Source organism: Paramicrobacterium fandaimingii (assembly GCF_011751745.2).
Classification (GTDB): Bacteria; Actinomycetota; Actinomycetes; order Actinomycetales; family Microbacteriaceae; genus Paramicrobacterium; species Paramicrobacterium fandaimingii.
The window spans coordinates 3,473,992-3,585,306 of sequence record NZ_CP061170.1 but is presented as its reverse complement, the minus strand read 5'-3'; the positions used below and the strand labels follow the sequence as shown (position 1 = coordinate 3,585,306).

The following is a 111,315-nucleotide window of genomic DNA, read 5'->3' as shown; positions in this document are numbered from 1 at the left end:
GGCGACGGGTCGTACCTCATGCTGCACACCGAGCTCGTCACCGCGGTCGCCGAGGGACTGAAGATCATCGTGATCATCGTGCAGAACCACGGCTACGCGTCGATCGGGCACCTGTCGGAGACCACCGGATCAGCCCGGTTCGGCACCCAGTACCGCACGCTCGATGATCAGGCCCGCAACTTCCAGGGCGAGCAGATTCTGCCGATCGACCTTGCGGCAAACGCACGAAGCTACGGAGTCGACGTGATCGAGGTCGAGCCGACGGCATCCGCCATTGACGATCTCTCGGCTGCCGTCACCTCGGCCAAAGCCTCAGATCGCTCAACGGTGATCCACATCAACAGCGACCCGTTGCTCTACGCACCGGATGGCGAGGGCTGGTGGGACGTTCCCGTCGCTCCCGTCGCCGAACTCGAGTCCACAAAGAACGCCTACACCGACTACCAGGCGCAGAAGGCTCGACAGAAGCCGCTGCTTGGCTGACAGCATCCGGAATCGCTGAAACACAGAACGTCAGAGAGGACACGACGTCATGTCGAACGGAATTCGCATTGGAACCGCACCGGACTCGTGGGGAGTGTGGTTTGCAGACGACCCTAACCAGGTGCCCTGGGACCGGTTTCTCGACGAGGTTGTGAAGGCCGGCTACACGTGGCTCGAACTCGGGCCATACGGCTACCTGCCGACAGACCCGAACCAGTTGCAGGACGAGCTCGGAAAGCGCGGGCTCAAGCTGTCTGCCGGCACCGTATTCACCGGTTTTCACAAGGGAGACGACCAGTGGAAGCGCGCGTGGGATCAGGCGCTCGCCGTCGCAGGGCTCGCGTCGAAGTTGGGGGCAGAACACCTCGTGGTGATTCCCGATCTGTGGCGCAGCGATGCCACGGGCGAGGCACTCGAACCACGAACGCTCGACGCCGCCCAGTGGGCGAAGCTCGCCGCCGCGCACGATCGCCTCGGCAAGGCGCTTCTCGACGAGTTCGGCATGAAGCAGCAGTTCCACTCGCACGCCGACAGCCACATTGGCACGTACCGCGAGGTGGAGCGCTTTCTCACCGAGACCGACGAGCGCTACACCAACCTGTGCCTCGACACGGGACACTTCGCGTACTACGGCGGAGACAACCTGAAGCTCATCGACGCCTACCCGTCGCGCATCGGTTACCTTCACCTCAAGCAGGTGGACCAGACGCAACTGTTCGACGTGCTGAAGAATGACGTGTCGTTCAAGGATGCTGTCGCAGACGGCATCATGATCGAACCGCCGAACGGTGTGCCTCCGCTTGCGCCGATTATCGAGAAGGTCGCCGCGCTCGACCCGAACATCTTCGGCATCGTGGAGCAGGACATGTACGGCTGCGCCGTCGACCACCCTTTCCCCATCGCCCAGCGCACGCGCGAGCACCTGCTCTCGTCGACTCCGGCCGCGCGCCTCGACTGAGCAGCACACACAGATATCTGGCTAGGAGCACACTCATGACACTGAACGATGTTCGCGTCGCCGTCGTCGGCGCCGGAATGATGGGCGCTGATCACATCAGCCGTCTGACCAACCGTGTAGCCGGCGCGCACGTGTCGGCGATCGTGGAACCGGATGCTGGCCGCGCCGAAGCCGCCGCCCAGAATGCGCCCGGTGCCCAGACGTTCGCGCGACTTGAAGATGCAATCGCTGCCGATGCCGTCGACGCTGTGCTGATCGCGACGCCCGGTCAGTTTCACGAGCCCGTGATTCTGCCTGCGCTCGAAGCGAAGCTGCCGATCTTGTGCGAGAAGCCGCTCACCCAGGAGCCGGTGTCGTCACGGCGCGTGCTCGATGCCGAACAGAAGCTCGATGCGCCGCTGATTCAGGTGGGCTTCATGCGGCGCTTCGACAGAGAGTACGAGCAGCTTCGTGACCTGGTCACCTCCAATGACGCGGGCGAACTCGTGATGCTGCGCTGCGTTCACCGCAACCCGAGTGTGCCGGATGCCTACCACCAGGACATGCTCATCACCGACTCTGTGGTTCACGAGTTCGATGTCGCACCGTGGCTCGCGGGAAGCGACGTCAAGAGCGTCGAGGTGAAGCATCCGCGTCGCAACTCGCTTTCCCCGGAGCGGCTGAAGGAGCCGATCCTCGTGATCATCGAGCTGACGAACGGGGTGCTCGTCGATGTCGAGATGAATGTGAGCATCCAGTTCGGCTACCAGGTGGCGACCGAGGCCGTGTTCGAGAAGGGCACGGCCCGCATCGGCCAGCCAGGCGGAATCGAGCGGTGGCAGGAGGGCCGGGTGTTCCGCGGTGAGCACGCCGACTTCACGACCCGCTTCGCCGATGCGTACGACACGGAGGTGCAGCGGTGGGTGCGTGCCGTTCAGAACGGCACGAACGTTGATGGCCCGAACGCGTGGGATGGCTACAAGGTGGCGCTCGCGTGCGAGGCCGGTGTGACGGCGCTGAACGAGGGCGGCGTCGTGCAGATTCCGCACGAGGAGCGCCCGGCGTTCTACGCGTGAGCGTGGCCTGGCCACAGCATCCATTCTTATTCTGTGACTGACGAAGGAGCACCATGGTTCGCATCGCACTCGACCCGACCCCGTATAACGACTCCGTGCATCTGCTCGATTTTCCTGAGCTGGTCGCGCGGCTCGGCTACGAGCACCTGCAGTTGACGCCGAATCCCGACTTCGGGCGGCACTTTCATTACCCGAAACTCGACGATGCGATGATCGCCGAGCTGAAGAAGCGTGCGCACGACGCGGGTGTGCAGATCACGTCGATTCTGCCGGTGCAGCGCATCGCCTGGCCAGACGAGCCGCAGCGTGAGGCGGCCGTGCGCAACATGCGGCGATACATCGAGGTTGCGGCGCAACTTGAGGTGCCGATGATCAACACCGAGTTCTCGGGGCGTCCTGAGCGCGAGGAGGAATCCGAGGCGGGGTTCTATCGGTCGATGGAAGAGCTCATTCCTGCGCTCGAGCGCGAGGGCATCACGCTGAATATCGACCCGCATCCGGACGATTTCGTCGAAGACGGCCTCGAAGCGTGGCGCATCATTCGTGGACTCAACTCGCGGCAGGTCGGCTTCGTCTATGTGGCGTCGCACTCCTTCCACTACGGGGATCGCGTGACGACGCTCCTTCCGGAAATCGGCGACAGGCTTGGCGCTGTATACACCGCTGACAGCCATGACCACACCCGGTCGCATGGGCTGCGCTACATCAGCAACCCGCCGGGCAACGCCGTGCGCATTCACCAGCACTCCGCGATCGGCGACGGCGACGTCGACTGGCAGGAGCTGTTCGGCACACTCGCCGCAACGGGCTATCTTGACCGTGCCGACGCGCTCATCGTGTCGAACGTTTTTGGCGAAGACGAGCGAGCGGACGAGATCAGCAAGTACCAGGTACAGAAGATCCGCGAGCTGATCGCCGAGGCCCGCGGATGACGGCACGGACGGTCGGCGTCGGGCTGATCAGCGTGGGTTGGATGGGCCGGCTTCACACGCGTTCGTACAAGTCGATCCCCGAGCGGTTCCCCGAGCTTGGGGTGCGACCGAGACTTGTGATCGCGGCGGATGCTGTCGACGAAGCCGCGCAGCAGGCCGTCAATCAGTTGGGCTACGAGCGTGCCACAACTGACTATCGTGATGTGCTTGCCGACCCGGAGGTCGACGTGGTATCGATCTGCGCACCGAATTTTCTGCACAAGGAATTCGCGCTCGCCGCGGCAGAGGCAGGGAAACCGTTCTGGATTGAGAAGCCGATGGGGCGAAACCTTGCCGAAAGCGTCGAGATTGCGCAGTCAGCATCAGATGGCGGTCTCGTTACGGCTGTCGGGTTCAACTACCGCAATGCGCCGGCGATTGCGTATGCCCGCGACCTTATCGTGCGAGGCGAGCTCGGAACGATCACGAACGTGCGCACCTCATTTCTCGCCGATTACTCGTCGGATCCAGAGGGTGCGCTGACTTGGCGTTTTGAGCGAGATCGCGCGGGTTCGGGCGTGCTTGGCGACCTGCTGTCGCACGGCTTCGATCTCGCAACCTATCTTGTGGGCGATATCGATGAAGTGTCGGCGACGACGGGAACGTACATCACGGAGCGGGCGAAGCCGACTTCGGCGAACGCCAGCCACTTCAGCACATCTGCCGGCGGCGAGAAGAGGCCCGTCGAGAACGAAGATGTCGCCCTGGTGATCGCAAAATTCGCCTCGGGAGCGATCGGCACGTTTGAGTCGAGTCGCATTGCGATCGGCCCGCGAGCCGAGTACGTCATCGAGGTGTACGGCACCGAGGGGTCATTGAGGTGGGACTTCCAGCGCATGAACGAGCTGCAGGTCAGTCTGAAGTCTGAATCGAACTATGGCTACACCGATGTCTACATGAGCCCGGGCCATGGCGATTTCGCCCGTTTTCAGCCGGGTGGCGGCACATCGATGGGGTTCGATGATCTCAAGGCGATTGAGGCCGCTTTGTTCATCGAATCGGTGTTGACGGGCGAGCAGAAGGCGCCCTCTGTCCATGACGGTCTTGCGGCCGCCCGGGTGGCAGATGCTGCCGAGCGATCCGCTGAAACGAGGCAGTGGGTCCGGCCCGCACGCTGACGACGCGCCGAATATTCGGGCCCGGGATCGCGCGATCCTAAGTCTCATCGCCCGATTATCTCGCAAATCGACGATTTCGCATGTTCGGACATGTGCGAAAACGACTCCGCGCACCGGCCAGTGCGTGATCGTCAAGGTAACGGATTGGTAATGGCCCTTGAGAAACTCTCAGGTCAACGCTACATTTGTAAAGACATACATTCAAATGCACAATGAGGTGGAAATATGTTGATAACCCGTTTACGGCGTTGGGGCCGGCTCGGCATCGCTGCGCTGGCAGTATCGGCCGCGGTCGCTCTGACGGCGTGCAGTGGCCCTGCGGGCGTCAAACAGGGCGATGACGGCGGAGGCGGAGAAAAGTCAGATCCTCTGAAGGTCGCTTTCATCACCCACGCACCTCCCGGAGACACCTTCTGGGACATCGTGAGGGCTGGCGCGGAAAAGGCGGCTAGCGAACTGAACATCGAGTTGCTGTACAGCAACGACGAAGATGGTGCGCGGCAGGCGCAACTCGTGCAGCAGGCCATCGACAAGAGCGTTGATGCCATCGTCGTCACTCTGGCAAAGCCGGAGGCAATGTCTGGCCCGGTGAAGGACGCAGTCGCTGCGGGGATTCCGGTCTTCAGTCTCAACTCTGGTGAGGACCAGTACAAGGACATGGGCGTGCTTGCTCATTTCGGTCAGAATGATCGAGTAGCTGGAGAAGCGGCTGGCGAAAAGCTCAATGAGCTTGGCGCAACCAACATGATCTGCGTGATTCAGGTACAGGGTCACATCGGTCTTGAGAACCGCTGCGACGGGGTCGACGAAACGTTTGAAGGCGAGTTCGAACGGCTGTACGTGCAGGGCACGGACATGAACAACGTCGCGTCGACGATCACTGCAAAGCTGCAAACCGGCAGTGATATCGACTACGTGCTGACTCTGGGCGCTCCCTTCGCCATGACAGCGATTGACTCCATCGCCGATGCCGGGAGCGACGCCAAGTTGGCAACGTTTGACCTCAATGCGGAAGCGATCAAGGCGCTGCAAGACGGCGACATCCAGTTCCTCGTGGATCAGCAGCCGTATCTTCAGGGTTACCTGGCTGTGTCGTCGGCTCGTCTGTACCACGACAACGGCAATGTCATGGGCGGCGGTAAGCCGGTTCTGACCGGACCGCAGATCATTACTCAGGAGAATGCTGAATCCATCGCCGAGTTCGCCAAGAACGGCACAAGATAACAGGGAGAGTACTGTATGACTACTCAGACGCCTGTGCGTCAGCAGGCCGACGAGCGAGTTGCTTCCGCCTCTGTCTTCGCGAAAATCTTCACGAAGCCAGAGGTGGGGGCGGCCGCCGCCGCGATCGTCCTTTTTGTGATGTTCGCCATCGTCGCCCCGATCTTCATCACGCCGAGTTCCATCGCGACGACGCTGTACGGGGCGTCGGCTGTCGGGATCATGGCGGTCGGCGTCTCGATGCTCATGATCGGAGGCGAGTTCGACTTGTCGACCGGCGTTGGAGTGATTTCGAGTTCCCTTGCCGCATCTCTCTCCGTCTATTGGTTCGGATCCAACGTCTGGATTGGCGTTATCCTTGCGCTTGTCTTCTCGGTGGGCGTCGGCTTCCTCAATGGCTGGCTACTCATGAAGACGCGACTCGCGAGCTTTATTGTTACCCTCGCTACCTTCTTCATGCTCATTGGGCTCAACCTGGGGCTCACTCGTGCGATCACGGGCGCGGTCGCTACCCCGTCCATTGAGAACATGCCCGGTTTCGAATCCGCTGCAGTTATCTTCGCGTCAGAAATACCGATCTTCGGCATCGGAGTGAAGATCACAGTCTTCTATTGGATCGCACTCGTCGTTATCGCGACGTGGATTCTGCGTCGGACAAGGATCGGCAACTGGATCTTGGCGAGCGGGGGTGCGCCGGGGTCGGCGCGAGCTGTGGGTGTCCCGGTTTGGGCGACGAAGATCGGCTTGTATATGGGGGTCGGGTTCTGCGCCTGGTTGCTGGGAATGCACCAGCTCTTCGCATTCAAGACGGTTCAGTCCGGTGAGGGTATTGGAAACGAGTTTCTCTACATCATCGCGGCGGTCGTCGGCGGGTGTCTTCTGACTGGCGGATACGGAAGCGCCATCGGTGGGGCGATTGGGGCGCTCATCTACGGCATGGCTTTGAAAGGTGTCGTCTATGCCGAGTGGAATCCAGACTGGTTGAAGTTCTTCCTCGGAGCCATGCTCCTCGGGGCAACCGTGCTGAATTTCTGGTTGCAACGTCGAGCAGGGAAGGGAGCAAAATGATGACGACTGGAATACCCGTCGAGCCACCGCTGATCAAAATGGCGGACGTCAGCAAGAGCTACGGGAACATCATTGCCCTTCGTGACGTCAATCTCGAGGTCGCTCGCGGTGAGGTGATGTGCGTTCTCGGTGACAACGGCGCAGGAAAGTCAACGCTGATCAAGATCATTGCGGGACTTCACCAGCACGATAACGGGGTCTTCGAGATTGACGGCAAGGCCGAAAAGCTGAACTCGCCGCGTCAGGCACTCGAACGCGGAATTGCGACGGTTTACCAGGACCTTGCCGTGGCGCCGCTCATGCCGGTCTGGAGAAATTTCTTCCTCGGTTCGGAGGCGACGAAGGGGCGAGGGCCGTTCAAGCGTCTCGACATTGATTTCATGAAGCGGACAGCGAAACGGGAACTGTTCGACATGGGCATCGATCTGCGAGATGTCGAGCAGCCGATCGGGACGCTCTCCGGAGGGGAGCGTCAATGTGTCGCCATCGCGCGAGCCGTCTATTTTGGGGCAAAGGTTCTGATTCTGGACGAGCCGACGGCTGCGCTTGGCGTCAAGCAGTCGGGCGTTGTTCTGAAATACGTCATCCAGGCGCGGGAGCGTGGTCTCGGCGTCGTCTTCATCACGCACAACCCACACCATGCGTACCCCGTCGGCGATCGCTTCCTCTTGCTGAAGAGGGGGCAGAGTATCGGCTATCACCGCAAGTCCGAAATCACCCTTGACGACTTGACGACGATGATGGCTGGTGGGGCAGAGCTTGAAGAACTCGTGCATGAGCTTGCGTCGGCGGGAGCCGACACCGGCGAGCTCCGTTCCATTCGTGATGAGATCGAGAGTGACGATGCCGCTGGTGTCGGTCGAGTTCCCGTGACAGAGCTCACCGATATGAAACGACAGAAGAAACAAGACTGACTCTGAACGGTCACGGACGGCGGTTCGCGTACACGCAGTGTGTTGCGGACCGCCGTCCGTGATGTATTCCGAGGAAAATGGTGGTCGTGATTGTGGGCTTAAAGGTTAAGTGGTTAGAATGTCCTCACAAAGTTTCGCGACGTGCGTAACCTGCTGACGAAGATGCTGTCATTGGCAGACAGCATCAGACGAAGGAGTCGTTCATGACAGTGCCACACAGCAAGGGCAGCGACAGCATCGGGACTCTGCCTCCGCTCGGCAAGGGCCCCTTCCGCAAGCGTCTCGGCGTCATCGCCCTCATCGCCACCTTCGGCGGACTGCTCTTCGGCTACGACACCGGCGTCATCAACGGTGCGCTGAGCCCTATGACCGAGGAGCTCGGTCTGACGCCGTTCACCGAGGGCGTTGTCACGAGTTCTCTCGTATTCGCTGCCGCAGCCGGTGCGCTCGTCGGCGGACGCATCTCCGACGCGTGGGGACGTCGCAAGACGATCCTGCTGCTCGCCGCCTTCTTCTTCGTTGGCGCCATGATCGTCGTGTTCACTCCGAACTACGAGATCCTCGTGGTCGGCCGAATCTGCCTCGGACTCGCTGTCGGCGGAGCATCCACTGTCGTCCCCGTGTTCCTCGCCGAAATGGCACCCTATGAGATCCGCGGCTCGATCGCTGGTCGTAATGAGCTCGCCATCGTCGTCGGCCAGCTTTCCGCCTTTGTCGTCAACGCCATCATCGGCAATGTTTGGGGCCACATCGACGGCGTCTGGCGATTCATGTTCGCCGTCTGCGCGATTCCGGCAGCCGCCCTCTTCATCGGGATGCTGAGGATGCCAGAGTCGCCCCGCTGGCTTGTGGAGAAGCACCGGTTTGCCGATGCGCTCGAGGTTCTGAAAACGGTGCGTTCCCCGGAGCGTGCGCAGGCGGAGCTTGACGAGATCCAGGGCATCGCCGAGGAGGAGAAGGAAGCACACACCGTCGGCATCCGTTCGATTCTCACGAACAAGTGGCTCTTCCGCACTCTGCTCGTCGGCATCGGTCTGGGAATCGCTCAGCAGCTCACGGGTATCAACTCGATAATGTATTACGGGCAGATCGTGCTGATCGAATCGGGCTTCGACAGGGACGCAGCGTTGATCGCCAACATCGCCCCCGGCGTCATCGCCGTCGTGGGAGGAATCATCGCGCTGTGGATGATGGACCGCATCGACCGCCGCAAGACGTTCATCATCGGCCTCTCCCTCACGACGATCAGCCACGTGCTCATCGGCGTCTCGTCAATGCTGCTTCCGGCGGGAAATCCGCTGCGCCCCTGGGTGATCCTTCTGCTCGTCGTGATCTTCGTCGGATCGATGCAGACGTTCCTCAACGTCGCTGTGTGGGTGTATCTCTCTGAGATCTTCCCTTTGCACATGCGCGGCATCGGCATTGGGATTTCCGTGCTCGCCCTGTGGATCACGAATGGCTTCCTCTCGCTGTACTTCCCCTCGCTTGTCGAAGGCGTCGGCATAACGGGAACGTTCTTCCTCTTCGCCGGAGTGGGTGTGCTTGCACTGATCTTCGTGGCCACGCAGGTTCCCGAGACGCGCGGACGCACCTTGGAAGCGGTCGAGGAGGGCGTCACCACAGGGGCTCTCTACACCGTGCATCTACGGCGCTGAGGGACGATCAGCGCAGCGGGACGGCTCCACTGGAGCTGCGAATGACAAGCGTCGGCGGCACGAGAATCTCGGTCGTCGGCGCTTCGTCGTGCGCGATCGCGGCCCGCAGCGCGCGACCAGCCTGACGCCCCACCTCGTGCCCGCGGTCATCGACGGTGGTGAGTGAGATCATGTCGTATCCGGCGGGGGGAGAATCGTCGTAGCCGACGACGGAGATGTCCTCTGGCGCGCTGAGCCCTCGTGTGCGCATCGCCCCGAGTGCACCGATAGCCATGGTGTCGTTCGCCCCAATGATGGCGGTGGCCTCCGGATGCTCGTTGAGCAGCGCGTTCGCGGCTTCGTTGCCGTGCTTCTCCGTCGTGCCTCCGGCATCCGCCATGTTTGGCTCGAGTCCGGCCTCGTTCATTGCCCGCGCATAGCCGATCAGGCGCCTCCGATTGGCCTCTCCGATTCCGGAGAGAAAATGGACGCTGCGGTGGCCGAGGCTCAAGAGGTGTTCTGTGATCAGGCGCCCGCCAGCGATGTCATCGTTCGCGACGGTGATGCTCGAGGTATCTCCCATCTCCCGGCCTCCGACGACCACGTGAGGAGTTCCTCTCAGCTGGTGCAGGAGTCCGGCTGCCTCGGCGGCGATGATGATGCCATCAACGCGCAGCGATTGGAACGTCGCTACGGCGTCACGGCCGATGTGCGAGTTGAGCGACATGTCCGCAACGCTCAACGAGTAGCCGGTATCGGCTAATGCAGTCTTCAAGCCCTCAAGCAGCTCGACGAACCAGAGGTTGCGAAAGTCATCGATCACCACGCCGATGCTCTTCGTCTGGGTTCCCGCAAGGCCGGCGGCAAGTCGGTTCGGCTGATAGCCGAGGTTAGCGATGGCCTGCTCGACGGCGATGCGCTTCCCCTGGCTGACGCGGGGCGATCCCTGCAGCACGAGCGACACGAGAGACTTTGAGACGCCAGCCGCCGAGGCGACGTCGTAAATCGTGACTCGTGTGCTCATCAGCATCCTCAAGAAATCATTTGACAGGACATTACTACACAGGTTAGCGTGTTCGTACTAGCGATATTGGAACGCTCCAATCGATCCGACACTACCCGGGTCGCCCATCATTTCAAAGACGAGAACTGTGGAGGAACATCATGTCGGATTCGATTGGCGTCGCCGTCATCGGCGCCGGAATGGCCGGCCGCGCACACGCCGCCGCGTATCGAGCGGCGTCAACACTGTATGACCCGGTGCTTCCTGAGATTCGTCTGGTGTCGATCGGCGACGTCAACCCGGTATTCGGCGAGGCAGCCGCGCGACGATTCGGCTTCGAGCGCACGGACCAGAACTGGCAGGCCATCGCCGAGGCGGACGACATCGACGTGGTGAGCGTCGTCATCGCGAACCACCTTCACCGCGAGGTTGTCGAAGGGTTGCTTGCTGCGGGCAAGCACGTGCTCTGCGAGAAGCCGCTGAGCGACACCATTGCAGACGCCGAAGCCATGGCGGATGCTGCCCGCACGGCGTCATCGGTTGCCCGCGTGGGCTTCACCTTCCGTCGCGCCCCGGGCATCGCGTTCGTGCGCGACCTCGTGCAGAGCGGCGAACTCGGTGAGATTCTGCACTTCCGCGGACGCTACTGGGCGGACTACAGCTGCGACCCGATGGCACCCATCACGTGGCGCTACAAGGGGCCGATGGGCTCCGGGGCGCTCGCCGACGTCGGCAGCCACCTGTCGTACATCGCCGAGTTCATCGCAGGCGAGGTCATCGAGGTCTCGGGCGGTCGATTCAGCACGGTGATCAACGAACGCCCTGTGCCGCTTGAGGCTACGGTCGGCCACGGGCACGTCGCCGTGAGTGACACCTTCGAGCCGGTTGAGAACGATGACTACGCGGCGTTTACCGCGGGCTTCGCCAACGGCGCGTCGGGCAGCATCGAGGTGTCGCGCGTTGCCGCCGGGCATCCCAACGGGCTCGCGTTCGAGGTGTTCGGCACCAAAGGGACGGCGAGTTGGAACCAGGAGCGACCAAGCGAGATCTCGCTGTTCAAGACCGAGGGCGAGCCGTCGCAGCGCGGAGAGCGCCAGGTCATCCTCGGCCCGAACCATCCGTACGTCGCAGGCGGATTCCCCATGGACGCTCCTGGGATCGGCTTCGGCCAGAATGATGGCTTCGTCTTTCAGGCGCGATCGTTCCTCGAAGAGGTTGCGGGCATGCCCGAGGGCGACTCGCTGCCGCGATGCGCCACCTTTGACGAGGGCATTCACAGCATGCGGATGCTGGAAGCCGTCGCAGAATCGGCGCGCAACGCCGGTGCCGCTGTTCGTGTTGAGAAGGAGAACTGACAATGAAACTCGGCGTCTACAACGCAATTCTGCACGACCGCACGCTTCCGGAAGCGATCGACGTTGTCGCGGGACTCGGGCTGCAGGGTATCGAGGTGAACAGCGGTGGTTTCCTGCCAGCAGTACATGTTCCCCGCCTCGACGAGGTACTCACAAGTGACGCCGCGCGCGACGACTACCTCGAACAGTTCGACGGCACCGGTGTCACGATTGCCGGACTCAACTGCAACGGAAACCCACTGCACCCGACGCGCGAGATCGGCGATAAGCATGCGGGCGATGTTCGCCGCAGCATCCAGCTCGCCGAACGTCTCGGCCAGGACCGCGTGGTGACGATGTCGGGTCTGCCTGGAGGGGAGCTCGGCGCGAAGCATCCCAATTGGATCGTCAATGCGTGGAACTCCGCGTCACTCGACGTTCTCGACTACCAGTGGAATATCGCGGCAGATTTCTGGCGTGAGATCGACCGGTTCGCCGCCGACCACGGCGTAAAGGTCGCGCTTGAGCTGCATCCGCAGAACCTCGTGTTCAATGCGGCAGACGTGCACAAGCTCATCGAGCTGACCGGCGCCACGCACGTGGGTGTCGAACTCGACGCCTCGCACTTGTTCTGGCAGCAGATGGACCCGGTCGCTGTCGTGCGCCATCTGGGCGAGCTGGTCTTCCACGCCGCCGCGAAGGACGTCCGTGTGAACCCTGCCAACGCCGCGCTCTACGGCGTTCTCGACAACCGATTCCGGCGTCTCGATCCGTCGGAGGAGCGCACGAATCTCGGTGGTGACGAGTGGGCGAACGAGTGGCCGAAGGATGCCGCGTGGGACTTCGTCGCGCTCGGCAAGGGCCACGACGCGGCGTACTGGGCGGGATTCCTGCGAGCACTGCGTGACGTCGACCCCGACATGTGGGTGAACATCGAGCACGAAGACGTCGAGCTGGGCCGCATCGAAGGGCTTGAGGTCGCCTCTGCCGTGCTGCATGAGGCGAACGCTTCGATTGGCTGACGTGCCCGGAATCGTCGACGGGGTTGCTTCGGTTCATGGGGCAGCCCCGTCGGTGCGTGAGGAGCCCGGAGTCTCGTGGTTTCCATTTTCCGTGTTTAATGTAAGAATGTAAGCACAAAGTATTTAGGGAATGGAGCCCGCATGCCCCTCGTTCGAATCGACATCAACGTCGGTCGCAGTTCTGAGCAGGTACGCGCCATCGCCGACGCCATTCACGAAGCGATCGTCGCCGAATACGGGATCCCCGAGCGTGACAGGTTCCAAATCATCACCGAGCATCAGGCGGGACAGATCATCGCCCTAGACGCGGGGCTCGGTTTCGAGCGCAGCACCGGCGTCGTGATGATTCAGGTCTTCACCCAAGGCGGTCGAACGGATGCCGCCAAGCGGGCGCTCTACGCTGCAATCGCCGACCGACTCGAGCAAGCAGGCGTCGCGGGCAATGACGTGTTCCTTGGCTACGTCGAGAACGGCCCGCAAGACTGGACATTCGGATTCGGCCGCGCACAGTACCTCACCGGCGAGCTCGGTATTCCGGAGGCATCATGAGCGTTCGCATCGGCCTCATCGGCTACGGAACGGGTGGGCGGTACTTCCACGCGCCGTTCATCGAAGCCTCTGACGAGTGCGAGTTCGTCGCCGTGGTCACGTCGTCGCCGACACGTCGTCAGCAGGTGACGTCTGATCTGCCTCATGTGCAGATCGCAACGTCGATTGATGACCTCATCGCCCTCGGTGTGGATGCCGTCGTCATCTCGACGCCTCCCGAGACGCGCCGCGACCTCGTGCTCGAGGCTGTGCAGAAGGGGCTGCACGTCGTTGCAGACAAGCCGTTTGCACCGGATGCCGCCACGGCGCAGCTCCTCGCGGACAGCGCTCGCGGTGCCGACGTGCTGCTCAATGTGTTTCACAACCGTCGCTTCGATACCGACATCGTCACGGCGCGTTCCATGCTCGAGACCGGAGAACTTGGCCGGCTGCAGCGCATCGAACTTCGCTGCGATCAAGACGACCCTGGATCGATCGAAGCTGGTCCCCAGGGCGGGCTGTTGCGCGATCTCGGAAGCCACGTCGTCGATCAGGCTCTCCTGCTCGGTGGCGAACCGCGGTTCGTGACTGCCCACCTCGAGGTGCAGGAGCTCCCAGAGGGGAGCACCGATGTCGGGTTCACGATCGGCATTGAGCACACCTCCGGGGCATATTCCACGATCTCTGCGTCAAAGGCCTACCGGCTCGAATCCCGCGACCTGAAACTTCTGGGTGATGCCGGAACCTACACGTCGAACTACAGCGATGTGCAGGCCGAGGCGATCTTCGAAGGGAAACGTCCGAGTGCAGACCGCGCTGCATGGGGTATCGAGAGCGAAGAGCGCTGGGGCACCGTCCGCACGAGCGCCGGCTCGCGCAGCATCCCGTCTCTGCAGGGTGACTACACGCGTTACTACGATGAGTTCGCTCGCGCGATCGAGGCCGGCGGAGCAGGCCCTGTGCCGGCCGAGCAGGGCGTGACGGTGCTGCGAGTTCTGGATGCTGCGCGCCGCAGTGCCGCTGAGCATAACGCTGTCGCGCTCTGAAACCACTGTGGTAAGCGCAGTCGCCAATTCAGAAGCGATTCAGTCGTCAATGTGAAAATGATCTCGTCGTCAGGTGCCCACCTCGCCCGCTGTCTGCAGGAAATCGGAGCGGTACCCGCGATGGCATCGGGAAAAGGAGTGTCGTGCCAGAAAGTGGCCGCGCGGAGTGCATCGGCGTGGGCACGATGCCGATCGCTCGTAGAATCGGCATATGAGAGACGTTGACGAGCTTGACGAACGCCTGATCGCCGAGCTGCGCCTCAACGGCCGCGAACCCGTGGCCACCCTGGCTCATCGACTCGGCGTGACCCGCGCGACAATCAACAACCGCATCAATCGGCTCGTCGACGACGGCATCGTGCTCGGCTTCACCGTGCGCGTTCGCGAAGACGTCAGTACCGACGTGGTGCGCGCCGTCAGCCTCATCGAGGTGGAGGGCCGCACCACCTCAGACGTCATCGACAGGCTCCGCGGCTTTCCCGAAGTTCACGCGTTGCACACCACGAACGGCGGCTGGGATCTCGTCGCCGACCTTCGCACCAACAGTCTGGCGTCATTTGACAGGCTTCTGGCACGCATCCGTGGCGTCGACGGAGTGATCAACAGCGAAACGAGCCTGCTGCTCAGCTCGGCGCTGCGCTAAATCGCCCCCGACTCAGCGGCTTCGAGTATCGAGGTGAATGCCTGCGAGCATGCAGCGCACGGAACCGCCCGCGAGCTCGATTGTCGGCACCGAGACCGGCACAATCGTGCAACTCTTCTCGATGACGTCACGCTGATCTGCCGTCAACGATTCGAGCGCCCGAACAGAGAGGGCGAGGATGCGGCCATTGCTTCCTTGCAGCTCGATGGCGTTGCCCGCGAACTCACGAATCTGCGCGCGACTCAACGCGATCACCTCGCGGTCATGGGAACCGAGACGCTCGAGAATCTGCGCACGGCGACGATCGTCTGCGATGAAGTCGAGACCGATCAGCGCAAAGTCCGTCGCCACGCACATGAGCACGTTTGAATGATAGATCGGGCGGCCCGCTTCATCGACGGCGTCGAACACCATCGGTTCGTAGCCGAAGTTCGTGCAAAAGCGTTCGAGCGCAATGGGGTCCGCGCGGGCGGAACGCACCGTGTACGCAATGCGGCTCAGATGGTCGAGCACCATGGCTCCGGTACCCTCAAGGAAGACATCGTCGTACTCCAGCCCCGAGTAATCGATGACGTCTTGCACGCGGTACTCGCGCTTGAGCAGCTCGATGATGTCTTCGCGGCGCTCGCCGCGGCGGCTCGGAGATTGCATCGGGTACACGGCAATGTGACCGCCGGAGTGTGTGGAGAACCAATTGTTCGGAAAGACGGCGTCGGCGCGGTCATCGCGCTCATCGTCGAACAGATGAACAGTGACGCCGTGCCGCTCGAGCACGGCCGCGGCATCCGTCACCTCCTGCCACGCCGCTCCGGCGATGGTTTCGCGATCGCCCGACGCCGACGTCTGGAATGTGTTGTCGGTCGCTGTCGCCGGATTCGGCGTGAAATGGCGTGGTCGAACGAGCACCACAGCCGATGGCGCTTGAATGGACATGCGCACGCCCTACAGGGCGGGAACCGGGGCGTCTGAGCCCTGAGCGAATCCGAAGAGATCTTTCGGGTCGTCGGGGTCGGCGACCAGGTCGATGTCGATGGAGAATGCCGAGTGGTTCGTCTTGTCGTGCAGGTAGCGCAGCACCGAGAAGTCTTCGATGGCGAAGCCGACCGAGTCGAAGACGGTGATCTGCTCGGCTGACGCGCGCCCGGTTGTCGTTCCGGACACAACCTGCCAGAGCTCGGTGACGGCGAAGTCGGACTCGACCTGCTGAATCTCGCCCTCAATGCGCGTCTGCTCCGGAAACTCGACGAACACATCTGCGCGACGCAGAATCGCGGCATCCAGCTCGGTCTTGCCCGGGCAGTCGCCGCCGATCGCGTTGATGTGCACGCCCGGCTTCACCATGTCGTCTGTGAGCACCGTTGCGTTCGCCTTGTCGGCGGTGCAGGTGGTGATGACGTCGGCGCCCGCCACAGAATCCGCCGAGTCGCTGGCCACGTAGACGTCGAAGCCCAAAGGCGTGAGGTTGCGCACGAGCTTCGCCGAGGCGAGCGGGTCGGTGTCGAACACCCGCAGCGTGCGGATGCCGAGCGCTTCGCGCACCGCGATCGCCTGAAACTCAGCCTGTGTTCCCGCGCCGATCATTGCCATCGTCGCCGAATCGGCACGTGCGAGGTGCTTGGCCGCCATCGCTGACGTCGCCGCGGTACGCAACGCCGTCAGAAGCGTCATCTCGGCGACAAGCAGCGGGTAGCCGCTTGCCACGTCAGAGAGCACGCCGAATGCGGTGACTGTCTGCAGGCCCCGTGACGGGTTCGACGGGTGGCCGTTCACGTACTTGAAGCCATACAGGTGGCCGTCGCTCGTCGGCATGAGCTCGATGACGCCGATCGGTGAATGGTTGGCGACACGCGGGCTCTTGTCGAACGACTCCCAGCGGCGATAGTCGTCTGCGACGTATTCGCTCAGCTCTCCGAGAATCGTCTCGAGTCCTGTGGCTCGAATCCACCGAACCGCGTTTTGAACACCAACAAATCGAACCATGACGAGCTTGCTCCTTCTGACGCGCCGGATCTTCCACGTTAGGCGCCGAGCCTGCGCACCAACAAGTGCAGAGACTGATCATTTCAGGCAGGATGCTGTACAGAATGCGCAGTGTGGAATTACTTTATGTGCAGCAGAGGTGAGTATCCTTAAGAGCGAAATCACGGATGCCCGTGCGCCGCCGATCGATTATGCTCCATCGCGACTTCGATCCACGAGGAAAGATGCTTATCGTCAGCGATAGCGTCCGCCGTGATTTCGATCCACCCTGGTCCCATGTCACGACCCAGGCCCATCTCCGCTTGCGTTGCCCCTGCCCGGTCGAGAAGCTCGTCGTGCCGGGCGGCATCGACACGCACCAGCAGGTCTCCACCTTTCAAGGCGCTGGCGATCATTTTCTCGTTCACCATCACGGATCGTCCGCCGAACATTGAGACCTCGCGCACGGCAGTCTCGTGCAGGATGAGCGTGCGGATGCGTTCTATGAGCACAGTCTGCTCTGGAGTCATTGGGGCGTCTCCCTAGGACTGCTCGGGCCGGCCGTAGGAGAGGCGATCGAATATTAGTATGCTCTCGCTGATCTTTCCGTCTCTGATTGTGAAGAGTTCAGCTGCGGGAGTGGTTGAGGTCGAAGCTGTCTGCGGGTAGTAGAAGAGTGCGACGCGGTCCTTGTCGACGAACTCAGCGATTTTCCCAATGCCTGTGAGCTGAGGCGCAAACCCGGAGATGAACTCCCGGTAGGCGACTTTGCCATCGAGGTCGACGCCTGGCGCTTGGCACGTGATGTCATCGGCGACGTAGTTCATGGCGCCGTTGACGTCCCCGTTGGTCCACGCGTAGTGGTACTTCTTCACGACGGCGTATGCGTTGTCGTGTGTCATGATTACATCCTTTCTCATCTGCCAACCCTGGGCGCACTCGGTGAGTGGAACCCAGTCGTCTGATCCGGCATTGCCGCCCGCGCCGACGACGGCGAGGCGCGGCAGAAAATTCGCCCAACCGTTGGCGTGGCCGCGCACCTCGGCATCGGGCAAGTTGGAATGACAGAGATCGACACGGGTTCCCGTGCCGATGGCGGTCAGCAGGAACTCGACGGTTGACGCTCCGGCCGGTAAATCGTCACTTCCCGCGAATCCCCACGAGACTACGACTCGGCTCGGATGCTCGACATGCAGATACGTGCCGCGCACCGGGTGCCCGGCAATGTCGACGGCGAAGGTGCCCCCGGGTGTCGGGTTGAGTTCGGCATGCTGCCCCATCCAGGCCTGCATCCCCGCGTCCGTCGTTAGATACGCGAATACTGTCTCGGGAGCAGCGTCAATGTCAATGGATTCCCGGAATTCAGCCATGTGAATTAGGCTCCTCGGCCTCGACGGCGGCCTTGAGCGCTGACAATTTCGTCGGCCAGAAATCATCGAGATACGAGCGCACCGCCGCAAGACCGTTGGTATCGACAGCGAAGAGATGTCGGGTGCCGTCGCGAGTGCCGACCGCAATCCCCGCTTTGCGAAGTACACCGAGATGATGAGACGTCGTCTGCTGCGACAGCCCGACGTCATCAGCGATAACTCCCACCGGTTGAGGATCAGAGCGAATCACGCGCAAGATCGCCCGTCGGTTCTCGTCTGCAAGCGCACGCAGGGCGAGATCGAGATCGACTGCACTTTCAGCATCCAACGACGTCCTCCTTGCCTCGATCTCTCACACAGTAGCACAAGCGATCATTTGTACTTATATCCGTGTGTATTACCACTGCAGCCCAGAGATGCGATCACCCTACGGCTCTGCGGGTGGCCATCTCTCACCGGTACCAGGCAGGAACGACAGAACCGCGAGTTCACGGATGCTGTGGAGAACCGCTGTGAGTCAGCGATCGACGAGGGTGATCTCGAACGAGTAGAGGTCGGGACGATAGCAGTGGCGGCCGTGCTCAATTGCCTTGCCCGAGTTGTCGAACGCCGTGCGCGACATCGTCAGAACCGGGCCGCCCTTCCCGACATCGAGAAGCTCGGCTTCACGCTGAGATGCCGCGCGGGCTCCGATGGTCTGCTTCGCTACCCGCATCGTCACGCCGCGCGTTCGCAGCATCTGGTAGAGACCATACTTCGCAAGATCGTCGATGCTCAGGTCGATGAACTCCTCGGGAAGCACATTGTCGAGAATAGCCAGCGGAACGCCATCGGCAGAGCGCAACCGCGTGAGGTGCAGCACCGGGCTGCCCGCTTCGACGCCGAGGAGCTCTGCGGTCTCGGCATCCGCTGTTCCCCGTTCACTGGAGAGAACGACGGTTTTCGGTGTCTGACCCGAGCGCTCGAGGTCGTCGAAGAGGCTCGTCAGTTCGACGTTGCGCGTCACACGCCCATGGACAACCTGCGTGCCGATGCCGCGCCGCCGAACGAGAAGGCCCTTGTCGACGAGCTCTTGAATCGCTCGGCGAATCGTGGGGCGCGACAGACCGAGGCGTTGAGCCAACGCCACCTCGTTCTCAAGGCGCGATCCCGCGGGAAGAACGTCTTCGCGAATCGCCTTCTCGAGGCGCTGGGAGATTTGATAATAGAGCGGAACGGGGCCGTTGCGGTCAAGATCGACGAAGACGCTCAGCGGCAGGGTCTTCTCTTCCAACTGCGCCACGCGGGCACCTCCATTGTGAGCTGTCGGTTTGTATAGACAATATATACCGTAGGCATAGTGAAGCGCATGTCACCGCGCTGCACGCCGGTCAGAGATTGTCAGCCCGTGATCGAGAACTGCGTTTCGTCATCGACGGGCACGACGTCGGTGACCTCGAAGCTGCGCACGTTCGCCGACTCCGGGCCGGTGCGCAGCCAGCGCAGCATGTCGGCGACACGCTGCGCGGTTCCCTGCACGGCGACCTCGACGGAGCCGTCATTGCGGTTGCGCACCCTGCCCGTCACGCCGAGCCGCTCGGCTTCCCGCTGCGCGGAGAACCGAAACCCGACGCCCTGCACAATGCCGGTCACGACAACAAACTTGCGCTCCATGCCTCCATTCTGGATGCCCGGCATGCAGTTATGCCGGACGTGGGCTGTGTGTTTGCATCACGGCATCGGAAAGAGATCTGCGCTCGCGCGGTTCCAATCGGCTGCCCACGACTCGGGTGCGGCCTCGAGCAGTTCGCCGGGGCGCAGCCACTCGTAGAGCTCTTCATACGACTGGCTCTCGTGCACATCAACGTTGCGACGCAGCATCCGGGGCGTCAACTGCGACGGGTCGCTCACACCCATGGATGCCATCAGGCGAACGGCCTCTGCGACCGTCGCGCTCTGGTAGTTGGTGACGCGGGTGCTCTTGCTGTCCACGTCGAGCGCACGCGCTCGACGTGGGTTCTGAGTTGTCACGCCGACGGGGCACTTATCGGTGTGGCAGCGCTGTGCCTGAATGCATCCGACCGCCATCATCATCGCTCTGGCCGCGTTTGTGAAGTCGGCACCCTGAATAAGCCGCTTGACAATGTCATTGCCCGCAGCAATCTTGCCGCTGGCACCGAGACGGATGGTGCTGCGCAATCCGGTGCCGACGAGGGCGTTGTGCATGATCATGAGGCCCTGCGTGAGCGGCATGCCCACATGGTCTTCATATTCGAGTGGTGCGGCACCGGTGCCTCCCTCCGCGCCATCGACGATGATGAAATCGGGGGCCGTGCCCACCTCGATCATCGCCTTGCACATCGCGAGCACTTCGATGCGCGACCCGACGCAGAGTTTCATTCCAACGGGTTTGCCCCCGGAGAGCTCCCGCATGTGAGCGATGAACCGGATCAGCCCAGCTGGCGTGTCGAACTCCTGGTGATGCGGCGGACTCACGCACTTCTCGTGCACGGGAACGCCGCGGACGCTCGCGATCTCGGGCGAGACTTTCGGGGCGGGCAGAACGCCGCCGATTCCTGGCTTCGCTCCCTGGCTGAGCTTGAGCGACACGCATCGCACGCGATCGTCTGACGCCTTTTCAGCAAACTGCTTCGGGTCGAAGCGGCCGTCTTTCGTTCGGGTTCCGAAGTAGCCGGTGCCAATCTCCCAAATGAGGTCGCCGCCGTTCTCGAGGTGATAACTCGACAGGCCACCCTCGCCGGTGTCTTGGGCGAAGCCGCCGTCGTGTGCGCCACGATTCATCGCCCGCACGGCATTCGCCGACAACGCTCCGAAGCTCATGGCCGAAACGTTCAGCAGCGCCATGGAGTACGGCTTCGTGCAGTCGGGGCCGCCGATGGTCACCCGCGGAATGTCGCCAGGCTGCTTCACCGGCGCGCTGGAGTGAACGAGCCATTCGTGCCCGTCAGCATTGACGTCGCGCTCGGTGCCGAAGGCCTGCTCGCCGTGGGTTCCCTTGGCGCGCTCGTAGATGATCGAGCGAGTGTCGCGGTCGTACGGCCTGCCGTCCCAGTTGCGTTCGATGAAGTACTGCTGCAGTTCGGGGCGGATGCCTTCAAGCAGGTAGCGCATATGCCCAATGACAGGGTAGTTGCGCAGAACAGAGTGCTTGCGTTGGCTCAGGTCATATGAGGCGAGTGCTGCAACAGCTCCCGCGCCCAGGGCCGCAATGGTGCCCAGTGCCCGCGACGTCTTCGTCATGTCATCTCCACGGTCGGGTGTATCGGTGACGCCATGCTACGCCGACAGAGCTATGCGGGCGCCTTCGCCCTGAGCTGCAGCTGGGATCGCGGGTGCTGAGGCGACTACCCTCGAATCATGACCACTCACGCCGCGCTGACAGACCAGGGAGTGCTCGCACACGACCCGTGGGCATCGCGCGAGATCGCGCACCAGCAGCGTGCAGACGCGTTCACGGCCGGGTGGCGTGCGCGCAAGATCAGTGGCGAGCAGCATCCGATCGACGATTTTCTCTTCACCTACTACTCGTACAAACCGAGCATTCTGCGCCGTTGGCATCCGGGAGCGGGCGTCGAGCTCGCGGATGCCGCGCATATGCCGCGAGCGGAATGGAAGTGGTACGTGCCGGGAGAGGTGCCAGGTTCGCTGCGTGTCGATGCCGCCGCCTACCTCCGGGCGAAGGGCGCGGGGGTCACGGCGATTCGACGCATTCTCGAGCGCACCGCGGCGCGCCCAGGCCAGTTCAGCTGCTTCGGTCTTCACGAATGGGCGATGGTGTATCGGCAGGGGGAGCATCGGCACGAGGTTCCGCTACGCCTGGGGCAGAAGGGCACGGATGCTGTCGTCGACACGCACAGCATTCAGTGCAGCCACTTCGACGCGTACCGCTTCTTCACCCCGCAGGCAGCTCCTCTCAACCGGATGCGCCCCACGCGGGAGTCAGCTCCGGAGCTCGAACAGCCGGGATGCCTGCACGCGGGAATGGACGTGTACAAATGGACGATCAAGCTCGGGCCGCTCGTGCCTGGCGAGGTGCTGCTCGATGCGTTCGAGCTGGCGCGAGACATTCGCTGGCTCGACATGGCGGCCTCGCCCTATGACGTGAGCGAGTGGGGAGCCGAGCCCATCGCGATCGAAACGTCAGAGGGCAAGGCAGAGTACGTCAGGCGGCAGCGTGACTTTGCCGAGCGATCAAACGAGCTGCGCCGCCGCGTGATCAACGCGCTGGATGCCGCGGAGCGCGCTGGCCGCTGACGGTGACCAGGTTCGTCACCATGCTGTGCCAGCCACCTCACGCAACGTGTGCCACTTTCTGCCGTTATTTGCCCAGATCAAACGGAAAAAATGGCACTCGTTGCGAGGGGTCATTCAGAGTGTATCGAGCTTCTCATCGATCTCGGGAAAACGCTCGATGGTCGGCGACTCGATCAGGCTGCCTCGCACGACGACAGCGTGCGGCTGCGAGAGTGTACGGATGTCGTCGAGCGGGTTCGCATTCGTCACGATGAGGTCGGCGCTCTTGCCCACCTCGACCGAACCGGTGACGTCGTCGATGCCGAGAATCGTCGCGTTTGCCTGCGTCGCTGCGTGCAACGCGCGTGCGGCGGGCACGTTGCCGTGTCGAATGACGAGGTCGATCTCGCGCCATGTGTTGTAGTGCGTCACAAACGTGAGCGACGAATCGGTGCCCATTCCCAGGGCGATGTCGTTCTCACGTGCATCCGTGATTCCCCGCAGCATCTCGTCGAGCACCATCACCGCGTTCACCCGATTGATCTCCGTGACCCCCGTCGTCTCGAGCGGCAGTTTCACGATCGGCAAGGCAGCCGTGAGGGTCGGAATGAGCGCCGACGATCCGTGCAGCGACTTCGGGTTGCTCCGGAAGAGCTCGATGATCTCGTCGTTCATCGCGGCGCCATGCTCGATGGTGTCGACCCCGGCGCGCAGAGCGCGAACGATTCCCTCGGCGCTCTGCGCATGCGCGGCGACGAGAACCCCGGCGTTGTGGGCCTCTTCGCAGATCGCCGTCATCTCTTCCTCGGTCATCTGTGGGCGCCCGGCTTCCCCGATCGCTTTGGCATCGGTGACGCCGCCTGTCGCGGCAATCTTGATCGCCGTGACTCCGTGCCGCAGGTTGATGCGCACGTTGCGGCGGGCGTCCCAGGGGTTGTCACTGATCAGCGCTATCTGGGGTGCGCCGTGGCCGCCGCTGACGGCCATGAGGGGCCCGCTCGCGATCAGCCGCGGCCCGATGTACGCGCCGCCGTCGATCTCTGCCGCGACTTTCACGACCTCGTATCCGGGGTCGCCGAGGCTGCGAATCGTCGTCACGCCCGTGTTCATCTGAGCGAGGACTGCCCTTTTGGTGCGCCGTTTCAGCCATCGATCGCCGACGGGACTGTGCATGAATATCGACACGGCCTTCTCTGCCGATTCGTTGAGCAGAATCGGCGGAAGTGGCTTGCCGTCTGAGAACAGGTGTGCGTGCGCGTTGATGAGTCCCGGCATGACGAATCTGCCCGTCCCGCTGATCTCCCGGTAGCCCCGAGGCACCTCCACGCCGCTGGCCGGCCCAACCTGCTCGATCGTTCCGCCCTGCCCCACGAGCAGCGTGTGGTCAGGCAGAACCGTGCCGTCGCGGTCTGCCGTGACGATGCTGACGTGAGTGAGCGCGAATGCTGTCATGGCAACAGTCTCCTCCGCGCGGATGCCTACGTCGATGACCAGATTTGAGGATGCCGCCGGCGGTCGGTGTGCCGGGTGCCAGCCCGCCTCATCGTGTGCCACCTTTTGCTGCTATTTTGCCTGGTAAATAGCAAAAAGTGGCACACGATACGGCGGGCAGCTTCAGCTCGGGACAGCAGGGTCAGGATGCCGTCGGCGACAGCGTGTCGCGCCCGCGGCGGCGGGATCGGCCGACGTCGAAGACGATGGCGCCCAACTTCGTGCCGATGCAGAGGCTGACGAACGTTCCGAGTGCGGCGAAGAGAGAGTCGCCTTCGAGCGACGTCAACGCGACGAGGCCGACGGTGCCGGGCACGAGCAGCAGAAACGCGGGCTGAAAGAACGCGACGGCCGGTGCGATGCGCGTCGTGCGCTCAAGCAGCCGCGCCGCGATGAACAGGATGCAGGCGGTGATCCCGGCCGCGGCGACATCGCCGACGAGCACGCCGAGGCCGACGAGCATCCCGTATGTGACGACCATCATCACGATGGTCACCATGATGAGAACATGGTCTGCTCCGAAAGCGACGCCGACGCCAATGGCAAGAACGACGACGCCGAGCCACGCGAACCAGGTGGGCGGAAACCCCTGCCAACCGGTTGCGGCCGTCGAGAGCGAGAGTGTCTCGCCGATGCGTGAGGCGGATGCCGCATTGATCTGCACGCCCGTGATCGCGACCCCCGCGGCGATGCCTGCCGCCATGAAGCCGAGCATGATGGTGCCGTAGATGAGCCGCGACGTGCCGGTGACGGTGTCGACAGAGGTGAGCTCGAGAAGCGAGTTGGTGATGAGGGCGCCGGGAACGAGCAGCGCGACGGGCGCGCAGATCGCGAACAGCGGAACGTCGCCGAGAGCGAGCGCCTGGGCAGCGCCGCCGACGAGCAGCGTCGAGACGAAGGCCGCGAGAAACGGCAGAATCGCGACGGAGCCGGGCAGGCGGCGCACCCACGTCATGACGCCGCCGACGAGAATGCCGACGACGAGCGCCAGCACGATCGCCCACCAGGGGCAGCGGAACAGCGTGGCGAGGCCAGCCGAGATGAGGGCGTTGCCGAGGACCCAGCGCAGGTCAGGATGCCGCGGGCGTTCGGCGCGGATCGAGGCGATCTGAGCCGCTGCCTCCTGCAGCGTGTTTGTGCCCGCTGCGAGGCGTTGCATCAGACGGTGCGTGCGCGCGGCCTGCAGCAGCGAGAGATCTTCTTTCGGCGACTCGACGATCGATGCGTTCGCCGTCGCCGTTTCGCCGATGAAGACGTTCGCGGGCAGAACGGCGATGCTCAGCTCGTCGCGAAGGGTCTGCGGGATGCTGTCGACGAGCATCGTGCGGGTGTCGGTGACCGACACTCCGGCATCGAGAAGCAGCGCGCCGAGCTGCCCGACGGCGAGACGTTCACTCGGGCTAGACATCGGTTAACTCTCGGCGCCTGCTCACCGTGCCATCGTATGCGCGCTGCCGAGCTGGTCAGGCATTCGGAACCGCGCGGTGACACGCCGTGGTGGCGGCGCCAACATGCCGTCAGCGTCGCAAGATGTCCGAATGCGTAAACAGGGTAGAGCAACGTCGCATCGGATGCGTAGGCTGGGCTCACCATCACAGTGAGGTGAGAATGCCGGGCGAAGCTTTCATCTACGACGTCGTGCGCACGCCGCGCGGCAAGAACCGCGGCGGTGCGCTGCACAGCACGAAACCCCTTGACCTAGTCACAGGGCTTGTAGAGGCACTGCGACAGCGGCATCCGACCCTCAATCCCGACATGATCGACGACATGGTGCTCGGCGTCGTCTCGCCGGTGGGTGAGCAGGGAAGCGACATCGCCCGCACCGCAGCGCTCGCCGCCGGGCTGCCTGAAACGGTTCCCGGCGTGCAGCTGAATCGCTTTTGCGCCTCGGGGCTCGAAGCTGTGAACATCGGCGCGCAGAAGGTTGCCTCGGGGTTCGAAGACCTTGTGCTCGCCGGCGGCGTCGAGTCGATGTCGCGCGTTCCCCTCGGCAGCGACGGCGGTGCCATCGCCCACGACCCCACAACGGCGTGGGACTCCGGGTTCGTTCCGCAGGGAATCGGGGCCGACCTCATCGCCACAATCGAGCGATTCACCCGCCGACAGGTCGACGAATTCGCCGCCGAATCGCAGCGCCGAGCAGAGCAGGCGTGGGCAGACGGGCGCTATGAGAACTCCGTCGTGCCCGTCACAGACATCACGGGCAAGATGCTGCTCGACACCGACGAGCACCGCAGATCGGGAACGAGCGCCGACGCTCTTGCGAACCTCCCGGCAGCCTTCGCCCGCATCGGGGAGTTCGGCTTCGACGACGTGGCCCTTGGCCGATACCCGGAAGTTCCGCACATCGACCACGTGCACACGGCGGGCAATTCGTCTGGAATCGTCGACGGGGCTGCGCTCGCCGTGATCGGCAGCCGCGAGATCGGTGAACGGCTCGGGCTGACCCCGCGGGCGCGCATCGTGCAGACCGCGGTTGTGGGAAGCGACCCGACAATCATGCTCACCGGCCCCGGCCCGGCAACACGCAAAGCGCTCGAGCGCGCTGGCCTGACGGCATCCGATATCGATCTGTTCGAGGTGAACGAGGCGTTCGCCTCTGTTGTGCTGCGGTGGATGCGCGAGATGGACGTGCCGCACGAGAAGGTGAACGTCAACGGCGGGGCGATTGCGCTCGGCCACCCGCTCGGCGCGACAGGAGCAATGCTCGTCGCCACGCTGCTTGACGAACTTGAGCGACGCGACCTGCACCGCGGCCTCATCACCCTGTGCGTGGGCTCGGGCATGGGCATCGCGACGATCATCGAGCGAGTGTGACCCGAATGCGCTCACGCGAGGTTGAACGGAGAACAGAATGACCGCGAACACGAGAACCGCGACGTCGGCCCCCGGCGGGCGCGATGTCGTCACCCGCGCGGATGCTGACGGCATTGCAACGCTCACGCTCGACGATCCGAACGCGCCTGTCACCGTGATGAACGCTGCGTACGTCGCGAGCATGCGTGCCGTCGTCGATGGGCTCGAGCGAGACCGAGACTCACTGCGCGGCGTGATCGTGACGTCGGCGAAGCGCTCGTTCTGCGCGGGCGGCGACCTCGCCCTGCTGCGGCAGACTGACCCGGCGCGAGCAGAAGACGAGTCGGCCCGGCTCGACGGCATCAAGCACGATCTGAGACGTCTCGAGACGCTGGGCCCGCCCGTCGTCGCCGTGCTGAACGGTTCCGCACTCGGAGGAGGGTTCGAACTCGCGCTCGCCTGTCATCGCCGCATCGCCGTCGACGACCCGCGTCTGCGTGTCGGGCTCCCCGAAGTGGGACTCGGCCTGCTTCCGGGTGCGGGAGGCACGGTGCGCCTCACGCGCATGATCGGCATCGAGGCGGCGCTTCGCGTGATTCTGCCTGCGGAGACTATGGATGCCGCGGCCGCGCTCGAGATCGGCATCATCGACCAGGTCGCCGCTGATGTTGCTGCGGCGACAGCATCCGCCCGCGACTGGATCGGCGCGCACCCCGCCCCGGTGAAACCCTGGGATGAGCGCGGCTTTCGCATTCCGGGCGGCAACGGCAGCGACGCGCGCATTGCAGACACGCTGCCGGGCTGGATCGCCACCGCTCACGCGAAGGCGGGAAACCTGCCTGCTCCGCGTGCGGCGATGGCCGCCGTCGTCGAGGGCTCGCTCGTCGATGCCGAGACGGCGTCGCAGATCGAGACGCGATACTTCGTGCACCTGTCGCACTCGGAGGAGGCACGCAATCTCATCGACGCGTTCTTCGACAGGCAGCGGGTTTCTGATGAGACGGAGGATGCTCGCGCTGACGTGAGCGCCGTCGTCGACGAGGCGGTGCTGGCGGAGGCGATCGCGGCGGTGCGTGCGGGCGCCGACCCGGAGGTCGTCGACCGGGCCGCGCGGTGCGCTGGCTGGAGCGATGGTGTTCTGAAGCGGGTTGACACGCGTGCGCTCGAGCCGAGTGAGAGCGATTGGGTCGATGCCCCGTTTGCCGACTTGGTTGACCGGATGCTGTTCGCGCCGGCGCTCGCCGCATCACGTGTGCAGGCCGCTGAGGCTCTGGGTGATGCCGAGGTAAACGTCGCGTCGATCGACGCGGGCTTCCCCGCGGCGACCGGCGGGGCCGCGCGGTTCTGCCAGGCGTACTCGGGTGGTGCGGAGGGCTTTGCCGCGCGCGCCGCTGTGCTCGCGGCATCCTATGGTCCGCGTTTTGCGCCGCTGCCCAGTGCGACGTGACGCGTGCTGCCTGCTCGCCCTGCTACCCCAATCGGGGGCCAACTTTCACTATTGACCACGCGCTTTACATAGTGAAAGTCGGTCCGCGATTCTCGAGCCTCGCGCAAGGCTCGTAGCGCTCGCCAGCGCTACGAGCGCCGCATACGCCTGCGCGAGAACATCACGAGCCCAGCTCCGGCCAGCAGCAGTGCCATAGCCAGACCGACCGGGCCCACCGGATCAGCGCTGCCGGTCAGCGGAAGCGCGTCCTGGGTCGACGTGGGCGTATCGTCCGCTGCCGGAGGAACGTCTGGAGACGAGTCAGTGGGCTGCGGTGCCGTCACGCACGTTGATGTGCCTGTCGGGTATGCAACGGTGACCGGATCGGTGCTGGGATTGACAGTGACTTTGACGTCGACGTCCCCGTTCGCCCACGCATATGCATTGTCCGGGTTCTCGAACCAGGTTCCGTCAGCATCCTGATCCCAACCCGGCCAGTCGGTCCCGACTCCATCCGCGCCGACGCTGGCTCCGGGCCAGAGAACCTCGCCTTCTCCGATCGGCACGGTCACGGTCTCGGAGCCGCCATTTCCGGCAAACGTGATGGTGGCAGTCGTTCCCGGGGCGGTTGTTCGGATGTCGTAAGCGAGGTAGGGGGCATTCGCCTCGCAGAACGATGCGACGGTTCCGCTGATCACGTATTGCTGTACCTCAGCGTCGTTGCTCGCCGTCACCGGCGCACCGTCGTCTATGGGGTGCCCTGTGACAGTGGCGGTGTTCACGAGGCTGGCGGTGATTGTCGAGGAGTAGGAGTAGACGAGTTCCTCCCCGGGCCCCAGATCAACAGAATCGTCACCGGAGACCAGGGTCATGTCGTCTTGGGTGACGCCCAGGTCCGAATCGGACAGCTCAACGGGGTTCAACGGCACCTCTCCGGTGTTGGTGACAGTGAAGCAGTATGTAACCCGGGTCCCAGCATCGCCTGCGACACGTTCGTCAGTGCCCTCGATGCCGGGGCACGTCGCATCGGCCCCCTCGAGGACCGTCTTCTCCAGCGCGACATCTGGCTCGGGTGGCACGAACGCAGGGAGGAGCAGTAGTCCGGCGCCGGCCCAGATGCCGTTCTCAGGCTGGCCAGGGAAACCGCTGTTGTCTCTGGGCGATTCGAGCTGGATGGCAGCCCAGGTGGATCCCGCGGGAATCACCATGTCGAACTGAACCAACGCCTGTTCCGGGCCAACGTTGCCGGGGGTGAAGGACGTCACTGGTACGGTGACGGCCGCCGAAGGGCATGGCTGGTTCGGCGGCGAGAACGGGTTGGTGACGCCCTCAACGCCACCGAGGGCGGGGTTTGGAACTCCGTCGTCATCGACGAGATCGGCGTTTGTTGACGGAGCCGTACCGGAGCCCGTGGCTACCCAGATCGATGAAGCCCGGCAGTCCGACGTGTCATAATCCATGCCAACCGCCGAGGTTGTGAATGAAGCCGTGTAATCCTCGAGAAGCGGGTAGCCCCAGTCGTAGACGATGAGATCGGTAGTGGGCGAGGAGGTGGAATTGCCGCCGTAGTAGTAGTCGACACCGGTCTTCCAGACTGTTGTGGAGTCAATGGTGCACGGGGAATCGTCGTAGATTGCGGTTATGGTGGCGCCACCCCAGCGGTTCTCACCTCCATCGATCCCATCGACCGGAGGTGTCACGGTGACCGTGTATGTACCCGCAGCATTGCCGGTGAACAGGCCGGTGATATCGGCAGCGTATCCATATGCGGTGGCTGCCGGCGTGACGGGGAGGCCGGTTGCGTCCGTTGACTCGGAGCCAGCGAACGTGCCCGAGGCAGTGCCACCTGGGCCGGTCACCTCGACGCCGATGGTCGGGTCAAGGGGTGCAGGTTGCCAGATGCCGGTCCACTCAATGACGGCTCGGATGACCGGACCATCGAACGCGAGAGTGAGAAATTGAGGGCCCGTGGATTCTGCCATCGAAACGGCACCAAACTCGGACGCAACGCAACCATCTGCTGGGGGCGTCACGTCGGAAATCGCGGCTTGCGCGGGGGTCGGACGAATCAGTATCAGCGCCAGGATCGTGGCGACGACAAGGAATACGATGCGCGCGAGATGTGCTGAAACTCCAGCACGGCGGCGAATGGGGGACGCTGTCACGAGCTGCCTCTCGGCTGACGGATGTCTGGTGCGGGGAGGCTAGCACGCCTGACCCACCCGCCGGGTACCCCCAGTTCGAGGGCGTTTGCCACGTACGCTGGCCCGTCACCGTCAGATTCTGACCCTCACGTTCTCGAGCGCCAGCACTGGCGTGACGGGCTATGCGATCTCGGGGCGCTTCTTCTTCATCGGGGCGGCCGGCTCGTTCTCGCCGTTCCATACCGTGACGATGCCCCAGGCGACCGCCGTGATCGGCACAGCGAGAACGGCGCCGATGATGTTGCCGAGAATCGTTCCGGCCGTCAACGCAAGCAAGATCACGAGGGCGTGCAGCTTGAGCGACCGGCCCATGACGACCGGCTGCAGGAAGTTGCCCTCGAGCTGGTTGACCAGCACGACGATACCGATCACGATCACCGCGGCGAGCGGACCGTTGGTAACCAACGCGACAAGGGCGGCCAGGATGCCGGCGGCGGTCGCCCCGACGATGGGAATGAACGCCGTCAGGAACACGATCACGGCAAGCGGAACCGCGAGTGGCACCTGCAGGATCGCAAGGCCGATGCCGATTCCGATCGCGTCGGCGGCGGCAATGATTGACGTGCCGCGGGCGTAACCGCCGAGTGTCTGCACCGTTTTGTCGCCGATGCGGCGCGCACGCTCGTAGCGCTCGCCCTCGAACGGGCGAAGCAGGAACTCCCAGATGGCGGGGCCGTCCTTCAAGAAGAAGAACAGCACGACCATCATGAGCACGAGCCCCGTCAGGAAGCTCGCGGTCGCCGATACCCCGGCGAGGGCACCCGAGCCGAACTGGGCGCTGGTGACGAAGTCGACGGCCGTGTCTCGCAGGTTATCGATCTGCGCCTGGTCGATCGAGAACGGCAGGTGCTCAACGTACCCCTGCAGCTGGGTGATGCCGTCGTTCGCCGAATCGATCAGCTCGTCCCACTGTGTGCGCACAGCCCACACGATGAGCCAGACGATGCCGGTGACGATCAGCAGTGAGCCCACAAGCGCAATGATCGTCGCGAGAACACTCGGAACCCCCTTGCGTCGCATGAACGCCATCAGCGGGTTGAACGCCGATGCGAAGATGAGCGCAAGCACAACGGGGATGAGCACAAGGCTCAACTGCATAAGACCGTAGATCGCGACGGCGACAATGGCGAGCACAGCGATCATCTGGATGCATCGCGTCGCCAGCCGACCGAACCCATCGGTCCACAGGGTTCGAGTCGGACGCGCGGGCGCCGGATCCGGCGTGCGCGAGAACAGACCCATTCGGCTACTTCAGCTTCTTTGCGAGCTGCTTGTCAACGCGCTTGGCGCGCTTGCGGGCTTCCTTGAGGGCCGGGCTCGACCACGCCTTGACGCGCTTCTTGGCGTCATCGAACTCGCCACGTTCGCTTTTCACGCCGAGACTGAAGAAGATCGCCCCGACGATCACGGTGAGTACGAATGTTCTGAACTTCATAGTGCCCTCCCCAACGAACATATTCCTGTCACGCTATGCAACATCGTCAGCCTGAACGAATGGTGGATGCTGGCAGATACCGTGTGAAAACATTGACGGGTGCTTCACCATCTCGAGACTGACCGCCTGACCCTGCGCTCGTGGACGGCTCGAGACGCCGACTTCGTGTTCGACATGTACTCGAGGCACGAGGTGCGGCGCTACATCGGGCACGGCCACGTGATGCAAGAGCGCGACGAGGCTGTGAAGCTGCTCGAGCGCTGGAGCGAGCTGCAGCATCCGATTCATCACATCTGGGCCGTGGAGCGCACGGCAGATGACCAGCTGCTCGGCGCGCTGCTTCTCACATCGATTCCCGCGTCGGGCGCGGGCGTGCCCTCGGGCGACACGGAGATCGGCTGGCATTTTCACCCGGATGCCTGGGGGCAGGGCTTTGCGAGCGAGGCGGCGCGGCGCGTGCTCGACCACGCCTGGGAGGCCGGGCTCGAACGTGTCGTCGCGGTGACGAACCCAGAGAACGCGGCGTCAATGGCGGTGTGCCGGCGCATCGGCATGACGCATCTGGGGCAGAGCGATGCCTACTACGACACGCTGTGCGAGCTGTTCGAGGTGCGTCGGCCCGCCTGAACCCACGGTGTGCAGCGGCAGCCTGGTGTGACACTCTGAGAACATCGCGTGACGAGGAGGTCGCATGAAGCGGTTCGAGGGCAGGGCGGCGTTGATCACGGGCGGCGCGCACGGAATCGGGTTCGCCTGCACACGCCGTCTGGCAGAAGAAGGCGCGACGGTGGTGATCGGCGACATCGACATGGATGCTGCCGCTGATGCAGCATCCGCCATCAACGAGCTTGTTGCACCCGGCGTTGGCAGCGACCGCGCCGCCTACGCCGTGCACTGCGACGTCACCGAGCGCGGCGCTGTCGAGCGCGCCGTCGCCGAAACGGTGCAGCGGTGCGAACGTCTCGACGTGCTCGTGAGCAACGTGGGAGTCGCGAGCGGTGTGCCCTTCGCCGACACAGACGATGCGGAATGGGAGCGGCAGAGTGATCCGACGCTCTCGGGTTCGATGCGGGTGATCCGCGCGGCGCTGCCCCACCTGCTCGAGGCGCCCGGTGGAGGCGCGGTTGTGGCGACGGCCTCGGTGAATGGACTGATCGCGTGCGGCGGTGTCGCTTATTCGGCGGCGAAGGCTGGGGTGATCAACGCGATGAAGAACCTCGCGGCCGAGTACGGCGCGAACGCTCGGGGAACGGTGGACGCGGCAAGCGGCTGGGTTCGGTTCAACGCCGTCGCTCCCGGAACGACGGCGACCCGCGTGTGGACAGAGCGCGGCGCCGAGGGGGAACGGGACATGCGGGAGTTCGGCCGGCTCACCGCGATGGGCAGGCCGGGAACGCCCGACGAAATCGCCGCCGCCGTGGCATTTCTCGCTTCACACGACGCGGCGTGGATCACCGGTGTCACCCTGCCGGTCGACGGCGGCCTGTCGGTGGGCCCCCTTGCGCACATTCTCGCTGCCGACGGGAACTGACGACGTCTCACACCTCGATGTCGCGCAGGTTCAGGTTATCGACGACCGCGCGAACGGTGAGCCTCTCGGCGTTGCTGAGTCCAACGATCGGATGCGGCAGACACTGCGGGCCGACAAGCCCCAGTTCTTCAGCGACAGCTGCGACCACGCGAAAACTGCCGTGGCTGGCAAACAGCTTCCACAACGGCGACAGGCAATCGGATGCCGCGCGCGCAGCCTCGGTGTCACCACGCCTCGCGGGCTCCATGATCCTCTGCGCCGTTCGTGGCAGCGTTCCGGCGACAACGGAGTACCAGCCATCGCATCCTGCCGCGAGACCGACGGCCGCGAACGCATCGCCCGAGACACCGATGGCCGTCTGCTCGGGAAGCTGGTGACGAAGATTCGCGATGTGCGCGGCAGCGTCGTGGAGGTGAGCAGGGACGCCGGGTATCTTGATCGCGGCCACGTGGGGCAGCTCGGCGATGCGGGAATAGAGCTCAGCCGTGAATGTCGTGTGCGTTGTTCCCGGGTTGTCATAGACGATGAGCGGAACGTCGAGGTCGCGAGTCACCTCTTCGAAGAGGGCGAACACGTCAGCATCTCTGAGCGGCTGGTACGAAAGCGCCGGAAGCAGCACGGCGCTCGCTCCGGCATCCTGGGCGTCGTGCAGATGCGCGAGAACGTTGGCCGTGCGTGTGGCGCCGATGCCGATGATGATCGGCGTTCCCTCCGCCGCCTCGACGGCGACCCGGCCGAGACGGGAGCGTTCCTCACGGGTCAGGTAGGCGTAGGAGCCCGTTGAGCCGAGAGCACCGATCGAGTCGACGCCCGACCTCGCGAGTCGAGAAACGAGCCGCTCAAACGATGTCTCATCGACGGCATCTTCGTGAAAGGGGGTGAGGGGAAAGGCGCTCAAGCCGATGCGCATGGGCATTCTCCGATTCGGTGATGGCGGTGGTCACACGGTGAGTTCGCGCGCCGTGTTCCAGGGGTTTGTCCAGCCGAGCTCGTCGAACAGCCTCGACAGCACCATTCCCGTGAAACCCCACAGCAGGGTGTCAGACTGCGCGAGAGTGAAGGCTGGGGCGCGAAACGTGCGGCTGCCGTAGCGGCGAACCGACGTGACGCGATTCGCGGGGTCGAGCAGATCGGCAACGGGCACACGAAAGACGTCAACGGTTTCGGCGTGGTCAACGGCGGCGACGCGAGACGGATGCCGCCACCAGCCGAGCACCGGAGTCACTGTGTGATTGCTCACGGCAAGTGGAACCTCCGGCAAAGTTCCGATGACGTCGACGCCCGCGGGGTCGAGCCCCGTCTCTTCGCGAGCCTCGCGCAACGCGGCGGCGATGGCATCCTCGTCGTGTGGTTCGAGGCGACCGCCGGGAAACGAGATCTGGCCCGGATGCGAGCGCAGAGTGGCCGAGCGGCGCTGAAGCAGCACGTCGAGGTCTGCTGGAACGGGGCCACTGCTGTCGCGCGCGGGGGCCTCGTCGAGCACGCCGAAGAGAATCAGCACGGCGGCCGGCCGCACATCGTCGTCGGCCGCAGGCAGAAAACCGCGCTGCCAATCAACGTCGCGTGAGCACAGCGCGGCCAGCTGCTCGCGAATCGAGAGCTCGGTGCGGAGGTGTCGGCTGTCAGCGCCCATGCCGCCTAGCTTATGCTCGCCGGCGACGGCATTCGACTACCGCTTTTTGTTGTGCACCGCGTCGACGATGTCGCTCTGAGCGCGATCGCCGGCCTTCGCCTTCTTATCGGCGCGCTTCTCTTTGAGAGTGCGGGTGGCGGCGGTCTTCTGGCCATTTTTCTTGGGCGACTTGTCAGACACTGTCTGCTCCCTTGATGGGGAGCCTGAGTGGCCCCGTGAGGTAACCATACGCTGTGACGGGAGCCCCACCTATGGCGGAGGGGAACTCAAGGGCGTATCCCAGCTTTGCTTCTGGTCTGTGCATAACGTGGTCTGTGGATAACTCCGCGCCGCACGGCCGTGCGGGCTTAGTGTGAACGTGCGATGCACATGCATGGCGCAATAGCGCGCACGAAAAGGGGACAGCTCGGATGACGGAAAATGCTCAGGGTCTGACCGAGGAACCAGGAACGAAGTGGAAGGTCGTCGGGCCGGGGCTCGTCGTTGCGGCAACCGGTGTGGGGGCAGCCGACATGGTGTCGACGCTCGTCGCCGGTTCGATGTTTGGGTTTACGCTGCTCTGGGCAATCATCGTCGGCGTCATTATGAAGATCGTTCTCGTCGAGGGCGCCGGACGCTACGTTCTCGCCTCGGGCAAGACGATCTTCGAAGGCTGGCGCACGCTCGGGCGGTGGCCCGTCTGGTATTTCGCGCCGTACATCATTCTCTGGGGCTTCATTTACGGGGCAACGGCGATGGTGACGACGGCCCTGCCCATCGCCGCGCTGCTGCCCGGCGTCCCGCTGAACCTGATCGCTGTCATCTGCGGTCTCGTCGGCCTCGTGCTCGTGTGGTTCAACCGGTACGCCGTGTTCGAGAAGATCACCGCCGTGCTTGTCGGCATCATGTTCGTGGTGATGGTCGGGCTCGCGATCATCGCGGCCCCAACCTGCCTGATCTGCTTGCCGGGCTGATTCCGCGTCTTCCCGAGGACTCGGTGCTGTACACATTGGCCATGGCCGGCGGCATCGGCGGAACCATCACGCTCGTGGCCTACGGCTACTGGTTGCGCGAGAAGGGATGGTCGAGCCCAGCATGGATGCGCGTGATGCGCATCGACAATACAATGGCCTACGTCGTGACGGGCATCTTCGTCATCTCGATGTTCATCGTCGGTGCAACGGTTGTGGCCGAGGCCGGTATCACGCTCAGCGGAGACTCGAAGGGCCTGCTGCAGCTCACCGACGTGCTGAAAGACAAATACGGTGATGTCATCGGCGTCGCTTTTCTGATCGGTTTCTTTGCCGCATCGTTCTCGTCGCTGATCGGCGTCTGGAACGGCGTCTCGCTCATGTTCGCTGACTTCTGGGGAAACGTGCGCGGCAAGGGGCCCGACCACCCCGATTCACGAGAGAACGGCAGGTACTTCCGCTTTTACCTGCTGTGGCTGACCTTCCCACCGATGCTGCTTCTGCTGATCGGCAAGCCCATCGCCCTCGTGATCGCCTACGGGGTGCTAGGCGCACTGTTCTTGCCGTTCCTCGCGATCACGCTGCTGCCGCTGCTCAACACGGACCGCGTGCCGAAGCAGTGGCGCAACCGCTGGTACCTCAACGTGGTGTTGGTGGCCACGGCTCTGCTGTTCATCTGCCTCGCGATCTACAAGCTCGCCGACATCATCATGGGCTTCTTCGCCTAGCGGGGCAGGATGCTGTCGCGAACGCGGCGCGAGCGCATCCGCTGATCACATGCGTGACGGCGACGCGATGCGCCGCGCTGCTTCGACGACAAAATGACGGCGACGCGCGCGCTCCTGTCTGTCGTTTGCTCCGGCACCGGTGATCATCTCGGCGAGCTGCGGAACGGTCTGCCACCAAGCGGCAAGGGCGATGAGCGCGAACACGAGGTGAGCGGGGTCGAGGGTGTCATCGAGAATGCCCTCGCGCTGGGCTGCTGCGAAGCGCTCGACCTTCTCTCGGTAGTGCGTCGCGCGGCTCGCGGAATCAGCGGGCGGACCGCCCTGCAAGCCCTCCCACTGCAGCAGCCGACCCAGCTGGGGATGCGTCGCGTGATAATCGAAAGTCGCCCCGGCGAACTCCCCGATATCGTCCAAGCCAACGCCCGCAAGCCCGACCGATGCGGCAAGTCGCTCCAGCTCCGTCGCCAGCACGAGGTCCCACAGCATCCTCTTGTCACCGAAGTAGCTGTAGAGCCGCTCCTTGTTCACGCCAGAGCGAGCGGCGATCGACGCAACTGTCGTGCCGTCGAAGCCGCGTTCTGCGAACTCAACCAATGCGGCATCGCGCAGTCGGCGCCGTGTTCCCTCCGTGTCCCAAGCCATGAACCTAAGTTACCAACTTAATGGTTGGAAACGAGGTGCGAAGAGCGTAGAGTGTGCAACCACATCGTTGGAGTTGGAGATTACCCATGACACAGATTGATCGTCTCCCCACGGAGATCACGACACCCGAATCACACCAGACAGCACTGGTGACCGGAGGAAACAGTGGAATCGGGTTCGCTGTCGCGCGACAGCTACTCGACCGCGGCGCGACTGTCTGGATCGGAGCGCGCGACATCGACAAAGGGCGGCGGGCAGCAGCCGAACTCGGCCCGAGTGTGAGGGTCGTTCACCTGGATGTCACCGATGCGACGTCGGTTGCGGCGGCGGCAATTCAGATCGGCGAGCTCGACATTCTCATCAACAACGCGGGGGTGAATCCCGGCGGCGAAGACATCACGGGCACCGACATCGAGCAGTTGCGCGTCGCTTACGAGACAAACGTCTTCGGTCTCATCGCTGTAACCCAGGCGATGCTTCCGGCACTCCGTCGCTCAGCGCACCCTCGCATCGTCAACGTGTCGAGTGGCACGGGGTCACTGACCTGGAACAGCGGTGCGAATCCGCAGTTCGATTGGGAACGGGTGCAGGGCGGCGGAATCGCGTACCGAAGCTCGAAGACCGCGGTGAATGCGGTCACCCTCCTCACCGCTCAGGCCTTGGGCGCCGATGTGAAGGTGAACGCGCTGGCGCCTGGGCGACGCCAAACGAACCTCGTTGCTGGCGCAACAGGCGGTGGCGACCCCGCGGAGGCCGCGACGGGAGTGCTGCGACTCGCGCTGCTGCCCGACAATGGCCCAACAGGGGCGCTCTGGTCATGGGACGGCACGCTGGTTCCCTGGTAGCCGCCCGTCCCGCGGAGCGTTGCTCGTGAGCGCGACGAGTTTCTAGTGCTCGTGCAGGTGCGCGCGCTCGCCATCTCTGTCGAAGATCGTCAAGATGTCGACGGGACCCCCGCGCGCTTCGATGAGGTGAGGAACGAGCGTCGAGAACTCCGCGGCCTCGCCAGCCTCGACAACGTGTGAGTGGTCGCCGATGTGCACAAGAGCCGTCCCCGAGAGCACGGTGAACCACTCGTTGCCCGGGTGCACGCGACGCTCGTCACCGGGATCGAAGTCTTCGGTGATGCGCATCTTCGCGATGGTGACGCCGCCAGGCGACTCTCGCGAGAGAAGCCAGGTCGTTCGCCCCGGTGTCTCTTCGGGTTCGGGGCGGATCACCACGTCACCGGCATTCGGTGCCTCGACGAGCTCGTCGAGTGAGGTGCCGAGCGCACGCGCGAGCGTGACGAGCTGGTCGACAGCGATGCGGCGATGCCCGGTTTCGATGCGGCTCAGCGTCGACGGGCTCATGAAGCAGCGCGCTGCGAGGGCATCGAGCGACCAGCCGCGCGCCGCCCTGAGCCCTCGAATCCGTCGGCGGATCAATACGTCGACGTCGGGTTCCACGTCGTTCACATCCAGGTCTTGCCTCATAAGCAAGAGTGTATGCTATAGACGCATGATGTGTCTACGATGAATGCATGTCACATCACATTGCCGCAGAGCATTCACCCGCGTCGCACCATGAGCACGAGAACCCGGCCGCTCTCGCCGATCTGCTAGAACGCGACGCCGCGGTGGCCGGCGGTTACCTTGACGACGCGTCCGCCTGGATCGGCACGCATTTCGACAGCGACCCAGAGCAGATCGTCGACCTCGGAGCCGGCACCGGTGTGGGCACGTTCGCGCTCGCGCAACGCTTTCCCACGGCATCCATTCTCGCCGTCGACGCTTCACGCACCATGCTCAACCACGTCACCGACGGCGCAGCCGCTGCCGGCCTGGAACAGCGAGTGCGCACCGTCGAGTGCGACCTCAACGCGTCATGGCCGGATGCCGCGGCCGACGCCGACCTGGTGTGGGCCTCGTCGTCGCTGCACGAACTGAGCGACCCCGATCGCGTGCTGCGCGACGCCTTCGCGGCGCTTCGGCGCGGAGGGGTTTTCGTCGCCGTCGAGATGGACGTGCTGCCGAGCTTTCTTCCGGCCGAGTTTCCGCCCGAAGCTCCCGGGCTCGAACAACGCCTGCACGCGGAACTGACCGCCCTCGGCTGGAATGCACACCACGACTGGGCGTCGACCATCGCGGCCGCGGGGTGCACCTCGCTCGAGCGTCGGCAGTTCACAACGCAGGCGACCTCGCCGACCGTCGCCCCGTACGCAGGTGCATGGCTCGCGAAGATGCGTGGTGCGCTCGTCGATCGCCTCGATGCAGTCGATCAGACGGCACTCAACGCGCTCATCGATGACGACGCCGAACTCGCGCGCATCGCCACAACGATTCGCGGCTCACGCACGGCGCTGCTTGCACGCCGGAGCGCCGCCGCAGATCAGCAGAATTGAGAAGGAGTACGACCATGACTGAGAACACACTTCACGACGTCGCCATTGTCGGCGGGGGAGCGGCGGGCCTGAGCGCCGCCGTCACGCTTGCCCGTTCGCTGCGCAACGTGGTGGTGATCGATGCGGGCGAGCCGCGCAATGCACAGGCAGAGGGCGTGCACAACCTGCTCGGTCGCGAGGGCATCGCGCCATTTGAGCTCGTTGCGCTCGGCCGCGCCGAGGCAGAAGGCTACGGTGCTCGGATGCTGTCAGACAGCGTCGCCGAGGTGCGACGCGACGGTGAGAACTTCACTCTGACGCTCGCCGGCGGGGCGAAACTGCGCGCTCGCCGCATCCTGCTGGCCACCGGCCTGCACGACGAGCTTCCCGACGTGCCCGGCGTCGCCGAGCTGTGGGGAACGCACGTGCTGCACTGCCCGTATTGCCACGGCTGGGAAGTGAAGGGGCAGAGCATCGGCGTACTCGGTACGACGCCGATGGCGGTGCACCAGGTTCTGCTGTTCCGGCAGCTCAGCGAGCACGTGGCGCTCTTCACGCACACGATGCCCGAGCTCTCGGACGACGACTGGGACACCCTTGCGGCACTGAACGTCGAGGTGGTGTCGGGGCGCGTTGCTGAGCTACGGGCGAAGGATGGTGAGATTGACGCTGTCGTGCTGGACGATGGCCATGAGTTCGATATCGATGCCCTCACGGTTGCGCCACGATTCGTCGCTCGCAGCGACATCTACGAGCAGCTCGGCGGAACGCTCAGCGAGAACCCGATGGGCAGCTTCATCGAGACCGACTTTGCGGGCAAGACAGACGTGGACGGTGTCTGGGCGGCGGGCAACGTGCGCGATCTCGGGGCCGCTGTCGCAGCATCCGCAGCCCAGGGGAGTATGACGGGCGGTGCCCTCAACGGCGACCTCATCTTCGAAGACGCCACGGCCGCTGTCGCTGCGCGCAAGGCTGCCTGAGCAGCTTCGCTGTCAGCGCTGGTTCTCGAGCAGCGCGATCAAGGCCATGCCGTACGACTCAGCGGGGTCTTCGCTCACGAAGATGACCGAATCGCCGTCCACCGTCACAGTGACGTCATACTCGATGCCTGCGACAGCATCCACCCGCTCCAGCATCACGAACGCACTGCCGAGCATGTCGCGCAATTGGTCTTCGCGCGGCAGCCACACGGCATCGCTGAGCGCGACCGAGTCGAGCGCCCACTCGGTTGTGCCGTTGAAGCCGAGCACCGTGCCTGTCGAGTACGTGTGCGCCTCGATGGTCATGTCGCTCACTGTGAACACGTCGCCCTCAAACTCGGGCCCGGCCACCTGAAAGGCGTCGCCCGACACGGGCGTCCACGTCAGCCCGGCCTCATGCAGACGCCGGGCGAGGGGAGTGGAGATCATCTTCCCAGTCTGGCACGCGCCGCTGTGCCTCCCGAATGCAGCGCACGGCACGTGACCTATGCGTCTGCAGAACCTGGACCGACGGCATCCCGGGCCGCAACGAACGCGTCGACGCAGCGGCGCACCTGCTCGATCGTGTGCGCGGCAGACAATTGCACGCGAATGCGCGCCTTCCCCCGCGGCACGACGGGAAAGCTGAACGGCGTCACGTAGATGCCGTTCGCGTTCATGTGCGCTGCCATGTCGACGGCAAGCGCAGCATCGCCGAGCATCACGGGGATGATCGGATGCTCGCCAGGCACAAGGTCAAAGCCCGCTTCGGTCATAAGGCGACGGAACTCGGCGGCGTTGTCTCTGAGCTGAGAACGCAGCTCATCGGCATCCTGAATCAGATCGAGTGCGACGAGCGTTCCCGCGACGACCGAGGGCGCGAGCGAGTTGGAGAACAGGTAGGGGCGTGAGCGCTGCCGCAGCAGATCGACGATCTCGCGGTGCGCCGAGACGTAGCCGCCCGAGGCCCCGCCGAGCGCCTTGCCGAAGGTGCCGGTGTAGACGTCGATGCGCCGCTCGACACCGCACAGCTCGGGAGTGCCGCGACCGTTCTCGCCGATGAACCCCGTCGCATGCGAGTCGTCGACGATCACGAGGGCTTCGTGCTTCTCGGCAAGATCGCAGATGCCTGCGAGCGGCGCGATCGAGCCGTCCATCGAGAAGACGCCGTCTGTGACGATCACCCGAAACCGCGCTCCGGATGCCGCGGCAAGCTGCTCTTCAAGGTCGGCGAGGTCGCGGTTGCGGTATCGGTATCGCTGTGCCTTGCAGAGGCGGATGCCGTCGATGATCGACGCGTGGTTCAGCTCATCCGAGATGATTGCATCGTCGGGCCCGAGCAGCGCCTCGAAGAGCCCGCCGTTCGCATCGAAGCACGACGAGTAGAGAATCGTCGCCTCGGTGCCGAGAAACTGCGACATGCGCCGCTCAAGCTCGAGATGCTGTGTCTGGGTGCCGCAGATGAAGCGCACGCTCGCCATGCCGAATCCCCAGTCGTCGAGCGCCGTGCGCGCGGCATCCCGAACCTCGGCGTTGTCGGCCAGCCCGAGGTAGTTGTTTGCGCAGAAGTTCAGCACCTCGCGTCCGTCCGTCGACACGAGTGCGCCCTGCGCGCCCGCGATGCCGTTTTCTCGCTTGGTGAGGCCGGCCTCGTCGATCTCCGCCAGCTCCTGTGTCAGGAGTTCCTTGAATGACGCGTACATCAGATCTCCGTCCAATCCATGACGACCTTGCCCCCGCCCGCGTTCGCCGCGGTGTCGAATGCGTGCCGCCAGTCGCGGGCGTCGAAGCGGTCGGAAACGATCGAGCCGATGGATGCCGCGAGAGTCTCGCTGCTCTGCAGCATCGCCGTCATGGCGTTCCAGGTGTCGAACATCTCTCGCCCGTAGATGCCCTTCAGCGTCAGCATCCGGGTGACGACGGAGCCCCAATCGATGGAGAACGGTTCAGAGGGCAGCCCGAGCATGGCTATGCGGCCTCCGTTGTTGATGTTGTCGACCATCTGCCGCATGGCGGCGGGGGCTCCGCTCATCTCGAACCCGACGTCGAAGCCCTCGTGCATGTCGAGTGACGTGAAGGCGTCGTGAATGCCCTCGCGCGCGGGGTTGATGGCGCGGTCGGCGCCCATGGAGAGGGCGAGCTCGAGGCGCTCATCGCTCACGTCTGTAGCGACGATGAAGCGAGCGCCGATGTGGCGGGCGATCGCGATGGCCATGAGCCCGATCGGGCCGCAGCCGGTGATCAGCACGTCTTCTCCGACGACGGGAAACGAGAGCGCCGTATGAACGGCGTTGCCCAGTGGATCGAAGATCGCGGCGACGTCCTTGTTCATGTCGGCCGAGTGCGTCCAGACGTTGGAGCCGGGAAGGGTGATGTACTCGGCGAACGCGCCGTCGCGGTTCACGCCGATGCCCTGCGTGCGAATGCACATCTGGCGGCGGCCTGCGCGGCAGTTGCGGCACACGCCGCACACGATGTGGCCTTCGCCCGACACGAGATCGCCGACGGCGACGCCCTTGACGAGCTCACCCACCTCGACGACGTCGCCGCAGAATTCGTGGCCGGGAATGAGCGGCTGCGCGACGGTGGATGCCGCCCAGTCGTCCCATCGCAGAATGTGCAGGTCGGTTCCGCAGATGCCGGTGCGCAGCACGCGGATCTTCACTTCGTCTGGCGCGGGCTCGGGTTCTGGCCTGTCGACGAGGTCGAATCCGGCGTCGGCGCTGGACTTGTAGAGGGCCTTCATTGGCGTCCTCGCTCCTTTCCCTTGTGGGGTGCGTAGGGGTGTGGAGCGCTTGTGGGGCTCCGCAGCTATTGTGCCGTCCGTGCGGCGTCATCCGCATCGAAGTATGCGGCAATCGCGGCATCAACGGGCGGAATCGCAACAGTGCTGCCGTTTCCGCGGATCGATTGCGTGGCCAGCACGCCTGTCGCAACAGCGTTGCGCGCGGCGACGGCTGACGTTGTCGTCGGGCCGCCCTCGCACGCAAAGCGCAGAAACTCGTCGATCATGAGCGAATCGGCGCCGCCGTGCGAGCCGTCCACATCGGGAACAACGTGCGTCTCGGTCGGCGCGCCCGAACCGGCCAGCCTGTGCGTCCATACCCCCACCTCGGAGCCCGATTCGTCGCCGAAGTTCTCGAGTCGGCCGTGCGTCCCAATCACTGTGTAGTTGCGCCAGTAGTCGGGGGTGAAGTGGCACTGTTCGTAGGAGGCGAGCACGCCGCCCTGCAGGCGCATGTTCACCTGCGAGATGTCTTCGATGTCGATCACCGGGTTCAAGCCGGTCTGCTCGGTTGGCGGCCAGTTGTCGAGGCTGAACCAGTCGCCCATCAGCTCGCCCGCGCGGTCGCGTCGATCAGTCACGTCGCCATACACAGCGAGCGCGCCCATCGCCTGCACGTGCGTGCTGTACGCGCCGGCGAGCCAGTGGATCACGTCGATGTCGTGCGCGCCCTTCTGCAACAGCATCCCGCAACAGCATCCCGACCGACTTCGATCGTTCTGCGTGCCAGTCCTTGAAGTAGTAGTCGCCGCCGTGGCCGACGAAGTGGCGGCACCACACGGCCTTGACCTCGCCGATCGTTCCGCGGGCGATGATGTCGCGCATCAGCGTGACGACGGGCATGTGCCGCATGTTGTGGCCGACGTAGAGCCGGCTTCCCGTGCGATGCGCCGCCGCGAGAATGGCGTCGCAATCGGCGATGCTCGTGGCAAGGGGCTTCTCGCTGAACACGGCGAGGCCTGCCTCGAGGGCCGGGATCGCTGTCTGTGCGTGTACGTCGTCTGGGGTGAACACCATCGCCGCATCGAGGTTCTGGGCGAGCAGCTCCTCGAGCGAGTCGGTGATGACGGCGTCAGGGTATTCGGATGCCGCGGCCGCACGGCCGCGCTCGCTGATCTCGCAGACCGCCGCGACGTGGCTGCCCTCGCCTGGCCTGTGTGCGTCGCGGGCGAGTTCTGTCCCCCGCATGCCGAAGCCGATGATGCCGATTCTGAGATCCATGGATACTTCCTTGTGACGGGCGCGAAGACGAACTGATGTGTCACAAATTGTCGTCGCACCGCGCGAATAACCGCAAACTTCGCCACATGAAGTGAGCGATTCGAGGTCAGGATGCTGGCGCAGGAGCTGCCGCTACAGCATCCGGCTGCCTCGGCGGATACACCCACGTGACGAGCACAACCGAGATGATCATGAGCAGAAACCACGACACGAGCTTCGAGATCGACACCATCTGCCACCCGTCTACCTGTCCGGGGTAGAGCCAGGCGCCCGAGTAGGTGCCGATGTTCTCGGCGATCCAGATGAAGAACGCGACAAGTGCAAAGGCGACGACAAGCGGCATCCGGAGTGTCTTTCTGAACACGCGGAAGTGCATGGTGCAGAGCCCGAATGTGAAAAGCACGGCGGCGAGCAGCACCCAGCGCAGGTCGACGATGTAGTGGTGTGAGAAGAAGTTGATGTAGATGCCTGCCGCGATCACGGCCGTCAGCCAGATCGGTGGGTAACGCGTGAACCGCAGATCGAAGAGCCGGTAGACACGCACCATGTACGAGCCAACGGCGCCGTACATGAACCCGGTGAACAGCGGAACGCTGAGAATGCGCAGCACACCGCCTGGGTCGTAGGCCCATGATCCGACGTCGGTCTTGAACAGCTCCATGGCGGTGCCGACGATGTGGAACAGCACGATGACGCGCAGTTCGCGCCAGGTTTCGAGGCCAGACCAGACCATAACGACTTGAATCACGATGGCCGCGATGGTGAGGGCATCGTTGCGGGCGAGCCACGCGTCGTCTGGGTACACGAGTCGCGCGACGAGGATGACCGCGAGCAGCATCCCGCCGAAGATGCACGCCCACGCCTGCTTGGCGCCGAACACCAGAAACTCGACGAGTGCGCCCCAGAGTCGGCTGTCTGGAGCGCGCTCGAGAAGCCGGTTGGCAGCGTCATCGATGCGCCGCTCGAGTGCGGTCAGATCGGGTCGCAGTGCCATTTCGGCAGAGTAGCTCTGGTTTGCTGGGCAGATGCCGCGGATGCTGTGCCCTGCTGCTCGCGCCGACAAAACGTGTGCCGCTTTTTGCTATTTCCAGCGCTGGTGAGATAGCAAAAATCGGCACACGATTAGCGGGGCAGGTGCGACGTTGAGCAGCGTGGGTGCGCTGTTCTGAGGCACAGAAGCGAGGCTCAGTGCAGCCCGTCGAGCACGACGGTGGCCTCGATCACGGCGTCGCCACCCGCAGCGACGCGCTCGGCCCAGTCAGCCCAGTGCTCGGCGCGGAGCCGGGGGTGCGCACTCCGGTCGGTGTCGTGGGACAGGTGCGATGGATGCTGTTCCAGCTCACGGAGCGCGGCGGCGAGGTCGCGGTAGCGCGACGGCGTGAAGCCGGCATCCGTCCACTCAACGATGTCGCGCTGCAGCCAGCTGGGCAGCGGCGCCCCGTCGGCGAGGCACTGGTCTGCCGCGCGCTGCTCGAAGAAGCCGACGATGCGCGGAGGCAGTTCGGCAAACGCCGCCGCCCAGTCGTGCTGCTCGGCAATCGGAATCTCGTGGGGCGCGGCGGCCACGTCGAAGACCTCGGTCGTGGGCTGCCCGTCAAGCACGACGATGCGCAATGGCGCAGTCGGCCCGCGGTACGCCAGCTGATCAAGTGACGTCGCCCTCGGAACAGACGGCGTTGGCGTCTCGAGCCACAGCGGTGCTCTTGTGTGCATTTTCTGCCTCACTTTCCGGAGGCGGTGCCTCCAACGACTTGCGCTCCGCAGGTGCGGCGGCGCCGGTTCTTCCCCCGGGGCACCCCAGTCGATGGACAGGGTTGCCGTGCAGCCAGCCAGGTACCGACAGCTGCATCTCGTGAACCTGTTGTCAGAATAGACCCGCCTGCCTGCACAGTGGCGAATATGTCAGAGGGGCGTTTACCGCGATGCAGCGGGAAGCCCCTGCGGGTACGTCAGACTGGAGCTATGACTGCGTCCACCTTGGCTTACTATCGGCGACAGACCTCGCGGGCGAACGTGATCTTCTTCGCCTGCTGGCTTCCGTTGGGTCTCGCGCTCATCTGTGCGGGACTCTGGGTGGCGACTCAGCTGGGGGAAGCGGTGATGATTCCGGTTGGAGCGTGGTTTGCCTTGCTCGGCTGCTATTTTCTCGAGATGTACGGCACGGTCTGGTGGTATCGGCGTCAGCTGCATCGGCTGGCGTCCGACGTCGAATTCGCGGCAGAACGGCCATTCTCGGCGGAGCAGCTCAGCGACCTGCGCGTCGTTTGGGACGCTCCTCGGGATCCCATTCCCACGGCTGTGATCGGGGACGTCGCGTCCACGATGCCGGTCGTGCGCGCCGTCAACGCTACGACATGGTGGCCAATCGCGGCTGGAGTGCTCTGCGGACTTGCCGCTGTGATTCTCGTGATTCCGTAGGAAATACCCGTGGGAAGCCACGGCGGTGGTGGTGGAGCAGACCGCCTTCGAGTATCGAGGTGTGTGCCACTCCGGTATCAACCTGCTCCCTCTCAAGGGTGATTCCGGGCGAAATCGGGTGACAAGCCGCGTTCGGCGACGCAGGATGGAGTCATGAACTCCTTATATCGTCCTCGCCGCGGCCGCGTCATCGCTGGCGTGTGTGCCGCGCTCGCCCTGCGCTTCAACATGAGTCCCAACGTCGTTCGGCTGCTTGCCATTTTGAGCTGCCTCATTCCGGGGCCGCAGTTCATCATCTACATCGTGATGTGGATCGTGGTGCCGAGCGAGCGTTGATGCTGCGCGAACCAGTTCATCTGGCAAAAACGGCGTCTCCGGGGGCGGCTATGCGCACTTTGTGACACCTGAACGCGCCGACAGCATCCATTCTCTGTAATACTCGCCGCGCAGCCCCGCGTCGGCCGTAGCGTTGACGTATGACGCCGCGACCCGATGCTCACGACCCCTCGACACTGCAATTCTTGACGCAGGCGGTGCATGCCGGCAACGCCATCGACGCCGGGTCGGGCGCGATTCGCACACCGATCGTCATGGCGAACTCCTACGCGCTGCCCGATGACCCCTCGAGCCTGAGCTGGTCGAACACCGACACCAAGACGTACACGCGCAACACCGGCACGAACCAAGAGGCGCTGCAGTCGAAGCTCGCGACGCTTGAGGGCGGCGAAGACGCCGTCGTGCTCGCATCGGGCGTTGCCGCGCTGCACGCCGTGTTCTTCACGCATCTGAAGAGCGGCGACCACGTTGTTGTTGGCGATGTGACGTATGAGGCGATCTGGAAGCTCTTCACCGATCTGCTGCCGGTGAAGTACGGTATCGAGGCGACATTCGTCGACACGAGTGATCCGGATGCTGTCGCCGCAGCGATGCGCCCGAACACGAAGCTCGTGCACGTCGAGGCGATCGGCAATCCGACGACGAAGGTCACCGACATTGCCGCGGTCGCAGCCGTGGCCCACGCTGCAGGCGCGCTGCTCACCGTCGACTCGACGTTCACGCCGCCTCCGCTCTACCGGCCGCTCGCAGACGGTGCCGACCTGGTTGTGCACTCCCTCACGAAGTACATCAACGGGCACGGCGACGCGATGGGCGGCGCTGTGATCGGCAGTGCCGAGCTGGTTGGGACAATCAAGGCCGAGGCCATGGTCGACGTGGGCGGCACAATCTCGCCGTTCAACGCGTGGCTCATCATGCGCGGATCCGTCACGCTGCCGTTGCGGCTGCGGCAGCATCTCGCGAGCGCCGAGCAGATCGCGGCGCACCTCGACGCCGACCCGCGCGTTGCGTACGTGGCGTATCCGGGGCTCGACTCGCATCCGCAGCATGACGTGGCGGCGCGGCAGTTCGGCGGCCGTGGCTATGGCGCGGTGTTGGCGTTCGCCGTCGACGGCGACCCCGACACGCAGAACCGTTTCGTCGCAAACCTTCGCCTGATCACATCCGCTGTTTCGCTCGGCCACGATGAGTCGCTCATCGTCCATGTGGGTACGATGGGGCCGCGCGTGCAGCACTATCCTGATGAGTTCAAGCGCTACGGGCACCTGAGGTTCTCAGTGGGTCTCGAAGACCCGGCAGACATCATCGCCGATCTGGATGCTGCGCTCGATGCCACGTTCGGCCCGAGCTGATGGCCCTGTCCTGATCCGTGACCGTTCAGAGGTCGAAGAATGCTCTGAGACGGCGGTTTCAGAGCATTCTTTGACTTATGAACGTGTTCATTTGGGGCGCAAGCTGACGCGAACGCCGCAGCATGCGCTGGGTGCGTGTGCGCAGGCAGTCAGAGCACGCCCGTCATGTTGCGCACAAACTCGGTGAGGGATGCCGCGTTGTCGAGGTAGTCGTCGGGCACCGAACACCATTTGTCGATCGTGACGCGCTTGCCGCTCGGGCGCGTGTATGTGAACGGGTGGCCGCCCTGCGCGATCATTGCATCGAGGGCGAATGGCTCGACCTTGAGGTAGAAGACGTCATCGAGTATCGCGCCGAGAAACTGACCGTGCAGCCGCAGCCCCCAGCCGCCGAACATGCGCGCAATCGTGATGTCGCCGAGATCGGCGAGCTGGTCGCGGTAGAACTCAGCGGTGCGGCGATCGGCGGGCATACGTCGACTCTATGGCGTGGCCTGACACTACGCTGACCCGAGGCGCATGTTGATGAGGCGGTTCAGGCTGACCTTCTGCTCGGCAGCTTCAATCGTCAGGGTGCGGTGAAGCTCGGGTGGGATTCGCAGTTTGAATGAACCGCTGTATTGCCGGTCCGCGATCGGGCGCGGTGGCTCGTCGCCAGCAGCCGCCATCTCATTGAGGGTCTCGGAGACGAGGTCGCGTATACCCCTCAGCGCGGCGACGGCGTCGTCGTCGATCCACGAGAGCGAGGGAAATTCGGAAACAAGGCCAACGTGTGCGTCGTCTTCGGGTGACCAGAGCACACGGTACGCGTACTTTTCAACGGCGGGAATCATCGTCGCCCTCCATTTTTCGTATGGCGGCAAGCGGCCCAAAATAGTGCTCACACACCTGCGCGAGGTTTCGATAATGAACATTCGCCGGTGCTCGTTGCATCGCGTTCACGATCTCGCGCACTTTGTATGGTGTCATTAATGCCACCTTTCGTCAAGCTAGGGACGCCTGGAGCGTAGCGGCGCGAATGAGGCAACATCGCCGACAGGAGCGAGCTGTGGAAAAACGGAATCCCACCGATCCCTGTGGACGGGCAAACATCCACCACCGACCGCACGCACAACCGCGCGGCTTAGGCTGGGAGCATGCCCCTTCGCCTCGCCCTCGTCAGCCTGCACACGTCGCCCAACGACGATCCGGGCACCGGCGACGTCGGCGGCATGAACGTTGCTGTGCGCCACACAGCCCTCGCGCTGGCGGAACTCGGCCACCACGTCGACGTGCTCACGCGTCGCTCGTCGCCCGATGCCCCAGATGCCGTCGAGGTGGCCGAGCGCATCACACTGAGGCAGCTGCATGCAGGCCCGCCCGAGCGCCGTGTCAAGGGTGACCACGAGGAGTACATCGCCGAGTTCGGCGGCGCCATGCGCCACCTCGGCCCCTACGACGTCATCCACTCGCACCACTGGTTCAGCGGCATGGCCGCCCTCGAGCTCGCGCAGCACCACGGCATCCCTCACGTTCAGAGTTTTCACTCGATCGCCGCGGCCCACACGACTCCGCTGTCTGAGGGCGAGCGGCCAGAGTCCCCCGGTCGCCTCGCCGGCGAAGAGCTGCTCGCCCAGCGCTCCGACGCGATCATCACCGTGAGCGACGCTGAGCGCGAGACAGTGATCACGCGCCTCGGAGCCGATCCAGCCCGCGTCATCACCGTCGCCCCCGGGGTGGATGCGGCGCAGTTCAGCCCACACGAGACTCCGGATGCTTCGACAGGAGACGCCGGGTATCTGCTCGCAGCCGCGCGGCTTGAACCGCTCAAGGGCCTCGACCTCGCGATCAAGACGCTCGCAGAGCTGCCGAAGTCGGGCCGACCTGACCTCATCGTTTCTGGCGGGGCGACGACGGGATTCGACGACTACCCCGACAAACTGCGCGCTCTCGCCGAGGGGCTTGGCGTTGCTGACCGCGTGCACTTCATCGGGCCTCAGGCGCGAGACGCGCTCGCCGATCTGCTGCGGGGCGCGCGCATTGCCCTTGTGCCGTCGCACTCCGAAACCTTCGGGCTCATCGCTCTCGAGGCGCAGGCGTGCGGAACGCCCGTTGTAGCATCGGATGCCGGTGGGCTGCGTGAGGCTGTCGTCGACGGCCAGACGGGCATTCTTGTTCCGGTGCGCGAACCCAGCGCGTGGGCCGGCACCATCTCCACGCTGTTGCGCGACCCGGAACGATGCGCCGAGCTCGGCGCGGCAGGTCGCGAGCGTGCACTGCAGTTCACGTGGGAGCGCACGGCGCAGGGCACCGTCGCCGTTTACGAGAAACTTCTGGGGCGGCAGGCGTGACCGGGATGCCGCACGGTGGCACGTCGAGTGAGAGCGACGAGTCTCAGGGCCTGGCGCACGGGTTCGACACTGACGGCACCGTGCTCGACGACGTTCGCCACGTGCTGTTCGTGCACGCGCATCCGGATGACGAGACTCTGGCCACCGGTGCGCTCATGGCCGAACTGATCGACCGCGACATCCTCGTCACGCTCGTCACCTGCACGCGCGGTGAGCGCGGCGAGGTCGTCCCCGGCCCGCTGTCGCATCTGCAGGGGATGCCAGAGTTCGCGGCACATCGCGAGAACGAACTGGCGGGCGCGCTGGCTGAGCTCGGTGTCACGCGCCACGTGTGGCTCGGCACGCCACCGGCCCGAGTGGCCCAGCTCGAACCGCGCCGCTACGAAGACTCCGGCATGCGCTGGGTGCGTGAGGGCCTTGCCGGCCCGGCCGCGGATGCGTCGGCGAACGCCCTCACATCGCAGCCGCTCGCAGATGAGACCGCTGATCTGCTCGCGTTCGTCGACGCCGCGCACACCGCGCCCGACCTCGTCGTCAGCTACAACGAGATTGGCGGCTACGGGCACCCCGATCACATGCGTGCGCGCAAAGTCGCCGAGGCCGCAGCGCGAGCTCGCGGCATCCGGTTTGCTGAAATCCTTTCCGACGCCGCGCTGGCGCAGAAGGCTCAGGATGCCGGTGAGCTGGCCACCTGGTTTCACCTCGACCACCGGCTCGACCAGGTGAAGGCGGCGCTGGCGCATCATGCCTCGCAGGTGAGCGTTGACGGTGACGACGTCGTGCACTCGGGCGGGCAGCGCACGCCGATCGGGACGTCGGTGGGCTTGCGTCTCGTGCTGTAGCGAATACTGCAGTTGTGGATTCTGCACAGCAGCCCCGTCTTCGCACAAGGGAATGATCATGCCGACGGGCCCGACACTGTATGTGGGCGGTCAGAATGGCACGGATGGTGATGGTGTGCTGCTTGAGGGGCTCGGTGCCCAGACCGAGCAGGCACTGCGAAACGTTCTCGCCATGCTCGCGCTCGTCCCCTCTGCGTGAAGCCTGCGAGCCCAATCTTGTGACGTCGGCGGTCATGGTGGGGTCAGCCCTACCTCAAAGCGGGGTGCCCAGCATAGTGAGTTGAGACGGGCGTTTTGGTGAGCTTGTCACGTTCGATTTTCGATGCGTGAAAGGACCACAGTGACTGCGTCTCAGCCCATTGCCTCCCCGAAACTCGATGCGCCGCCGCCGGGTCGCCCCCGCGGCATCCGGTCTCTCGTGGGCCGGCATCCACTGCTCAGCTTCTTCATTCTCGCCAACCTGCTCAGCTGGGCAGCGTGGACGCCGTACATTCTGTCGAACAACGGTCTCGGCGTCTGGGACTACACGTTCCCCGCGTGGCTGGGATCCTCGCAGCTCGCCGGCGTGCTGCCCGGCGCCTACCTCGGACCGATTGCGTCGGCGCTGCTCGTCACCGCGCTCGCCGACGGCCGTGCCGGTCTGCGCGCGTGGGCGAAGCGCTTGTGGAAGTGGCGCGTTGGATTTCGCTGGTACGTCATCACGATCGTTGGTGTTCCCGCCGGGATCATTGTGTCGACACTGGTCTTCTCAGGCGGTCAGCTGCAGGCGCCGTCTCTCCTGGTGATCGCGGCGTTCGTTCCCGGGCTGCTCCTGCAAATGGTGACGACGGGTCTCGCTGAAGAGCCTGGCTGGCGCGACTTCGCTCTTCCCCGCCTTCAGGCGCGGTTCAGTCCGCTGGCGGCATCCTTCATTCTCGGTCCGCTGTGGGCACTGTGGCACATGCCGCTGTTTCTCAGCGACTGGGGCGGCTGGCCGGATGCCGCATGGTGGCGCCCGCTTGAGTTCGCGGCGTTCTGCATTATGTTCAACATCGTCATGACGTGGGTGTTCAACCGCACAGGCCAAAGCCTCCCGCTCTCGATGCTCATGCACGTGAGCGTGAACAACTTCGTTTCGATCGCGTGGAGCGACATGTTCCCCATGCTCGATGCGTCGGCGGCGCAGCATGCGATGCTGCTCGGTTCCACGATCGCCGCCGTTACAATCGTGGTGTCGACGCGTGGTCGGCTCGGATACGACGTGCGGTCGCTGGCGAGCGGCGTTTCTGGCAAGACGAGGCGAGGCTAACGCGGCCACCAGCCAGCGGGGCGGCGCTACTGAATCGGAATTGCGCTACAGAAAATCCTGTGGCGCAATTCCGGTTCTGTAGCTGGCCGGGTGGGCGGACGCCCACACGCGATCGTGCAGCTCTATTGGTGCGGGTCAGGCCGACTGCGCCGTCAGCGGAATGCGGCCCCCCGCGAGGATCATCTCCACCTGCCTGTCAGAGAGACGGTGATGCAGCGGCACCTCGCGCCCGCCGATCGTCGCCGTGACGCTCGTGCCACCGGCGATCGCATCGTGCAACCCGTCGAGAACGACAACGTCGTCTTGCGAGACGGCGTCGTAGTCGGCCGGGTCGTCGAATTCCAGGGCGAGGATGCCGAAGTTCGCGAGGTTCTGCCAGTGGATGCGCGCGAACGACTTCGCGATCACGGCCCGCAGGCCGAGGTAGCGCGGCGCGATCACGGCGTGCTCGCGCGAGGAGCCCTGCCCGTAGTTCTCTCCGGCGATCACCACGTGGCCGGCCGCGGCATCCCGTGCCCTGTCGGGGTAGCTCTCGTCAATACGCGTGAAGCTGAACTCCGCGATCTTCGGAATGTTGCTGCGGAACGGCAGCACACGCGACCCCGCGGGCATGATCTCGTCCGTCGACACGTTGTCGTTCATCTTCAGCAGCACGGGCACTTCGAGGTGGTCGTCGAGCGGCTCGAATTCCGGAAGCGACACGATGTTCGGCCCCTTCACAAGCTCGACCTGCGCTGCTTCGTTCGGCTCCAGCGGCGCAAGCAGCATGTCGCTGATGGAGCTGTACGTTGCGGGCATGGTCGGAACCGAATACCGGATGCCGTGAGTCTCCGTGAGCATGCGCGGGTCAGTGATGCGACCCGTCAGTGCCGCGGCCGCCGCGGTTTCTGGTGAGCAGAGCCACACGGCATCCTCTTCCGTCCCCGATCGTCCGGGGAAGTTGCGCGGCATGGTGCGCAGCGAATTTCTGCCCGACGCCGGCGCCTGCCCCATGCCGATGCATCCCATGCAGCCGGATTGGTGGATGCGGGCGCCCGCCGTCACGAGGGAGGTGAGCCAACCGCCAGAGATGAGGTCGGCGAGCACTTCGCGCGACGTGGGGTTGATGTCAACAGACACTTGCTTGTGCGTCTGGTTGCCATCGAGAATCTGCGCGACAACGGCGAAGTCGCGCAGCCCCGGGTTTGCCGACGACCCGACGACGACCTGAAACACGTCTTCGTTCTCAACCTCGGCAACCCGCACGACGTTGCCCGGCGACGACGGCTTCGCGATGAGCGGCTCGAGGTCTGAGAGATCGATGTGCTCGTCGATGTCGTAGGTGGCGCCGTCGTCGGCGAGCAGTTCCGTGTATTCATCGCCTCGGCCAACGGCATCCATATAGTCGCGCACCGCGCGGTCGGCGGGGAATACCGTCGTCGTCGCACCCAGTTCTGCACCCATGTTCGCGATCACGTGTCGGTCCATCGCCGTCAGATTCGCAAGCCCCGGCCCGTAATATTCGATGATCTTCCCGACTCCGCCCTTCACGCCGTGGCGTCTCAGCATCTCGAGAATCACGTCTTTCGCCGACACCCACTCCGGCAGCTCACCGGTCAGCTTTACGCCCATGATCTTCGGCATCTCCACGTAGAGCGGCTGCCCCGCCATGGCCATCGCGATTTCGAGCCCGCCGACGCCGATCGCGAGCATGCCGAGCGCCCCCGCAGCGCACGTATGCGAGTCAGAACCGATCATTGTCGCACCCGGGCGCCCGAAATGTGCCTGGTGCACCGGGTGCGATACCCCATTGCCCGCTTTCGAGAACCACAGTCCGAAGCGTTGCGCCGCAGACTGCAGAAAAAGGTGGTCGTCTGGGTTTTTCTCGTCGGTCTGAAGCAGATTATGGTCGACGTACTGCACAGACAGCTCGGTTTTGATGCGGTCGAGGCCCATTGCCTCGAGCTCGAGCATCACCATGGTTCCGGTGGCGTCTTGGGTAAGGGTCTGGTCGACCGTCAGCCCGATTTCTGTGCCTGGCGTCATCTCGCCTTCGACGAGGTGACTGGCAATGAGTTTCTGTGCAACGTTCTTCTGCATAGCCCTGCCCTTTCGACGGGTGCGGTCCCGCGTCGATCCGAACCGGGACCTCGTCGCCAGCCTATGCCGGAAGCGTCAAAAGGTTAAGGGAGGATGCCGGTCGGCTGCCTGCCGAGGCGGCATCCGACTATCTCGAACGCCGCCTACTCGTACACCGTGAAATAGCAGGAGTCTGTGGCGCCCAGCCCAACGCGCACGAGTCCGGTGGACAGTGCCTGCTCTGGCACATTGATGACAACGCTGCCTGAGCTCGACTCGTTTGCATACACGGCTCCGAGTTCGTCGAACGGAGTGTTCGGCCCCGGCGGGTTCGCATAATCCGGCGTGTATTCCATAAGGTTCTCATCGACGAAGGCGACACTGAGATCGTCTGACGGCGTTGCCGACCCGTCGCCGAGGTACATCACCGTCAGTTCGATAGAGATGTAGGGGTTACCCGAGGACGGCTCTGCACCGGAGGAGGCTGTCTGATACTCGTCGTCGTCTGAGTAGACGAGCACCTCATTGATGCTCACGTCCCATTGCGGCTCGTCGCCACCGAGTGTGGCGGCGGTGCCGAGGGGGAGCGGGTTCGCATAGGCGCCAGGTTCATCTGCGGCATCAGTGCTGTAGTTCGTGGTGGGAAGATCTTCCAGGCTCTCGACGAACGCCGTCGTGTAGGTGATGGCGAGCACGATCGAGGTGACAATGGCGACACATGAGAGGATGCCGCCGGTGATCGCCATTCCCTTGGGGCGATGTTTCAGGCAGATGCCGACGATGGCGAGAACGAGTCCGATGAGGGCGAGAACGCCGCTGAGGTAGTTGATGACCGGGATGAACGCGCCAACGAGCGAGACGATGCCGATCACGAGTGCGGCGATGCCGAATCCGTTGCGTCGACGGGCGGGCGGCGTCTGTCCTGGCCCTGGGCGAAAGCCATAGGCGTAGGGACCTGCCATGTTACCTGGGTAGTGCCCGTAGGCGGGTTGCTGGGCTGGCGGCGGCCAGAAACCAGAGGCGTGGGGATCGGACATGCTTCAACGATGCCAAGCCCCGACGAATTTGCCCATGGGGTCAACTGCCCAGATGGACGTTGCTGTATGTCGGAGACAACTTTGTGCACACCGACGCGCAGGCATCGATGCTCAGGCGAGCGGCGGTTAAATGAGTGCGGACTCCGCAGCGACGCTGGTCTCAGCGCGATCGCGAGCTTTCTGCTCAAGTTCTCTGCGGTACTGCGCCGCGGGGTGGTCGTCACGCACGCGCTTCTGGCCGACACCGTAGAGCTTCTCGCGCAGCGTGGTGCCCTCGTCGTAGTCGTGCCAGTACCGACCACGGCGCTGCAGTTCAGGGACGACGAGATCGATGAACTCCTCGAAGGTTCCGGGAGTTGTCGCGTAGGCGAGGTTGAAGCCGTCGATGTCGGCGTCGTCCATCCAGCGTTCGAGCTCGTCGGCGACTGTTGTCGGTGAGCCGACGAACACGGGTCCCATTGCGCCGATCGACACGAAGTTCACAACTTCGCGAGGGGTCCAGGTGCGGTTGGGATCGGCCTTCGAGAAGATCTCGAGGGCGAAGCGGGCGGAGTCGGTGTCGACGTACTCGAGCGGTTCGTCAGGATCGAGCTTCGACAGGTCGATTCCCGTGATCCCCGCATAGAACGCGAGGCCGCCCTCGTAGTCGGCGTAGGTCAGCAGTTCGGCATACTTCGCCTGCGCTTCCTCATCGGTCGGCGCGACGATCGTGGTGATCTCGGTGAAGATCTTGACGCTCTGCCGATCGCGCCCTGCCTCGGCCGCGGTGGCGCGAATGGCCTCGACATAGCCGCGCAGCGTGTCCGTCGTCGGGGCGACCGTGAACACGGCCTCGGCGTTCTTCGCGGCGAAGGCACGCCCCTTTGACGATGTACCGGCCTGCCAGATCACCGGAGTGCGCTGTGGTGACGGTTCAGACAGGTGGATGCCGGGAACCGAGAAATAGCTTCCCTTGTGACCGATCTCATGCACTTTCGCTGGGTCGGCGTAGACCTGATTGCGGCGGTCGGCGACAACGGCATCCTCTTCCCATGACCCTTCCCAGAGCTTGTAGCAGACATCGACCACTTCGGCGGCGAGGTCGTAACGCTCGTCGTGGGTCATCTGACGGTCGAGTCCGAGGTTGCGTGCGGCACCATCAAGGTAAGACGTGACGATGTTCCAAGCGATGCGACCCTTCGCCAGGTGGTCGAGCGCGCTGAAGCGCCGCGCCAGAGCATACGGCTGTTCGTAGGTTGATGAGACGGTGATGCCAAAGCCCAGCTTCTCGGTGGCCGCGGCCATCGCCGATACCTGCATCAGCGGATCGTGCACGGGAACCTGCATGGCACGACGCACCGATGCGTCGTGTGAACCCTGGTACGTGTCATAGACGCCGAGCACGTCGGCGATGAACAGCCCGTCGAACTTGCCGCGTTCCAGCAGCTTGGCGAGGTCGACCCAGTAGTCGAGATCGTTGTAGCGGGTCGATTGGTCGTCTGGGTGCGCCCAGAGCCCTGGCGACTGGTGCATGATGCACGTCATGTCGAAGGCGTTAAAACGGATGCGCTTGGGAGCCACGGTGATCCTTACGTAGTGCTGCGTCGCGACGATTCAGAGAGACAAGCACACACGCTGTGACTTTCGAAGACAAGTGCACGGTGTCATACGGCGTCATGTTTCGATGTCGAACGAGCCCTTGCCCTGAGCGCACGAGTGTCGTATCGTTTAATCAATCAAAAGGTTGATAAAGAAATTGGTTGATTATGACGGATGCGGATGATGAGGCTCTCGATGCCGCGTTTCTCGCTCTGGCGCACCCGACTCGGCGACAGATCGTCGCCCGATTGAGCACGGGTCCGGCCACGGTGAATGAACTGGCAGAACCATTCGAGATGTCGAAGCAGGCCGTGTCTCGTCACATCCAGATGCTCGAGAACGCCGGACTTGTCACGCGATCGCGTGATGCGCAACGGCGCCCCGTCGCTCTGGATTCCGCACAACTCGAGAAGCTCACGGCGTGGATCGATCGTTACCGACTGATTCACGAACAGCAGTTTCGGCGGCTGGATGAGCTTCTCACCCATCACGAAAAGGCAAGGATGCAGAGAAATGACGAACCCCGTAACGATCACGGCACCTGAAGGTCAGCCCTTCATCGACATCGAGCGTGAATTCGAGGCCCCGCCCGCCGCGGTGTTCCGGGCGCACGCCGACCGCGAGCTGGTTGCTCAGTGGATGGGTCCTCACGGCTACACGATGACGATTCCGGAGTGGAACTTCACGTCGCACGGCAGCTACGCGTTTGTGCACACTGACACCGAGGGCAACGAGTACCGCTTCAACGGCACGTTCCACACCGTGCGCGAGAACGAGACGGTCATTCAGACGTTCGAGTTCGAGGGCGCTCCGGATGCTGTCAGCATCGAGAAGCTGACGCTCACCGATCTTGGTGGTGGTCGTACGAAGCTCAGCTCGCGAGCGACATACCCCAGCGTCGAGGTGCGCGACGCCATGATCGAGAGCGGTATGGAGTCGGGGCTGACAGACGGCTATGAATCGCTCGATGCGATCCTTGCCCGGTAGCGGGGAGCGCAGGCCGCACGGCAGATTTTGCCATGACTCCGGGCACGCTATAACGTCTTGTCGCTGGTGGTCCCGCTTCGGGTAATCGCCGCGAGGGTATTGGGGTCACATGCTTCGAGGTTGGTCAGGCCGAATGCGACTCTTTGGATCATGAACCCGTGGAGCAGGGCGACGATGACGCGGGCGTTCGCCTCGTCGTTGGCGACCTGCGTGAACTGCCCGGTGTCGTGTGTGCGGTGCAGGGCCCGGGCGATGTCGTCTGTGACTCGGGTGAAGCCGTTCACCGCGTGTTCGTGCAGGTCGGCGTTGTGGAGCAGTTCTGCCCATGCGGCGACGCCGCAGCGCAGCAATTCTTCGTCGGCTTCGCGATCGTGCGTCGAGTCGGCGGACGCCGTTGGCAGGTGTGATTGGACGGCTGCGGTCACCACATCGCCAATCGTGATGGTCTCGGTCTCCTCAATGATCCGCAGAACCGGGGCGAAGACGGCTGCGAATGCGCGGGTCGCGACCTCGACGATCAGCTCCTGCTTGCCGGTGAAGTAGCGGTACGGGGCTCCGGTGGACAGGCCCGCTTCGGCAGCAATATCTGGCATCGATGTGTTGTGAAAGCCCTGGCGGGCGAAGCAGCGGCGGGCGGCCGCGACGATCTGGTCGCGGTTTGAAGTCCGCTGCTCACTGGTGATCCGGGGCATGGCATCCCTCTTTCAGGAAGTCGTAAATGAATGACCATTCACCTTGACGTTACACACGGTTGCCTTTTACCTTTAAATGAATGGTCATTCACGGATGTGGAGAGTGGACGGATGGAGACTGATTGTGGCTACTGTGACTATGCGGCTCGGCGGCGCTGACTACTACGAGCATGCTTCGGCGGTATTCGATGGAAAGGTGCCAATCGAGGGAGTAGACGTCGTTGCGAGCCCGAAGCCCCTGGTCTCGGACGTCTTCCAGGCAATGATCCACGGGCAGTACGACGTCGCCGAATTGGGATTGTCGTATTTCCTACGGATGTGGGACACCGACGAGGCGCCTTTCCTTGCGCTACCGATCTTCCCGGCACGCAATTTCCGCCATTCCTCGGTCTTCGTCAACGCCGACAGCGGGATCGAGCGACCCGAAGACCTGGCCGGCAAGACGGTCGGCGAGTTCGCTCTCTGGGGCAGCGATCCGGGCGTCTGGATGAAAGGCATCTTCGCCGATGACTACGGCGTGACACCCGATCAGATGAACTGGGTGATCGGCGGAACCGACCATCCGATCCCGTCGTTCGACTGGCTGCCCCAGCCGGTTCCTGAGGGCGTAAGCGTTCGCCACGCCGGTGACGGCGAGACCCTCGCGGCCATGCTGGAAACGGGCGAGATCGACGCGCTCCTGTCGGTGGATGTCCCGCAGGCCGTTCTGAATGGCACGGGGAAGATTCGCCGGCTCTTCCCGGACTATGAGTCGGTCGAACGAGAGTATTATGCCCGGACCGGCATCTTCCCAATGATGCACGTCGTTGCAATCCGCAAGGACTTCCACGCCGAGAACCCCGGTGTCGCGCGGGCAGTGCATGATGCGTTCCTGACCGCGAAAGACCAGACCCAGCGGTACTACCTGGACCAGGCGTCCAAGCAGCACATGGGCGTGATCACCCCGTGGTTCAGCGAACTGTTTGCGCAGAACCGGCGGCTGATGCCGGAGGACTGGTGGCCCTACGGAGTCGAGAAGAACCGCCACGCGGTGGACACCTTCCTGCGCTATCACCATGAGCAGGGTCTGTCGAGCACTCTGCTGACCAGCCAGGACATCTTCGTCCCCGAGCTGCTCGGGTCTTGAGGCTCGACCCGGCCGACCGTGACCCCTCGCCGCCGGCCGTGCGCGAGCAGATCGCCTCAGGTACCTGGCAGCGTCTCGGGGCGACCGCACTGAACGATTACCGCGAGATCGGCGACGGTGAGAATCGGTACAGCGCGCGTGAGATCCATGGTGCGAGGCTCGTCAGGTGCTCTGACGCTTGTCGATCGCGCTGCGGAGCATGGCACGCAGGCGCTCAAGCGACGCACGGCTTGTGTCCGTGTGCCCCAAAGCGGTCTGCTGAAAGACAATGCCGTCGAGTGACGCCCACACGAGGTCTGTGAGGGCTTCGTCGTTGAGGCCGAAATGGTGCAGTTGGGTGTGGATCGCCGCACGGTACTGCGCGTGATAGGCCTCGATCTCGGGGACAAGCTCGGGGTTGCGTCGCGACTCCAGAACGAGTTCGTATTGAAACGCCTGCACCGCGGCATCCTTCTCCACCAACTCGGCGAGGCCTTCGGCGAACTCGGCGACCGTGTCGACAGGAGGGTAGAACGACGACAGCGCAAGGCTCTCGGTCGCGGCGAAGCGCAGAGCCTCGTGCAGCAGATTCTCGATGCTGCCGAAGTGGTGCACGACGAGACCGTGCGCAACCCCGGCCTCGGCCGCAACGCTGCGGTAGGTCAGTCGGCGAAGCCCTCCGGCCGCAACGGCGCGAATCGCCGCACGGATCAGCGCCTCTTTGCCCGTGCCGTAATCGGTGCGCCCGTTCTTCGCATCACTCATGAGCGCTCGATTCGCTGAGCTCGGCACGCGCGAACGACGATTCAGGATGCATGGGAACGACGTTACCCGCTCGATTTTCATAGCTCAGCAATGGGCGTACAATGGCAAGCTCGCCGTCATGAACGACGCCGCCACTCTGCCTGTGGCTCGGGGCCGCATGTGCCCGCATTCCCTTCGCGCGTTGAGACCAGGGACGATCATGTCGACGCCAGAACGAACACCCTAGAGGAGCTGCATGGCCGAAGAGAGTACGTCGAAACCTGTCAATCGGAACGTCGTTCTTGCCGTCCTGCTCTCGGGCGCGTTCGTCGCGATTCTGAACCAGACACTGCTCGCGACGGCCCTCCCGGTCTTCATGAAAGACCTCGACGTCACGGCAAACACTGTGCAGTGGCTGACAACGATCTTCATGCTCGTCAACGGCATCATGATCCCCATCACCGCGTTCCTGATCCAGCGTTTCACGACGCGGGGGCTGTTCTTGACGGCGATGGGGCTGTTCACCATCGGCACCCTCGTGTGCGCCCTTGCCGTGAACTTCCCGGTGCTGCTCGTTGGACGCGTCGTTCAGGCTGCGGGAGCCGGCATCATCATGCCGCTCATGCAGACGATCCTCTTCGCAATCTTCCCCCGCGAAAAGCGTGGCACAGCGATGGGTACCTTCGGGCTCGTCATCTCGTTCGCCCCGGCGCTCGGCCCGAGCCTCTCCGGCTGGATCATCGACCGCTTCCCCTGGCGCACCCTCTTCGACATGATGCTGCCGATCGCGATCATCGACATCATCGTCGCCTTCTTCATTCTCAGAAACGTCACTGAGCGCACGTTCCCGAAGCTCGATGTGCTCTCGATCATCCTCTCGACCGTCGGCTTCGGCGGACTGCTGTTTGGCTTTAGCGCGGCAGGGGCGGCAGGTTGGGCGAGCCCGCGCGTCATCATCACCCTCGCGGTCGGCGTGATTTCGCTCGTGGTGTTCATTCTGCGCCAGCTCAAACTCGAGCAGCCCATTCTCGAATTCCGGGTGTTCAAATACCCGATGTTCACCCTCAACACGGCGATCGGAATGGCCGTGTTCATGGTAATGATCGGCGGCGCGACGATTCTGCCCCTCTACATGCAGAACATGCTCGGCTTCTCTGCCCTCGATTCTGGGCTCGCTCTGCTTCCCGGCGCTCTCGTCATGGGCATTGCATCGCCGTTCACAGGCCGCATCTTCGACTTGTTCGGCGCGCGTTGGCTGGCGGTGATCGGCCTGACGATCGTCACGGTTACCACAGTGATGTTCGGCTTCTTGACCACGGATACCTCGTTCGCCTTCATCGCCATTGTGAACGCGGTCCGGATGCTGGGAACGGCGATGGTCATGATGCCGGTGACGACGGCGGCGCTCAACGAGCTCACGCCGCAGCTGATTCCGCACGGCACAGCGATGAACAACACAATGCGGCAGATCTCCGGATCCATCGGAACGGCCGTGCTGATCACGATTATGACCAGCACGGCGCTCGACCCGAAGGAGTTCGGAGTTGAGGGGCTGATTCACGGGGTGAACGTGTCGTTCATCGTCGCGGGCTGCCTCGGCGTCGCCTCGATCATCATGGCTCCGTTCATTCGGGACTACCGTCGTGAGACGCGCCCGGGCAAGGCGTAGCGTCGACATTTCACCGTGTGAGCGGCGTCAGTGCGCGCAGGTACACGCACCCGTGCCGTGATCTGAGCACGAGCAGGATGCTGCGGCGCCATCGGGCAGGTCGAGGGCCGGGTTCTCGTCGAAGAACCCGAACGGCTTGAACAGAAAGCCCGAGTAGTCGACGGGCATGACGGGAAAGTCTTCGGGCCGCGGCAGGTGCGTCGGGCCGAACGTGTGCCAGAGCACGATGTCGGTGCCGTCGATCGGGCGGTCGCCTGCCGTGTACGTGGGAAGCCCGGCCTCGCCCGCGTGCTGGTTCGGATACTGCCCTGCGGGCCACAGCTGATCGTCTTTGTACACCGACGTCCACAGGTGCTTTGTCGCAAAGGCAGCTCGCGAGCTCACCGTGGCTTCGGGCTGCGCGAGCAGAGTCGGCTGGCCCTGGGGAAGCAGGTGGTACGCGGTTGGCTGCCCCATGCGGTTTGTTCGCTCGGTGCTGCGCACGTGCCAGCTTCGCGCTGCAGCGGGGTTCGCCATGCGCGCACCTTCGTTCTCTGTGCGCAGCCGTGTGCGGGTGAAGGTGAAGGCGTTGCCGCGCGGATTGTCAGGGCCGATCGGCATGCCGACAGCATCCACCTCGTCGACGGCGTTGCGCTCGCCGTCGATCGCCACATCGAGCCGCGCACAGAAGAGGTGCTGGTGCACAGGGGCGAAGAGGCCCGGCGCGATCTCGAGCGCGTGCGGACTGTGCTCGCCCGGAACGCCGGCTCCGTTGAAGACGATGCCCGTCGCCTTCGCCTCCACCTGAATGGTGCCGTCGAGGTAGAAGTACCAGAAAAAGCCGTAGTCGTAGTTTCCCACCGTGGAGAAGTACGACACGACAAGCCGCCGAGAGCGGCGAACGTCGGCATTGCCGTCGAGGTCCGTGTGCTTCCAGAGCACCCCGTAGTCCTCCTCGTGCATGCAGATCACCTGCGGAATCGTCTGCGCATGCCCGTTGTCATCGGCGACGACGCCGTCGAAGTAGTGGATGACGCCGAGACAGTCGCAGCCGAGCGAAAGCGGGTTGGCGTTTTTGCCCAGCAGGTACTCGCCCGCGTCGAAGTAGCTGATCCAGAAGCGGTTCGGTGAGGTGTCGCCGTAGGGAACGACCATCTCGGGCACGGACGCACGGTAGAGAACGGAGCGATCTTCGTCGCCGTCGCGAAAGGCGACCTGGTTCAGCACAAGGCCCTCGCGAGCGTTGAATCCGATGCGAAACGACCAGTTCTCCCACCGCACGTACGATCCGTCGACGGAGAAGCTCGGGCCCTCTGGCTGCGTGATGTCGATGGGCTTGAGGCTTGTGCGAGCGGGACCGACGCGCGTCGGGCCGTAGTTTCCGTCGATTTCGGGAGTGGGAACGTCGCCTTCATCGTGCACGCGAACGACCTCGCCGCTTGTCAGGTCGATCGTCACGACAAGGCCCTCGACCGGGTGCGACCAGGGGCTGTCGCTCTCATCAGCGCGCAGAAAGGTGAGTGAGCGGATGATGCGCCGACCGATCTCGTCTTCGAACCCGAAGTAGCCGGGCGCAAGGGGCGCGCAGAATGCGGCATCCGCGTCGGTCACTCCGCGGCGGGCCATCGCCTCTCGCCACTGGGCATTCTGCTTCACGATCGCGTCGACGCGCTCGTACTCCTCAAAGAGATACGGCGGCTGACCGTACGGAGCGTCGGTCGTCTCGAGCGGAACGTCGCTCGTGACGGCATCCTGTGTCACCGACACGATCACCTCGCGCGAGGCGCCGGTTGCCGTGTCAAGAAGCGTGTACAGAATGCTGCGGTCGAACGCGCGCCCCGGCTTCCACGCAAGCACCGTGGCCTTGCGGGGTTCGACGGGTAGAACGCTGGGAAAACGGATGCTGTCGCCGAGAAGCCCCGCACGCTGGAGCACAGCGCGCCCCGCGTCGAGCTCGGCGGCCGTGAGTGGATCGAGAGGGTGTGACGGGGTTGTGACCCGCGTGACTCTTGTGCCGTGGGTGTGCGTGGCGTCAGGCATCGGAATCTCCTTTGAATCAGCAACCGGCGCGAATCTATCCAGGTGTGCAATTCCAGCTTGCGCACGGGTGCGCGCGAAAGCAAGAGTGGTCGCGGTGCCGTGCGCCCTGGGTCAATGCCCGTGCATCCTGGGTCTACACGCGGCGTGGCGACGCTGGGACGATGATGCATAACGTCCCCTGCCCGCCCCAGGAAAGGAACTCCCATGTCTCGCAACGTCGCGGTGACGAATACCGTCAACAGGCGCCGGCTCGGCGTGCCGGCCATCACCCTCATGATCATCGCCGCATCCGCCCCATTGACGGTTGTCGCGGGCGGTGCCACCACCGCGTTCTCCGTCACGGGGTCGATCGCCGTTCCCATCGGCTACATCGTGCTGGCCATTGCCCTCGGAATCTTCGCGATCGGGTACGCGGCAATGAGCAGGCACATCACCAACGCCGGCGCCTTCTACGCGTATGCCGCTCAGGGCCTCGGCCGACCGATGGGCGTCGGCGTCTCGATCGTCGCGCTCGTCGCCTACAACTGCATGCAGATCGGCATCTACGGCATGCTCGGCTTTCAGGTGTCGGACTTCGTCGCGGCAAAGACCGGCTTTGAGATTCCGTGGTGGGTCGTCGTCATCGTGTTCATCGTGATCGTCGGGTGGATGGGCGTGAATCGCATCGACCTTTCGGCCAAGGTTCTCGGTGTGCTTGTCGCGCTCGAATTTCTCGTCGTGATCGTGTTCGACGTCGTGGCGTTCGCCAACCCCGCCGAGTCGTTCACGGCGCAGCCGATCTCGCCTGCCGAAATCTTCACGCCAGGCATCGGCGCGGTGCTGGCCTTCGGCATCGCCGCGTTCATGGGCTTTGAGCAGGCGGCGATCTATGGCGAAGAGGCGAAGGATCCTCGGCGCACCGTCGCCCGCGCGACGTTCACGGCCGTCGGCATCATCGGCGTCTTCTACGCGCTCTCGTCGTGGGCCCTCTCCCTCGCCATCGGAACAGAGAAGATCGCGGGCGGGGGCATCACTCCGGAGGAGGCCGGCCCGCCGCTGTTCTTCGGCTTTGCCGCCGAGCACATGGGAGTGATCGTCGTCGACATCATGTCTGTGCTGTTCATCACAAGCGTGTTCGCCGCGGTCATGAGCTTTCACAACGCCGTTGCGCGTTACATCTTCTCGCTCGGCCGCGAAAGCCTGCTGCCGCGAGGCCTCGGCCGCGTCACACGCAGCGGCGCCCCGTGGGCTGGCTCGGTGACGCAGTCGGTGCTGGCGCTCGTCGTCATCATCGCCTTCGCCATCGGCGGCATCGGCTCGGAGTATGGCCCGCTGTACCCGGTGATCACGCTCTTCACCTGGCTGACGAACACCGGAGCGATGGGGCTTGTGCTGCTCATGGCGATCATCGCGCTGTCTGTGATCGGTTACTTCCGCCGCAATCCAAACAGCACGACGGCGTGGACGCGCCTGATCAGCCCGATCATCGCGTTCCTCTTCCTCGCCACCGTCTACGTTCTGATCGTCGCGAACTTCAACGTGCTCATGGATCAGCCGGAGACGAACGCGCTCACGTTCGTTCTGCCGCTGGTCATCGTCGTGCCCGGCATCATCGGTGTCATCTGGGGAGCTGCGCTCAAAGGCACGAAGCCCCACGTGTATGAGCAGATCGGCCGCGGTGCTCCCGACCCGGATGATGTCGAGGTGTCGGCCTGAGGCGTCCGGCCCCGCAAAGGTGCGAATTACGGACATGGTGCATCGGCATTCCGATGCACCATGTCCGTATATCGGTTAACTGTCCCCCGCAGTGCCTGAGGCTCTTCACTTGAGGGCGATGCCGGGTGATACTTGTCGAGAAGCGGGCGGTGGTGCTCGCTTCTCGACACTGCAGGAGGGACCATGCAGAAGATCATTTCCAACATCTGGTGCAACGGTGACGCGGAAGCGGCTGGGAACTTCTACGCGTCGGTGTTCGCCGGTGCGTCGTCGCACGTGGAGTCGAGTTATCCGTCTGAGGGGCTCGCCGACTTTCAGCGCGCGATGGCCGGAAAGGCGCTCACCGTGAGCGTTGACATCGGGGGCACGGCATTCACGCTTATCAACGCGGGTGACGAGTTTCGCCCGAATCCGTCGATTTCGTTCTTCGTCAATATTGACCCGCTGCAGTTTGACGACGAGACCGCAGCTCGTGCCCACCTGGATGCCATGTGGCGCGACCTGTCCTCGGGCGGGCGTGAGCTGATGTCTCTGGGGGAGTATCCCTTCAGCAAACACTACGGCTGGGTCGAAGATCGGTACGGAGTCAGTTGGCAGCTCATTCTGACAGATCCGGACGGCGCTTCGCGACCGTACATCGTGCCGTCTTTGATGTTCGCCGGCCCGGTGCAGAACCGCGCGAACGAGGCTATTGACTTCTATGTGAACCTCTTTGACGATGCCGAAGCGGGCAGCAGATTTCCGTATGACGAGCAGACCGGGCCAGCGGCGGCGAAGGCGCTGGCGTTCGGCGATTTTCGGATCGGCGACCAGTGGTTTGCGGTCATGGATTCCGGCGTGGAGCAGGACTTCTCGTTCACGAACGGGGTCTCTCTCGAGGTGCTCTGTGTCGATCAGGCCGAGATCGATCGGCTATGGGATGCGCTCAGCGCGGAGCCTGAGGCAGAGCAGTGCGGGTGGCTTGTTGATCAATTCGGCGTGAGTTGGCAGATCGTTCCGCAGAACATGGGGGAACTCATGCAGCGGCCGCAGGCGTTTGAGCACATGATGGCGATGAAGAAGCTGGTCATCGACGACTTCTGAGGCGCGTTGACCCGGTGAGACGTCGACGACGTCACATCGATATGTTACCGTTCACATTGACCTCAATGGATGCCGCGGGCGACGAACGCTGGCCTGCGGCATCCGTCACATGCTCGGTCAGGCTTGTCTTCGCACACCGCGTCATCGAATTCAAAGGAGTCTTGAGATGGCCATCGTTCTCGATCAGCTCTCTCCCGGCGTTCAGGATGCTGTCGCCCAAACACGCCAGCGCGTCAGCGATCTGCACTCCGAGCTTCCCCGTAACCAGCTCGTCGTCTGGACGGCAGGCAACGTGTCTGAGCGCGTGCCTGGCGAGGACCTCTTCGTGATCAAGCCGTCCGGGGTGTCCTATGACGAGCTGTCGCCCGCGGTGATGGTGGTCTGCACGCTCGACGGCGAGAAGATCGACGACGGCACGCCCGCACATCTCACGCCCTCGTCAGACACCGCCGCACACGCATACGTCTACCGGCATATGAGCGAGATCGGCGGCGTCGTGCACACGCACTCGACGTACGCGACGGCGTGGGCGGCGCGCGGCGAAGAGATTCCGTGTGTGCTCACGATGATGGGCGACGAGTTCGGCGGGCCGATTCCCATTGGGCCCTTTGCCGTCATCGGCGATGACTCGATCGGCCGCGGCATCGTCGAGACCCTGCGGAACTCGCGATCTCGCGCTGTGCTCATGCAGAACCACGGCCCGTTCACGATCGGAAAAGACGCGAGAGATGCCGTGAAGGCCGCCGTCATGTGCGAAGAGGTGGCGCACACAGTGCACATCGCCCGCCAACTCGGCGATCCGATCGCAATTCCGCAGCCGATCATCGACTCGCTCTTCGACCGGTACCAGAACGTCTATGGGCAGGGCGGGTCGTCTGCCGCTGCCGGCAGCCCATCATCGCCACAGGAGGCATGAGAAATGACCAACCCCTTCGAATCCCGTGAGATCTGGTTTCTGACCGGCAGCCAGGGACTCTACGGCCCGGAGACCCTTGACCAGGTGGCGGAGCAGTCGCGACAGGTCGCCTCGCTGCTCGACGACGCAGACAGCATCCCCGTGAAAGTCGTGTGGAAGCCGGTGCTCACCGACCGCGACGCGATTCGCCGCACGGCGCTCGAGGCAAATTCCGATGACGCGTGCGTCGGAGTTGTCGTGTGGATGCACACGTTCTCTCCGGCGAAGATGTGGATTCTCGGTCTCGACGCGCTGCGCAAGCCGCTTCTTCACCTGCACACCCAAGCGAACGTCGAGTTGCCGTGGAGCACTATCGACATGGACTTCATGAACCTCAACCAGGCGGCGCACGGTGACCGCGAGTTCGCGTACATGGCAACGCGCCTCGGCGTCGCCCGCACAACGGTCGTCGGCCACGCGTCGAGCGACGTCGTGCGCGACCGCGTGGGGCGCTGGGCGCGCGCGGCGACGGGCTGGGCCGAGCTGCATACCCTCAAGCTGGCGCGGTTCGGCGACAACATGCGAAACGTCGCCGTGACCGAGGGTGACAAGACCGAGGCGGAGCTGCGGCTCGGCGTCTCGGTAAACACGTGGGGAGTGAACGATCTCGTCGCCGTGGTCGACGGAATCGGTGAGGATGCTGTCGACGCACTCGTTGCCGAGTACGAAGACCTCTACCACGTCGCACCGGAGCTGCGCGCAGGCGGCGAGCGCCACGAATCGCTGCGCTACGGGGCGCGTCAAGAGCTCGGGCTGCGCTCATTCCTCGAGCAGGGTGGCTTCGGCGCGTTCACGACAAACTTCGAAGATCTCGGCGGGCTGCGTCAGCTGCCTGGGCTCGCCGTTCAGCGGCTGATGGCCGAGGGCTACGGCTTCGGAGCCGAAGGCGACTGGAAGACGGCGATTCTCGTGCGGCTCGCCAAGGTGATGGGTCACGGGCTTCCGGGCGGCGCATCGCTCATGGAGGACTACACCTATGAGCTCACACCGGGCAAAGAGAAGATCCTCGGCGCGCACATGCTCGAGGTCTGCCCCTCGCTCACCACGGCGAAGCCGAGTCTCGAGGTGCATCCCCTCGGCATCGGCGACCGCGAAGACCCCGTGCGGCTGCGCTTCACTGCCGACCCCGGTGCCGGCGTCGTCGTCTCGATGTCTGACATGCGAGAGCGGTTTCGCCTTGTGGCGAACGTCGTCGACGTCGTCGAACCAGACGCCGAGCTGCCGAAGCTTCCGGTTGCCTGTGCGGTCTGGGAGCCGAAGCCGAGCTTTGCCAAATCGGCATCCTGCTGGCTCACCGCCGGAGGCGCGCACCACACGGTCATGACGACGGCCCTTCACCTCGAGGTGTTCGAGGATTTCGCCGAGATCGCGCAGATGGAGCTCGCCGTCATCGACGACGACACGACGACCCGCGGCTTCACGAACGAGCTGCGGCTCGGGCAGGTCTACTACCGCATGGCCCAGGGCCTCTGAGGCCGGCCCGCATCGCTGAGGCAGGGAACACACAATGAACACGTCACCCACGGCGCCGGCAACCGGCGTCGACGCCATTCTGCAGGGCCGAGCGAGCCTCGGAATCGAACTCGGATCGACGCGCATCAAGGCCTGCCTCGTCGACGAGGCGGGGGCGCAGCTGGCAGCTGGCACGCACACGTGGGAGAACGAGCTCGTCGACGACAACTGGACGTATTCGCTCGACGCCGTGTGGCAGGGTCTGCGCGCGTGCATCGCCGACCTGCACGCCACCGTGCGCGATGTCGCGAACACCGAAGTGACGTCGGTTGCAGGCCTCGGCGTCTCGGCGATGATGCACGGCTATCTCGCCTTCGACAGCGACGGCGAGCAGCTCGTGCCGTTTCGCACCTGGCGCAATACCTACACGACGGATGCCGCGGCGCAGCTGACCTCTGCGTTCGCCCAGAACATTCCGCTGCGCTGGAGTGTTTCACACCTGCTGCACGCCGTGCTCGGCGGGGAAGAGCATGTGGAGCGCATCGATCAGCTGACCACTTTGGCCGGTTACGTGCATTGGAAACTCAGCGGTCGACGCGTGCTCGGGGTCGGCGATGCAAGCGGAGTCTTTCCGATCGACGACGCGACGCACGACTATGACCGCGCGAAGCTCGAGGCGTTCGGAGCGCTTGAGGCCGTCGCCGACGTTTCGTGGTCGCTCGCCAGCATCCTGCCTGATGTGCTCGTCGCGGGTCAGGATGCTGGTGAGCTCACCGCCGAGGGGGCGGCCCTCCTCGACCCGACGGGCACACTGCAGCCGGGTGCCGTGATGGCGCCGCCGGAGGGCGATGCGGGAACCGGTATGGTCGCGACGAACAGCGTGCGGCCGCGCACGGGCAACGTCAGCGCGGGAACGAGCGCGTTCGCGATGGTCGTGCTTGAAAAGAAGCTGGGCGGCGTGCGCGAGGAGATCGATCTTGTCACGACGCCCTCTGGCGAGCCCGTGGCGATGATCCACACGAACAACTGCACGGGCGACCTCGACGCGTGGCTGCAGATGTTCACCGAGTTCGCTGGCCTCCTCGGCGCCGACATCGACCAGACTGAGCTGTATCGGCTGCTGTATTCGCACGCGCTGACCGGTGACGCTGACGGTGGGGGACTTCTCGCTTACAACTACCTCTCTGGCGAGCATCAGACGGGCGTCGAATCGGGGCGTCCGCTGTTCGTGCGCAGTCAGAACGCGAACTTCACTCTCGCGAATCTCATGCGCACGCACCTCTATTCGGCGTTCGGCGCGCTCGCGACGGGAATGCAGGTGCTCTTGCGTGACGAGAAGGTGGCGCTCGACGAGCTGTTCGGCCACGGCGGCATCTTCCGCACCGCGGGCGTTGCGCAGCAGGTGCTCGCGGATGCCCTCGAGACCCCGGTCTCCGTGAGCAACGCGGCGGGCGAAGGTGGCGCGTGGGGAATGGCGATCCTCGCTGCATTCGCGGCGCGGCAAGCGTCAGCATCCGGTGATTCTGGTCTTTCACTCGCCGACTATCTCTCCGATGTTGTCTTCACCGACACCGAACTCGTGACGGCGACCCCCGACCCCGAGGGTGCGCGCGGCTACGCCGACTGGCTGGAGCATTACCGAATCGGCCTGCCGGTGGAGCGGCTTGCGGGGGAAACTCTGCTTTAACTGCCCGGCGCGGTACCGTGCGTGACCGACCGTGCACATTCGGGCTATGGGTTGTGTCCGTCCACAGGTGAGGGTCGAGTTGTCGCATATTACGCCCTTGCCGCACACCTCGTTCAACGTGAAGCGATCCCCCATCGAATAGGGCGGGGAGGACCCGATGAGATCCCGGCCGTTCTCCTGGCGCGCTTGGCGCTCGACGTGCATCTGCGTGGTTCCGGCCTTGGGGCGGTGCTTGTCGCCGATGCTCTCGATCGCGTTGTCACCGCGACCAAGGTGGTCGCTGCTCGTCTCGTCGTTGTCGACGCTCTTGTCGAACCTGTTGCGCAGTTTTACGAGCAACTCGGTTTTCGCAGAATTCCAGGGAGCCTCAGGCTCGTGCAGAAGGTCGCCGACATCGAGGCGGCGCTGGAGTGACGACTCGGTCTGCTATCGCTTCGCGCTGAACCCCGGGATCGGTGCCGCGGCGGCGGGAGAGGAATCCGGTGCCGCAGCATCCGCAAGCGTTCTCAACTGCGGCAGAATGTCGCCGATGCCGATCTCGATGCGCGAGTACACCTCGTTGTTGAGCACGAGCGTTCCGTCGAAGTCTCCGGAGTTCGCATAGAAGCCGACGGGCGCAGTTGCTGCTTGGAAGAACCCGAAGAGCGGACGCAGCGCGTGCTCGATCATCAGAGCGTGCCTGTCACTGCCGCCCGTGGCGACGAGAATCACCGGCTTGTTTGCGAGGGCGTACTGATCGACGAGGTCGAACAGGTGCTTGAACATGCCGGGATACGTGGCGCGAAAGACGGGTGCCGCGGCGATGAGCACGTCGGCGGTTTCGACGCGGCGCAGGCCTTCTTCGACATCCGAGGTCACGTCTTCGCGTGTGATCGCACCGGTGAAACCCGATCCGAGTCGATACACATCGACCGAACTGGTCCGAATATCCAGCTTGTTGCCGAGCGATGTGGTCACGAGACCCGCGAGCCCCATGGTCTTCGATCGTTCGGTGGGGCTGCCGTTGACGATCACGACATCAAGTCGGCGCGTCATGCTGCGGCCTCCTCACGCGACGCGATCTCGCGCCGCACGACGGGGGCGACCTCAGTGCCGAGAAGCTCGATCGCCTGCAGATGTTCCTTCTGCGGTACGCCGCCGAAGCCCATCTGCGCGATCGCCCGCGAGATGCCGTACACCTCGTAGTAGGTCATGATCTTGTCGATGATTTCTTGCACGCTGCCGACGAGCAGCACGCCGGGCTCTGTTGCCTGGGCGTCGAACGCGGGGCGGGGAATGTCGAAGCCTTCACCGCGCTGGTGGTTGTTCTCGCGCATGCCGCGGGCGAAGTACGGGTACATCGTGTCGCGGGCGCCCTGGCTCGTCGTGCCGACGTAGCCGTGAGCGTTGATGCTGGTGCGCAGAGAGTCCTCGCTGTGTCCAGCCGCCGCCGCTGCCTGGTGGTAAAGAGCTGCCGGTCGCTGCATCTGCGTGATCGGACCGAGCAGTAGGGCGAGTGCGATGGGGAGGCCGAGCTGCCCTGTCCGCACTGCCGATGCCGGCGTGCCGCCGACCCCGACCCAGATGGGCAGGTCTCCGACCGGACGCGGCGTGACGTCTGCGTTCACGAGGGGTGCGCGGTGCATGCCGCCCTCCCACGTGACGGGGTTCTTCGCGCGGATGGCCAGAAGAGCGTCGAGCTTCTCTCGGAAGAGGTCGGCGTAGTCGGCGAGGTCATAGCCGAACAGCGGGAACGACTCTGTGTACGAGCCGCGCCCCGCGATGATCTCGGCGCGACCGCCGGAGAGCAGGTCGAGGGTTGCGAAGTTCTCGAACACGCGCACGGGGTCGTCAGAGCTCAAGACGGTCACACCGCTTGTCAGTTTGATGGTTGACGTCTGGGTCGCGGCGGCAGCGAGCACCATGTGCGGAGCAGACGCGACGAAGTCTGTGCGATGGTGCTCGCCGACTCCGAAGACGTCGATGCCCGCCTGCTCGGCAACGCGCGCCTGCTCCAGGGTCTGCATCATGCGCTCGGACGGCGAGGGCAGCGCGCCCGTGGTGAGGTCGCTGGTGATCTCACCGAAGGTGAGGATGCCGATTTCGAAAGCCATGTCAGTTCTCTCCCGTCAGTTCTTCGCAGTGAGGTAGTCGTCGGTACGTGCTGGTGCGTCGGCAGTTGCGAAGTCCTGCCCCCAGCTCATGATGTCTTCGAGAATGGGCAGAAGCGCGAGGCCGGCAACCGTGAGCGTGTAGCGCACGCGCAGCGGGCGAGTCTCGATGACCGCTCGTTCGACAAGCCCGTCGGTCTCCAGCTCACGCAGTCGCTTGGCTAGCATCGTGTCGCCGATGTGCCCGACGAACCGGCTGATGTCGGCGAATCCTGTGCAGTCGCGGCCGATCGCCTCGATGATGATGCCCGTCCAGCGGCGGCCGATCACGTCCATTGCCGTGACGAACGAGGGACAGGCGCCTTCGACCGCCTCCTCCGCGGGAAGGGCCGGGCTCGAGGACGTTTGCTCAGTCATTTCTCGCTCCACTTTCTGTAGTCACTACAGATAGCAAAGCGAGATGTGCGATTATTCCCGCGGCTGAGAAGTCCGCGGATTCAGGGACAAGCGGGGGAGGAGCGGGTGATATCTGAAGAGAAACTAGGCCGCGTCGAGCACCCGGCGACGCAGTTCGCTCGGTGGGCAGCCAAAGCTCGCCTTGAATGCCCGGCTGAAGTGCGCCGCGTCGATGAAGCCCCAGCGGGCGGCCACCGCGGCGACCGGCATTGCCGCGAACGCAGGGTCGGTGAGATCGCGCCGGCAGTTCTCGAGGCGTCGCTGCCGCACCCACGTTGACACCGTCGTGCCCTGCTCGCTGAACAGGGCGTGCAGGTAGCGAAGCGACACGTGGTTCGCCACAGCAATGCTGTTCGGGTCGAGGGAGTTCGCCCCGAGATTCTCGTCGATGTAGCGCATAATCGCGCCCGTGAGCGCGGCCTTTGGCGACGCGGATGCGCTCGCCTGGAGTTCCGTCGCGTACAACGTTGTCGTGAGGTCGACAGCGGTGCGGGCAAGTCTGGCGCCCGCGTGCCCGCGCAGCAGGTCGAGGTTGCTCGCGAGGCCGGTGAGGAACGGCGCGATCACGCTCGTGAGCGGGGAGTCATGCGGCATGCGCACGGCGGTCATCTGCGAGAGAGCGTCGGGGGCGATGCCGAGCGTCTGTTCGTCGAACATGAGCACGAACGTGCTGAAGCTCCGATTGAACTCGAGAACGTACGGCCGCTCGGTCGAGTAGATGGCGATGTCGCCCGGGCGCAGCAACGCCTCGCGACCGTCTTGCACGAGCATCCCCGTGCCGCTCAGCTGCACGCTGAGTTTGACGTATGGGGCATCGCCACGCGCGATGAGCTCGGGGGTTCGCTCGACGGTGTGCGTTCCGGCTTCGACGATCGACGCGTGCACTCCGTCGCGAACGGCAGCGCTGAGCGTGCCACGGAACCCGCGGTGCGTCGGTGCCGTGACCCGCAGCGGAACGAACGACTCAGACACGGCGTGGCTGAACTCGGCGAAGTCGAGCGGCTGCGCCGGGAACGGCGCGCTCGGCTCCGCAGCCGGAAGCGCTGAGGGGGCAGCGCGTGGCGTGGGCGTCTGGGAGTTGGAGAGTGACACGGTGACCACCAATCGGGCACGGATCAGGCACCATCGCAAATAATCCGTTTGTGCAATTTTAGCCCAGTGTCCGCAGAAGTCCAAGGGTCGGGCACCGCGACCCGGCCCGTGCCTCCCCGTCGATCACCCGTTGATCACCTGCGGAACGCCGAGCGCCTTCAGGCCTTCGACGCCGAACTCGAGACCGTAGCCCGATTGTTTGACACCGCCGAACGGGATCATCGGGTGCACGCCGCCGTGCGAGTTGATCCACACGGTGCCCGCTTCGACCTGCGCGGCCACTTCACGCGCAGCATCCCTGTCACTCGACCATACGGATGCCCCGAGCCCGACATCGAGCCCGTTCGCCATCGCAATCGCTTCGCCGACGTCGCTGTAGCGGATGATCGGCAGCGCAGGCCCGAACTGCTCCTCCTGCACGAGCGCGTTGTCGTTGTCGACGTCGGCGACGAGCGTTGTCGGGTAGAAGTAGCCCGGCCCGTCAGCATCCGGATTTCCGCCCATCACCACGCGCGCCCCAGAGGCCCGTGCCTCCTCGACGAGCCGCGACACGATGTCGAACTGCGCCTTGTTCTGCAGCGGCCCGAGCACGTTGTTCTCGTCTGTTCCGATGCCCATGGGCATGGATGCCGCGACAGCGGCGAGCTCGTCGACAACGGCGTCGTACACGCTGTCGTGCACGTAGAGGCGCTTCATCGCGGCGCACGTCTGCCCGGTGTTGATGAACGCGCCCCAGAAGAGGTCTTGCGCGATCGCGGCGGGATCGACGTCGGGCAGCACGATGCCGGCGTCGTTGCCGCCGAGCTCGAGGGTCAGGCGCTTCACGGTGTCGGCCGAGCTGCGGATGATCGCCTTGCCCGTCGCCGTTGACCCGGTGAACATCACCTTGTCGATGTCGGGGTGGCTCGAGAGCCGCGCCCCGACATCGCGGTCGCCTGTGACGACCTGCAGAACGCCGCCTGGCAGCACCTCGTTCATCACCGTCACGAGTGCGAGAACGCTCAGCGGCGTGTATTCGCTCGGCTTCACGACAACGGTGTTTCCCATGCGCAGCGCGGGGGCGATCTGCCACACCGAGATCATCATCGGCCAGTTCCACGGACCAATTGCGCCGACGACGCCGATGGGGCGGTAGTGCAGCACCGCGTGGCTCTCGCCGTCGTCGATCACCGTCTGCGTGTCAAGGGGAGTGGATGCCGCGGCCCGCAGCCACCCCGATGCGCCGCCCACTTCGAAGCGGGCGTTCGGCCCGTTCAGGGGCTTGCCCTGCTCGCGGGTGAGCAGCTGCGCGAGGGCCTCGGCCGACGCGTCAATCGCGTCGGCGGCGGCAAGCATGAGTTCGCTGCGGGTGGAGTGCCCGAGCGCTGCCCAGTCAGATTGGGCGGATGCTGCTCGCTTCACTGCCGCATCGAGGTCGGCGACCGTGTGAATCGGTGCCTGCCCGACGACCTCGCTCGTTGCCGGGTCGGTGATGTCTCGGGTCGGGCCCGCCGAGGGCGTGATCTGAGCCAGAAGGCTGTCGAAGGTGTGCATTGTTCCTCCACGTCGAGTCTCGTTCTCTCAGGCTACGTGCGCCGCCAGCGGGCGAGTTGACGTGGCGAGCATGGTGCTTGCCCGTGGGCGCAGTTTTCGCAACCCCTGGCATTGGCGCGCACGTGTGGTCATGATGGAGAGATGAATACCGACAGTGGAAAGCACGCGGGCGATCGCGACGACGGGCTCGCGCACACATTCGACCAGACGAACGACCACGTTGACGGACTGCAGGGCGACGCAGATGACCCCGAGAAGGTGAACGAGCGGCTCGGCGAGGGCGAGGGTGACCCTCCGGTCATTGCCGCGCCCCCAACAGGCGGAACGCCGCAGGGGGTCGTGCCGCCCGTGCGCGCGCACCTGCCGGTCGAAGACGAAGACGAAGACGAAGAAGTCAAGGGCAACGACCCCGACGCCTGACCGAGAGAGAATGACCATATGGGTTTGGGAATCGCACTTCTCTGCATTGGCATCCTGATCTTTGCGGTGTCGGGCGCGTTTCTCACGCATTCGCTGCGCAAGCAGTCACGGTGGAAGAAGGCGAAGGCGACGATCACGAAGACTTTCGTGAGGAAGCCGTCGAGTGACCCGTCAACGCACATGAACGTGGGCGTTTATACGTTCGCCGATGACGCGGGTGCGATGCACTCCGGAGAAGAGACAGATGGCTTTCGGATGCCGAAGCGAGGCAGCGTCTTGACGGTGATGTACGACCCCGCGAGCCCGAGCATCAGTGAGCCGGCGATGAACCTCCGGCGTCCGAGCAGCTGGCTTACATTTGTGTTGATCCCCGTCGTCGGTCTCGCCCTGATCGTAGGCGGCATCCTCGTGATGCTCTTTTCGTGACCGCGTCACTGATCGAGAGAGAGACCTCAGCGAGCTGCAGCAACGCTCAGTGGCCGACCGACGACTCTCAGAACCCGACGCCGAGACGCGGCGCCACCGGGCTGTGGAACGCGGCGTCCACCAGCGTCGCCGCCCCGGGCGTTCCCTCGACAATGCGGCCTGCGCTGTGCAACGCTGTCGCCGAGGCACCGCCAACGTAGATGAGCGCGAGGTCGCGTTCGCTCAGCGTCGCGTGCGCGGCATCCTCTGGAACATCGCCCGTGAGACGACACACGGCTGCTGTTCCCTCGCCGTCGATCTGCAGCAGAAAGCGGCCCTGCGCAAACTCGAGCGGGTCGACGACGTCAAGAACGATGCTGCCCGGCCGCGAATACGTGCGCGCCTCGAGTGCTGCAATGGGATCGAGAATGCGCAGCCAGAGGTGATCGAACGGTTCGACCTTCGCGGCCCGCACATCGCTCAACTGCCACAGCACCGGCTCGTCGAGCGAGCGCAGGTCAGCCTCGACGGCCTGCACGAGGTCGAGCTCGAGCAGAAATCGCCACAGCGCCGCATACGCATCGTCTGTCGCGGCGGCCAGGTGCGCGACCTTCGCTGTGAGCGTGTCGTCTGAACCCTCCTTGACGCGGTACGCCGCGAACCCCTGCAGGTCGCCCGCGGCATCCGTGTACCCGATCGCCCGCAGATCTTTCGCCTTGTCGGCTTTTCCCGGGCGATAGTCGAGTATCTCGCACCACAGCGCCTCGTCGAGCTCGATCTCGCCCGGATGCTGCACGCGCTCGCGCTCAAAGATGGCGGGACCCTGCTCGAAGAGGTCGCTCAGCTCCATGAAGCGCACGCGTCCGGTCGGCGTCGAGCCTGCCCAGGCGGTGCGCCTTGTGTCGATGGTGATCTTCGCGACCCGCGCCGAGGGGGCGAACCCGAACCGACCGTAGATTGTGGCCTCGGATGCCGTCAGGGCGGCGACCGGAACGGCACACGCTGCCGCTGTGCGCAGCTCTGCCTCGAGGAGATTGCGCGCGATGCCGCGGCGGCGATGCGTTGGCGCGACGGTGACGGCGCTGATTGCCCAGGCGGGGACGGTGCCGCCGCCCGGAACGCTGAGCGGAGTGGTCCAACTGGCGACGGTGGCTACCGGCTCGACGGCAGGTTCCGTCGCATCCCACACCGCCGTCGTGCGTCGGTATGCCGTGGCATCGAGCAGAAACTCGATGTCTTTCTCATCGCTGCGCTCGCCGTAGAAGCCGCGATTGACAACGGCCTCGAAGCCGACAGCCTTGTCGCGATCGTTCGCGATGTCGAGAAGCTCGAGGCTCAGCTTCTGCTCGGCGAGGTTGGCGACTGCTGTCGTATCGATGGGTGCGTCGGTGAAATCCACTCGCACAGCTTATCGCCGCGCGGTGGCGCGGGCGAGGGAACGCTCAGTGCGGTGAGCGACGGCGAGCGGATGCTGCGGCAGCATCCGCCCGCTTTTTTCTGTTGCGCTTATCGCCCGTAGTGATACCGGCAGGCGGCCACGCGTACCTCGTCGTCGACGATCTTGTAGACGAGACGATGTTCGTCGGTAATGCGGCGAGACCAGTACCCGCGAAAGCCGTGCTTCAGCGGTTCGGGTTTCCCGATTCCCTCATTGCCATTCCGTGCAACATCGCGCAGCAGCGCGTTGATGCGCTTCAAAACCTTGCGGTCCTGCACCTGCCACCACACGTAATCTGCCCAGGCGTCTTCGTCCCAGACGTACCTCACTCGGCAAGGTCTCGCTCGGTGCCTTCGCCCGTGTCCAGCCGCTCGATGGAACGCATCAATCGCCGCGCATTCTCTGGATTGCGCAAAAGATATGCGGTCTCTTTCAGTGACTCGTAGTCGTCGAGTGAGACAATCACCACCGGTTCGTGACCCGAACGCGTGATGACAACCTCTTCACGGTCATCGACGACTTTTGACAGCGTCTCTGCGTAGTTGGCGCGAGACTCTGAGTAGCTCATGGTGCGCATGACGACCCCCTCCGTACAGAATATTGTACGCTAAAGCGCTGATGCGCGGGGCAGGAAACACAGGCGGGCGGATGCTGTCCCAGCATCCGCCCTGCGCTTTCGTTGTTGCCTCGGCTATTTGCTGAGCCCGTAGATGGGGTGCTTCGCCTGCTCTTCCTCGTTCTCGGGGCCGAGCGGAATGCGCGTGCGGTCGCGCAGCAGCAGCGTTGCGATGAACGCGATGGTCATGACTCCCGCGATGTACCAGGCGACGGCCTGTGAGGTACCCGTCGTCTGCACGATCCACGCAGAGATCAGCGGGGCGAACGCACCGCCGAGCACAGCGCCGATCGCATACGCGATCGAGACGCCTGAGTAGCGGATCGACGCGGGGAAAAGCTCGGTGAAGTACGCGGCTTGCGGGCCGTAGGTGAGGCCGTTGCCGATGGTGAACAGCGCGATTCCTGCGAAGAACAGCCACGCGCTTCCGGTGTCGACGAGCGGAAAGAGGAACCACACGGTGATGAGAAAGACGATCCACCCGATGATGTACGTCTTGCGGCGTCCGATCTTGTCAGAGAGCCAGCCACCGAACCAGGTGAAGATGAGCCACACGACGCTCGAGACGGTGACGGCGATGAGAACGGGAGTGCGCTCCATGCCGACGAGACCGCCCTCATCGAGCGGCCGCGTTGCGTAGCCCTGCAGAAAGCCGCCTGTCGTCATGTAGCCCGCAGCGTTGTTTCCCGCGAAGGTGAGCGCGGCGAGGATCACGAGCAGCCAGTGCTTGCGGAACAGCTGCACGATGGGCATGCTCGCCTTCTCTTTCTTCGCCGCCATCTCGGCGAAGACCGGCGACTCGTCGACGCTGCGGCGCACGACGATGCCGACGACGACAAGAACGATGCTCAGCAGGAACGGGATGCGCCAGCCCCACTCGACGAACGCCTCGCCTGGGGAGACGACGCCGGTCATGAGCGCGAGCACCCCCGAGGCCAGCAGCAGGCCGAGGGGCACGCCCATCTGCGGGAATGCGCCAAAGCGACCGCGCTTCTGGGCGGGAGCGTGCTCCACGGCCATGAGCACGGCGCCGCCCCACTCGCCACCGGTGGAGAGCCCCTGCAGAACGCGCAGCAGAACAAGAATGATCGGTGCTGCAGCGCCGATCACGGCGTGCGTGGGGAGAAGCCCGATGAGCGTCGTCGACGCACCCATGAGAATGAGCGTCCAGACGAGCATCGCCTTGCGGCCGAACTTATCGCCGAGGTGGCCGGCGATGAATGCGCCGAGCGGGCGGAAGAGAAAGCTCACGCCGACCGAGGCGAACGAGAGAAGAATGGCGGCCTGCGGTCCCAGCGGCTCGAAGTACAGCGAAGCGAACAGCAGGCCCGCCGCGTTTGCGTAGAGGAAGAAGTCGTACCACTCGATCGTCGTGCCGATGATTGTCGCAACAGCGACTCTCTTCATGTCGGTTTGCGTTGCCTGCGGGGCAACGCGCGATGCGTCAGACATCGGTGACTCCCTTGTCGGTTGTGGTGCTGTGCAGGTGCGTCTCGCCATGTGGGCGGACGGCTGAAATCATATACGACCTGAGATATCTTCGAAACCCGCGCCGATCAATTTACGCCAAGTACCTGATCAGGATGCTGTTGTGAATTGCGTAATGCGGGAAATGTGGTGACGTGAGCGGGTCTACAGCAACGAGAATGCGACGGTGAAGGCCGCCGCGACGAGCGCTGTGCCGACGAGCACGACGGTGATCGGCAGGAGCGCGCGGCGCACGCGCCGCGCGAGCATGAACACAGCGAGCGCGAGGGCGACGGCCCCGATGAACACCCAATAGACAGGGCTCGTCGTGTCACCGACGACAGTGAGACCGTAAACGGCCTCGCCCGCGCCGATGCCCGCGAGCACCGCGGTTGCTGCCGCCGCACGCAGGTCGCGACGGCGTATCCAGCAGGCTGCAAGCCCGATGAACGGCCCGGCGATGAGACCGATGATCGCGAAGAACGTCGGATCGTAGACGAAGCCGCGCAGCGTCGACACGGCGGCGTAGCCCAGGGTGAGCAGCACGAAGCTTCCCGCGCCCAACAGCGCCGACACCCACCAGCTGCAGCGCGCAAGGAACACGAGCACCGCGGTCAGCAGTGTCCAGCCACTCGCAGAATTGGCGAACGACGAGAACCAATCGGGCAAGAATCCCTGGGCGTAAGACGTCAGGCCGCCCAGAACGAGGCTTGTCGCGAGCACCGCGGCGATGCTCGACAGAGTGCCGCGCCGGCGCGTCGTCACTGTGGCACCGCTCTGGGTCGCAGCAACGACACAAGCACGGCAACGATGACGCTCGCGATGGCCAGCACGACGAAGCTCGTGGGGAAGGAACTTGCTGTCGCAATGGTGCCGACGACGACGGAGCCGAGGCCCGTTCCCACGTCGAAGCCCGCGTTCCACACGACGCTCACGACGTTGCGGGAGCGATCGCCCGCCGCAGCAAATGCCTCGACGAGGGTGACATTCTGCAGCCCGCCGTATGCAGTTCCGATGAGAGCCGCGCCGACGAGAAGGAGCGTTGTGGCGACGGCATCCGTTCCCCCGTCGATTCCGACGGCGAGCCCCGCTGCCCCGATGGCGGCGACGACAAGAAGCGGCGCGATGAATCGGCGGGCCCCGTAGCGGTCCGCGATGCCGCCGAAGATCCAGCGCGAGAACGCGCCGAGGCCGGTGAGCGCCAGAAGGGCGACAACCGCCGTCGCGGTGTTCTCGAGCATCGACGGCGCAAACGTGAGAACGGCTCCGCCCGTGCACGTGATGGTGAGCAGCGCAACGATCGGCATGACGACGGCGCGTGTGCGCACGGCGGCGATGCGCGAGCCCTGCGGGGCAACGTCGATCGGCGATGTCTGGGGCGGAGGCACCGTGGCGAGACGGCGCCCGAGCACGATGGCGAAGGGAACGGCCACCGCCGGCGCTGTTCCGAGGGCGAAGACCAGCGCCGGGCTCACCTGCTCGGCGAGCCAGGGAGCCGCGGGAACGAGCACAAACTGCGGAACGGCGATGGCGAGTCCGTAGGCGCCGATTGCCCGGCCGCGCCGCTTCGGCTCGACGAGGGCGGCAACGGCAGACGACCCGCACACGGTGATGATGCCGAAGCCGACGCCGCGAATGAGCGCGAGCCCGAGAATCAGCGGAAGCTGGTCAGAGAAGAGGTGAAGCGCAGACGGCAGCCCGAGGCAGAGCAGCCCGATCACGAGCATCCGGGACCACCCGAGCACGCGCAGGCCGGGGGAGACGAGCATCTGCGTCGCGACAGTTGACAGCATGAGCAGCCCGTTGACGAGGCCGCTGCCGAAGCTGTCTGCGCCGCCGATGGTGGCCCAGAGCGGGGCCGTTGGCAGCAGCAGCGAGAACCCGCTGAACGCCAGGGCCGTTGTGATGAGAAGGGGCAGCATGCCAGGAAGCGTCCATACGGAGGGCTTCTGCTCGGTCACCAGCTCTCCCCACTGTCCCTGTTGTTACTGCGAGCCTGCCTCGAGGCAGGCACTCGGCACAGCTTACCGGGGCGTCGGGCAGAAAAAGAGGGCGGATGCTTGTGCAGCGCGCACCAGCATCCGCCCCCACTCTCGTCGGCTACGCCGGCTGACGCAGGCCTTCGGGGAGGTACTGGGCGTGGGCTTCGGTGAGCTCGTCGCAGATGCGCCACAGCGTCTCGGGCGTGACGCTCGACATGGCGTTCGGATCGGCAAGAAGCGCCTGGCGCACGAGCGTGGGGTCTTCTCGCCGCGCTGCCTCAATCGTGGTGCCCGCGACAGCGGCATACGGGCGGTTGACGGCGACGCACTCGACGGGTAGATCGCCCATGGCGACGGGGTGAATGCCCTCGGCATCGACGACGCACGGCACCTCGACGACATCGGCCTCGGGGAGGTTCGAGATCAGTCCGGCATTGGGGAGGTTCGCATGAATCTCGCGTCGCGTTCCCGTGACCACTGAGTGGATGAGCTGTGGAGCATACTCGCTCGCTTCGTCGAGCAGCTCGATGTTCTCGCCATTGTCGAGAGCCCGCCGCGTCTCTTCGAACTCGGTGACGTTGTCTTCGCTGATCCCCAGGTATTCGAGTGGCTGCAAGCGGTATTTTTCGCGCTGTGACTCAGAGCGCAAAAACCACGAGAGGTACTCAGATGAATGCTCGCTCGTCTCGGTGGGGTAGTACCCGACGCGGCGGAAGATCTCGGCACGGACGCGACGCTGAAGCTCGGGATCGTCGGCAATGCGCTGCTCGAGGCGCGGGTACAGATTTTCGCCGTTGTGCGTCCACTCGAGCAGCCACGACTGGTGATTGAGTCCGGCGGCGCGAAAGTGTGTGTCGGCGACGTCAAGACCGACAAGCTCGGCAAGGTCGTGCGCCGTCCAGTACACGCTGTGGCAGAGGCCGACGGTGCGGATGCCGGGAGCGACGAGGTTCGCCCACCACACGTTCATAGTCATGGGGTTCGTGTAGTTGAGAAAGTAGGCGTTCGGGCAGATCTGCTCCATGTCGCGCAGAATGCCCGTGAGCACGGGGAAGGTGCGCAGCCCGCGGAAGACCCCGCCGATTCCCGTTGTGTCGCCGATGGTCTGCAGCAGGCCGTGGCGCGCCGGAATCTCGAGGTCGGCGCGCGTTCCGTCGATGCCGCCGACCTGGATCATGTTGATCACGAAGTCGGCTCCGGCGAGAGCCTCACGGCGATCGGCGGATGCGCTCACACGAGCGTGAGCGCCGAGACGCTCCGACACGTGGGCTGCCGTCGCCGTCGCGACGCGAAGCCGCTCGGCGTTGATGTCGTGCAGAGCGATCTCGATCTCGTCGAACTCGGGGTATCGCAGCAGGTCGGTGAGCAGCTGCTTTGTAAAAACGACGCTTCCTGCGCCGATGAAAGTCACGCGTGTCATACACACAGTGTGAACGCATCGATCAGATTTTTGGGCAAAACGGTCACTCTTGGTGAGCGGCTTTGGTGCGCTCTCGGTGCGAGACATCGTGGCAATGCCGGGAAACTTCGGATGCCGACGAGCATTCTCTTGCGCGAAACGATCGCTTTCGTGAGCGAACCTGTGGTCAAATATGACGCATGAACCACGTCATCTCATCTGGAGGCCAGCCGATCGTCGCGTCGGCTAAACGGTCGAAGCGGCTGTCGGCGATTCTCACCGCGCTCGCCGAGTCGTCTGCGGTGTCGCTCGCCGAGCTTACGCGCGGCCTTGAGTCATCGCCCGCGACGATCAGGCGCGATCTCGCACTGCTTGAGTCGCAGGGATTTCTCACCCGCACGCACGGGGGAGCGCAGGCTACCGAGATGAAGGCCGAGCTGCCCGTTCGGTACCGCGACGGGGCTGAGCGCGAAGCAAAGGTGGCCATCGCCCGCAAAGCGGCGGAGCTGATCCCGGGAGGACGACAGGCCATAGCGATCGGCGGCGGAAGCACAGCGGCCGAGGTTGCACGCAATCTGACGTCGCGCACCGACCTGACGATCGTCACAAACTCGCTCACGACGGCATATGAGCTTGCCTCGCGCAGCAAGGTGAAGGTTGTCATGACCGGCGGTGTGATTCGACCCACGTCGTTCGAGCTTGTCGGAACGCTCGCTGAGGGTGCACTTAACGCGATAAACGTCGCCATGACGGTGATCGGCGCAGACGGCATCACCGCGGCGAACGGGCTCACGACATTCGACGATACCGAGGCGCGCACAAATCGTTCCATGGTGACGCATGCTGGTCGCGTCGTCGTTGTCGCAGACAGCACGAAGCTGGGAGAAGTGCGGCTCGCGCGCGTCGCCGAGCTCAGCGAGATCAGCGACCTCGTCATCGATGACGCGGCCGACCCGCAGGAGCTCGCAAAGATCGAACGCTGCGGTGTGCGCGTGCACCGCGTTCACCCGTAGCGCGCTCAGCGCGCAGCGATGGCATCCGTCAGGCGTTCGACTCCGTAGGCGAAGGCGACATCGACGTCTCCGCCGAGGTGAAATGACCTGTTGAGCTCCATCGAGATGAAGCCGGTTGCCCACGCGGTGAAGGTGCGCGCTGCCGCGAGCATATGGTCTTTGCCGGCAAGCTCCGCCACAACGGTGAAGAGCGGGGCGCTGCTCTCTTCGAGGAGCTCCCGCGAGAGATCCTCGCCCTCGGCAAGCGGCGTGAAGACCAGCAGGTAGGCAGCGGTTCGTGCGTGCGCAAATTGGCGGAGTGCGCCGAGAAGCGCTTTCAGCCGCTCTCGCGGAACGCCGACGCCGGGATCCGCGGCGGCGATCTGGGCGCCGAGGTCGGCGACCGCGGCCTCGGCGATCAAGCGGATCAGCTCATCGCGATTGCGCACGCGCTTGTACAGGGACGGAGGGCGCACGCCGACGCGAGCGGCAACAGCCGCCATGGTGACGGCGCTGAGACCGTGGGTCTCAAGAATGTGCAGTCCGGCGGCAACGATGGCGGGCAGCGATGTGCGTTCAGGTGTCGGCATCGTCACAGTATAGCTATTGCGCTTAGCCATGATGGCTATGTATGATAGCCATCATGGAACTGACAACAGGACTCCGCCGCATCGGCAACGACATCGTTGCGGCACATCTCATCGTCGACGACACGGGAATCACCCTCATCGACACGGGACTGGCTGGCCACTGGAGCGACCTCGAGCATGAACTTGAGGCGATCGGGCGGACGCCGTCCGACATCCGCGGTGTTGTGCTGACGCACGGCGACAGTGACCACATCGGCTTTGCCGAGCGACTGCGCCGCGAGTATGGCGTGCCGGTTTACGTGCACGCCGCCGATGCTGCGCGTGCCCGTGGCGAGGAGTCGACGAAGCCGGCGTGGGGCAGCATGAAGCTCGGCTCCGTGCTGCGCTTTATCGCGTATACGACGCGCAAGGGCGGACTGCGCACGCACTACCTCAGCGAGGTGCACGAGGTGACAGACGGACAGGTGCTCGACCTGCCTGGCGCCCCCGAGATCATCGGCCTCCCCGGGCATTCGCCGGGGAGCATCGCCATTTACGTTCCGAGCGTCTCCGCCGTCTTCGTCGGCGATGGGCTCACGACGCGCAGCGTGCTCACGGGGAAGAGAGGCCCTCAGCCCGCACCATTTACCGACGACCAAGCGGCTGCCGCGGCTTCGCTCACCCATATCGCGGGTCTGCGAGCCGACTGGGTGATCCCCGGACACGGCGCGCCGTGGCACGGCGGCGTCACTGAGTTGCTTTCTGAATACCGTGCGGCGGCAGCCTGAACCGTTCGGCGTGGTCGGTGACGAACTGTTCGAACGTCCTCGACGCCTGCCCTGTGAGCTTTTCCGTCTCACCCGTGACCCAATCGGAGTCGCCTTCTGCGAACAGCCCAAGGGCTGTCGCGTTGGCGTGTGCCCGTGACGGTGGCACGCCGACGGCGACGAGTGCAGCTTCCTGCTGCTCGATTGTGATCGCTCGGTGACGCACGGGGCGGTGAAGCACAGACGTCAAGATCGAAGCCGCGTCGTCATAAGACAGCGCAACTGGCCCGCTCAAGCGGTAGACAGACCCCGCCCCGTCGGACGGGGCCATCGCCACAGCCGCGGCGGCCGCGGCGACGTCGCGGACGTCGATCATGCCAATTCGGCCATTCCCCGTCGGTGAGGCGAACTCGGAGGCCTTGGCGATTCCCGGTGCCAGCATCAGAAAATTCTGCATGTACGCGTTCGCGCGGAGCAGCGTGTAGGGAAGCTCGGACTTCTCGAGGTGCTGTTCGATTGCGTAATGGTCGCGACGACGGGCGATAGGCGAGTCCGCTGACGCTTCGGTCGTAATCTTCGTCACATGGCCGACGCCCTCCGCTCGTGCCCGATCGATGACCGTCATCTCCTGCGACCGTTCCGGAGAGGTGACAAGCACGATGCCGGAGATTCCATGAACTGCGTGGCGAACCGTGTCCGCGTCTCCGAGATCGCCGCGGACGAGCTCAATGCCGACGGCAGCGAGTTCGTGATGACGGCTCGGGTCACGGACGATGAGACGGACCTGTTCGCCTCGCTCAGCGAGGTGGGCAGCCGTGGCAGCGCCGACCTTCCCGGCTGTCGTGACGAGGATCACGCGCCGACCGCCTCACTCAGCGCGTGCAGCGCCGCATCAACGTCATCGCCCCCGTGCAGACCGATCGACTGCGAGGGAGCGGAACTCGCGGAGATCGCTGCGGCAACCCGGCCCACGTCGAGCGCGTCGATCGTTCCGGTGGCGTGGCGCGTCGTGGCCGGACCGAGCACGAGCGAGAAAATCCGTCGTGATGCACCATTCTCCGCGGCAGCGACACGCTGCATCATGAGGAGCGCAGCCTGCTCCATGCTGACAAGGCCGCTGCCCGGGACTGGCCAGGCCGCGGAGTCCCCGACAACGACGATGTACGCACCTCGACCGTCGAGAGCGGGAAGGGCGGCTCGGAGCATGGCCATGTGCGTCGTCGCCAGATCCGTGAACGCGTTCGCCCAATCATCCTCCGTGATCCCCGTCAGCGTCGAGCCCTGCCACCATCCTCCGATCGGCGCTACGACAGAGTCGATTCCGCCGCGATAGTGAATGACCTGTTCGACAAGTTCTTGCGCACCGGCGAAGGTCGTGTAGTCGTGCTTGACGAGATGAAGGTGCTCGTCGGCCGCATTGCCGAGAACGCGCCGAAATTCTTCGGCGCGTTCCTGCGATCGTGTCGGCACGATCACCTCTGCTCCGGACGTGAGAAGCGCGCGCACGACCCCTTCGCCGACGGCGCCGGTTCCGCCGGGAACGAGAACGCGATGAGTGGACAGATCGGAAAAGCTGAGTTGAGACATGAGACTCCTCGGACATTAATAGTTGGTAGCACCAACGTTGGTGAGAACAACGTAGCATTGATCGTTGGTGAAGACAACGAGTAGCCTTGGCGCATGGCGTCGGAATCACACCTTCAACCACCCGCGCGATTGCGCGCCTTGGTAAGTTGGCAAGCGAATAAGGCCAACACGATTGGTACCCGCTTGGCGGCGAATCGCATGCCGTTGCAAGCACGCGCCGAATTCGCCGTCCTCGCCGCACTCGAGGAATGCGGTCCGTTGAGTCAGGCGGATCTTGGACGGCGACTCGGGCTCGACCGCAATAACGTCAACGACATCGTTGGGCGACTGCATACGACGAGCCGGGTCATCCGTTCCATCGACCCCGCTGACCGACGACGAAACACTGTCGCGATGACCGAGGAAGGGCGTCTCTACCTCGACGAGCTGCAGGCGGTCACGGACCAGGTTCAAGCCGAACTCACCGAGGCGCTCTCGAACGATGAGAGGGCACAGCTGCGCGCGCTACTGGAGAAACTCCTCAGTTTCCACCCAACGCTGCCCAGCTGACGCCACCCGCTCCGGCGGCCGGCCGCGAGCCATAGTGATCAGTCAAACTGAGTGGAACGCTCTGTTTTGTGAGCGATTCATTGCTCAAACCGATACGTTATGCCACATTCTCAGTGACGGGAAGCATCCGCTCACCTGAAATGTCAGCTTCCCGATCCCTTCATAGGTGAAGCCGAAAGGGTCAACAATGACGTATCACCCAGAGCTCAAACGAACAGGGCTCAAACGCACAGTCCTCGCCGGTGCGGCCCTCGCAACAGCAGGCATCATGGTGCTGTCTGGCTGCAGCGCACAGCAGGGCGCGACAACGCTCGACAAAGACGCCGACGTGACAATCACGATGTGGTCGGGGCAGACAGACGAGGCCCAAGATCTGATTGAAACGTTGGCGAAGGAGTTCGAAGACGAGCATCCGAATGTCACAATCGATCTCTCGGCTGGCGCCTCGTCAACCGAGCAGCTGCTGCAGAAGCTCTCTGCCGGGTTCGCAGGCAACAGCTACCCCGACATCTCGTACGCGTTCGGTGCCTGGGCCAGCCAGCTCGAAGCATCCGGTCGCACGCTCGACATCACAGAAAAAGTGAGCGAGCCCGACGTGAAGTGGGACGAGTTCTCGGAGGCCGCGCGCAAGACCGTGCAACCGACGGGGGAGAAGACGATCGGCTTTCCCGCGATCGTCGACAACCTCTCGCTCATCTACAACAAGACGGTGTTCGATAAAGCGGGCGTCGAGTACCCAGACGAGAACTGGGATTGGAGCGACTTCCGCGACGCGGCGAAGAAGATGACGGATGCCGAGACGAACACGTACGGCTACGGCTACTCGGTGTCGGGCTCAGAAGAGACGACGTGGCAGTTCTGGCCGCATCTGTGGCAGAACGGCGGCGAGATTCTGAGCGACGACCAGAGCGAGGCGGCGTTCGCCTCTGACGCCGGTGTGAAGGCGCTCACCTTCCTTCAAGACATGGCTGTCACAGACAAGAGCATCTACCTCGACCAGACAGACACCAAGTTCGGCCAGCTCTTCGCGAGCGACCGCATCGGAATGATCACGTCGGGCCCGTGGCAGCTCTATGACCTGGTGAAGGCCGGAACCGACTATGGGGTCACCGTGCTTCCTGGCACAGACGGCAACCATCAGACGGTGTCCGGTCCCGACATCTGGGCGCTGTTCGACCACAAAGACAAGAACCGCGAGTACTGGGCGTATGAGTTTGTCGAGTGGCTGACGAGTGCCGAGCAGGACGTGCGCTGGAACGTCGCCATCGGCAACCTGCCGCTGCGCTCGAGCGAGGTCGACTCCGAGGCCTTCAAGGAGCAGGCGGCGCAATACCCCGGTCTCGACATCATGGCCGCGAACAATGCAAACGCCGAGAAGGCCCGTCCAACGGTGCCGGGCTACGTCAACCTCTCTGAGGCCATCGGCGGGGCGATCTCGCAGGTGCTGCAGGGTCAGAGCGACCCGGCAGAGGCACTGAAGGCCGCGGCCGAGAAGGCAAACGAGAAGCTCGGGGAATCCAAGTAGCAATGAGCCAGACACGGATGCTTGTAGCGCCGGGAGCCTCGATGAAAGACGGGGCTCCCGGCCGGAAGAAGGGCGCACGCCGCTTCTTCGAAGGATGGACGTTCATTGGCCCGGCGACGCTGATCGTCGTCGGGCTGACGATCTTCCCCGCGGTGTGGGCGTTCATTCTCTCGTTGCAGGAGTGGGACGGCTTCAGCGAGCCGACGTTCGTCGGCGGTGACAACTACGCGCGGCTGGTCGGTGACCCCGAGTTTCTCGACTCGGTGATGCACACACTGTTCTACACTGTGCTGTTCGTTCCCTCGTCTGTGCTCGCCGGGCTGTTTCTCGCCGTGGCGTTGAATCGCCGCATCCGCTTCATTGGTATTTATCGCACCGCGATCTTCGTTCCGTTCGTCGCCTCCGCGGCGGCCACCGGCATTCTCACGACCTACCTCTTCAGCCCGCAGTTCGGTGTCGTCAACAACGTGATGCGGGTCATCGGCCTTCCGCAGCAGAAGTGGCTGGAAGACCCGTCTCAGGCGATGGTGGTGATCGCCATCATGTCGCTCTGGGGCCAGGCGGCGTTCACGACGGTCATCTACCTCGCTGCTCTGCAAGACATTCCAGGCGAGCTCATCGAGGCAGCGCGCATCGACGGCGCCAGCCGCTGGCAGACGTTCTGGCGCGTTGTTTTTCCTCAACTCGCCCCCGTCACCGTGTTCGTGACGATCTGGCAGATGATCGAGGCGATCAAGCTCTTCGACCTTGTCTTCACAACGACAAAGGGTGGGCCGCTCGACGCGACGAAAACGATCGTGTACTTCGTATGGGAGCGCGCCTTCAAGGGGCTCGAGTTCGGGTACGGCTCCGCAAGCGCGTACGTGCTCTTCGCGATCACGCTGCTCATCACCATCGCCGTTGTCGTGTATTCCCGCCGCGGTGGCAAGGAGGCTTTCTGATCATGGTTGCCACTCAAGAAGCCATCGGGGTGCCGCCGCGCACCGCCGTCCCCTCGGTGAGGCGCAGACGTCGCACAATCAGCGGGTGGCATTTTGCGCTCGCGCCGATTGCGCTCGTCTTCGTGATTCCCTTCGTGCAGATGATTCTCGCTGCCCTGTCGCCCGCCGCAGAGCTCGTGAAGTTTCCTCCGCCGTTCGTGCCCAGCGCGCTGACGTTTGAGAACTTTGCCAAACTGTTTGCGACGACAAACGTGCTGCAGTGGGTGATGAACTCCGTCTTGGTGTCGGCCGTCGCCATTCTTGCCCACATCATTCTGTGTTCGCTTGCGGGCTACGGCTTTGCGCGCCTCCGCTTTCGCGGGCGCAACATGAGCTTCTTTCTGATTATCGCGACGATCATGCTGCCAACGCAGCTGCTGATGATTCCGACGTACATTCTGTTCTCGAAGATCGGGCTCATCAACACGCTCGGCGCCGCCATGGTGCCCTGGCTCGCCTCAGCATTCGGAATCTTTCTCATGCGGCAGTTCTTCTTGAGCCTTCCCGCCGAGCTCGAAGAGGCGGGAATGCTTGACGGATGCTCCCGCTGGGGCATTTTCTTTCGCATCGTGCTGCCGCTGGCCAAGCCCGCACTGGCGACGCTCGCCATCTTCACGCTGCTGAGCTCGTGGAATGACCTGATCTGGCCCCTGATCGCGATCAACGATCCGAGCGCCTTCACCATTCAGCTCGGCATCGCCAACTTCCAGGGAGCGCGCCAAACAGAGTGGGGACTCCTGATGGCGGGGAACGTCATCGCCGTTCTCCCCCTCGTTGTGTTCTTCCTCATCGCGCAGAAGCAATTCATACAGACAATGACATTCTCAGGACTGAAAGGATGACGCCGGTGCACACACTCGTCGTCGGAGACACGAACCCCGATTTCATCTTGCGCGGCGACGTCAAACCCCGCTTCGGGCAGGCCGAGCAGCTCTTGACCTCGGCCGACCTCGTGCTCGGTGGCAGTGCGTCAATCGTCGCTTCGGGTCTCGTGAAGCTCGACGTCGATACCGGATTGCTCGCAACGGTCGGCAGCGATTATTTCGGCACGCTCACCGAAAAGTACCTCGCCGAGTGCGGCATTGACACCTCGGAGGTGCTGAAATCCCCCGGAGGCGCAACCGGAATCTCGGTCATCCTGTCTCAGCCGGATGACCGCTCGATCTTCACGTTTCCCGGGGTGATTCCGACGCTGTCGATCGACGCGGTACGCGCAAGCATCCGCCGTGCACAGCCCAAGCACGTGCACTTCTCCTCGTACTTCCTCGTGCCGGAGCTTGCCACGGGGCTTCCCGCGCTGCTTGATGAGATCACCGCCGAGGGCATCACGACGAGTGTCGACACCAACTGGGATCCGAGCGAGCAATGGACGGGCCTCGACGAGGTGCTGCCGCGCATCACCCACTTCATGCCCAACCGGCAAGAGCTGCGTGCGGTCGGCGCAGGCTATGCCGACGATCCCGCCGGCTCCGACGAAGACATCGCGTTGGCGCTCGCGCGTCTCGGCCCGGTCGTCATCGTCAAGCGTGGTTCAGAGGGCGGGCTCGTTGTGACGCCGCAGGGCCACGTGCACACTGTTGATGTGCCCGACGTGAGCGTCGTCGATACGACGGGTGCAGGCGACAGCTTCAACGCCGCGTACATTGCCGCCATGGCGCATGGCGTCGTCGATGAAGACGAGAGGCTGAGGTGGGCGACGCTTGCCGGGTCGCATTCGGTCACGCGGTCGGGCGGAACGGGTGCCCAGATTCACCGCACGGAGTTGCGCGAGACCCTGGATGCCGTGGGAGTCGCCAACGGCTGAGGGTTGGCCGAGAAAGCGGCATCCTGTCGGTGGTGTCACTTGCTCTCGCCCCCCATGGACGAATCGTCCGAAACCAGTCGCGCCGATGCCGACACCGAAGAGGGGCGCTCAGAGCCGAATGCCGATTCACACAGCATGATCACCTTTCTCCAGGTGCTCGTGAATACCGGCGCGGCAAACATCACGACGAGCTTTCTGTGGTTCGCGCTCACGTACTGGGTGTATCTCGAGACGCATTCGATGCTCGCCACGGGAATCATCGGCTGCGCGTTCATGCTGCTCGTCGCCGGGTGCAGCATGATGTTCGGAACTTTCTCGACAGCTATCGCAAGCACGCGGTCATGGTGCTTTCGGGTGCCGGAAGGGCGACGTGGGGATGGCTGCTCGGTGATGGCAGCGCGCGCTATTCCGAGATTGTGGCCCAGGATGCCGAGGCCATCGCCCCGGAGAACGCGACGCATATTGTTGTCCAGATTTCTTCGAGAGACACTAGAACATATCTTCGATGGTTGGTATGATTGTGTCATGTTTGAACCGAAGGCGTGTGGGGGTCGGGTTGGTCCGATTCCGATGGGTGATGAGGCCCGCGGTGAGGTAGCTTTGCGTCCGTTTTTCATGGTTCATGACTACGTGTATCTCGATGATGAGATGCATGCTCCGATTGTGGAGACGAGTGACACGGCGGCGTTGGCGTTGGAGGAGTTGGAGCGGGAACAGGAGAGGTTGCTGGGTCAGCAGGCGGTGGTGGCCGAGAAGCTTGAGGCGGCCCGGGTGGCGTTCCGCAATCAACGGGACGCGATTCTCGTGCACGGGTCCTCCACGGCGCTGGAGGATGATGAGGCTTTGCGTCGGGCGTTCAGTGCGGAGGTGGCGACGCGTTTGCATGTGACGGATCGCACGGCGTCGAACATGGTTGAAGAGGCGAAGACTGTGATCAATGATCTTCCCGAGTTGGCGGATGCGTGGCGTGTGGGTTGGGTGTCGCAGCAGCACGTTCGTGCTGCCGCTCATCAGGCGTGGGATGTTCCGAAAGAGGCCCGGCTCGCCTTCGATTCCGCGATCACGCCGAAGGCGCGCACGCAGACGTCGACACGGTTTCAGCAGACGGCCCGGAAGCTTCGTGAGAGGCTGCATCCTGAGACGATCCAGGAGCGCACGAAGCAGGCGTTCGCAGAACGTCGCGTTGATGTGTGTGAAGAGAATGACGGGATGGCGAGCATCACCCTGACGCATTCCGCCGATGTGGTCCTCTCCATCGATGCCAGTGCCCGTGCGTTGGCGAAGCGACGCATGGGGGAAACCCCGGGCGAGCAGCGCACGTTGACGCAGTTGCGTGCCGACATCACGGCCGAGGCACTCCTCTCCCAGCTCGGCGCAGAAACGCTGCGCATCGGCACCTTCAACGACGGCGCCGAGCACGAAACGGTTGAGCCCGAAACTGACGCTGACGCTGAGGCTGAGGTGGCGGAGCCTGAGGGTGATGAGACCGAGCGTGCCGAGGCTGATGCGGCGGAGCCCGAGGGTGCACCGTCAGATGAGGCGACAGCGCTGTCGGGTTTGACGGCGGCGCAGTTGGCGGCGATGCGTCCCGGTGTGGTGATCACGGTTCCCGCCGAGACACTCTTCGGTAACGGTGACGAACCTGCATCGCTGGGCGGATACGGCCCCATCGATCTCGACTTGGCGAGAGACATCATCTGCCAGGCGTCACGTTTTCACCGGGTGCTGACCAGCCCGGTTGATGGGTCAACGGTTGCGATCGATCCGACCAAGTACCGGTTGAGTGAGCAGGTGAAGCGGCTGATTCGCACGAGAGACGGAACCTGCGGGTTCCCCGGCTGCGATGTTCCCGCCCAACGCTGCGACATCGACCATGTCGTCGCGTGGGCAGACGGCGGACGAAGCACGCCCGAAAACCTGATGAGCCTCTGTCGCCGACACCACACACTGAAACACTCGACACGCTGGCGATCAGAAGCACAACCAGACGGCAGCCTGCTCTGGACATCACCAACCGGCGCCCAACACTCAGTGCAACGAGAATGAGCAAGACTCGTGGCAGTTCTCACGGCCTGTCAGCCGTGAGGTTCGGCGTCAGAGGCTCAGAGGCGTCAGCACGGCGATCTTCCACGCGGTGTCGGCGAGCACGAGCTGGTAGATGAAGCGTTCTTGGCGCTCACCGCCGTACGTCCACGTGACATCGGCCCAGATGCTGTGCGCTGTCTCGGCCACAATCGCAATGTCAGAATCAGCCTCGCTGATTCCGTGGTACTGCTCGAACGACGAATCAAAGAATTGCTGCGTCTGCTCGACACTGGTCACGGGAACGGATTGCCCCGGAAAGAGGATCAGCGCCGGCACAGCGTAGAGCTGCGCGATCGCTGTGGCATCGCGGTCGAGCAGCGCTTGGGTGTATGCGTCGAAGAATTTCTGCGTCGTCTCTGTCGCGCTCATGCGGCTACCATAACGCCGACCGCCGTCGATGTCACCGGGTGAGCTATGCGCGAGCGTCGAGCATCATCCGGCGTGAACGTCGCCAATCGTTGTCGTGCTGACCGATTCGCCTCGCGAAAATTCCCCGATGGGGAACCCCGGGTGGTGACCGTCGGATGTGGTCTGGCCTGCTTCGCCCGGTTGCCTGCCGAGGGTCAGCCGCGACACGATGCGGTAGCGGTCACCGCGGTACACGGAATGCACGTACTCAACGGGTGTGCTGCCGGTGTCGGTTGTGAGTCGTTCGAATAAGAGGGCGGGCGATAGTTCCGGCACGTCGAGCAGCTCTGCCTCGTCGGCGTTCACCACCGTTGGCTCAATCGACTGCACGGCCTCGAACACGTGCACACCATGGTGGGCGCGCAGGTGCTCATAGAGGTCGCCGCTTTCCAATTCCTGCTCCGTGAGTTCCGAAATCTGGGATGCCGGGAAGTGCAGATGCTCGATCGCGATCGGCGAGCCGTCGACGAGGCACAGCCGGGCGACGTAGAGGATCTCGGCTCCGGGAGAGATGTGCAGTTTGCGCCCAATACGTGCTCCCGCCTGGATGCGGGTGGATTCGATCACCCGACTTGACCACGTGCCCTCCGCCAATGGTGCCTTCATCGCGTGTGCGTCGCCGAGAAGCTCTTGGGTGATCTTCTCGGGTGCGACGAACATTCCGCGTCCGTGCTCACGCACGAGCAACCCCGCGGCGACCAGCTCGTCGACGGCAGCTCGCAACGTCGGTCGAGAGACGCCGAGGTCTGCGCACAGCGCACGCTCTGACGGAATCGGATCGCCGGTTTCGCGCGATTCGATGATCTCGAGGATATGACTGCGCACACGCTCGCGCTTGAGAACCGTCCCCGAATCTGCAGGTGACACTGGCGCGCTCCTCTTCCTCGACGTCGTCCCCCTTGTTTACCAGTTTGCGATTGGTTTGGGAAATCTGCCCTGTTCTTGAGTTCGGCACCTCACCAGTTATCGGGCGAAAGCAGCCGTCTGAATGTCGAGAAAGAGGGCGAAATTGAGGAATGTCTGCCATTGACAAGCGAAACCGCGGTGTGCAAGACTCTGCGACCAGCACCAACTGGTCAACTAACCACTGAACCAACTGGTAACTTTTTCCCTATTTTTCCACAACGAGGTGAACGATGAAATCACGCATGATCGCCGGTGCATCCGCACTCGCTCTCGCCGCAACCCTCAGCGCCTGCAGCTCTGGCACGGCCGAAGCCGGCGGCACGACGACAATCGATGTCTGGCTGATGCGCGACAGCGTCTCTGAAGACTTCCAGACGACGTTCGAGAGGGAGTTTGAGGCAGAGCATCCTGACATCGACGCGAAGATCCAGATTCAGGAATGGGATGGTATCGGCGAGAAAGTCGTTGCGGCACTCGCAAGCAACGACCCACCCGACATCATCGAGATCGGAAACTCGCAGATGCCGCAGTACTCTCAGAGCGGCGGGCTGCTCGACCTGAGCGACAAGGTCGATGACCTGGGCGGTGAGGAATGGATCCCCGGGTTGGCAGATCCGGCCGTATGGGACGGCAAGACGTACGGTGTGCCGTACTACGCCGCGAACCGCGTCGTCATCTACAACAAGACGCTCTTCGAAGCGGCGGGCATCGACGCCGGGAGCATCACGACGAGGGACCAGTGGATCGCCGCCACAACGGCGTTGAACTCGGGCGATATTCAGGGAATCTATCTGCCAGGGCAGAGCTGGCACGCTCTTGCCGGGTTCACCTGGGACGAGGGCGGCACATTTGCCTCGCAAGACGGCGAGAACTGGACCGGAACACTGGATACCCCTGAGGCGATGGCCGGCATGAAATTCTATGCACAGCTTCAGGCTCTCGGCAACGGTCCCAAAGACTCCGATGTCGCCTCGCCCCCGCAGACCGACATCATGGCGAGCGGCGATGTTGCGCAGATTATTTCTGCACCGGGCGGAGCACGCAGCGTGATTGCCGCCAACCCGGAGCTCGAGGGCAAACTCGGATTCTTTCCCATTCCGGGAAAGACCGCGGACACACCGGGTGCCGTGTACGTCGGGGGCTCCGAGCTGGTGATCCCCGCCGCATCCGATGCGCCGGAGGCGGCATACACGTTCATCAAAGCGCTGAGTGGTGAGAAGTGGCAGCGCAAGCTTGCCGCTGCCATGGGGTATGTGCCGAACAAGCCGAGCCTTGCGGATGCTGTCGCAGACGATCCCGGTGCGGCAGCCATGGCTGTCGCCGGCACTCAGAACGGACACAGCACTCCGATCGCACCAGGATGGGCTGCCGTCGAAGCGCAGAACATCATTCACGATTACATGACTGCCGTGCTCACAGGCGGTGATCCGGCGGAGGAAGCGCAGAAGGCCTCAGACGAGATCACGCGCGCCATGAATCAGGCCAGCTGACTATCCACCCGATACACAGCACCGACGATGCTGTGCGGTCGAAAGAGAGAATGACGATGACCATCGTCCAAAAACGAATGGAGCGTCCTGAGGCACCATCGCCGCAGGATCCGGCTCCGGCCGATGCGGCTAATCCTCGGCATCGGCGTACCAACCTGTGGCCCTATGCGCTGATCGCGCCCGCCGTTCTTGGCACCGCCTTCCTGTTGGTCTACCCGCTTATCCGCGCGTTCGTGATCTCACTTCAGGACTTCAAGCTCGCACAGCTGATCAATGGCAACGCCGAGTTTGTGGGATTGAAGAACTACCAGACGCTGTTTACTGACACTCGATTCTGGGAGGTGGTTGCGCGCACATTCATCTTTATGGCCTGCAATGTCGTGCTCATTATGGTGCTCTCCACCCTCGTCGCTTTGATGACGGCGCGGCTGGGCAAATTCGGGCGCACAATGGTGCTGAGTTCGCTCGTACTCGCGTGGGCGATGCCGGTCATCGCAGCGGCCACGGTGTTTCAGTGGATGTTCAACTCCGAGTTCGGCGTCGTGAACTGGGCGCTGACGAGCCTCGGTTTTGAGCAGTTCGACAGCTATCCCTGGTTTGCGCACGGAGCGGCGGCATTCGTCATTCTTGTGCTGCTTGTCGTGTGGCAGTCGGTGCCATTCGCAGCAATCACGCTGTACTCAGCGCTCACGACGGTACCGGTCGAACTCAACGAATCGGCGCGACTCGATGGTGCGGGCGCCTGGCGGCTGTTTCGCTCCGTCACATTTCCCATGGTGAGACCGATCTTCATGCTCGTTCTCTGCCTCGAAGTGATCTGGACGTTCAAGGCATTCGTGCAGATCTGGGTCATCACGCAAGGCGGTCCGGGAAACGCGACGACAATTCTTCCCGTCTACGCCGTGCAGCGTGCGCTCTCGTCGCAGCAGTACGACCTCGGTGCCGCCGCCTCGATTGTCACTGTGCTCATTCTCTCTGGAGTTCTCGTTCTCTACTTCCGCCAGATGTTCCGTCAGGAGACCGACCAATGAAGGCCCTCAGCAGCGTACGCCGTGCGCCCCTGTCGCTTGCCGCGATTGTCACAGTGCTCCTGTGCCTGTTTCCCGTCTACTGGATGGTGACGACAGCCTTCAAACCGACGCGCGACATTCAATCGGAGATTCCGCAACTACTGCCGAGCACGTGGACGTTCGAGCATTTCGCGACGGCGATCGGCTCGGACGGGTTCGGCCTGTTCTGGCGCAACAGCATCCTTGTGACGGTATCTGCCGTGGTTCTGGCTCTGATCGTCGCTCTTGGGGCAGCGTTCGCCGTCGCCCGGATGCAGTGGCGCGGCCGCAGGCAGTTTATTCTCATGGTATTCATCGCGCAGATGGCGCCGTGGGAATCACTGATCATTCCGATCTACATCATTGCCCGCGACGCAAATATGCTGGATCGGCTGCCGACGCTGACGCTGATCTATTTCATGATCACGCTGCCCTTCACCATCGTCGTGCTGCGGGGCTTTATCGCCACGATCCCGCCCGAGTTGGAGGAGGCAGCCCAGGTAGATGGATGCTCACGGCTCACCGCGTTTCGTCGCGTGGCGTTCCCGCTTCTCGCTCCCGGGCTCATGGCGACATCGATGTTCGGCTTCATCACCGCATGGAACGAATTCGCGTATGCGAACTTTCTCATCATCAAAGAGCAGAGCAGCCGCACACTGCCCGTCTGGCTGTCGTCATTTCAAAACGTCTTCGGCACGGACTGGGGTGCGACCATGGCCGCGTCGACACTTTTCGCACTACCCGCCCTCGTGATCTTTCTGCTTCTGCAGCGCCACGTTACGTCGGGATTCGCCGCTGGCGCCGTCAAAGGCTGACTCGCCCAACTTTGGAGAACTCTATGCTCACTTCGCCCACTGACATTCAGCTGCTTCCGCGTCCAAACGCAGATGGACGTTCGCGCCGGCGAATTCGTGCTGGACGGCCACACAGCAATGCGCGTCATGCCTCAGGCAGAGCCCGCGGCTGCCCTGCTGCGCGAGCTGCTGGTTCCCGCGACGGGACTTTCTCTCCCCGACTCCGCGGACGGTGTCATTACTCTTGCCGTCGACCCCGATCTCACAAGTCTCGGTGCTGAGGGGTACGAACTCACTGTTGATCCGGATCAGATTCTGCTGCGTGCTGCAGCGCCCGAGGGCCTGCGTCACGGCGTGCAGACGCTGCGTCAGCTGCTTCCTCTGCAGGTGTATGACACGGCGCGAGTGCACGGCGTCACGTGGACGATCCCGTGCGTGCACATCACAGACGTTCCGCGGTTGGCGTGGCGCGGGGCATGCTCGATGTTGCTCGACACTTTCACCCCATCGAGTACCTCTACCGATTCGCCGACCTGCTTGCACTGCACAAGGCGAACGTCATGCATCTGCACCTCACAGACGACCAGGGGTGGCGGATGCCGGTGGGAGCCTACCCGCGTCTCACCGAAATCGGTGGGTATCGCAGCGAGACGTCTGGGGACGGCATCCGTCATGGTGGGGCGTATACGCGACGAGAACTTACGGACTTCGTCGCGTATGCGGCCAGCCGCGGTGTCACAGTTGTGCCCGAGATCGAGATGCCTGGGCACGCGAGAGCCGCGTTGGCCGCGTACCCCGAGCTGGGAAACCGGCCTGAACACAGGCTCGACGTGTGGACGCAGTGGGGCGTGTGCACGAACATTTTCGGCGTGCACGACGAGGTGCTGGAGTTTTGCCGCACGGTTCTCGACGAAGTGATGGACGTCTTTCCGAGTCAGTACATTCACCTCGGCGGAGACGAGAGCCCGCTCGATGAGTGGGAGCAAAGCCCGCGAGCGGCCGCTCGAATCCGTGAGAAGAACCTGCGGGGATCTCGAGATCTGTATCGGTGGTTCATGGGCGAGGCTGCGGAGCACGTAGCGCGCGCTGGTCGACGTGCGCTGGCCTGGGCCGAAGACGAGCTCACCTTGCCGTCAACGGTGACCGTGATGCCGTGGCGTGATGTGGCACATGGTCGAGCCGCGATCGACCGCGGTCACGACGTGGTGATGGCACCGCACCTGGAGACATACCTTGACTACGCCGAAACGACGGATGCTGGTGAGCCTACGGCGCATCAAGAGGGCGTCATTCTGCTTCCGCTGCGCACGGCGCAGTCATTCTCCGCTGTTCCGGCTGCCTGGGAAGCATCCGCCGCCGAACACGTGCTTGGCATGCAAGCCCAACTCTGGACCGAGTACCTGCCAACACGCGAGCTCGTTGAATACCGAGCGTTTCCACGATTCAGCGCGCTAGCGGATGCCGCATGGGGCGGCGTCGATGAGTGGGATGCTTTTGCGCCGCGGCTCGCTCATCACAGGCTCCGCCTCGACGCCTTGGGTGTGCCCCGCTCGGTGAAACGCGTGGGCGCGGGCGATACGGGACTCTCGGTTGGAAGGACTGGCAGCAGCTGATGGCAGCGGGCCGCCCTGACCGCGCTGCCACGGTTTCAGACGGCCCTCACAGAGAACGGAGCAATGGTGCTCTCTTCACCGAAAACACGAACACGGGCGCGCATCGCGCTCGCCGCAGGCGTCACGGCGGTGAGCTGCGTCGCAGCACTGACCGGGGGCGCGGCACCGCCCGGTGCGGAGTCTGTGTCGGACGGCGCCGCGACAGCATCCGGAACCGTGTTGTTTTTCGACGATTTCAACGGAACAAGTCTCGACACGACAAAGTGGGTGGCGGGCCTGCACCAATGGGGGGCAGACAACTACGGCGTCGTGCCCGAGAACCTCTCACTCACGACGGTGAACGACGCGGGCACACCCGTCGATGTGCTCGCAGCACGGGCAAACGGCGACAAGTACACGGGCCCCGTCCGCGGCATCCTGGCCACCGACGCGTCGTACCCGGTGGGTGATCCCCGCCGCTACACCAGGCAAGACACCGGCGTGCGCACCGGAGGCCTGGTGTGGACGAAGGAGCGCTTCGGTGCCGGGCGCTACGAAGTGCGCATGAAGACTCTGCCGTATTCGGGCGGATGCTCGTGCATCTGGAACTACTACAACCCCGGAACCGGCGACTACACCGAGATCGACATCGAGATGCCCGCGGCAGGAAAGGGCGACCGGGCCGACTGGTCGCATTGGGCTGGGTTCAACAGCTACGTCTCGCTCGAGCCGGGGGACGCCACGCTCGAGGACGTCGATCTCGGATTGCCCCAGAACGACGGCGCGTTCCACACCTACCGGTGGGACTGGTACGACGGCGTCAACGGAACTCCACGCATTGAGTTCTACGTCGACAACGTGCTGTACGCCACGCAGACCGCCACCGTACCGACGCTGCCCGCCCAGCTCTGGGTCGGCAATTGGGCAGCGTCGTGGTCGGGCGACTTCGCATACACATCGCAATATCAATACATCGACTGGGTGAAGATCAGCACCCTGGGAGGGCAATGATGACACACACAACTCACAGACGGCGACGAGTCGCAGCCATCGCGCTTGCGGCGGGAATCGGCGTGACGCCGCTGGGGCAGGCGCTGCCGGCCGCTGCGGCTCCGGAGTCTGGCTGCCAGGTGACGAGCCCCGCCCCGGGGAGCACCATCACCGAGGCCGTGACGGTCAGCGGAACGTACACAGATGCGTACCAGGTGAAGGTGGCGTTCAACGCCGGAACGCTCTACGACGCGCACACCGACGATCCGGATGCCGATGGCACGGGCACCTGGTCATACACGTTCGATCCCGAGGCCGAGGATGTGTCGGGCGAGGTGGAGGTGACGGTGCGCTGCTCGTCGCTGCAGGACAGGTACTGGCGATGGGGTGAGTCCACAACTGTCGACGTGCAACTCGCCGGGCGTGAAGCTCCCGTCATCGACATCACATCGCCCGACGACGGCTCCCAGGTCAACGGGAGGCTGAAGGTCTCGATGACCGCCTCTGATGCTCAGGGCATCGACGACGTTCAGGTGCGCATCGACGGTGGCGACTGGGAATCGGCGAAGGCGCTGCCGCATGACCGGTACTTCCTCCACGGGCCCGTGATGAAGGGGAACCGCTCGCACGCCATCCAGGCTCGCGCGATCGACACAGACGGAATTGTCACGACGACGGCGACGACATACACGCACTCGGGAACAGGGTCGTTCGATGAGGCACCACCCGTGCAGTCGGATCGCGCCATGTGGGTCTGGGAGTCAGCCACAGCTCAGCTTCTTGAGAACCCAGGCGCTCGGGATGTTCTCGCCGCGTTCGTCGACGACGAGAGCCTGGCTCCGCAGCGGATCAAGACCTTGTACATCTACGCCGATCGGTACGACGGCCAGTATGCGCTGCGCGATCACCCCGACCAGTACCGTTCGCTGATCGAGTGGGCTCACGACCGCGGTTATCAGGTGCATGCGCTCCTGGGGTCGGGATCGTACGCTGCTCCAATGTGGTCATATGAGCGGTATCACGACAATGCCGTCGAGCTCATGGAGACTGTGCTCAACTACAACATCGCCTCCGGTGCCGAGGAACGGTTCGACGGCGTCAATATCGACATCGAGCCGCACGGTCTTGCGGACTGGCGCGATGCCAGCCAGACGGTTCAGACGCAGTACCTCGATATGCTCTCGGCAATGATGGACCGCAAGGCAGCAAGCGGCGAGAAGCTCAGAGTCGGAGCCGCGATCCCGCGCTGGCTCGACGATAATGACGAGTGCCAGAACATCACATGGCACGGCACGACGCAGAACTGTGCCCGACACGTCATCGACACCCTCGACTACGTGTCGCTAATGGATTACCGCGACGTCGCCGATGGTCCAGTTGGCATCATTCTGCACGCTCAGAACGAGATCGAGTATGCAGCCAGCGTGGGCAAGCACGTGATGGTTGGTGTCGAAACCGACTCGATCTCGGCATCGGGCGACCCGGAGTCGATCTCCTTTCAGGAGGAGGGGCGGGATGCCATGGAGGCAGAGCTCGCCACGGTCTACGCGGCGTTCGAGAATTCTCCCGCATTCCTCGGCATTGCGATGCACCACTACGATTCGCTTCGCGTGCTGCCCACCGAATGGTCCTCCGACGGCACGCGTTGGCAGAGCCCTGTTGCCGACGAGTCCGCGCCGAGTACGCCGGCAGAACTGACTGCCGAGGTGTACGACGCGCACCGCGTGGATCTGCACTGGTCGCGCAGTTCAGATGACTCGATGGTGGATCACTACGAGGTGCACCGTTCGACAACTCAGGACTTCACGCCAGACGCGAGCACACTCGTGCGCACGACTCAGACGAACTTCGCGAAAGATGTCGGGCTGACGGCTGGCACCGGGTACTCGTGGAAGATCATCGCCGTCGATATCGCCGGGCATTCGAGTTCGGCGTCTGCTGAAGCATCCGCCATAACCAGTGTGGGAGACGGTACGGCGGCCATGCGGATCTCGTCAGTCGACTTCCGTGACCAGAACACATGGTCATGGGCGAAGGTGACGGTTGTGGATGCCGAGACCGGCGACCCCGTCGAGGGTGCAACGGTGTTCGGACACTTCGGCGGGGCTGCGGGAAAGCACTTCAGCGCCACCACAGACGAGAACGGTCAGGTGGAGGTGAACACGGAGGGCATTTCCACGCCGTATACGGTGACGTTTGTGCCCGAGTTGATTCTCGCGCCCGGCTACTACTGGGCCAGCAGTCTCGACGACTACGAGGCAACCTGGAATCGCTGATCAACGCTGCCGGGCGCCACGCAAAATCGCGCGGCGCCCGGCACGCGCGCTGTCGAGAGCGAGTGGGTCAGATCTGCAGAATCGCCATCGCGATGACGAAGTAGATGATCAGACCTGTCGCGTCGACGAACGTCGAGATGAACGGGTTGGAGAACACAGCGGGGTCGACACGGATCGCGTGCGCGGCCAGCGGCATGATGCCGCCGATCGTTGCCGCTACCGTGCACACGGCAACGAGAGTCAGTCCGATCGTGACGCCGATTCCCAGATCGTAGACGGGCGTCGCAATGGCGAACCCCAGCGTTCCGAGCATGAGACCGAGAAAGAAGCCCACGCGCATCTCGCGGCCGAGCACGCGCAGAATGTCACGCGACCGCACGTCGCCGAGCGCGAGCGCCCGCGTCACCGTTGTCGCCGCCTGGTTCCCGGTATTACCGCCGGTACCGATGAGCAGCGGAACGAACAAGGCAAGAACGGTGACCGCGTTCAGCGTGTCTTCGAACACCTCGAGCACCTGAACGGTGAGTGTCGCCCCGACCGCGAGCACCAGAAGCCACAGCACGCGCGAGCGCACCAGACTGCGAATCGGCGTGGACAGGTACGGGCGGCGCAGCGGCTCGACACCGCCCTGGCGGGCAGCATCCTCGCTCTCTTCGTTCTCGAGAATGCGCACGGCGTCATCAATGGTCAGGATGCCGACAAGTCGCGATTCGCTGTCGACGATGGGAAGCGCCAGAAGCCCGAGGTTGGCGCAGGCTCGCGCGGCATCCTCGACATCAGCCGTCGCACCCACGGTGTGCGGTGACGTCATCAGTTCGTCGATGCGGGTATCGCCGTCGGCGCTCATGAGGCCGCGCAGGCTCACGATGCCTACGACGCGACGGCCATCGTCAAGAACTGGCACTGTGTAGATCGTCTCGGCGTGCTCGAGCCCGGCGTGAATGCGCGCGAGGGTCTGCGTCACGCTCAGACCGGGGTGCGTTGTGACGTACTCAGGGCTCATTCGCCGGCCGATGCTGTCTTGCGGGTACCCGAGAACGACGGCCGTCAACTCGCGTTCGCGGTCCGGCAGGCCACGCAGGAGCTGAGGGGCGACGCCCGCGGGGAGCTCGTCGAGCAGCCACACCCGGTCATCGGGGTCAAGCTCGGCGAACAGCGAGGCTACCTCGGAGTCGCGCAGCGCTGAGACCAGATCACTCTGCAGCGGAGGAGCGAGCGCCTCGAACACCTCGAGCGCCTGCTGCTTGGGAAGCAGGCGAAACACCACAGCTCGCTGCTTCACATTCAGTCGTTCGCAGATGTCGACGATCTCGCGTGTCGGCAGGCCGACCACAGATTTGGCAACGCCGGTCAGGTCGCTGGAGGTGATTTGATGCGAGATCGCGTCGATCGCACCGGTCATGTCGCCTGTGAAGTCCACAGTCATGGTCGGACTCCTCTCGCTCGGCGCGCGGAGCGGATGCAGTCAGCGCGCGCAACCGGATCACCTCGACGAGCGCGATTGAGCGTCGCGCGAGATCCGGTCAGATTTTCGGATGACGGGAAAACCGGGGACCGCCCGCGCCGACTGCGACTCTAGAGTGAGGTTATGTGCGGAGCGAGTGCGGTGCCCGGTCTGCGATGAGAACTCTCACCGTCCATGGGTCACTCACCTCGCTTTCGCTCTGCGCGCACGCCGACTGGTTGGGCGCATCGTGTCGACCGTCTGAACGGCCGCCCCGAGCGTAGCATGCGCGGTGCGGCGTTACTGCCGAGAATGAAGCGCGTCAGTTGTTCGACAGTGACTTCTTTTTCTGCTTCTCTTTCTCGTGTCTCTTCGCCCACTTCAGAGCCTTCTTCTCTTCTTTCGTGGGGTTGGGTGCGAATCGCGACGAGAAGGCGTGGGCTGTCGGCCACGCGGCGAGAATCGTGTTGCGTGCGCGCCTCGAGCGTGGCTCCGTTGCGATATCGGCGATCGCCACCGCGGCAACGGCGACGACAGCGAGGGCGATCAGCACGGGTGCGGCCGGTATGTACGGCGTCGTCGAGAGCGGTGTGACAGCGGCGACGACAAGGAACACAGCGACAGCTCCCACGAGCCCCGTCGCCCGCCGTGTGCCCGAGTAGTTCGTCAGGGCATCTTCGGAAACTTCTTTGCGCGGGTACGTCGAGCCGGAATCCGCTGCCGTGGCGTATGGCAGCAGCGATCGCACGGCGATCGAGCGTTGCACCTCGGCGATCACGTTGCCGATGACGATGAGCGTGACGCTGGCGAGCGACGTGAGCGCCATGGCGATCGATACAACGCTCATCGCCGTGAGGTCGCCGGCCGTGAGCTCGTCGGCGAGACCATCGGGAAGGGCGCGCACGTGCCCGCCGATCATGACCACCTGGCCGGTCACCACGCCCCACGTGACAAATCCCAAGAGCCCGAGGATGGCGATGCTGAACGCGGCGTTGAACGAGAGCTTCTGCAGTCGAGCGGCGACACGGTGTGGTCTGGATGCTGGGCTGGGCACCCGTCTCAGGCCCGGCGGCCTCGGAACTCGTGTTCCGCGAGGGTCGTCTGGGCAAAGCACGGTGCGGTAGGCACGCAGCTTCTTCACTCCGACGAGCGCTGCGATCCCCGCGCCGAGTCCGACCACGGCAGAAGCCAGCGCGATGAGCGTGCTTGAGTCGAGGCCGTCCTCGGCGAAGAACGCGATAGCGGCCATCGCCATGAACGCGCCGACGCTCATGAGAATGATCGCCTGCGCGATGAAGGCGACGAACGCTCGCCCGAACTGCGTTTCACCGACGGCAGTCCACGCCTGGTAGTTCACGATTCCCGCGGCATCGGGGGCCCGAAGGGCAGCGCCGACGTGCTTGGCGTAGTGAAGTGTGCGCAGTGCAGACACGATGCCGCCCAGGAGATAGCACCCGCCAGCGCCGATGAGGAACGCGCCGAAGGCAGCCCGCGTGATGGCGTCCGTCGTTGCAGCGTCGGTGCCGAGCACGTCGGTCAGCCCGAGGCAGAGAATCAGCCAGGCTCCGATACCCGAGCCGGCCAGGCCGCCCCAGACGAGGGTGTTCGCCCAATCGAGAATGCGACCGGTGATACCGAGATCGAGTTCTACCCGCGTCGGAGCCGAACGATCGGATGCCTCGTGTGCACGTGAGCGCGCGGCGGCATCCGGACTCTCCATTGGCGTGGTCATGGAAACTGAGCCTAATGGATGCTCACTCATTCGGAACTTCTGCAAGACACGCCGATGCCGTGCGTGCGACACGCCGATCTGGGGCGGAAAGTTCCGAATGGCTGCACACGGTAGGCGCTGTTGTCGCCGCGCCGGCTTGAGTCATCGCAGCGGCGTCTCGACGCGACCAGAACGACCTCTTGCGTGCGCGCGGGAGTGCTGCTAACGTACAACCAAATGGTTGTAAAAGAGTCCAGCGACGGCGACGTGGATCGCATCTTCCAGGCACTGGCAGATGCGACGAGGCGAGACATCGTGCAGCGCGTGATGGCACAGGCTTTGTCGGTGTCTGCGCTGGCGGTGGGTTACGCCATGAGCTTCGCTGCCGTGCAGAAGCACGTTGCCGTGCTTGAGCGGGCAGGTCTCGTCACCAAGCAGCGTCAGGGGCGGGAGCAGCTCGTGCACGGAAATCCGGATGCGGTGAAACGCGCGTCCCTGCTGCTCGACGAGTACGAGGCCATCTGGCGCGGTCGCATCGCTCGCATGCACGACATCGTCGCCGACGATAAATCAGGGGAGACATCATGACGGTAACAACAAGCACGAGGGATGCTGAAGCGCTCACGCTCACCATCGCCACCGAGCTCGCTGCAACGCCCGAGCGCGCCTGGCAGCTCTGGGCCGACCCGCGGCAGCTTGAGCGCTGGTGGGGCCCGCCTGGGTACCCGGCGACGTTCCACAGGCACGAATTCGAGGTTGGCGGGCAGAGCCGTTATTACATGACCGGGCCCGAAGGTGATCGGTCGCACGCCTGGTTTCAGATCACGTCGATTGACGAGCCGCATCGCCTAGAGCTCGACGACGGCTTCAGCGACAACACGGGGGAGCCCATCGACCCCGACGATCGCGCGCACATCACCGTGACGTTCGAGCCGACGGATGCTGGCACGCGCATGACCGTGCTGACGCAGTTCTCGAGCTCTGAGCAGCTCGAGCGCCTGATTGCGATGGGCATGCAGGAGGGCATGGCGCTCGCCATGGGGCAGATCGACGCGATTCTCGCCGAGGGGTAGCCCTACGCAGACGCGGGCGGAGTGGGCCGGGACGGGGTGAGCAACTCGCGCGCGAGCATCGTTGCCCCGGCCACCGCGGCAGGCATTGCCACGACGGCGCCGAGCGGAATGAGAAAGCACAGCTGCGTGACAACGCCGAACCCGAGAATGCGCCACCGGTTCCGCTTGAGCAGCTGACGTCGCGCGGCAAGAGGAACGCCGTGGGACTCGAACGTGCGCGACGTGAGCTCGCGCGCGAGCAGCCGCGCCGTGATGATGAACCCGAGAACCGCGGCGACGGCTGACCCGACAACGGGAATGAGCCCCAGCAGAAACATCAGCAGAGCGGCGAGCACACCGAAGAACACGAGCTGCAGGCCGTCGACCACCCCGCGCCAGAAGCCGCCCACGGCATCCGGAATCTCTCCGCCCAGATCGGTCTCGACGCCACGCGAAATGCGCTCGTAGAACGGATCCCCGATCGCGAGCGTGAGCGCGGTGAAGGTGATGACAGCGAGAACGGATGCTGCGCCGAACGCGACGAGCCCGAGAAGAAACCGGATGACGTCGCGCAGAACGTCGTTCCACGACTCGGCGAACGGCGTCGCCCAGGTGACGATCGTCGGCAGAAACGCGGCAAAGGTGATGAGCGCAGCAGCGAGCAGAATGAACGAGATTGCGGCGGGGATGAGCCCGAGGGCCATGAGCTTCGGCCGTGTGCGCCACGAACCGAAGCCGCGAAAGAGCATCGTCACACCAGACCAGAACTCTCGCAGCATGACACCAGCATATGGGCGCGGCACCAGGCGTGCAGGGCCGGGCAACGACTGCCCGGCCCTGAGAGCGGCGCGTCAGCGACGCATGCGGAGTCGTCTGCGCGCGAGCAGCAGCCCGGCTCCCAACGCGATCACCGCGAGCGCGGCGAGCAGTGCGATGCCGACATCGGCACCGGTCCAGGGCAGACTGCCTTCTGCCGCATCGCTCGCTGCATCATCGGTGCCGTCAGTCGAGCCATCGGCAGCACCGTCACCATCATCAGGGTTCTCCGGGTCGACGGGCGGGTCTGTCGGGTCGACCGGCGGGTCCGTTGGGTCCGTCGGTTCCGTGTCGACGAGTTCAGCGTTCTGCAGCGCGACGTCGAAGACGTGAGCGATCCCGTCATAGTCGGCACGTGGCATCACAATCGCCGTCACTGTCTTCTCGGGGTCGATCGCCTGTGTCTCTGTGGCGAACACGGCTGTCGACGTGGTGTCGGCGCTGCCGTTCTTCAGGTTGCGCCCACTCGTCGTTGCCACTGCCGTGTTACCGAACTCGGGAGAGGATGCCGCCCAGTCGGTCAACTGCATCGCCACCTCCTGCGTCGAACCGTCCTTGTAGACGACGGTCGCGGTGCCCTCACTCGGCCCGTTCGTCGCGAGTCCGAGGAATGAGATGCCGGTGCCGCGCTGCGGCTCGAGCTCTATGCGCTGGCCGTGCGGAATCCAATGGTCTGGTTGTCCGTCTGCTGTGTCGGGCCAGGTGAACTCGACGTCGTCGACGGTGATGCTCTCACCGCTGACGAGCCCCTGGCCAGCGAGCTTCTCGCGCGACAGCGAGTGGTCGGTCATGTCGAGGGATCCGTATGCGCCATTGCCGTCAGACGTGATTCCTGTTGCATTGCGCGCGTTCGAACCGTGATCGTATGACGGCGGAACGTCGTCTGCCCCCGTACCCCAGTCGCCGGGCGTTGCCGACATCGTGAACTCGAGAGATCCGCCGGTCTGGGTGAACTCTTCGGGAACCCAGGATGCCGTTTGA

Annotated in this window: 114 protein-coding genes, 2 pseudogenes and 1 riboswitch (2 of these 117 cut by a window edge); of the genes and pseudogenes, 59 read left to right on the top strand and 57 right to left on the bottom strand. The window is 63.9% G+C overall.

Annotated features, from left to right (window positions below; all coding sequences use genetic code 11):
- The 9 genes from iolD to HCR84_RS17300 form a co-directional block, all read left to right on the top strand.
- On the top strand, positions 1-483 hold the 3' portion of the coding sequence (gene iolD / locus HCR84_RS17340; protein ID WP_244972624.1) for a 3D-(3,5/4)-trihydroxycyclohexane-1,2-dione acylhydrolase (decyclizing). It extends 1,428 nt beyond the left edge of the window; the window shows 483 of its 1,911 coding nt (coding positions 1,429-1,911); its start codon lies off the left edge, out of view; it ends in the stop codon at positions 481-483.
- 49 nt (positions 484-532) lie between these two features.
- Positions 533-1,441: a sugar phosphate isomerase/epimerase family protein gene (locus HCR84_RS17335; protein WP_166983135.1), complete on the top strand. Its 909-nt coding sequence runs from the start codon at positions 533-535 to the stop codon at positions 1,439-1,441.
- A 35-nt stretch (positions 1,442-1,476) separates the two neighbouring features.
- On the top strand, positions 1,477-2,496 hold the full coding sequence (locus HCR84_RS17330) for a Gfo/Idh/MocA family protein (protein ID WP_166983136.1): 1,020 nt from the start codon (positions 1,477-1,479) through the stop codon (positions 2,494-2,496).
- 53 nt (positions 2,497-2,549) lie between these two features.
- Complete coding sequence (locus HCR84_RS17325; protein WP_166983137.1) at positions 2,550-3,428, top strand: sugar phosphate isomerase/epimerase family protein; 879 nt, start codon at positions 2,550-2,552, stop codon at positions 3,426-3,428.
- Positions 3,425-4,585, top strand: a complete 1,161-nt coding sequence (locus HCR84_RS17320) for a Gfo/Idh/MocA family protein (RefSeq protein ID WP_166983138.1) — start codon at positions 3,425-3,427, stop codon at positions 4,583-4,585. The genes HCR84_RS17325 and HCR84_RS17320 overlap by 4 nt, the downstream gene beginning before the upstream one ends.
- 225 nt (positions 4,586-4,810) lie before the next feature.
- Positions 4,811-5,809, top strand: a complete 999-nt coding sequence (locus HCR84_RS17315) for a sugar ABC transporter substrate-binding protein (RefSeq protein ID WP_166983139.1) — start codon at positions 4,811-4,813, stop codon at positions 5,807-5,809.
- A 15-nt stretch (positions 5,810-5,824) separates the two neighbouring features.
- Positions 5,825-6,874 carry an ABC transporter permease gene (locus tag HCR84_RS17310; RefSeq protein WP_166983140.1) on the top strand — a complete coding sequence of 350 codons (1,050 nt, stop codon included), beginning with the start codon at positions 5,825-5,827 and terminating at the stop codon, positions 6,872-6,874.
- On the top strand, positions 6,874-7,788 hold the full coding sequence (locus HCR84_RS17305) for an ATP-binding cassette domain-containing protein (RefSeq protein WP_195706741.1): 915 nt from the start codon (positions 6,874-6,876) through the stop codon (positions 7,786-7,788). The genes HCR84_RS17310 and HCR84_RS17305 overlap by 1 nt, the downstream gene beginning before the upstream one ends.
- A 203-nt stretch (positions 7,789-7,991) precedes the next feature.
- Entirely contained in the window at positions 7,992-9,443 is a 1,452-nt protein-coding gene (locus tag HCR84_RS17300; protein ID WP_166983142.1) for a sugar porter family MFS transporter, read from the top strand.
- A gap of 7 nt (positions 9,444-9,450) precedes the next feature.
- On the opposite strand, the gene HCR84_RS17295 is transcribed toward HCR84_RS17300, so the two are convergent.
- Positions 9,451-10,446 carry a LacI family DNA-binding transcriptional regulator gene (locus tag HCR84_RS17295; RefSeq protein WP_244972528.1) on the bottom strand — a complete coding sequence of 332 codons (996 nt, stop codon included), beginning with the start codon at positions 10,444-10,446 and terminating at the stop codon, positions 9,451-9,453.
- Positions 10,447-10,586: 140 nt separating this feature from the next.
- Between HCR84_RS17295 and HCR84_RS17290 the strand changes: the two genes are divergently transcribed.
- The 5 genes from HCR84_RS17290 to HCR84_RS17270 all read left to right on the top strand — a co-directional run bounded on the left by HCR84_RS17290 (position 10,587) and on the right by HCR84_RS17270 (position 14,998).
- A complete protein-coding gene (locus HCR84_RS17290; protein ID WP_166983144.1) occupies positions 10,587-11,780 on the top strand; it encodes a Gfo/Idh/MocA family protein in 1,194 nt (397 codons plus the stop codon).
- Between the two features lie 2 nt (positions 11,781-11,782).
- Positions 11,783-12,781 carry a sugar phosphate isomerase/epimerase family protein gene (locus tag HCR84_RS17285; protein WP_166983145.1) on the top strand — a complete coding sequence of 333 codons (999 nt, stop codon included), beginning with the start codon at positions 11,783-11,785 and terminating at the stop codon, positions 12,779-12,781.
- A gap of 141 nt (positions 12,782-12,922) precedes the next feature.
- A complete protein-coding gene (locus tag HCR84_RS17280) occupies positions 12,923-13,330 on the top strand; it encodes a tautomerase family protein (RefSeq protein WP_166983146.1) in 408 nt (135 codons plus the stop codon).
- Positions 13,327-14,355 (top strand): Gfo/Idh/MocA family protein, encoded by a 1,029-nt coding sequence (locus HCR84_RS17275; RefSeq protein ID WP_166983147.1) that lies wholly within the window; start codon positions 13,327-13,329, stop codon positions 14,353-14,355. Before HCR84_RS17280 ends, HCR84_RS17275 begins: the two co-directional genes overlap by 4 nt.
- 211 nt (positions 14,356-14,566) lie before the next feature.
- Positions 14,567-14,998, top strand: a complete 432-nt coding sequence (locus HCR84_RS17270) for an Lrp/AsnC family transcriptional regulator (protein ID WP_166983148.1) — start codon at positions 14,567-14,569, stop codon at positions 14,996-14,998.
- Between the two features lie 12 nt (positions 14,999-15,010).
- Here the strand turns inward: HCR84_RS17270 and ctlX are convergent, their stop codons facing one another.
- From ctlX to HCR84_RS17230, 8 genes are all read right to left on the bottom strand, one after another.
- Positions 15,011-15,931, bottom strand: coding sequence for a citrulline utilization hydrolase CtlX (gene ctlX / locus HCR84_RS17265; protein ID WP_166983149.1), 921 nt, complete (start codon positions 15,929-15,931; stop codon positions 15,011-15,013).
- 9 nt (positions 15,932-15,940) lie between these two features.
- A complete protein-coding gene (ocd, locus tag HCR84_RS17260; RefSeq protein WP_166983150.1) occupies positions 15,941-16,978 on the bottom strand; it encodes an ornithine cyclodeaminase in 1,038 nt (345 codons plus the stop codon).
- A 161-nt stretch (positions 16,979-17,139) separates the two neighbouring features.
- The gene (locus tag HCR84_RS17255; RefSeq protein WP_166983151.1) at positions 17,140-17,487 is read right to left on the bottom strand and encodes a TfoX/Sxy family protein; all 348 of its coding nucleotides are present in this window, start codon (positions 17,485-17,487) and stop codon (positions 17,140-17,142) included.
- Positions 17,488-17,499: 12 nt separating this feature from the next.
- Positions 17,500-18,327, bottom strand: a complete 828-nt coding sequence (locus HCR84_RS17690; protein ID WP_166983152.1) for an SRPBCC domain-containing protein — start codon at positions 18,325-18,327, stop codon at positions 17,500-17,502.
- The gene (locus HCR84_RS17245; RefSeq protein ID WP_166983153.1) at positions 18,320-18,655 is read right to left on the bottom strand and encodes an ArsR/SmtB family transcription factor; all 336 of its coding nucleotides are present in this window, start codon (positions 18,653-18,655) and stop codon (positions 18,320-18,322) included. Before HCR84_RS17245 ends, HCR84_RS17690 begins: the two co-directional genes overlap by 8 nt.
- 189 nt (positions 18,656-18,844) lie before the next feature.
- The gene (locus tag HCR84_RS17240) at positions 18,845-19,609 is read right to left on the bottom strand and encodes a GntR family transcriptional regulator (protein ID WP_276511789.1); all 765 of its coding nucleotides are present in this window, start codon (positions 19,607-19,609) and stop codon (positions 18,845-18,847) included.
- Positions 19,610-19,707: 98 nt separating this feature from the next.
- Entirely contained in the window at positions 19,708-19,980 is a 273-nt protein-coding gene (locus HCR84_RS17235) for an acylphosphatase (RefSeq protein WP_166983154.1), read from the bottom strand.
- A gap of 57 nt (positions 19,981-20,037) precedes the next feature.
- Positions 20,038-21,567, bottom strand: a complete 1,530-nt coding sequence (locus HCR84_RS17230) for an FMN-binding glutamate synthase family protein (protein ID WP_166983155.1) — start codon at positions 21,565-21,567, stop codon at positions 20,038-20,040.
- A 117-nt stretch (positions 21,568-21,684) separates the two neighbouring features.
- On the opposite strand from HCR84_RS17230, the gene HCR84_RS17225 reads away from it, so the two are divergent.
- Positions 21,685-22,581: a 3-methyladenine DNA glycosylase gene (locus HCR84_RS17225; protein WP_166983156.1), complete on the top strand. Its 897-nt coding sequence runs from the start codon at positions 21,685-21,687 to the stop codon at positions 22,579-22,581.
- A gap of 114 nt (positions 22,582-22,695) precedes the next feature.
- On the opposite strand, the gene HCR84_RS17220 is transcribed toward HCR84_RS17225, so the two are convergent.
- Positions 22,696-24,012: a metal-dependent hydrolase family protein gene (locus HCR84_RS17220; RefSeq protein ID WP_166983290.1), complete on the bottom strand. Its 1,317-nt coding sequence runs from the start codon at positions 24,010-24,012 to the stop codon at positions 22,696-22,698.
- Between the two features lie 181 nt (positions 24,013-24,193).
- Positions 24,194-25,459: a threonine/serine exporter family protein gene (locus tag HCR84_RS17215; protein WP_166983157.1), complete on the bottom strand. Its 1,266-nt coding sequence runs from the start codon at positions 25,457-25,459 to the stop codon at positions 24,194-24,196.
- A 200-nt stretch (positions 25,460-25,659) separates the two neighbouring features.
- On the opposite strand from HCR84_RS17215, the gene HCR84_RS17210 reads away from it, so the two are divergent.
- Positions 25,660-26,868, top strand: a complete 1,209-nt coding sequence (locus tag HCR84_RS17210) for an acetyl-CoA C-acetyltransferase (protein ID WP_166983158.1) — start codon at positions 25,660-25,662, stop codon at positions 26,866-26,868.
- Positions 26,869-26,905: 37 nt separating this feature from the next.
- Positions 26,906-28,294: an enoyl-CoA hydratase/isomerase family protein gene (locus HCR84_RS17205; protein WP_166983159.1), complete on the top strand. Its 1,389-nt coding sequence runs from the start codon at positions 26,906-26,908 to the stop codon at positions 28,292-28,294.
- A 128-nt stretch (positions 28,295-28,422) separates the two neighbouring features.
- On the opposite strand, the gene HCR84_RS17200 is transcribed toward HCR84_RS17205, so the two are convergent.
- From HCR84_RS17200 to HCR84_RS17190, 3 genes are all read right to left on the bottom strand, one after another.
- Complete coding sequence (locus HCR84_RS17200) at positions 28,423-30,255, bottom strand: DUF7507 domain-containing protein (RefSeq protein ID WP_166983160.1); 1,833 nt, start codon at positions 30,253-30,255, stop codon at positions 28,423-28,425.
- A gap of 342 nt (positions 30,256-30,597) precedes the next feature.
- Positions 30,598-31,719: an AI-2E family transporter gene (locus tag HCR84_RS17195; RefSeq protein WP_166983161.1), complete on the bottom strand. Its 1,122-nt coding sequence runs from the start codon at positions 31,717-31,719 to the stop codon at positions 30,598-30,600.
- 4 nt (positions 31,720-31,723) lie between these two features.
- The gene (locus HCR84_RS17190; protein WP_166983162.1) at positions 31,724-31,912 is read right to left on the bottom strand and encodes a hypothetical protein; all 189 of its coding nucleotides are present in this window, start codon (positions 31,910-31,912) and stop codon (positions 31,724-31,726) included.
- A 99-nt stretch (positions 31,913-32,011) separates the two neighbouring features.
- Here HCR84_RS17190 and HCR84_RS17185 point away from each other — a divergent pair, with 99 nt between their 5' ends.
- Entirely contained in the window at positions 32,012-32,539 is a 528-nt protein-coding gene (locus tag HCR84_RS17185; RefSeq protein WP_235940760.1) for a GNAT family N-acetyltransferase, read from the top strand.
- Between the two features lie 64 nt (positions 32,540-32,603).
- Positions 32,604-33,443, top strand: coding sequence for an SDR family NAD(P)-dependent oxidoreductase (locus HCR84_RS17180; RefSeq protein ID WP_166983163.1), 840 nt, complete (start codon positions 32,604-32,606; stop codon positions 33,441-33,443).
- Positions 33,444-33,450: 7 nt separating this feature from the next.
- Here the strand turns inward: HCR84_RS17180 and HCR84_RS17175 are convergent, their stop codons facing one another.
- The 3 genes from HCR84_RS17175 to HCR84_RS17165 are packed head-to-tail and all read right to left on the bottom strand — an operon-like array spanning position 33,451 to position 35,256.
- On the bottom strand, positions 33,451-34,359 hold the full coding sequence (locus tag HCR84_RS17175) for a dihydrodipicolinate synthase family protein (protein WP_338040114.1): 909 nt from the start codon (positions 34,357-34,359) through the stop codon (positions 33,451-33,453).
- Positions 34,360-34,383: 24 nt separating this feature from the next.
- Positions 34,384-35,076 carry an NUDIX hydrolase gene (locus HCR84_RS17170; protein ID WP_166983164.1) on the bottom strand — a complete coding sequence of 231 codons (693 nt, stop codon included), beginning with the start codon at positions 35,074-35,076 and terminating at the stop codon, positions 34,384-34,386.
- A 36-nt stretch (positions 35,077-35,112) separates the two neighbouring features.
- Positions 35,113-35,256 carry a hypothetical protein gene (locus tag HCR84_RS17165; RefSeq protein ID WP_166983165.1) on the bottom strand — a complete coding sequence of 48 codons (144 nt, stop codon included), beginning with the start codon at positions 35,254-35,256 and terminating at the stop codon, positions 35,113-35,115.
- A 230-nt stretch (positions 35,257-35,486) separates the two neighbouring features.
- Here HCR84_RS17165 and HCR84_RS17160 point away from each other — a divergent pair.
- Positions 35,487-36,754: pseudogene (locus tag HCR84_RS17160) on the top strand (Nramp family divalent metal transporter).
- Positions 36,755-36,799: 45 nt separating this feature from the next.
- On the opposite strand, the gene HCR84_RS17155 reads toward HCR84_RS17160, so the two are convergent.
- The gene (locus HCR84_RS17155; protein ID WP_166983166.1) at positions 36,800-37,396 is read right to left on the bottom strand and encodes a TetR/AcrR family transcriptional regulator; all 597 of its coding nucleotides are present in this window, start codon (positions 37,394-37,396) and stop codon (positions 36,800-36,802) included.
- An 86-nt stretch (positions 37,397-37,482) separates the two neighbouring features.
- Between HCR84_RS17155 and HCR84_RS17150 the strand changes: the two genes are divergently transcribed.
- Positions 37,483-38,241: an SDR family NAD(P)-dependent oxidoreductase gene (locus HCR84_RS17150; protein ID WP_166983167.1), complete on the top strand. Its 759-nt coding sequence runs from the start codon at positions 37,483-37,485 to the stop codon at positions 38,239-38,241.
- A gap of 42 nt (positions 38,242-38,283) precedes the next feature.
- Here the strand turns inward: HCR84_RS17150 and HCR84_RS17145 are convergent, their stop codons facing one another.
- The gene (locus HCR84_RS17145) at positions 38,284-38,871 is read right to left on the bottom strand and encodes a helix-turn-helix domain-containing protein (protein WP_166983168.1); all 588 of its coding nucleotides are present in this window, start codon (positions 38,869-38,871) and stop codon (positions 38,284-38,286) included.
- A gap of 47 nt (positions 38,872-38,918) precedes the next feature.
- Between HCR84_RS17145 and HCR84_RS17140 the strand changes: the two genes are divergently transcribed.
- Together HCR84_RS17140 and HCR84_RS17135 are read left to right on the top strand one after the other, a co-directional pair.
- Positions 38,919-39,779: a class I SAM-dependent methyltransferase gene (locus tag HCR84_RS17140; protein ID WP_166983169.1), complete on the top strand. Its 861-nt coding sequence runs from the start codon at positions 38,919-38,921 to the stop codon at positions 39,777-39,779.
- Between the two features lie 14 nt (positions 39,780-39,793).
- Positions 39,794-40,738 (top strand): NAD(P)/FAD-dependent oxidoreductase, encoded by a 945-nt coding sequence (locus HCR84_RS17135; protein ID WP_166983170.1) that lies wholly within the window; start codon positions 39,794-39,796, stop codon positions 40,736-40,738.
- 12 nt (positions 40,739-40,750) lie between these two features.
- On the opposite strand, the gene HCR84_RS17130 is transcribed toward HCR84_RS17135, so the two are convergent.
- The 7 genes from HCR84_RS17130 to HCR84_RS17105 form a co-directional block, all read right to left on the bottom strand.
- Positions 40,751-41,167: a pilus assembly protein CpaE gene (locus tag HCR84_RS17130; RefSeq protein WP_166983171.1), complete on the bottom strand. Its 417-nt coding sequence runs from the start codon at positions 41,165-41,167 to the stop codon at positions 40,751-40,753.
- Positions 41,168-41,223: 56 nt separating this feature from the next.
- On the bottom strand, positions 41,224-42,420 hold the full coding sequence (locus HCR84_RS17125; RefSeq protein WP_166983172.1) for a glycine C-acetyltransferase: 1,197 nt from the start codon (positions 42,418-42,420) through the stop codon (positions 41,224-41,226).
- Positions 42,420-43,463, bottom strand: coding sequence for an L-threonine 3-dehydrogenase (gene tdh, locus HCR84_RS17120; RefSeq protein ID WP_166983173.1), 1,044 nt, complete (start codon positions 43,461-43,463; stop codon positions 42,420-42,422). Before tdh ends, HCR84_RS17125 begins: the two co-directional genes overlap by 1 nt.
- Before the next feature lie 65 nt (positions 43,464-43,528).
- The gene (locus tag HCR84_RS17870; protein WP_434063546.1) at positions 43,529-44,188 is read right to left on the bottom strand and encodes a Gfo/Idh/MocA family oxidoreductase; all 660 of its coding nucleotides are present in this window, start codon (positions 44,186-44,188) and stop codon (positions 43,529-43,531) included.
- Positions 44,076-44,723: a Gfo/Idh/MocA family protein gene (locus tag HCR84_RS17865; protein WP_434063545.1), complete on the bottom strand. Its 648-nt coding sequence runs from the start codon at positions 44,721-44,723 to the stop codon at positions 44,076-44,078. Before HCR84_RS17865 ends, HCR84_RS17870 begins: the two co-directional genes overlap by 113 nt.
- A 106-nt stretch (positions 44,724-44,829) precedes the next feature.
- A complete protein-coding gene (locus HCR84_RS17110; RefSeq protein ID WP_166983175.1) occupies positions 44,830-45,717 on the bottom strand; it encodes a DUF817 domain-containing protein in 888 nt (295 codons plus the stop codon).
- 191 nt (positions 45,718-45,908) lie between these two features.
- Positions 45,909-46,436 (bottom strand): hypothetical protein, encoded by a 528-nt coding sequence (locus HCR84_RS17105; protein WP_166983176.1) that lies wholly within the window; start codon positions 46,434-46,436, stop codon positions 45,909-45,911.
- 29 nt (positions 46,437-46,465) lie between these two features.
- Positions 46,466-46,581: riboswitch (SAM riboswitch) on the bottom strand.
- Positions 46,582-46,685: 104 nt separating this feature from the next.
- Here HCR84_RS17105 and HCR84_RS17100 point away from each other — a divergent pair.
- From HCR84_RS17100 to HCR84_RS17090, 3 genes are all read left to right on the top strand, one after another.
- Positions 46,686-47,141 (top strand): hypothetical protein, encoded by a 456-nt coding sequence (locus tag HCR84_RS17100; protein WP_166983177.1) that lies wholly within the window; start codon positions 46,686-46,688, stop codon positions 47,139-47,141.
- Positions 47,142-47,294: 153 nt separating this feature from the next.
- Positions 47,295-47,477, top strand: coding sequence for a PspC domain-containing protein (locus HCR84_RS17095; RefSeq protein WP_166983178.1), 183 nt, complete (start codon positions 47,295-47,297; stop codon positions 47,475-47,477).
- Positions 47,478-47,617: 140 nt separating this feature from the next.
- On the top strand, positions 47,618-48,829 hold the full coding sequence (locus HCR84_RS17090; RefSeq protein ID WP_166983179.1) for a trans-sulfuration enzyme family protein: 1,212 nt from the start codon (positions 47,618-47,620) through the stop codon (positions 48,827-48,829).
- 149 nt (positions 48,830-48,978) lie between these two features.
- Here HCR84_RS17090 and HCR84_RS17085 read toward each other — a convergent pair whose 3' ends face one another.
- From HCR84_RS17085 to HCR84_RS17075, 3 genes are read right to left on the bottom strand one after another with little or no spacing between them, the layout of a single operon-like run.
- Positions 48,979-49,302, bottom strand: coding sequence for a TfoX/Sxy family protein (locus HCR84_RS17085; protein ID WP_166983180.1), 324 nt, complete (start codon positions 49,300-49,302; stop codon positions 48,979-48,981).
- 27 nt (positions 49,303-49,329) lie between these two features.
- Positions 49,330-49,662 (bottom strand): type II toxin-antitoxin system HicB family antitoxin, encoded by a 333-nt coding sequence (locus tag HCR84_RS17080; RefSeq protein WP_166983181.1) that lies wholly within the window; start codon positions 49,660-49,662, stop codon positions 49,330-49,332.
- Positions 49,646-49,798 carry a hypothetical protein gene (locus HCR84_RS17075; RefSeq protein ID WP_166983182.1) on the bottom strand — a complete coding sequence of 51 codons (153 nt, stop codon included), beginning with the start codon at positions 49,796-49,798 and terminating at the stop codon, positions 49,646-49,648. Before HCR84_RS17075 ends, HCR84_RS17080 begins: the two co-directional genes overlap by 17 nt.
- Positions 49,799-49,965: 167 nt before the next feature.
- Here HCR84_RS17075 and HCR84_RS17070 point away from each other — a divergent pair, with 167 nt between their 5' ends.
- The 4 genes from HCR84_RS17070 to HCR84_RS17055 all read left to right on the top strand — a co-directional run bounded on the left by HCR84_RS17070 (position 49,966) and on the right by HCR84_RS17055 (position 53,289).
- Entirely contained in the window at positions 49,966-51,159 is a 1,194-nt protein-coding gene (locus HCR84_RS17070) for a glycosyltransferase (RefSeq protein WP_166983183.1), read from the top strand.
- A gap of 5 nt (positions 51,160-51,164) precedes the next feature.
- A complete protein-coding gene (locus tag HCR84_RS17065; RefSeq protein WP_166983293.1) occupies positions 51,165-52,001 on the top strand; it encodes a PIG-L family deacetylase in 837 nt (278 codons plus the stop codon).
- Positions 52,002-52,059: 58 nt separating this feature from the next.
- Positions 52,060-52,200, top strand: coding sequence for a RidA family protein (locus HCR84_RS17060; protein WP_166983184.1), 141 nt, complete (start codon positions 52,060-52,062; stop codon positions 52,198-52,200).
- Between the two features lie 141 nt (positions 52,201-52,341).
- A complete protein-coding gene (locus HCR84_RS17055; RefSeq protein ID WP_235940759.1) occupies positions 52,342-53,289 on the top strand; it encodes a CPBP family intramembrane glutamic endopeptidase in 948 nt (315 codons plus the stop codon).
- A gap of 135 nt (positions 53,290-53,424) precedes the next feature.
- On the opposite strand, the gene HCR84_RS17050 is transcribed toward HCR84_RS17055, so the two are convergent.
- The 3 genes from HCR84_RS17050 to HCR84_RS17040 form a co-directional block, all read right to left on the bottom strand.
- A complete protein-coding gene (locus HCR84_RS17050; protein WP_166983186.1) occupies positions 53,425-55,368 on the bottom strand; it encodes an aconitate hydratase in 1,944 nt (647 codons plus the stop codon).
- A gap of 143 nt (positions 55,369-55,511) precedes the next feature.
- Entirely contained in the window at positions 55,512-56,309 is a 798-nt protein-coding gene (locus HCR84_RS17045) for a DUF4190 domain-containing protein (protein ID WP_166983187.1), read from the bottom strand.
- Between the two features lie 201 nt (positions 56,310-56,510).
- A complete protein-coding gene (locus HCR84_RS17040) occupies positions 56,511-57,944 on the bottom strand; it encodes an LLM class flavin-dependent oxidoreductase (protein ID WP_276511788.1) in 1,434 nt (477 codons plus the stop codon).
- Between the two features lie 185 nt (positions 57,945-58,129).
- On the opposite strand from HCR84_RS17040, the gene HCR84_RS17035 reads away from it, so the two are divergent.
- Both HCR84_RS17035 and HCR84_RS17030 read left to right on the top strand, forming a co-directional pair.
- On the top strand, positions 58,130-58,507 hold the full coding sequence (locus HCR84_RS17035) for an ArsR/SmtB family transcription factor (RefSeq protein WP_166983188.1): 378 nt from the start codon (positions 58,130-58,132) through the stop codon (positions 58,505-58,507).
- Positions 58,476-58,949 (top strand): SRPBCC family protein, encoded by a 474-nt coding sequence (locus HCR84_RS17030; protein ID WP_166983189.1) that lies wholly within the window; start codon positions 58,476-58,478, stop codon positions 58,947-58,949. The genes HCR84_RS17035 and HCR84_RS17030 overlap by 32 nt, the downstream gene beginning before the upstream one ends.
- 47 nt (positions 58,950-58,996) lie before the next feature.
- Here HCR84_RS17030 and HCR84_RS17025 read toward each other — a convergent pair whose 3' ends face one another.
- The gene (locus HCR84_RS17025) at positions 58,997-59,641 is read right to left on the bottom strand and encodes a TetR/AcrR family transcriptional regulator (protein ID WP_166983190.1); all 645 of its coding nucleotides are present in this window, start codon (positions 59,639-59,641) and stop codon (positions 58,997-58,999) included.
- Positions 59,642-59,765: 124 nt separating this feature from the next.
- On the opposite strand from HCR84_RS17025, the gene HCR84_RS17020 reads away from it, so the two are divergent.
- Positions 59,766-60,767 (top strand): ABC transporter substrate-binding protein, encoded by a 1,002-nt coding sequence (locus tag HCR84_RS17020; RefSeq protein ID WP_218043595.1) that lies wholly within the window; start codon positions 59,766-59,768, stop codon positions 60,765-60,767.
- Positions 60,768-60,929: 162 nt separating this feature from the next.
- Here the strand turns inward: HCR84_RS17020 and HCR84_RS17015 are convergent, their stop codons facing one another.
- Positions 60,930-61,511, bottom strand: coding sequence for a TetR/AcrR family transcriptional regulator (locus HCR84_RS17015; protein ID WP_166983191.1), 582 nt, complete (start codon positions 61,509-61,511; stop codon positions 60,930-60,932).
- A gap of 235 nt (positions 61,512-61,746) precedes the next feature.
- Between HCR84_RS17015 and HCR84_RS17010 the strand changes: the two genes are divergently transcribed.
- Complete coding sequence (locus HCR84_RS17010; RefSeq protein ID WP_166983192.1) at positions 61,747-63,159, top strand: MDR family MFS transporter; 1,413 nt, start codon at positions 61,747-61,749, stop codon at positions 63,157-63,159.
- Between the two features lie 27 nt (positions 63,160-63,186).
- Here HCR84_RS17010 and HCR84_RS17005 read toward each other — a convergent pair whose 3' ends face one another.
- Complete coding sequence (locus tag HCR84_RS17005) at positions 63,187-65,178, bottom strand: primary-amine oxidase (RefSeq protein WP_166983193.1); 1,992 nt, start codon at positions 65,176-65,178, stop codon at positions 63,187-63,189.
- Positions 65,179-65,382: 204 nt separating this feature from the next.
- Here HCR84_RS17005 and HCR84_RS17000 point away from each other — a divergent pair, with 204 nt between their 5' ends.
- The 6 genes from HCR84_RS17000 to HCR84_RS16975 all read left to right on the top strand — a co-directional run bounded on the left by HCR84_RS17000 (position 65,383) and on the right by HCR84_RS16975 (position 72,464).
- Complete coding sequence (locus tag HCR84_RS17000) at positions 65,383-66,873, top strand: APC family permease (protein WP_235940758.1); 1,491 nt, start codon at positions 65,383-65,385, stop codon at positions 66,871-66,873.
- Positions 66,874-67,056: 183 nt separating this feature from the next.
- On the top strand, positions 67,057-67,956 hold the full coding sequence (locus HCR84_RS16995) for a VOC family protein (protein WP_166983194.1): 900 nt from the start codon (positions 67,057-67,059) through the stop codon (positions 67,954-67,956).
- Positions 67,957-68,122: 166 nt separating this feature from the next.
- On the top strand, positions 68,123-68,872 hold the full coding sequence (locus HCR84_RS16990) for an L-ribulose-5-phosphate 4-epimerase (protein WP_166983195.1): 750 nt from the start codon (positions 68,123-68,125) through the stop codon (positions 68,870-68,872).
- 3 nt (positions 68,873-68,875) lie between these two features.
- Entirely contained in the window at positions 68,876-70,384 is a 1,509-nt protein-coding gene (araA, locus tag HCR84_RS16985; protein ID WP_166983196.1) for an L-arabinose isomerase, read from the top strand.
- A gap of 34 nt (positions 70,385-70,418) precedes the next feature.
- The gene (locus tag HCR84_RS16980) at positions 70,419-72,050 is read left to right on the top strand and encodes a xylulokinase (protein WP_166983197.1); all 1,632 of its coding nucleotides are present in this window, start codon (positions 70,419-70,421) and stop codon (positions 72,048-72,050) included.
- A gap of 186 nt (positions 72,051-72,236) precedes the next feature.
- Positions 72,237-72,464, top strand: a complete 228-nt coding sequence (locus HCR84_RS16975; RefSeq protein ID WP_166983198.1) for a GNAT family N-acetyltransferase — start codon at positions 72,237-72,239, stop codon at positions 72,462-72,464.
- Between the two features lie 12 nt (positions 72,465-72,476).
- On the opposite strand, the gene HCR84_RS16970 is transcribed toward HCR84_RS16975, so the two are convergent.
- From HCR84_RS16970 to HCR84_RS16950, 5 genes are all read right to left on the bottom strand, one after another.
- Entirely contained in the window at positions 72,477-73,085 is a 609-nt protein-coding gene (locus HCR84_RS16970; protein WP_166983199.1) for an NAD(P)H-dependent oxidoreductase, read from the bottom strand.
- Positions 73,082-74,143 (bottom strand): LLM class flavin-dependent oxidoreductase, encoded by a 1,062-nt coding sequence (locus HCR84_RS16965; protein WP_166983200.1) that lies wholly within the window; start codon positions 74,141-74,143, stop codon positions 73,082-73,084. Before HCR84_RS16965 ends, HCR84_RS16970 begins: the two co-directional genes overlap by 4 nt.
- A 15-nt stretch (positions 74,144-74,158) precedes the next feature.
- Positions 74,159-74,557 (bottom strand): winged helix-turn-helix transcriptional regulator, encoded by a 399-nt coding sequence (locus HCR84_RS16960; protein ID WP_166983201.1) that lies wholly within the window; start codon positions 74,555-74,557, stop codon positions 74,159-74,161.
- A gap of 123 nt (positions 74,558-74,680) precedes the next feature.
- Complete coding sequence (locus HCR84_RS16955) at positions 74,681-75,688, bottom strand: AraC-like ligand-binding domain-containing protein (protein ID WP_166983202.1); 1,008 nt, start codon at positions 75,686-75,688, stop codon at positions 74,681-74,683.
- 123 nt (positions 75,689-75,811) lie between these two features.
- Positions 75,812-77,221 (bottom strand): aldehyde dehydrogenase family protein, encoded by a 1,410-nt coding sequence (locus HCR84_RS16950; protein ID WP_166983203.1) that lies wholly within the window; start codon positions 77,219-77,221, stop codon positions 75,812-75,814.
- Between the two features lie 141 nt (positions 77,222-77,362).
- Between HCR84_RS16950 and HCR84_RS16945 the strand changes: the two genes are divergently transcribed.
- Both HCR84_RS16945 and HCR84_RS16940 read left to right on the top strand, forming a co-directional pair.
- Positions 77,363-77,641, top strand: coding sequence for a hypothetical protein (locus HCR84_RS16945; protein ID WP_166983204.1), 279 nt, complete (start codon positions 77,363-77,365; stop codon positions 77,639-77,641).
- Between the two features lie 18 nt (positions 77,642-77,659).
- The gene (locus HCR84_RS16940; protein WP_166983205.1) at positions 77,660-78,067 is read left to right on the top strand and encodes a DUF3592 domain-containing protein; all 408 of its coding nucleotides are present in this window, start codon (positions 77,660-77,662) and stop codon (positions 78,065-78,067) included.
- Positions 78,068-78,134: 67 nt separating this feature from the next.
- Here the strand turns inward: HCR84_RS16940 and HCR84_RS16935 are convergent, their stop codons facing one another.
- The 7 genes from HCR84_RS16935 to melA all read right to left on the bottom strand — a co-directional run bounded on the left by HCR84_RS16935 (position 78,135) and on the right by melA (position 84,969).
- Positions 78,135-79,445, bottom strand: a complete 1,311-nt coding sequence (locus tag HCR84_RS16935) for a GNAT family N-acetyltransferase (protein ID WP_166983206.1) — start codon at positions 79,443-79,445, stop codon at positions 78,135-78,137.
- Positions 79,446-79,552: 107 nt separating this feature from the next.
- Positions 79,553-79,813, bottom strand: a complete 261-nt coding sequence (locus HCR84_RS16930; protein ID WP_166983207.1) for a Txe/YoeB family addiction module toxin — start codon at positions 79,811-79,813, stop codon at positions 79,553-79,555.
- A complete protein-coding gene (locus tag HCR84_RS16925; RefSeq protein ID WP_166983208.1) occupies positions 79,810-80,061 on the bottom strand; it encodes a type II toxin-antitoxin system Phd/YefM family antitoxin in 252 nt (83 codons plus the stop codon). Before HCR84_RS16925 ends, HCR84_RS16930 begins: the two co-directional genes overlap by 4 nt.
- Positions 80,062-80,175: 114 nt before the next feature.
- A complete protein-coding gene (locus HCR84_RS16920; protein ID WP_166983209.1) occupies positions 80,176-81,552 on the bottom strand; it encodes an MFS transporter in 1,377 nt (458 codons plus the stop codon).
- A 180-nt stretch (positions 81,553-81,732) separates the two neighbouring features.
- Complete coding sequence (locus HCR84_RS16915; RefSeq protein ID WP_166983210.1) at positions 81,733-82,332, bottom strand: DUF6518 family protein; 600 nt, start codon at positions 82,330-82,332, stop codon at positions 81,733-81,735.
- Positions 82,329-83,528, bottom strand: coding sequence for an MFS transporter (locus tag HCR84_RS16910; RefSeq protein ID WP_208322093.1), 1,200 nt, complete (start codon positions 83,526-83,528; stop codon positions 82,329-82,331). Before HCR84_RS16910 ends, HCR84_RS16915 begins: the two co-directional genes overlap by 4 nt.
- A 139-nt stretch (positions 83,529-83,667) precedes the next feature.
- Positions 83,668-84,969, bottom strand: a complete 1,302-nt coding sequence (melA, locus tag HCR84_RS16905) for an alpha-galactosidase (protein WP_166983211.1) — start codon at positions 84,967-84,969, stop codon at positions 83,668-83,670.
- Between the two features lie 179 nt (positions 84,970-85,148).
- Here melA and HCR84_RS16900 point away from each other — a divergent pair, with 179 nt between their 5' ends.
- Positions 85,149-85,961 (top strand): DeoR/GlpR family DNA-binding transcription regulator, encoded by an 813-nt coding sequence (locus HCR84_RS16900; RefSeq protein ID WP_166983212.1) that lies wholly within the window; start codon positions 85,149-85,151, stop codon positions 85,959-85,961.
- A 5-nt stretch (positions 85,962-85,966) separates the two neighbouring features.
- Here HCR84_RS16900 and HCR84_RS16895 read toward each other — a convergent pair whose 3' ends face one another.
- The gene (locus HCR84_RS16895; RefSeq protein WP_166983213.1) at positions 85,967-86,530 is read right to left on the bottom strand and encodes a TetR/AcrR family transcriptional regulator; all 564 of its coding nucleotides are present in this window, start codon (positions 86,528-86,530) and stop codon (positions 85,967-85,969) included.
- A gap of 53 nt (positions 86,531-86,583) precedes the next feature.
- Between HCR84_RS16895 and HCR84_RS16890 the strand changes: the two genes are divergently transcribed.
- Positions 86,584-87,297, top strand: a complete 714-nt coding sequence (locus tag HCR84_RS16890) for an MBL fold metallo-hydrolase (protein WP_166983214.1) — start codon at positions 86,584-86,586, stop codon at positions 87,295-87,297.
- Here HCR84_RS16890 and HCR84_RS16885 read toward each other — a convergent pair.
- Together HCR84_RS16885 and HCR84_RS16880 are read right to left on the bottom strand one after the other, a co-directional pair.
- Positions 87,257-88,132, bottom strand: a complete 876-nt coding sequence (locus HCR84_RS16885) for an NmrA family NAD(P)-binding protein (RefSeq protein ID WP_166983215.1) — start codon at positions 88,130-88,132, stop codon at positions 87,257-87,259. The genes HCR84_RS16890 and HCR84_RS16885 overlap by 41 nt on opposite strands.
- Positions 88,129-88,863 carry an SDR family oxidoreductase gene (locus tag HCR84_RS16880; RefSeq protein WP_166983216.1) on the bottom strand — a complete coding sequence of 245 codons (735 nt, stop codon included), beginning with the start codon at positions 88,861-88,863 and terminating at the stop codon, positions 88,129-88,131. Before HCR84_RS16880 ends, HCR84_RS16885 begins: the two co-directional genes overlap by 4 nt.
- Before the next feature lie 198 nt (positions 88,864-89,061).
- Here HCR84_RS16880 and HCR84_RS16875 point away from each other — a divergent pair, with 198 nt between their 5' ends.
- The 5 genes from HCR84_RS16875 (at position 89,062) to HCR84_RS16855 (ending at position 93,721) form a co-directional block, all read left to right on the top strand.
- Positions 89,062-89,412: a MarR family winged helix-turn-helix transcriptional regulator gene (locus HCR84_RS16875; RefSeq protein WP_218043594.1), complete on the top strand. Its 351-nt coding sequence runs from the start codon at positions 89,062-89,064 to the stop codon at positions 89,410-89,412.
- 187 nt (positions 89,413-89,599) lie between these two features.
- Positions 89,600-90,937 (top strand): ABC transporter substrate-binding protein, encoded by a 1,338-nt coding sequence (locus HCR84_RS16870; protein WP_166983218.1) that lies wholly within the window; start codon positions 89,600-89,602, stop codon positions 90,935-90,937.
- A gap of 2 nt (positions 90,938-90,939) precedes the next feature.
- Complete coding sequence (locus HCR84_RS16865) at positions 90,940-91,878, top strand: carbohydrate ABC transporter permease (RefSeq protein WP_244972526.1); 939 nt, start codon at positions 90,940-90,942, stop codon at positions 91,876-91,878.
- A 2-nt stretch (positions 91,879-91,880) separates the two neighbouring features.
- Entirely contained in the window at positions 91,881-92,759 is an 879-nt protein-coding gene (locus tag HCR84_RS16860) for a carbohydrate ABC transporter permease (RefSeq protein ID WP_166983219.1), read from the top strand.
- On the top strand, positions 92,756-93,721 hold the full coding sequence (locus HCR84_RS16855; protein ID WP_166983220.1) for a carbohydrate kinase family protein: 966 nt from the start codon (positions 92,756-92,758) through the stop codon (positions 93,719-93,721). Before HCR84_RS16860 ends, HCR84_RS16855 begins: the two co-directional genes overlap by 4 nt.
- Before the next feature lie 35 nt (positions 93,722-93,756).
- Here HCR84_RS16855 and HCR84_RS16850 read toward each other — a convergent pair whose 3' ends face one another.
- On the bottom strand, positions 93,757-94,182 hold the full coding sequence (locus HCR84_RS16850) for a hypothetical protein (protein ID WP_166983221.1): 426 nt from the start codon (positions 94,180-94,182) through the stop codon (positions 93,757-93,759).
- Positions 94,183-94,246: 64 nt separating this feature from the next.
- Between HCR84_RS16850 and HCR84_RS16845 the strand changes: the two genes are divergently transcribed.
- On the top strand, positions 94,247-95,767 hold the full coding sequence (locus tag HCR84_RS16845; protein ID WP_195706666.1) for an HNH endonuclease signature motif containing protein: 1,521 nt from the start codon (positions 94,247-94,249) through the stop codon (positions 95,765-95,767).
- Positions 95,768-95,815: 48 nt separating this feature from the next.
- Here the strand turns inward: HCR84_RS16845 and HCR84_RS16840 are convergent, their stop codons facing one another.
- Positions 95,816-96,175, bottom strand: coding sequence for a DUF6841 family protein (locus HCR84_RS16840; RefSeq protein ID WP_166979000.1), 360 nt, complete (start codon positions 96,173-96,175; stop codon positions 95,816-95,818).
- Positions 96,176-96,238: 63 nt separating this feature from the next.
- On the bottom strand, positions 96,239-97,081 hold the full coding sequence (locus HCR84_RS16835; RefSeq protein ID WP_166979003.1) for a GntR family transcriptional regulator: 843 nt from the start codon (positions 97,079-97,081) through the stop codon (positions 96,239-96,241).
- Between the two features lie 269 nt (positions 97,082-97,350).
- Between HCR84_RS16835 and HCR84_RS16830 the strand changes: the two genes are divergently transcribed.
- From HCR84_RS16830 to HCR84_RS16805, 7 genes and pseudogenes are all read left to right on the top strand, one after another.
- Positions 97,351-98,610 (top strand): extracellular solute-binding protein, encoded by a 1,260-nt coding sequence (locus HCR84_RS16830; RefSeq protein ID WP_166979006.1) that lies wholly within the window; start codon positions 97,351-97,353, stop codon positions 98,608-98,610.
- 56 nt (positions 98,611-98,666) lie between these two features.
- Entirely contained in the window at positions 98,667-99,641 is a 975-nt protein-coding gene (locus HCR84_RS16825) for a carbohydrate ABC transporter permease (RefSeq protein WP_166979009.1), read from the top strand.
- Entirely contained in the window at positions 99,638-100,474 is an 837-nt protein-coding gene (locus HCR84_RS16820) for a carbohydrate ABC transporter permease (protein WP_166979012.1), read from the top strand. The genes HCR84_RS16825 and HCR84_RS16820 overlap by 4 nt, the downstream gene beginning before the upstream one ends.
- Positions 100,475-100,546: 72 nt before the next feature.
- A pseudogene (locus HCR84_RS17850) lies at positions 100,547-100,891 on the top strand (glycoside hydrolase family 20 zincin-like fold domain-containing protein); the annotation flags it as partial.
- 38 nt (positions 100,892-100,929) lie between these two features.
- The gene (locus HCR84_RS16815; RefSeq protein WP_218043593.1) at positions 100,930-102,066 is read left to right on the top strand and encodes a beta-N-acetylhexosaminidase; all 1,137 of its coding nucleotides are present in this window, start codon (positions 100,930-100,932) and stop codon (positions 102,064-102,066) included.
- 63 nt (positions 102,067-102,129) lie between these two features.
- Positions 102,130-103,056: a DUF2341 domain-containing protein gene (locus HCR84_RS16810; protein WP_166979015.1), complete on the top strand. Its 927-nt coding sequence runs from the start codon at positions 102,130-102,132 to the stop codon at positions 103,054-103,056.
- A complete protein-coding gene (locus HCR84_RS16805) occupies positions 103,053-105,311 on the top strand; it encodes an Ig-like domain-containing protein (RefSeq protein ID WP_195706665.1) in 2,259 nt (752 codons plus the stop codon). Before HCR84_RS16810 ends, HCR84_RS16805 begins: the two co-directional genes overlap by 4 nt.
- Positions 105,312-105,378: 67 nt before the next feature.
- Here the strand turns inward: HCR84_RS16805 and mgtE are convergent, their stop codons facing one another.
- Both mgtE and HCR84_RS16795 read right to left on the bottom strand, forming a co-directional pair.
- Positions 105,379-106,737 (bottom strand): magnesium transporter, encoded by a 1,359-nt coding sequence (gene mgtE, locus HCR84_RS16800; protein WP_166979021.1) that lies wholly within the window; start codon positions 106,735-106,737, stop codon positions 105,379-105,381.
- 340 nt (positions 106,738-107,077) lie between these two features.
- Positions 107,078-108,487, bottom strand: coding sequence for a hypothetical protein (locus tag HCR84_RS16795; RefSeq protein ID WP_166979024.1), 1,410 nt, complete (start codon positions 108,485-108,487; stop codon positions 107,078-107,080).
- A 216-nt stretch (positions 108,488-108,703) separates the two neighbouring features.
- On the opposite strand from HCR84_RS16795, the gene HCR84_RS16790 reads away from it, so the two are divergent.
- Positions 108,704-109,054 (top strand): ArsR/SmtB family transcription factor, encoded by a 351-nt coding sequence (locus HCR84_RS16790; RefSeq protein WP_166979027.1) that lies wholly within the window; start codon positions 108,704-108,706, stop codon positions 109,052-109,054.
- Complete coding sequence (locus HCR84_RS16785) at positions 109,051-109,539, top strand: SRPBCC family protein (protein ID WP_166979030.1); 489 nt, start codon at positions 109,051-109,053, stop codon at positions 109,537-109,539. The genes HCR84_RS16790 and HCR84_RS16785 overlap by 4 nt, the downstream gene beginning before the upstream one ends.
- A 2-nt stretch (positions 109,540-109,541) precedes the next feature.
- On the opposite strand, the gene HCR84_RS16780 is transcribed toward HCR84_RS16785, so the two are convergent.
- Both HCR84_RS16780 and HCR84_RS16775 read right to left on the bottom strand, forming a co-directional pair.
- Positions 109,542-110,297 carry an EI24 domain-containing protein gene (locus tag HCR84_RS16780; protein WP_235940755.1) on the bottom strand — a complete coding sequence of 252 codons (756 nt, stop codon included), beginning with the start codon at positions 110,295-110,297 and terminating at the stop codon, positions 109,542-109,544.
- A gap of 72 nt (positions 110,298-110,369) precedes the next feature.
- A protein-coding gene (locus HCR84_RS16775) for a GH92 family glycosyl hydrolase (protein ID WP_166979033.1) crosses the window boundary here: on the bottom strand, positions 110,370-111,315 show its final stretch. 2,186 nt of this gene lie beyond the right edge of the window; the window shows 946 of its 3,132 coding nt (coding positions 2,187-3,132); its start codon lies beyond the right edge, outside the window — the gene reads right to left on this strand; its stop codon occupies positions 110,370-110,372.

Excerpts from the sequence above, each read along its gene's own strand:
- HCR84_RS17300 (WP_166983142.1), top strand. The coding sequence starts at position 7,992 with ATGACAGTGCCACACAGCAAGGGCAGCGACAGCATCGGGACTCTGCCT.
- HCR84_RS16900 (WP_166983212.1), top strand. The coding sequence starts at position 85,149 with ATGAACCACGTCATCTCATCTGGAGGCCAGCCGATCGTCGCGTCGGCT.
- HCR84_RS17310 (WP_166983140.1), top strand. The coding sequence starts at position 5,825 with ATGACTACTCAGACGCCTGTGCGTCAGCAGGCCGACGAGCGAGTTGCT.
- HCR84_RS16845 (WP_195706666.1), top strand. The coding sequence starts at position 94,247 with ATGTTTGAACCGAAGGCGTGTGGGGGTCGGGTTGGTCCGATTCCGATG.
- melA (WP_166983211.1), bottom strand. The coding sequence starts at position 84,969 with ATGACACGCGTGACTTTCATCGGCGCAGGAAGCGTCGTTTTTACAAAG.
- ocd (WP_166983150.1), bottom strand. The coding sequence starts at position 16,978 with ATGGTTCGATTTGTTGGTGTTCAAAACGCGGTTCGGTGGATTCGAGCC.
- HCR84_RS16940 (WP_166983205.1), top strand. The coding sequence starts at position 77,660 with ATGGGTTTGGGAATCGCACTTCTCTGCATTGGCATCCTGATCTTTGCG.
- HCR84_RS17230 (WP_166983155.1), bottom strand. The coding sequence starts at position 21,567 with ATGACGAAGACGTCGCGGGCACTGGGCACCATTGCGGCCCTGGGCGCG.
- HCR84_RS17075 (WP_166983182.1), bottom strand. The coding sequence starts at position 49,798 with ATGACACCATACAAAGTGCGCGAGATCGTGAACGCGATGCAACGAGCA.
- HCR84_RS17150 (WP_166983167.1), top strand. The coding sequence starts at position 37,483 with ATGACACAGATTGATCGTCTCCCCACGGAGATCACGACACCCGAATCA.
- HCR84_RS16865 (WP_244972526.1), top strand. The coding sequence starts at position 90,940 with ATGAGCCAGACACGGATGCTTGTAGCGCCGGGAGCCTCGATGAAAGAC.
- mgtE (WP_166979021.1), bottom strand. The coding sequence starts at position 106,737 with ATGACTGTGGACTTCACAGGCGACATGACCGGTGCGATCGACGCGATC.
- HCR84_RS17030 (WP_166983189.1), top strand. The coding sequence starts at position 58,476 with ATGACGAACCCCGTAACGATCACGGCACCTGAAGGTCAGCCCTTCATC.
- HCR84_RS17305 (WP_195706741.1), top strand. The coding sequence starts at position 6,874 with ATGACGACTGGAATACCCGTCGAGCCACCGCTGATCAAAATGGCGGAC.
- HCR84_RS16815 (WP_218043593.1), top strand. The coding sequence starts at position 100,930 with ATGCTCGATGTTGCTCGACACTTTCACCCCATCGAGTACCTCTACCGA.
- HCR84_RS16785 (WP_166979030.1), top strand. The coding sequence starts at position 109,051 with ATGACGGTAACAACAAGCACGAGGGATGCTGAAGCGCTCACGCTCACC.
- HCR84_RS16795 (WP_166979024.1), bottom strand. The coding sequence starts at position 108,487 with ATGACCACGCCAATGGAGAGTCCGGATGCCGCCGCGCGCTCACGTGCA.
- HCR84_RS16920 (WP_166983209.1), bottom strand. The coding sequence starts at position 81,552 with ATGTCTGACGCATCGCGCGTTGCCCCGCAGGCAACGCAAACCGACATG.
- HCR84_RS17170 (WP_166983164.1), bottom strand. The coding sequence starts at position 35,076 with ATGGGCGCTGACAGCCGACACCTCCGCACCGAGCTCTCGATTCGCGAG.
- HCR84_RS17060 (WP_166983184.1), top strand. The coding sequence starts at position 52,060 with ATGCCGACGGGCCCGACACTGTATGTGGGCGGTCAGAATGGCACGGAT.
- HCR84_RS17285 (WP_166983145.1), top strand. The coding sequence starts at position 11,783 with ATGAAACTCGGCGTCTACAACGCAATTCTGCACGACCGCACGCTTCCG.
- HCR84_RS17200 (WP_166983160.1), bottom strand. The coding sequence starts at position 30,255 with ATGGCAGAATCCACGGGCCCTCAATTTCTCACTCTCGCGTTCGATGGT.
- HCR84_RS16870 (WP_166983218.1), top strand. The coding sequence starts at position 89,600 with ATGACGTATCACCCAGAGCTCAAACGAACAGGGCTCAAACGCACAGTC.
- HCR84_RS17130 (WP_166983171.1), bottom strand. The coding sequence starts at position 41,167 with ATGATCTCCACTCCCCTCGCCCGGCGTCTGCATGAGGCCGGGCTGACG.
- HCR84_RS17010 (WP_166983192.1), top strand. The coding sequence starts at position 61,747 with ATGGCCGAAGAGAGTACGTCGAAACCTGTCAATCGGAACGTCGTTCTT.
- HCR84_RS16875 (WP_218043594.1), top strand. The coding sequence starts at position 89,062 with ATGCCGTTGCAAGCACGCGCCGAATTCGCCGTCCTCGCCGCACTCGAG.
- HCR84_RS17335 (WP_166983135.1), top strand. The coding sequence starts at position 533 with ATGTCGAACGGAATTCGCATTGGAACCGCACCGGACTCGTGGGGAGTG.
- HCR84_RS17270 (WP_166983148.1), top strand. The coding sequence starts at position 14,567 with ATGAGAGACGTTGACGAGCTTGACGAACGCCTGATCGCCGAGCTGCGC.
- HCR84_RS17195 (WP_166983161.1), bottom strand. The coding sequence starts at position 31,719 with ATGGGTCTGTTCTCGCGCACGCCGGATCCGGCGCCCGCGCGTCCGACT.
- HCR84_RS17015 (WP_166983191.1), bottom strand. The coding sequence starts at position 61,511 with ATGAGTGATGCGAAGAACGGGCGCACCGATTACGGCACGGGCAAAGAG.
- HCR84_RS17325 (WP_166983137.1), top strand. The coding sequence starts at position 2,550 with ATGGTTCGCATCGCACTCGACCCGACCCCGTATAACGACTCCGTGCAT.
- HCR84_RS17070 (WP_166983183.1), top strand. The coding sequence starts at position 49,966 with ATGCCCCTTCGCCTCGCCCTCGTCAGCCTGCACACGTCGCCCAACGAC.
- HCR84_RS17175 (WP_338040114.1), bottom strand. The coding sequence starts at position 34,359 with ATGCCCATGCGCATCGGCTTGAGCGCCTTTCCCCTCACCCCCTTTCAC.
- HCR84_RS17045 (WP_166983187.1), bottom strand. The coding sequence starts at position 56,309 with ATGGCAGGTCCCTACGCCTATGGCTTTCGCCCAGGGCCAGGACAGACG.
- HCR84_RS17220 (WP_166983290.1), bottom strand. The coding sequence starts at position 24,012 with ATGACAGCATTCGCGCTCACTCACGTCAGCATCGTCACGGCAGACCGC.
- HCR84_RS17155 (WP_166983166.1), bottom strand. The coding sequence starts at position 37,396 with ATGGCTTGGGACACGGAGGGAACACGGCGCCGACTGCGCGATGCCGCA.
- HCR84_RS17135 (WP_166983170.1), top strand. The coding sequence starts at position 39,794 with ATGACTGAGAACACACTTCACGACGTCGCCATTGTCGGCGGGGGAGCG.
- HCR84_RS16990 (WP_166983195.1), top strand. The coding sequence starts at position 68,123 with ATGGCCATCGTTCTCGATCAGCTCTCTCCCGGCGTTCAGGATGCTGTC.
- HCR84_RS17145 (WP_166983168.1), bottom strand. The coding sequence starts at position 38,871 with ATGAGGCAAGACCTGGATGTGAACGACGTGGAACCCGACGTCGACGTA.
- HCR84_RS17035 (WP_166983188.1), top strand. The coding sequence starts at position 58,130 with ATGACGGATGCGGATGATGAGGCTCTCGATGCCGCGTTTCTCGCTCTG.
- HCR84_RS16825 (WP_166979009.1), top strand. The coding sequence starts at position 98,667 with ATGACCATCGTCCAAAAACGAATGGAGCGTCCTGAGGCACCATCGCCG.
- HCR84_RS17865 (WP_434063545.1), bottom strand. The coding sequence starts at position 44,723 with ATGGATCTCAGAATCGGCATCATCGGCTTCGGCATGCGGGGGACAGAA.
- HCR84_RS17090 (WP_166983179.1), top strand. The coding sequence starts at position 47,618 with ATGACGCCGCGACCCGATGCTCACGACCCCTCGACACTGCAATTCTTG.
- HCR84_RS17065 (WP_166983293.1), top strand. The coding sequence starts at position 51,165 with ATGCCGCACGGTGGCACGTCGAGTGAGAGCGACGAGTCTCAGGGCCTG.
- HCR84_RS16880 (WP_166983216.1), bottom strand. The coding sequence starts at position 88,863 with ATGTCTCAACTCAGCTTTTCCGATCTGTCCACTCATCGCGTTCTCGTT.
- HCR84_RS16950 (WP_166983203.1), bottom strand. The coding sequence starts at position 77,221 with ATGCACACCTTCGACAGCCTTCTGGCTCAGATCACGCCCTCGGCGGGC.
- HCR84_RS16855 (WP_166983220.1), top strand. The coding sequence starts at position 92,756 with ATGACGCCGGTGCACACACTCGTCGTCGGAGACACGAACCCCGATTTC.
- HCR84_RS17050 (WP_166983186.1), bottom strand. The coding sequence starts at position 55,368 with ATGCAGAAGAACGTTGCACAGAAACTCATTGCCAGTCACCTCGTCGAA.
- HCR84_RS17210 (WP_166983158.1), top strand. The coding sequence starts at position 25,660 with ATGCCGGGCGAAGCTTTCATCTACGACGTCGTGCGCACGCCGCGCGGC.
- HCR84_RS17000 (WP_235940758.1), top strand. The coding sequence starts at position 65,383 with ATGTCTCGCAACGTCGCGGTGACGAATACCGTCAACAGGCGCCGGCTC.
- HCR84_RS17330 (WP_166983136.1), top strand. The coding sequence starts at position 1,477 with ATGACACTGAACGATGTTCGCGTCGCCGTCGTCGGCGCCGGAATGATG.
- HCR84_RS16895 (WP_166983213.1), bottom strand. The coding sequence starts at position 86,530 with ATGCCGACACCTGAACGCACATCGCTGCCCGCCATCGTTGCCGCCGGA.
- HCR84_RS17095 (WP_166983178.1), top strand. The coding sequence starts at position 47,295 with ATGAACTCCTTATATCGTCCTCGCCGCGGCCGCGTCATCGCTGGCGTG.
- HCR84_RS16805 (WP_195706665.1), top strand. The coding sequence starts at position 103,053 with ATGATGACACACACAACTCACAGACGGCGACGAGTCGCAGCCATCGCG.
- HCR84_RS17025 (WP_166983190.1), bottom strand. The coding sequence starts at position 59,641 with ATGCCCCGGATCACCAGTGAGCAGCGGACTTCAAACCGCGACCAGATC.
- HCR84_RS16810 (WP_166979015.1), top strand. The coding sequence starts at position 102,130 with ATGGTGCTCTCTTCACCGAAAACACGAACACGGGCGCGCATCGCGCTC.
- HCR84_RS16790 (WP_166979027.1), top strand. The coding sequence starts at position 108,704 with ATGGTTGTAAAAGAGTCCAGCGACGGCGACGTGGATCGCATCTTCCAG.
- HCR84_RS17110 (WP_166983175.1), bottom strand. The coding sequence starts at position 45,717 with ATGGCACTGCGACCCGATCTGACCGCACTCGAGCGGCGCATCGATGAC.
- HCR84_RS16980 (WP_166983197.1), top strand. The coding sequence starts at position 70,419 with ATGAACACGTCACCCACGGCGCCGGCAACCGGCGTCGACGCCATTCTG.
- HCR84_RS16995 (WP_166983194.1), top strand. The coding sequence starts at position 67,057 with ATGCAGAAGATCATTTCCAACATCTGGTGCAACGGTGACGCGGAAGCG.
- HCR84_RS16970 (WP_166983199.1), bottom strand. The coding sequence starts at position 73,085 with ATGACGCGCCGACTTGATGTCGTGATCGTCAACGGCAGCCCCACCGAA.
- HCR84_RS17080 (WP_166983181.1), bottom strand. The coding sequence starts at position 49,662 with ATGATTCCCGCCGTTGAAAAGTACGCGTACCGTGTGCTCTGGTCACCC.
- HCR84_RS17215 (WP_166983157.1), bottom strand. The coding sequence starts at position 25,459 with ATGTCTAGCCCGAGTGAACGTCTCGCCGTCGGGCAGCTCGGCGCGCTG.
- araA (WP_166983196.1), top strand. The coding sequence starts at position 68,876 with ATGACCAACCCCTTCGAATCCCGTGAGATCTGGTTTCTGACCGGCAGC.
- HCR84_RS17320 (WP_166983138.1), top strand. The coding sequence starts at position 3,425 with ATGACGGCACGGACGGTCGGCGTCGGGCTGATCAGCGTGGGTTGGATG.
- HCR84_RS17190 (WP_166983162.1), bottom strand. The coding sequence starts at position 31,912 with ATGAAGTTCAGAACATTCGTACTCACCGTGATCGTCGGGGCGATCTTC.
- HCR84_RS17180 (WP_166983163.1), top strand. The coding sequence starts at position 32,604 with ATGAAGCGGTTCGAGGGCAGGGCGGCGTTGATCACGGGCGGCGCGCAC.
- HCR84_RS16945 (WP_166983204.1), top strand. The coding sequence starts at position 77,363 with ATGAATACCGACAGTGGAAAGCACGCGGGCGATCGCGACGACGGGCTC.
- HCR84_RS17690 (WP_166983152.1), bottom strand. The coding sequence starts at position 18,327 with ATGGCTGAATTCCGGGAATCCATTGACATTGACGCTGCTCCCGAGACA.
- HCR84_RS17100 (WP_166983177.1), top strand. The coding sequence starts at position 46,686 with ATGACTGCGTCCACCTTGGCTTACTATCGGCGACAGACCTCGCGGGCG.
- HCR84_RS16890 (WP_166983214.1), top strand. The coding sequence starts at position 86,584 with ATGGAACTGACAACAGGACTCCGCCGCATCGGCAACGACATCGTTGCG.
- HCR84_RS17105 (WP_166983176.1), bottom strand. The coding sequence starts at position 46,436 with ATGCACACAAGAGCACCGCTGTGGCTCGAGACGCCAACGCCGTCTGTT.
- HCR84_RS16960 (WP_166983201.1), bottom strand. The coding sequence starts at position 74,557 with ATGACTGAGCAAACGTCCTCGAGCCCGGCCCTTCCCGCGGAGGAGGCG.
- HCR84_RS16860 (WP_166983219.1), top strand. The coding sequence starts at position 91,881 with ATGGTTGCCACTCAAGAAGCCATCGGGGTGCCGCCGCGCACCGCCGTC.
- HCR84_RS16830 (WP_166979006.1), top strand. The coding sequence starts at position 97,351 with ATGAAATCACGCATGATCGCCGGTGCATCCGCACTCGCTCTCGCCGCA.
- HCR84_RS17290 (WP_166983144.1), top strand. The coding sequence starts at position 10,587 with ATGTCGGATTCGATTGGCGTCGCCGTCATCGGCGCCGGAATGGCCGGC.
- HCR84_RS16850 (WP_166983221.1), bottom strand. The coding sequence starts at position 94,182 with ATGCGTCGCGTTCTCCGGGGCGATGGCCTCGGCATCCTGGGCCACAAT.
- HCR84_RS17225 (WP_166983156.1), top strand. The coding sequence starts at position 21,685 with ATGACCACTCACGCCGCGCTGACAGACCAGGGAGTGCTCGCACACGAC.
- tdh (WP_166983173.1), bottom strand. The coding sequence starts at position 43,463 with ATGAAGGCCCTCTACAAGTCCAGCGCCGACGCCGGATTCGACCTCGTC.
- HCR84_RS16925 (WP_166983208.1), bottom strand. The coding sequence starts at position 80,061 with ATGCGCACCATGAGCTACTCAGAGTCTCGCGCCAACTACGCAGAGACG.
- HCR84_RS17295 (WP_244972528.1), bottom strand. The coding sequence starts at position 10,446 with ATGAGCACACGAGTCACGATTTACGACGTCGCCTCGGCGGCTGGCGTC.
- HCR84_RS17280 (WP_166983146.1), top strand. The coding sequence starts at position 12,923 with ATGCCCCTCGTTCGAATCGACATCAACGTCGGTCGCAGTTCTGAGCAG.
- HCR84_RS17235 (WP_166983154.1), bottom strand. The coding sequence starts at position 19,980 with ATGGAGCGCAAGTTTGTTGTCGTGACCGGCATTGTGCAGGGCGTCGGG.
- HCR84_RS17005 (WP_166983193.1), bottom strand. The coding sequence starts at position 65,178 with ATGCCTGACGCCACGCACACCCACGGCACAAGAGTCACGCGGGTCACA.
- HCR84_RS17315 (WP_166983139.1), top strand. The coding sequence starts at position 4,811 with ATGTTGATAACCCGTTTACGGCGTTGGGGCCGGCTCGGCATCGCTGCG.
- HCR84_RS16840 (WP_166979000.1), bottom strand. The coding sequence starts at position 96,175 with ATGAGCGCGACAGAGACGACGCAGAAATTCTTCGACGCATACACCCAA.
- HCR84_RS17125 (WP_166983172.1), bottom strand. The coding sequence starts at position 42,420 with ATGTACGCGTCATTCAAGGAACTCCTGACACAGGAGCTGGCGGAGATC.
- HCR84_RS16965 (WP_166983200.1), bottom strand. The coding sequence starts at position 74,143 with ATGGCTTTCGAAATCGGCATCCTCACCTTCGGTGAGATCACCAGCGAC.
- HCR84_RS16820 (WP_166979012.1), top strand. The coding sequence starts at position 99,638 with ATGAAGGCCCTCAGCAGCGTACGCCGTGCGCCCCTGTCGCTTGCCGCG.
- HCR84_RS17140 (WP_166983169.1), top strand. The coding sequence starts at position 38,919 with ATGTCACATCACATTGCCGCAGAGCATTCACCCGCGTCGCACCATGAG.
- HCR84_RS17085 (WP_166983180.1), bottom strand. The coding sequence starts at position 49,302 with ATGCCCGCCGATCGCCGCACCGCTGAGTTCTACCGCGACCAGCTCGCC.
- HCR84_RS17870 (WP_434063546.1), bottom strand. The coding sequence starts at position 44,188 with ATGCTGTTGCAGAAGGGCGCGCACGACATCGACGTGATCCACTGGCTC.
- HCR84_RS16780 (WP_235940755.1), bottom strand. The coding sequence starts at position 110,297 with ATGCTGCGAGAGTTCTGGTCTGGTGTGACGATGCTCTTTCGCGGCTTC.
- HCR84_RS17275 (WP_166983147.1), top strand. The coding sequence starts at position 13,327 with ATGAGCGTTCGCATCGGCCTCATCGGCTACGGAACGGGTGGGCGGTAC.
- ctlX (WP_166983149.1), bottom strand. The coding sequence starts at position 15,931 with ATGTCCATTCAAGCGCCATCGGCTGTGGTGCTCGTTCGACCACGCCAT.
- HCR84_RS17205 (WP_166983159.1), top strand. The coding sequence starts at position 26,906 with ATGACCGCGAACACGAGAACCGCGACGTCGGCCCCCGGCGGGCGCGAT.
- HCR84_RS17255 (WP_166983151.1), bottom strand. The coding sequence starts at position 17,487 with ATGACTCCAGAGCAGACTGTGCTCATAGAACGCATCCGCACGCTCATC.